General features: G+C 45.1%; 132 protein-coding genes, 1 rRNA gene, 1 pseudogene and 1 other annotated feature (1 of these 135 only partly in view). Of the genes and pseudogenes, 116 read left to right on the top strand and 18 right to left on the bottom strand.

Annotation, left to right across the window (positions count from 1 at the left end; genetic code table 11):
* Positions 1-311: 311 nt before the first annotated feature.
* The 3 genes from rrf to G6R29_RS01505 all read left to right on the top strand — a co-directional run bounded on the left by rrf (position 312) and on the right by G6R29_RS01505 (position 1,712).
* Positions 312-428: ribosomal RNA gene (rrf, locus tag G6R29_RS01495) — 5S ribosomal RNA — on the top strand.
* 126 nt (positions 429-554) lie between these two features.
* Positions 555-1,247 carry an adaptor protein MecA gene (locus tag G6R29_RS01500; protein WP_213808596.1) on the top strand — a complete coding sequence of 231 codons (693 nt, stop codon included), beginning with the start codon at positions 555-557 and terminating at the stop codon, positions 1,245-1,247.
* A gap of 63 nt (positions 1,248-1,310) precedes the next feature.
* Positions 1,311-1,712 carry a rhodanese-like domain-containing protein gene (locus G6R29_RS01505; protein ID WP_213808597.1) on the top strand — a complete coding sequence of 134 codons (402 nt, stop codon included), beginning with the start codon at positions 1,311-1,313 and terminating at the stop codon, positions 1,710-1,712.
* A gap of 56 nt (positions 1,713-1,768) precedes the next feature.
* On the opposite strand, the gene G6R29_RS01510 is transcribed toward G6R29_RS01505, so the two are convergent.
* Positions 1,769-1,954, bottom strand: a complete 186-nt coding sequence (locus G6R29_RS01510; protein WP_213808598.1) for a DUF3042 family protein — start codon at positions 1,952-1,954, stop codon at positions 1,769-1,771.
* Between the two features lie 80 nt (positions 1,955-2,034).
* Here G6R29_RS01510 and miaA point away from each other — a divergent pair, with 80 nt between their 5' ends.
* From miaA to trxB, 24 genes are all read left to right on the top strand, one after another.
* A complete protein-coding gene (gene miaA / locus G6R29_RS01515) occupies positions 2,035-2,937 on the top strand; it encodes a tRNA (adenosine(37)-N6)-dimethylallyltransferase MiaA (RefSeq protein ID WP_213808599.1) in 903 nt (300 codons plus the stop codon).
* Positions 2,938-2,949: 12 nt separating this feature from the next.
* Positions 2,950-3,123, top strand: a complete 174-nt coding sequence (locus G6R29_RS01520; RefSeq protein ID WP_213808600.1) for a hypothetical protein — start codon at positions 2,950-2,952, stop codon at positions 3,121-3,123.
* A gap of 99 nt (positions 3,124-3,222) precedes the next feature.
* Positions 3,223-4,230: a rod shape-determining protein gene (locus G6R29_RS01525; protein ID WP_213808601.1), complete on the top strand. Its 1,008-nt coding sequence runs from the start codon at positions 3,223-3,225 to the stop codon at positions 4,228-4,230.
* Positions 4,231-4,301: 71 nt separating this feature from the next.
* Positions 4,302-5,156: a rod shape-determining protein MreC gene (gene mreC / locus G6R29_RS01530; RefSeq protein WP_213808602.1), complete on the top strand. Its 855-nt coding sequence runs from the start codon at positions 4,302-4,304 to the stop codon at positions 5,154-5,156.
* Positions 5,157-5,684, top strand: a complete 528-nt coding sequence (mreD, locus tag G6R29_RS01535) for a rod shape-determining protein MreD (RefSeq protein ID WP_213808603.1) — start codon at positions 5,157-5,159, stop codon at positions 5,682-5,684.
* A gap of 40 nt (positions 5,685-5,724) precedes the next feature.
* Positions 5,725-5,951, top strand: a binding site (T-box leader).
* 49 nt (positions 5,952-6,000) lie between these two features.
* The gene (locus tag G6R29_RS01540) at positions 6,001-6,642 is read left to right on the top strand and encodes an amino acid ABC transporter permease (protein ID WP_213808604.1); all 642 of its coding nucleotides are present in this window, start codon (positions 6,001-6,003) and stop codon (positions 6,640-6,642) included.
* Between the two features lie 3 nt (positions 6,643-6,645).
* Positions 6,646-7,287, top strand: a complete 642-nt coding sequence (locus G6R29_RS01545) for an amino acid ABC transporter ATP-binding protein (RefSeq protein WP_213808605.1) — start codon at positions 6,646-6,648, stop codon at positions 7,285-7,287.
* Positions 7,284-8,138, top strand: coding sequence for an amino acid ABC transporter substrate-binding protein (locus G6R29_RS01550; protein ID WP_213808606.1), 855 nt, complete (start codon positions 7,284-7,286; stop codon positions 8,136-8,138). The genes G6R29_RS01545 and G6R29_RS01550 overlap by 4 nt, the downstream gene beginning before the upstream one ends.
* A gap of 71 nt (positions 8,139-8,209) precedes the next feature.
* Positions 8,210-9,460: a M16 family metallopeptidase gene (locus G6R29_RS01555; protein ID WP_213808607.1), complete on the top strand. Its 1,251-nt coding sequence runs from the start codon at positions 8,210-8,212 to the stop codon at positions 9,458-9,460.
* Position 9,461: 1 nt separating this feature from the next.
* Positions 9,462-10,724, top strand: coding sequence for an EF-P 5-aminopentanol modification-associated protein YfmH (gene yfmH, locus G6R29_RS01560; RefSeq protein WP_213808608.1), 1,263 nt, complete (start codon positions 9,462-9,464; stop codon positions 10,722-10,724).
* Positions 10,725-10,728: 4 nt separating this feature from the next.
* A complete protein-coding gene (locus G6R29_RS01565; protein WP_213808609.1) occupies positions 10,729-11,577 on the top strand; it encodes a helix-turn-helix domain-containing protein in 849 nt (282 codons plus the stop codon).
* 12 nt (positions 11,578-11,589) lie between these two features.
* The gene (pgsA, locus tag G6R29_RS01570) at positions 11,590-12,165 is read left to right on the top strand and encodes a CDP-diacylglycerol--glycerol-3-phosphate 3-phosphatidyltransferase (RefSeq protein ID WP_213808610.1); all 576 of its coding nucleotides are present in this window, start codon (positions 11,590-11,592) and stop codon (positions 12,163-12,165) included.
* Between the two features lie 125 nt (positions 12,166-12,290).
* Positions 12,291-13,406 carry a recombinase RecA gene (gene recA, locus G6R29_RS01575; RefSeq protein ID WP_213808611.1) on the top strand — a complete coding sequence of 372 codons (1,116 nt, stop codon included), beginning with the start codon at positions 12,291-12,293 and terminating at the stop codon, positions 13,404-13,406.
* A 182-nt stretch (positions 13,407-13,588) separates the two neighbouring features.
* Entirely contained in the window at positions 13,589-14,479 is an 891-nt protein-coding gene (locus G6R29_RS01580; protein ID WP_213808612.1) for a phosphate ABC transporter substrate-binding protein PstS family protein, read from the top strand.
* A 7-nt stretch (positions 14,480-14,486) separates the two neighbouring features.
* Entirely contained in the window at positions 14,487-15,410 is a 924-nt protein-coding gene (gene pstC / locus G6R29_RS01585; RefSeq protein ID WP_213808613.1) for a phosphate ABC transporter permease subunit PstC, read from the top strand.
* Positions 15,410-16,297 carry a phosphate ABC transporter permease PstA gene (gene pstA, locus G6R29_RS01590; protein ID WP_213808614.1) on the top strand — a complete coding sequence of 296 codons (888 nt, stop codon included), beginning with the start codon at positions 15,410-15,412 and terminating at the stop codon, positions 16,295-16,297. Before pstC ends, pstA begins: the two co-directional genes overlap by 1 nt.
* Before the next feature lie 85 nt (positions 16,298-16,382).
* Complete coding sequence (gene pstB / locus G6R29_RS01595) at positions 16,383-17,147, top strand: phosphate ABC transporter ATP-binding protein PstB (protein WP_420798071.1); 765 nt, start codon at positions 16,383-16,385, stop codon at positions 17,145-17,147.
* Positions 17,144-17,911 (top strand): phosphate ABC transporter ATP-binding protein PstB, encoded by a 768-nt coding sequence (pstB, locus tag G6R29_RS01600; RefSeq protein WP_213808616.1) that lies wholly within the window; start codon positions 17,144-17,146, stop codon positions 17,909-17,911. Before pstB (G6R29_RS01595) ends, pstB (G6R29_RS01600) begins: the two co-directional genes overlap by 4 nt.
* Positions 17,912-17,979: 68 nt before the next feature.
* The gene (gene phoU, locus G6R29_RS01605; RefSeq protein WP_213808617.1) at positions 17,980-18,654 is read left to right on the top strand and encodes a phosphate signaling complex protein PhoU; all 675 of its coding nucleotides are present in this window, start codon (positions 17,980-17,982) and stop codon (positions 18,652-18,654) included.
* Positions 18,655-18,760: 106 nt separating this feature from the next.
* Positions 18,761-19,117, top strand: a complete 357-nt coding sequence (locus tag G6R29_RS01610) for a phage holin family protein (protein WP_213808618.1) — start codon at positions 18,761-18,763, stop codon at positions 19,115-19,117.
* Position 19,118: 1 nt separating this feature from the next.
* Positions 19,119-20,084 carry an HPr(Ser) kinase/phosphatase gene (gene hprK, locus G6R29_RS01615; RefSeq protein WP_213808619.1) on the top strand — a complete coding sequence of 322 codons (966 nt, stop codon included), beginning with the start codon at positions 19,119-19,121 and terminating at the stop codon, positions 20,082-20,084.
* The gene (locus tag G6R29_RS01620) at positions 20,077-21,087 is read left to right on the top strand and encodes an NAD(P)H-dependent glycerol-3-phosphate dehydrogenase (RefSeq protein WP_213808620.1); all 1,011 of its coding nucleotides are present in this window, start codon (positions 20,077-20,079) and stop codon (positions 21,085-21,087) included. The genes hprK and G6R29_RS01620 overlap by 8 nt, the downstream gene beginning before the upstream one ends.
* A gap of 69 nt (positions 21,088-21,156) precedes the next feature.
* A complete protein-coding gene (gene galU, locus G6R29_RS01625) occupies positions 21,157-22,032 on the top strand; it encodes a UTP--glucose-1-phosphate uridylyltransferase GalU (protein ID WP_213808621.1) in 876 nt (291 codons plus the stop codon).
* 109 nt (positions 22,033-22,141) lie between these two features.
* Positions 22,142-23,080, top strand: a complete 939-nt coding sequence (trxB, locus tag G6R29_RS01630; RefSeq protein ID WP_213808622.1) for a thioredoxin-disulfide reductase — start codon at positions 22,142-22,144, stop codon at positions 23,078-23,080.
* 78 nt (positions 23,081-23,158) lie between these two features.
* Here the strand turns inward: trxB and G6R29_RS01635 are convergent, their stop codons facing one another.
* Genes G6R29_RS01635 through G6R29_RS01645 form a run of 3 tightly spaced genes read right to left on the bottom strand, consistent with a single transcriptional unit; the run spans position 23,159 to position 25,316 of the window.
* The gene (locus tag G6R29_RS01635) at positions 23,159-23,545 is read right to left on the bottom strand and encodes a VOC family protein (protein WP_213808623.1); all 387 of its coding nucleotides are present in this window, start codon (positions 23,543-23,545) and stop codon (positions 23,159-23,161) included.
* Between the two features lie 35 nt (positions 23,546-23,580).
* Positions 23,581-24,294, bottom strand: a complete 714-nt coding sequence (locus G6R29_RS01640) for a DUF6198 family protein (RefSeq protein WP_213808624.1) — start codon at positions 24,292-24,294, stop codon at positions 23,581-23,583.
* 5 nt (positions 24,295-24,299) lie between these two features.
* Positions 24,300-25,316: a zinc-dependent alcohol dehydrogenase family protein gene (locus tag G6R29_RS01645; protein ID WP_213808625.1), complete on the bottom strand. Its 1,017-nt coding sequence runs from the start codon at positions 25,314-25,316 to the stop codon at positions 24,300-24,302.
* A 443-nt stretch (positions 25,317-25,759) separates the two neighbouring features.
* On the opposite strand from G6R29_RS01645, the gene G6R29_RS01650 reads away from it, so the two are divergent.
* From G6R29_RS01650 to G6R29_RS01675, 6 genes are all read left to right on the top strand, one after another.
* On the top strand, positions 25,760-26,434 hold the full coding sequence (locus tag G6R29_RS01650; RefSeq protein ID WP_238476856.1) for a DedA family protein: 675 nt from the start codon (positions 25,760-25,762) through the stop codon (positions 26,432-26,434).
* A gap of 1 nt (position 26,435) precedes the next feature.
* A complete protein-coding gene (locus tag G6R29_RS01655; RefSeq protein WP_213808627.1) occupies positions 26,436-28,139 on the top strand; it encodes a phospho-sugar mutase in 1,704 nt (567 codons plus the stop codon).
* A gap of 183 nt (positions 28,140-28,322) precedes the next feature.
* Entirely contained in the window at positions 28,323-28,682 is a 360-nt protein-coding gene (gene rplS, locus G6R29_RS01660; RefSeq protein ID WP_213808628.1) for a 50S ribosomal protein L19, read from the top strand.
* A gap of 74 nt (positions 28,683-28,756) precedes the next feature.
* Positions 28,757-29,845, top strand: coding sequence for a DNA polymerase IV (gene dinB, locus G6R29_RS01665; protein WP_213808629.1), 1,089 nt, complete (start codon positions 28,757-28,759; stop codon positions 29,843-29,845).
* Positions 29,846-29,917: 72 nt separating this feature from the next.
* The gene (locus G6R29_RS01670) at positions 29,918-30,883 is read left to right on the top strand and encodes a DHH family phosphoesterase (protein ID WP_213808630.1); all 966 of its coding nucleotides are present in this window, start codon (positions 29,918-29,920) and stop codon (positions 30,881-30,883) included.
* A gap of 111 nt (positions 30,884-30,994) precedes the next feature.
* Positions 30,995-32,356, top strand: a complete 1,362-nt coding sequence (locus G6R29_RS01675; RefSeq protein WP_213808631.1) for a DEAD/DEAH box helicase — start codon at positions 30,995-30,997, stop codon at positions 32,354-32,356.
* 65 nt (positions 32,357-32,421) lie between these two features.
* On the opposite strand, the gene G6R29_RS01680 is transcribed toward G6R29_RS01675, so the two are convergent.
* Positions 32,422-33,267, bottom strand: a complete 846-nt coding sequence (locus tag G6R29_RS01680; protein WP_213808632.1) for a YslB family protein — start codon at positions 33,265-33,267, stop codon at positions 32,422-32,424.
* 97 nt (positions 33,268-33,364) lie between these two features.
* On the opposite strand from G6R29_RS01680, the gene murI reads away from it, so the two are divergent.
* From murI to queA, 4 genes are all read left to right on the top strand, one after another.
* Positions 33,365-34,216 (top strand): glutamate racemase, encoded by an 852-nt coding sequence (gene murI, locus G6R29_RS01685; RefSeq protein ID WP_213808633.1) that lies wholly within the window; start codon positions 33,365-33,367, stop codon positions 34,214-34,216.
* A gap of 69 nt (positions 34,217-34,285) precedes the next feature.
* The gene (locus tag G6R29_RS01690; protein ID WP_213808634.1) at positions 34,286-34,888 is read left to right on the top strand and encodes an XTP/dITP diphosphatase; all 603 of its coding nucleotides are present in this window, start codon (positions 34,286-34,288) and stop codon (positions 34,886-34,888) included.
* Positions 34,889-35,011: 123 nt separating this feature from the next.
* Positions 35,012-36,067 carry a Holliday junction branch migration DNA helicase RuvB gene (gene ruvB, locus G6R29_RS01695; RefSeq protein WP_213808635.1) on the top strand — a complete coding sequence of 352 codons (1,056 nt, stop codon included), beginning with the start codon at positions 35,012-35,014 and terminating at the stop codon, positions 36,065-36,067.
* A 137-nt stretch (positions 36,068-36,204) separates the two neighbouring features.
* Positions 36,205-37,263, top strand: coding sequence for a tRNA preQ1(34) S-adenosylmethionine ribosyltransferase-isomerase QueA (gene queA, locus G6R29_RS01700; protein WP_213808636.1), 1,059 nt, complete (start codon positions 36,205-36,207; stop codon positions 37,261-37,263).
* Positions 37,264-37,408: 145 nt separating this feature from the next.
* Here queA and G6R29_RS01705 read toward each other — a convergent pair whose 3' ends face one another.
* The 6 genes from G6R29_RS01705 to G6R29_RS01730 form a co-directional block, all read right to left on the bottom strand.
* Complete coding sequence (locus tag G6R29_RS01705) at positions 37,409-38,491, bottom strand: site-specific integrase (protein WP_213808637.1); 1,083 nt, start codon at positions 38,489-38,491, stop codon at positions 37,409-37,411.
* 43 nt (positions 38,492-38,534) lie between these two features.
* Positions 38,535-39,509: an Abi family protein gene (locus tag G6R29_RS01710; RefSeq protein ID WP_238476857.1), complete on the bottom strand. Its 975-nt coding sequence runs from the start codon at positions 39,507-39,509 to the stop codon at positions 38,535-38,537.
* Positions 39,510-39,698: 189 nt separating this feature from the next.
* Complete coding sequence (locus G6R29_RS01715) at positions 39,699-40,217, bottom strand: MscL family protein (protein ID WP_238476858.1); 519 nt, start codon at positions 40,215-40,217, stop codon at positions 39,699-39,701.
* A gap of 44 nt (positions 40,218-40,261) precedes the next feature.
* The gene (locus G6R29_RS01720) at positions 40,262-40,582 is read right to left on the bottom strand and encodes a YjgN family protein (protein WP_213808638.1); all 321 of its coding nucleotides are present in this window, start codon (positions 40,580-40,582) and stop codon (positions 40,262-40,264) included.
* 71 nt (positions 40,583-40,653) lie between these two features.
* A complete protein-coding gene (locus tag G6R29_RS01725; RefSeq protein WP_213808639.1) occupies positions 40,654-41,382 on the bottom strand; it encodes a hypothetical protein in 729 nt (242 codons plus the stop codon).
* 19 nt (positions 41,383-41,401) lie between these two features.
* Positions 41,402-42,088, bottom strand: a complete 687-nt coding sequence (locus G6R29_RS01730; protein WP_213808640.1) for a LexA family protein — start codon at positions 42,086-42,088, stop codon at positions 41,402-41,404.
* Positions 42,089-42,224: 136 nt separating this feature from the next.
* On the opposite strand from G6R29_RS01730, the gene G6R29_RS01735 reads away from it, so the two are divergent.
* From G6R29_RS01735 to G6R29_RS01745, 3 genes are read left to right on the top strand one after another with little or no spacing between them, the layout of a single operon-like run.
* On the top strand, positions 42,225-42,431 hold the full coding sequence (locus G6R29_RS01735; RefSeq protein ID WP_213808641.1) for a helix-turn-helix domain-containing protein: 207 nt from the start codon (positions 42,225-42,227) through the stop codon (positions 42,429-42,431).
* A gap of 36 nt (positions 42,432-42,467) precedes the next feature.
* Positions 42,468-43,178 carry an ORF6C domain-containing protein gene (locus G6R29_RS01740; RefSeq protein WP_213808642.1) on the top strand — a complete coding sequence of 237 codons (711 nt, stop codon included), beginning with the start codon at positions 42,468-42,470 and terminating at the stop codon, positions 43,176-43,178.
* Between the two features lie 10 nt (positions 43,179-43,188).
* Positions 43,189-43,656, top strand: a complete 468-nt coding sequence (locus tag G6R29_RS01745) for a hypothetical protein (protein WP_213808643.1) — start codon at positions 43,189-43,191, stop codon at positions 43,654-43,656.
* Here the strand turns inward: G6R29_RS01745 and G6R29_RS01750 are convergent.
* Positions 43,643-43,918 carry a hypothetical protein gene (locus G6R29_RS01750; protein WP_213808644.1) on the bottom strand — a complete coding sequence of 92 codons (276 nt, stop codon included), beginning with the start codon at positions 43,916-43,918 and terminating at the stop codon, positions 43,643-43,645. The genes G6R29_RS01745 and G6R29_RS01750 overlap by 14 nt on opposite strands.
* 140 nt (positions 43,919-44,058) lie before the next feature.
* The gene (locus tag G6R29_RS01755) at positions 44,059-44,427 is read right to left on the bottom strand and encodes a hypothetical protein (RefSeq protein WP_213808645.1); all 369 of its coding nucleotides are present in this window, start codon (positions 44,425-44,427) and stop codon (positions 44,059-44,061) included.
* A 68-nt stretch (positions 44,428-44,495) separates the two neighbouring features.
* On the opposite strand from G6R29_RS01755, the gene G6R29_RS01760 reads away from it, so the two are divergent.
* From G6R29_RS01760 to G6R29_RS01960, 42 genes are all read left to right on the top strand, one after another.
* The gene (locus G6R29_RS01760) at positions 44,496-44,726 is read left to right on the top strand and encodes a hypothetical protein (protein WP_213808646.1); all 231 of its coding nucleotides are present in this window, start codon (positions 44,496-44,498) and stop codon (positions 44,724-44,726) included.
* Positions 44,727-44,945, top strand: a complete 219-nt coding sequence (locus tag G6R29_RS01765; protein WP_213808647.1) for a hypothetical protein — start codon at positions 44,727-44,729, stop codon at positions 44,943-44,945. It abuts the gene before it with no gap.
* A gap of 52 nt (positions 44,946-44,997) precedes the next feature.
* The gene (locus G6R29_RS01770) at positions 44,998-45,147 is read left to right on the top strand and encodes a hypothetical protein (protein ID WP_213808648.1); all 150 of its coding nucleotides are present in this window, start codon (positions 44,998-45,000) and stop codon (positions 45,145-45,147) included.
* Entirely contained in the window at positions 45,137-45,271 is a 135-nt protein-coding gene (locus G6R29_RS06580) for a hypothetical protein (RefSeq protein WP_274381043.1), read from the top strand. The genes G6R29_RS01770 and G6R29_RS06580 overlap by 11 nt, the downstream gene beginning before the upstream one ends.
* Complete coding sequence (locus tag G6R29_RS01775) at positions 45,272-46,240, top strand: recombinase RecT (RefSeq protein WP_213808649.1); 969 nt, start codon at positions 45,272-45,274, stop codon at positions 46,238-46,240.
* Between the two features lie 12 nt (positions 46,241-46,252).
* Positions 46,253-46,927, top strand: coding sequence for a hypothetical protein (locus tag G6R29_RS01780; protein WP_213808650.1), 675 nt, complete (start codon positions 46,253-46,255; stop codon positions 46,925-46,927).
* Between the two features lie 11 nt (positions 46,928-46,938).
* Positions 46,939-47,385: a single-stranded DNA-binding protein gene (gene ssb, locus G6R29_RS01785; RefSeq protein WP_213808651.1), complete on the top strand. Its 447-nt coding sequence runs from the start codon at positions 46,939-46,941 to the stop codon at positions 47,383-47,385.
* Between the two features lie 63 nt (positions 47,386-47,448).
* Positions 47,449-48,168, top strand: a complete 720-nt coding sequence (locus G6R29_RS01790; protein WP_213808652.1) for a hypothetical protein — start codon at positions 47,449-47,451, stop codon at positions 48,166-48,168.
* Complete coding sequence (locus G6R29_RS01795; RefSeq protein WP_213808653.1) at positions 48,169-48,315, top strand: hypothetical protein; 147 nt, start codon at positions 48,169-48,171, stop codon at positions 48,313-48,315. It abuts the gene before it with no gap.
* Positions 48,316-48,906: a DUF722 domain-containing protein gene (locus G6R29_RS01800; protein WP_213808654.1), complete on the top strand. Its 591-nt coding sequence runs from the start codon at positions 48,316-48,318 to the stop codon at positions 48,904-48,906. It begins immediately after the preceding gene.
* A 446-nt stretch (positions 48,907-49,352) separates the two neighbouring features.
* Positions 49,353-49,883 (top strand): HdeD family acid-resistance protein, encoded by a 531-nt coding sequence (locus tag G6R29_RS01805; RefSeq protein WP_213808655.1) that lies wholly within the window; start codon positions 49,353-49,355, stop codon positions 49,881-49,883.
* 77 nt (positions 49,884-49,960) lie between these two features.
* Complete coding sequence (locus G6R29_RS01810) at positions 49,961-50,110, top strand: hypothetical protein (protein WP_213808656.1); 150 nt, start codon at positions 49,961-49,963, stop codon at positions 50,108-50,110.
* 23 nt (positions 50,111-50,133) lie between these two features.
* The gene (locus G6R29_RS01815; RefSeq protein WP_213808657.1) at positions 50,134-50,790 is read left to right on the top strand and encodes a hypothetical protein; all 657 of its coding nucleotides are present in this window, start codon (positions 50,134-50,136) and stop codon (positions 50,788-50,790) included.
* Positions 50,791-50,858: 68 nt separating this feature from the next.
* The gene (locus G6R29_RS01820) at positions 50,859-51,629 is read left to right on the top strand and encodes a terminase small subunit (RefSeq protein WP_213808658.1); all 771 of its coding nucleotides are present in this window, start codon (positions 50,859-50,861) and stop codon (positions 51,627-51,629) included.
* The gene (locus G6R29_RS01825; protein ID WP_213808659.1) at positions 51,616-52,899 is read left to right on the top strand and encodes a PBSX family phage terminase large subunit; all 1,284 of its coding nucleotides are present in this window, start codon (positions 51,616-51,618) and stop codon (positions 52,897-52,899) included. The genes G6R29_RS01820 and G6R29_RS01825 overlap by 14 nt, the downstream gene beginning before the upstream one ends.
* A 60-nt stretch (positions 52,900-52,959) precedes the next feature.
* The gene (locus G6R29_RS01830; RefSeq protein WP_213808660.1) at positions 52,960-54,462 is read left to right on the top strand and encodes a phage portal protein; all 1,503 of its coding nucleotides are present in this window, start codon (positions 52,960-52,962) and stop codon (positions 54,460-54,462) included.
* Positions 54,449-55,288, top strand: a complete 840-nt coding sequence (locus G6R29_RS01835) for a minor capsid protein (RefSeq protein ID WP_213808661.1) — start codon at positions 54,449-54,451, stop codon at positions 55,286-55,288. The genes G6R29_RS01830 and G6R29_RS01835 overlap by 14 nt, the downstream gene beginning before the upstream one ends.
* Positions 55,289-55,437: 149 nt before the next feature.
* On the top strand, positions 55,438-55,986 hold the full coding sequence (locus tag G6R29_RS01840) for a DUF4355 domain-containing protein (protein WP_213808662.1): 549 nt from the start codon (positions 55,438-55,440) through the stop codon (positions 55,984-55,986).
* 12 nt (positions 55,987-55,998) lie between these two features.
* Positions 55,999-56,868, top strand: a complete 870-nt coding sequence (locus G6R29_RS01845; RefSeq protein WP_213808663.1) for a phage capsid protein — start codon at positions 55,999-56,001, stop codon at positions 56,866-56,868.
* Between the two features lie 20 nt (positions 56,869-56,888).
* On the top strand, positions 56,889-57,212 hold the full coding sequence (locus tag G6R29_RS01850) for a phage head-tail connector protein (protein WP_213808664.1): 324 nt from the start codon (positions 56,889-56,891) through the stop codon (positions 57,210-57,212).
* On the top strand, positions 57,209-57,505 hold the full coding sequence (locus G6R29_RS01855; RefSeq protein WP_213808665.1) for a hypothetical protein: 297 nt from the start codon (positions 57,209-57,211) through the stop codon (positions 57,503-57,505). Before G6R29_RS01850 ends, G6R29_RS01855 begins: the two co-directional genes overlap by 4 nt.
* Positions 57,505-57,873 (top strand): hypothetical protein, encoded by a 369-nt coding sequence (locus G6R29_RS01860; protein WP_213808666.1) that lies wholly within the window; start codon positions 57,505-57,507, stop codon positions 57,871-57,873. The genes G6R29_RS01855 and G6R29_RS01860 overlap by 1 nt, the downstream gene beginning before the upstream one ends.
* Positions 57,866-58,282 (top strand): hypothetical protein, encoded by a 417-nt coding sequence (locus tag G6R29_RS01865; RefSeq protein WP_213808667.1) that lies wholly within the window; start codon positions 57,866-57,868, stop codon positions 58,280-58,282. Before G6R29_RS01860 ends, G6R29_RS01865 begins: the two co-directional genes overlap by 8 nt.
* Positions 58,283-58,291: 9 nt before the next feature.
* Positions 58,292-58,840, top strand: coding sequence for a phage major tail protein, TP901-1 family (locus G6R29_RS01870; RefSeq protein WP_213808668.1), 549 nt, complete (start codon positions 58,292-58,294; stop codon positions 58,838-58,840).
* Positions 58,841-58,921: 81 nt separating this feature from the next.
* Entirely contained in the window at positions 58,922-59,308 is a 387-nt protein-coding gene (locus G6R29_RS01875; protein ID WP_213808669.1) for a tail assembly chaperone, read from the top strand.
* An 80-nt stretch (positions 59,309-59,388) separates the two neighbouring features.
* The gene (locus tag G6R29_RS01880) at positions 59,389-59,682 is read left to right on the top strand and encodes a hypothetical protein (protein ID WP_010691231.1); all 294 of its coding nucleotides are present in this window, start codon (positions 59,389-59,391) and stop codon (positions 59,680-59,682) included.
* Positions 59,675-62,650 carry a phage tail tape measure protein gene (locus G6R29_RS01885; RefSeq protein WP_238476859.1) on the top strand — a complete coding sequence of 992 codons (2,976 nt, stop codon included), beginning with the start codon at positions 59,675-59,677 and terminating at the stop codon, positions 62,648-62,650. Before G6R29_RS01880 ends, G6R29_RS01885 begins: the two co-directional genes overlap by 8 nt.
* The gene (locus G6R29_RS01890) at positions 62,647-63,360 is read left to right on the top strand and encodes a hypothetical protein (RefSeq protein WP_213808670.1); all 714 of its coding nucleotides are present in this window, start codon (positions 62,647-62,649) and stop codon (positions 63,358-63,360) included. The genes G6R29_RS01885 and G6R29_RS01890 overlap by 4 nt, the downstream gene beginning before the upstream one ends.
* Positions 63,360-65,276, top strand: coding sequence for a GH25 family lysozyme (locus G6R29_RS01895; protein ID WP_213808671.1), 1,917 nt, complete (start codon positions 63,360-63,362; stop codon positions 65,274-65,276). The genes G6R29_RS01890 and G6R29_RS01895 overlap by 1 nt, the downstream gene beginning before the upstream one ends.
* Before the next feature lie 3 nt (positions 65,277-65,279).
* On the top strand, positions 65,280-66,014 hold the full coding sequence (locus tag G6R29_RS01900) for a hypothetical protein (RefSeq protein ID WP_213808672.1): 735 nt from the start codon (positions 65,280-65,282) through the stop codon (positions 66,012-66,014).
* Positions 66,015-66,024: 10 nt separating this feature from the next.
* Complete coding sequence (locus G6R29_RS01905) at positions 66,025-66,471, top strand: hypothetical protein (protein WP_213808673.1); 447 nt, start codon at positions 66,025-66,027, stop codon at positions 66,469-66,471.
* A 118-nt stretch (positions 66,472-66,589) separates the two neighbouring features.
* On the top strand, positions 66,590-66,760 hold the full coding sequence (locus tag G6R29_RS01910; protein ID WP_213808674.1) for a hypothetical protein: 171 nt from the start codon (positions 66,590-66,592) through the stop codon (positions 66,758-66,760).
* Between the two features lie 2 nt (positions 66,761-66,762).
* Positions 66,763-66,921 carry an XkdX family protein gene (locus tag G6R29_RS01915; RefSeq protein ID WP_213808675.1) on the top strand — a complete coding sequence of 53 codons (159 nt, stop codon included), beginning with the start codon at positions 66,763-66,765 and terminating at the stop codon, positions 66,919-66,921.
* A complete protein-coding gene (locus tag G6R29_RS01920; protein WP_213808676.1) occupies positions 66,914-67,189 on the top strand; it encodes a hypothetical protein in 276 nt (91 codons plus the stop codon). Before G6R29_RS01915 ends, G6R29_RS01920 begins: the two co-directional genes overlap by 8 nt.
* Positions 67,190-67,217: 28 nt before the next feature.
* Positions 67,218-67,529, top strand: coding sequence for a phage holin, LLH family (locus tag G6R29_RS01925; protein WP_213808677.1), 312 nt, complete (start codon positions 67,218-67,220; stop codon positions 67,527-67,529).
* A gap of 11 nt (positions 67,530-67,540) precedes the next feature.
* On the top strand, positions 67,541-68,449 hold the full coding sequence (locus G6R29_RS01930) for a peptidoglycan recognition protein family protein (RefSeq protein ID WP_213808678.1): 909 nt from the start codon (positions 67,541-67,543) through the stop codon (positions 68,447-68,449).
* A 345-nt stretch (positions 68,450-68,794) separates the two neighbouring features.
* A complete protein-coding gene (locus G6R29_RS01935) occupies positions 68,795-69,280 on the top strand; it encodes a Panacea domain-containing protein (protein ID WP_238476860.1) in 486 nt (161 codons plus the stop codon).
* 4 nt (positions 69,281-69,284) lie between these two features.
* On the top strand, positions 69,285-69,821 hold the full coding sequence (locus tag G6R29_RS01940; RefSeq protein WP_213808679.1) for a hypothetical protein: 537 nt from the start codon (positions 69,285-69,287) through the stop codon (positions 69,819-69,821).
* A gap of 225 nt (positions 69,822-70,046) precedes the next feature.
* Positions 70,047-70,676, top strand: a complete 630-nt coding sequence (gene upp, locus G6R29_RS01945; protein WP_213808680.1) for a uracil phosphoribosyltransferase — start codon at positions 70,047-70,049, stop codon at positions 70,674-70,676.
* Between the two features lie 350 nt (positions 70,677-71,026).
* Positions 71,027-71,485 carry a tRNA (adenosine(37)-N6)-threonylcarbamoyltransferase complex ATPase subunit type 1 TsaE gene (gene tsaE, locus G6R29_RS01950; protein ID WP_213808681.1) on the top strand — a complete coding sequence of 153 codons (459 nt, stop codon included), beginning with the start codon at positions 71,027-71,029 and terminating at the stop codon, positions 71,483-71,485.
* The gene (locus tag G6R29_RS01955) at positions 71,482-72,027 is read left to right on the top strand and encodes a GNAT family N-acetyltransferase (RefSeq protein WP_213808682.1); all 546 of its coding nucleotides are present in this window, start codon (positions 71,482-71,484) and stop codon (positions 72,025-72,027) included. Before tsaE ends, G6R29_RS01955 begins: the two co-directional genes overlap by 4 nt.
* Positions 72,024-72,557, top strand: coding sequence for a 3'-5' exonuclease (locus G6R29_RS01960; RefSeq protein WP_213808683.1), 534 nt, complete (start codon positions 72,024-72,026; stop codon positions 72,555-72,557). The genes G6R29_RS01955 and G6R29_RS01960 overlap by 4 nt, the downstream gene beginning before the upstream one ends.
* A gap of 67 nt (positions 72,558-72,624) precedes the next feature.
* Here G6R29_RS01960 and G6R29_RS01965 read toward each other — a convergent pair whose 3' ends face one another.
* Together G6R29_RS01965 and G6R29_RS01970 are read right to left on the bottom strand one after the other, a co-directional pair.
* The gene (locus G6R29_RS01965; RefSeq protein WP_213808684.1) at positions 72,625-73,443 is read right to left on the bottom strand and encodes an exodeoxyribonuclease III; all 819 of its coding nucleotides are present in this window, start codon (positions 73,441-73,443) and stop codon (positions 72,625-72,627) included.
* Between the two features lie 33 nt (positions 73,444-73,476).
* Positions 73,477-74,328: an NAD(P)H-hydrate dehydratase gene (locus tag G6R29_RS01970; RefSeq protein ID WP_213808685.1), complete on the bottom strand. Its 852-nt coding sequence runs from the start codon at positions 74,326-74,328 to the stop codon at positions 73,477-73,479.
* 185 nt (positions 74,329-74,513) lie between these two features.
* Between G6R29_RS01970 and pepV the strand changes: the two genes are divergently transcribed.
* A complete protein-coding gene (gene pepV / locus G6R29_RS01975; protein WP_213808686.1) occupies positions 74,514-75,929 on the top strand; it encodes a dipeptidase PepV in 1,416 nt (471 codons plus the stop codon).
* Positions 75,930-76,421: 492 nt separating this feature from the next.
* Here pepV and G6R29_RS01980 read toward each other — a convergent pair whose 3' ends face one another.
* Positions 76,422-76,847, bottom strand: coding sequence for a GtrA family protein (locus tag G6R29_RS01980; protein WP_213808687.1), 426 nt, complete (start codon positions 76,845-76,847; stop codon positions 76,422-76,424).
* Between the two features lie 173 nt (positions 76,848-77,020).
* On the opposite strand from G6R29_RS01980, the gene tig reads away from it, so the two are divergent.
* From tig to G6R29_RS02075, 19 genes and pseudogenes are all read left to right on the top strand, one after another.
* Positions 77,021-78,313: a trigger factor gene (gene tig / locus G6R29_RS01985; protein ID WP_213808688.1), complete on the top strand. Its 1,293-nt coding sequence runs from the start codon at positions 77,021-77,023 to the stop codon at positions 78,311-78,313.
* 120 nt (positions 78,314-78,433) lie between these two features.
* On the top strand, positions 78,434-79,684 hold the full coding sequence (gene clpX, locus G6R29_RS01990) for an ATP-dependent Clp protease ATP-binding subunit ClpX (RefSeq protein WP_213808689.1): 1,251 nt from the start codon (positions 78,434-78,436) through the stop codon (positions 79,682-79,684).
* A 2-nt stretch (positions 79,685-79,686) separates the two neighbouring features.
* Positions 79,687-80,280 carry a ribosome biogenesis GTP-binding protein YihA/YsxC gene (gene yihA / locus G6R29_RS01995; protein WP_213808690.1) on the top strand — a complete coding sequence of 198 codons (594 nt, stop codon included), beginning with the start codon at positions 79,687-79,689 and terminating at the stop codon, positions 80,278-80,280.
* Between the two features lie 85 nt (positions 80,281-80,365).
* Complete coding sequence (gene msrA, locus G6R29_RS02000) at positions 80,366-80,887, top strand: peptide-methionine (S)-S-oxide reductase MsrA (protein WP_213808691.1); 522 nt, start codon at positions 80,366-80,368, stop codon at positions 80,885-80,887.
* Between the two features lies 1 nt (position 80,888).
* Positions 80,889-81,326 (top strand): peptide-methionine (R)-S-oxide reductase MsrB, encoded by a 438-nt coding sequence (msrB, locus tag G6R29_RS02005; protein ID WP_213808692.1) that lies wholly within the window; start codon positions 80,889-80,891, stop codon positions 81,324-81,326.
* 171 nt (positions 81,327-81,497) lie between these two features.
* Positions 81,498-81,923: a hypothetical protein gene (locus G6R29_RS02010; RefSeq protein WP_213808693.1), complete on the top strand. Its 426-nt coding sequence runs from the start codon at positions 81,498-81,500 to the stop codon at positions 81,921-81,923.
* Position 81,924: 1 nt separating this feature from the next.
* Positions 81,925-82,632 carry a DUF4097 family beta strand repeat-containing protein gene (locus tag G6R29_RS02015; protein WP_213808694.1) on the top strand — a complete coding sequence of 236 codons (708 nt, stop codon included), beginning with the start codon at positions 81,925-81,927 and terminating at the stop codon, positions 82,630-82,632.
* A gap of 234 nt (positions 82,633-82,866) precedes the next feature.
* Complete coding sequence (locus G6R29_RS02020; RefSeq protein ID WP_213808695.1) at positions 82,867-83,424, top strand: hypothetical protein; 558 nt, start codon at positions 82,867-82,869, stop codon at positions 83,422-83,424.
* An 18-nt stretch (positions 83,425-83,442) separates the two neighbouring features.
* Positions 83,443-83,631 carry a hypothetical protein gene (locus G6R29_RS02025; protein ID WP_213808696.1) on the top strand — a complete coding sequence of 63 codons (189 nt, stop codon included), beginning with the start codon at positions 83,443-83,445 and terminating at the stop codon, positions 83,629-83,631.
* Positions 83,632-83,974: 343 nt separating this feature from the next.
* Positions 83,975-85,090, top strand: coding sequence for an AAA family ATPase (locus G6R29_RS02030; RefSeq protein ID WP_213808697.1), 1,116 nt, complete (start codon positions 83,975-83,977; stop codon positions 85,088-85,090).
* 57 nt (positions 85,091-85,147) lie between these two features.
* On the top strand, positions 85,148-87,571 hold the full coding sequence (gene priA / locus G6R29_RS02035) for a primosomal protein N' (protein ID WP_213808698.1): 2,424 nt from the start codon (positions 85,148-85,150) through the stop codon (positions 87,569-87,571).
* A 279-nt stretch (positions 87,572-87,850) separates the two neighbouring features.
* Complete coding sequence (gene fmt, locus G6R29_RS02040; RefSeq protein WP_213808699.1) at positions 87,851-88,822, top strand: methionyl-tRNA formyltransferase; 972 nt, start codon at positions 87,851-87,853, stop codon at positions 88,820-88,822.
* Positions 88,815-90,161, top strand: coding sequence for a 16S rRNA (cytosine(967)-C(5))-methyltransferase RsmB (gene rsmB, locus G6R29_RS02045; protein ID WP_213808700.1), 1,347 nt, complete (start codon positions 88,815-88,817; stop codon positions 90,159-90,161). The genes fmt and rsmB overlap by 8 nt, the downstream gene beginning before the upstream one ends.
* Before the next feature lie 5 nt (positions 90,162-90,166).
* Positions 90,167-91,066: a PP2C family protein-serine/threonine phosphatase gene (locus tag G6R29_RS02050; protein WP_213808701.1), complete on the top strand. Its 900-nt coding sequence runs from the start codon at positions 90,167-90,169 to the stop codon at positions 91,064-91,066.
* Entirely contained in the window at positions 91,066-92,856 is a 1,791-nt protein-coding gene (pknB, locus tag G6R29_RS02055) for a Stk1 family PASTA domain-containing Ser/Thr kinase (RefSeq protein WP_213808702.1), read from the top strand. Before G6R29_RS02050 ends, pknB begins: the two co-directional genes overlap by 1 nt.
* A 306-nt stretch (positions 92,857-93,162) precedes the next feature.
* Positions 93,163-95,334, top strand: coding sequence for a glycoside hydrolase family 70 protein (locus tag G6R29_RS06585; protein ID WP_213808703.1), 2,172 nt, complete (start codon positions 93,163-93,165; stop codon positions 95,332-95,334).
* A 55-nt stretch (positions 95,335-95,389) separates the two neighbouring features.
* Positions 95,390-96,358, top strand: a pseudogene (locus G6R29_RS06590) (glycoside hydrolase family 70 protein); the annotation flags it as partial.
* Between the two features lie 435 nt (positions 96,359-96,793).
* Positions 96,794-98,503: a hypothetical protein gene (locus G6R29_RS06595; RefSeq protein WP_420798072.1), complete on the top strand. Its 1,710-nt coding sequence runs from the start codon at positions 96,794-96,796 to the stop codon at positions 98,501-98,503.
* A gap of 199 nt (positions 98,504-98,702) precedes the next feature.
* A complete protein-coding gene (locus tag G6R29_RS02075; protein WP_213808705.1) occupies positions 98,703-99,701 on the top strand; it encodes a mucin-binding protein in 999 nt (332 codons plus the stop codon).
* A 482-nt stretch (positions 99,702-100,183) separates the two neighbouring features.
* Here the strand turns inward: G6R29_RS02075 and G6R29_RS02080 are convergent, their stop codons facing one another.
* Entirely contained in the window at positions 100,184-100,357 is a 174-nt protein-coding gene (locus G6R29_RS02080; protein ID WP_213808706.1) for a hypothetical protein, read from the bottom strand.
* Between the two features lie 221 nt (positions 100,358-100,578).
* Between G6R29_RS02080 and rsgA the strand changes: the two genes are divergently transcribed.
* The 7 genes from rsgA (at position 100,579) to G6R29_RS02115 (ending at position 105,716) form a co-directional block, all read left to right on the top strand.
* Entirely contained in the window at positions 100,579-101,496 is a 918-nt protein-coding gene (gene rsgA / locus G6R29_RS02085; protein WP_213808707.1) for a ribosome small subunit-dependent GTPase A, read from the top strand.
* A 35-nt stretch (positions 101,497-101,531) separates the two neighbouring features.
* Entirely contained in the window at positions 101,532-102,188 is a 657-nt protein-coding gene (gene rpe / locus G6R29_RS02090) for a ribulose-phosphate 3-epimerase (protein ID WP_213808708.1), read from the top strand.
* A 51-nt stretch (positions 102,189-102,239) separates the two neighbouring features.
* Complete coding sequence (locus G6R29_RS02095; protein ID WP_213808709.1) at positions 102,240-102,884, top strand: thiamine diphosphokinase; 645 nt, start codon at positions 102,240-102,242, stop codon at positions 102,882-102,884.
* A gap of 9 nt (positions 102,885-102,893) precedes the next feature.
* The gene (trxA, locus tag G6R29_RS02100; protein ID WP_213808710.1) at positions 102,894-103,211 is read left to right on the top strand and encodes a thioredoxin; all 318 of its coding nucleotides are present in this window, start codon (positions 102,894-102,896) and stop codon (positions 103,209-103,211) included.
* A 91-nt stretch (positions 103,212-103,302) separates the two neighbouring features.
* On the top strand, positions 103,303-103,503 hold the full coding sequence (rpmB, locus tag G6R29_RS02105) for a 50S ribosomal protein L28 (protein ID WP_213808711.1): 201 nt from the start codon (positions 103,303-103,305) through the stop codon (positions 103,501-103,503).
* Between the two features lie 147 nt (positions 103,504-103,650).
* Positions 103,651-104,010 carry an Asp23/Gls24 family envelope stress response protein gene (locus G6R29_RS02110; RefSeq protein WP_213808712.1) on the top strand — a complete coding sequence of 120 codons (360 nt, stop codon included), beginning with the start codon at positions 103,651-103,653 and terminating at the stop codon, positions 104,008-104,010.
* A 2-nt stretch (positions 104,011-104,012) separates the two neighbouring features.
* Positions 104,013-105,716 (top strand): DAK2 domain-containing protein, encoded by a 1,704-nt coding sequence (locus tag G6R29_RS02115; protein ID WP_213808713.1) that lies wholly within the window; start codon positions 104,013-104,015, stop codon positions 105,714-105,716.
* Between the two features lie 103 nt (positions 105,717-105,819).
* On the opposite strand, the gene G6R29_RS02120 is transcribed toward G6R29_RS02115, so the two are convergent.
* Complete coding sequence (locus tag G6R29_RS02120; protein ID WP_238476861.1) at positions 105,820-106,050, bottom strand: DUF4044 domain-containing protein; 231 nt, start codon at positions 106,048-106,050, stop codon at positions 105,820-105,822.
* Between the two features lie 95 nt (positions 106,051-106,145).
* Between G6R29_RS02120 and G6R29_RS02125 the strand changes: the two genes are divergently transcribed.
* The 7 genes from G6R29_RS02125 to murD form a co-directional block, all read left to right on the top strand.
* A complete protein-coding gene (locus G6R29_RS02125; protein WP_213808714.1) occupies positions 106,146-106,490 on the top strand; it encodes a hypothetical protein in 345 nt (114 codons plus the stop codon).
* 165 nt (positions 106,491-106,655) lie between these two features.
* On the top strand, positions 106,656-107,087 hold the full coding sequence (gene mraZ, locus G6R29_RS02130; RefSeq protein ID WP_213808715.1) for a division/cell wall cluster transcriptional repressor MraZ: 432 nt from the start codon (positions 106,656-106,658) through the stop codon (positions 107,085-107,087).
* Positions 107,088-107,136: 49 nt separating this feature from the next.
* Positions 107,137-108,084, top strand: coding sequence for a 16S rRNA (cytosine(1402)-N(4))-methyltransferase RsmH (gene rsmH, locus G6R29_RS02135; RefSeq protein ID WP_213808716.1), 948 nt, complete (start codon positions 107,137-107,139; stop codon positions 108,082-108,084).
* Between the two features lie 86 nt (positions 108,085-108,170).
* Positions 108,171-108,539, top strand: a complete 369-nt coding sequence (locus G6R29_RS02140; protein WP_213808717.1) for a cell division protein FtsL — start codon at positions 108,171-108,173, stop codon at positions 108,537-108,539.
* A 1-nt stretch (position 108,540) separates the two neighbouring features.
* Positions 108,541-110,682, top strand: coding sequence for a penicillin-binding protein (locus G6R29_RS02145; RefSeq protein WP_213808718.1), 2,142 nt, complete (start codon positions 108,541-108,543; stop codon positions 110,680-110,682).
* Between the two features lie 3 nt (positions 110,683-110,685).
* Entirely contained in the window at positions 110,686-111,639 is a 954-nt protein-coding gene (mraY, locus tag G6R29_RS02150; RefSeq protein WP_213808719.1) for a phospho-N-acetylmuramoyl-pentapeptide-transferase, read from the top strand.
* Positions 111,640-111,752: 113 nt separating this feature from the next.
* A protein-coding gene (gene murD / locus G6R29_RS02155) for a UDP-N-acetylmuramoyl-L-alanine--D-glutamate ligase (protein ID WP_213808720.1) crosses the window boundary here: on the top strand, positions 111,753-112,062 show its beginning. It continues 1,052 nt past the right edge of the window; 310 of the gene's 1,362 nt are visible here — the first part of the coding sequence; the start codon lies at positions 111,753-111,755; its stop codon lies beyond the right edge, outside the window.

Below are 112,062 nucleotides of genomic sequence, written 5' to 3' on the forward strand. Positions count from 1 at the left end.
AGCTCTTTAGCGCCAAAAGTAGTTGCCGGAACGCTGGCTGCGAGGATAGGACGACGCGATGCCTGTACATATTAGAGAGGAATCAGCATTTTGCTGGTTCCTCTTTTTTTGTGTCCTAAACGATCCAGGCTTGCTTTACTTATATAGGGGTCTAAGGGTTGATTGAAGACAAATGAAAAGGACTGTGTATCAGGGGTCACTGCTTGGAATTTCCTCGATTCTGTTCATAAGGTTTTTTCACGTAATTTTACAACAATAGACTAGACAATTGCTTCGATTCTTTGTAAACTAATTGGTGTAGAAATACACGGTGTCGTGTCGATAGCAAAGAGGAACCACCTGTTCCCATCTCGAACACAGAAGTTAAGCTCTTTAGCGCCAAAAGTAGTTGCCGGAACGCTGGCTGCGAGGATAGGACGATGCGATGCAAAGACTATTAAACAACGGTTGTACCAAGGGTACACTGTTGTTTTTTTTATTATTAACGTTTAAAATATAGTAAATAACATGTTTTAAATGTCTTTGAACCTGTCGGTGAAATTGAGGTGATTCATATGGAAATGGAACGAATTAACGATAACACCATCCGGGTAATGGTCGAAAATGAAGATTTGAAGGAACGCGGCACTTCTATCCGCGACCTCCTTTCAGACCGGAATAAAATTGAATCTTTCTTCTACAACATCCTTTCAGAACTAGACACTGACGACGATTTTGTCGACAACGACAAGGTATCCTTCCAAGTCCTGCCTAATCAAAACGGGTTAGAATTATTTATTTCCCGTTTGGACGAAGAGGGGGCCCTTGGTGATTTACTCGCTTCACTTTCAGAACGTGAAGATGATCAGAATCAAGGTGAAATGCCTGCCATGGATGACTTGTCACTTGAACAAAAAACTGCCTTGCAAGGTTCTGACGGTGGGGAAGTTACTAACGAAAAGCCAATGAGTGGCCGAATGGACACTGTTGTGCTGGATAACTTTGAAAACTTGCTTGCCCTTGTTGCGCTATTGGAAGATTTCCAAGGTCACTCATCGGCATACCGTTATAACGGTGCTTACTATTTGGTCCTTGATTCACGCTTCCTCGACATGACGGCAGCAGAATTGAATGCCATGTATGCCACTCTGATTGAATACGGTCGCTTTGCTAAGCAAGGCGCCACCTACCTCTCTGAGCACGGTGATGTGTTGTTTGAAGAGGGTGCCATTCAATCATTGAACAAAATCTTTGCTTCAGCCGAATAAGTTATGAAGGAATTGAGTAATTCCGGTATAATGGCTGTATTATCTTAATTGGAGTTACTTTCTATGCAAATCTTTAACTTTATTTCCCTCATCTTATTCTTTATCTTGCTTTTCTATCTTGGCTCTGCTGGGCTATCTAACTTCTTGGCTCGTCGTCGTGGAACGGTTTTGAAGGCCAACGCTTTCATTGAAAAGCACAACGAAGAAAACGGGCAGTTGATCGATGTCCGCGAAAAGGAACCATTTAAGCGTTCGCACTTGAAGGGTGCACGCAACATGCCATCAATGACTTTGAGCCAAGGTAAGTCCGGTTTACGAAAAGATATGCCGATCTTTATTTATGGCGAAACACTTGGTTCTGCCGCTGGTGTGGCAAAGCGCCTTCGCAAAGAAGGTGCAAAAAAGGATATGCTCTTCTTGATGGCCGGTGGTTACCGTGCCTTCCAAGCGAAGCAAAAGCGTTAATTTGGCGCAAAAAAAAGAATCGCCAGAAGCGATTCTTTTTATTTGACTTCAATTTATTAGAAACGTGATTGGTGAGCCGCCTTTGAGCGACGAACGGCAGTCTTTGAAACGTCTTCGTATTCTTCGTCTGCCTTTTCAATAGGGGCGATAACCGCCTTCTTGTAACCAAATGCGGAGACCGCGGCTGCGATTACTGAGCCGACGACACCTGTTGCTAATCCTGCTTTAAATCCTTTAGCCATCATTTTCTCCTTTAGTAATTCACGTCTATTATCGTTGATTTTCCGCCATTTGTAAACGGCAATCAGCAGAAAAGAGTCTTATGTCTAAAATCCCAATCATTGTCATCGCTGGTCCAACGGCTTCTGGTAAGTCCGACTTAGCCATGTCTTTGGCAGAACAATTTAATGGTGAACTGGTATCTGCCGACTCGCTTCAAGTTTACAAGAACTTAGACATCGGTACCGCGAAGGCAACACCAGCTGAGCAAAAACGTGTGCCACAGCACTTACTTGATTTAGTGGACGAAACGGCAAACTTTTCCGTCGCCGATTTTTTGACAGAAGCCGACAAAGCCATTCTTGCTATTCATCAACGTGGTAAGTTGCCAATCGTTGTTGGTGGAACTGGTTTTTATGTGAAGGCGTTGCTTGGTCAGCAAGCTTTGGAATTCGGTGAATCAAATGAAGAAGAGGTCAAAAAAGACAGCGCGCTACCCCTGGATGCATTGGTTGAAAAGCTAAAGAAACTGGCCGACTCGGATTTCGTTTCCACTGTTGATCTGAATAACAAGACCCGCGTCGTGCGAGCTATTCAAAAAGCGAAGATGCAACCCCAGGAGAAGACCGTAGCGCGTCCTGAATACGATGCGCTAGTATTGGCGCTCGATTGGCCAAGAGAGGTCCTCTACGGCCGAATTAACCGTCGTGTGCAATTGATGATGGATGCCGGGCTGGAAGAAGAAGCACGTTCATTGTACGAGCTTGGTGGATCAAGCTTGCAAGCGGGCAGGGGAATCGGCTACAAGGAGTTTTATCCCTACTTTGGTGGGGATTTGACTTTGGAAGAGGTCGTGTCAGCCATTCAACAGGACTCCAGACGATATGCAAAAAGACAGCTGACGTATTGGCGCCATCAAATCGCTGGGTTACAATGGATTGACGGGCAAGATGCATGGGCACTTGCCAAAGAAAAAACGAGCGCTTTTTTGAACGAGCGTGTCTGACAGGAGATAAAAATGGATTATTCACAAGCATTGTTGGATTTGCGTGACGGAAAAATTGATGAAATTAACGTGACGCCAGAAACGTTCTCAGACTTTCAAAAAGCCTGGTCAGAGTTTCCATACCAAAACACGGTTAAAGGCATTGCCCACCGTGCTGGAAAAGTGACGTACGTTCGTTCAAAATAGGGTGTTGCTAGCATATATTTGTGCTACAATATTAGCAAGTAAACTAAAATATTAAAATATGGTCAGTCATGGACTGACCCCTAATTGAGAGGCAAGACTGTGGCATTATCATTTGGACAACATAACGTTGGTATCGACTTGGGTACGTCAAACACGTACGTATACGTTGAAGGTAAGGGAATTGTTTTGCGCGAACCTTCAGTGGTTGCAAAGAACACGGAATCTGGCGAAATCATCGCCGTTGGATCAGAAGCACGTGAAATGCTTGGCCGCACGCCAGCATCAATCTCTGCTATTCGTCCAATGCGTGATGGTGTGATTGCTGATTACGACACGACCGTTGCCATGATTTCATACTACTTGAAGAAGGCATTGGGTGGCCGTGTTGGTAAGCCATTTGTAACGTTGGGTGTTCCTGCTAAGATTACGGCCGTTGAACGTCGTGCCGTTATCGACGCTGCTCGTGTCGCTGGTGCACGTGATGCTTACGTATTAGAAGAACCATTCGCAGCAGCCATTGGTGCTGGTTTGCCAGTTATGGAACCAACTGGTTCAATGGTTGTGGACTTTGGTGGTGGAACGACTGACGTCGCTACGATTTCCCTCGGTGGAATCGTGTCATCACGTTCAACGCGCTTTGCCGGCGACAAGTTGAACGAAGCCATCATCTCTTATGTTCGTAACAACAACAACTTGGCCATTGGTGAAACGACGGCTGAACGTTTGAAGATTGAAGTTGGAACGGTTTCTTTGCAAGATGCAAAGAACATGTCAGCTTCAACGGCTCGTGGACGTGACTTGTTGACTGGCTTGCCAAAGACTGTGGAAGTACCAGCCATCGACATCGCACAGGCCATCCAAGACCCCGTAAACGAAATCGTGAACGCCATTCGCGAAACGTTGGAAGCCACGCAACCTGAAATTGCAGCCGACGTTATCGATCACGGAATGGTCTTGACTGGTGGTGGAGCTCAACTCCGCGGTTTGCCAGAAATGATTGAAGCTGTAACGAAGGTTTCCGTCATCGTTGCTGAAGAACCAATGGACGCCGTTGTAAAGGGTGTCGGAGAATCACTGAAGTCATTGGACATCTTGCGCCATAACTAAACTTTGTCAAAACATGAAGCGTAGCGCTTGCGCTACGCTTTTATTTGTCAGAGAGCAAAAGGAAGTATTGTATGCGTAAAATCTTTTCATCCAGGACGTTGGTCCTGTTAATGGTTGGTTTCTTGGTCGTCGTCGGATTGATTGCCGGGTCCAACTGGTGGGCGAAGAAAACGAATAATCCACCATTCTTCCAGCGAGTGGTGAACGATCTGTCCGGTGGTATGGCCAAAGTCATTTCCGTACCATCCAACGCCGTTGGTCACCGTGCCAACTCCTTGGCGAACTTACTAAACACCTTTTCCGAAAACAAGGAACTGAAGGGCAAGTTAGATGGTTACGCTCAAAACAAGGTGCGTTTGCAGACGGTTGAAGAAGAAAACGAATCATTGAAAAAGCAGTTGGGCTTGAAGAAGTCTTTGACTGACTACGAAACGATTCCAGCCGTGACAATTTCACGCTCACCAACCACTTGGAACTCTCAGTTGGTCATCGACAAGGGAGCCCGTTCTGGTTTGAAGAAGGGAATGCCTGTTATGGGTGATTCTGGTGTCATCGGAATTCTTTCCGAAGTAAATACGGTGAACGCCAAGGTTGCTTTGATTTCTGATACCTCTGAAGATTCAAACCGCTTCGCCATCACCGTTCGCTCCGGATCAGGAGACGTGAACGGAATTGTGACGGACTACGATGCCGACAAGAAGATGTTGGTCATGGGTTCAGTGCCAAACTCCGCTAACCTAAACAAAGACGACACCGTTGTGACGTCCGGATTAGGTGGTAAGATTCCTTCTGGATTGCTCGTTGGTAAAATCGCGGATGTTACTTCTGATTCCTATGGTTTGTCGAAGAAGATTTACATTCAGCCAAGCTCTGACTTATCCAAGATTTCAAACGTCTTGGTCGCAAAGAGCAGTTTGGAGTCCTAAATGGCAAGTTGGCAATTTTTCCGTTTAAACATTGCTTTCCCTTTGATTCTTGTGTTGCTGTTCCTGTTGGACGGTAACTTGATGGCTTCTCTTGGAAACTTCTTGTTGCGCGGTTCACTCCACGCCGTACCGATGTTAACTTTGATTTGGTTCTTTTACGCCATTCAGTTTGGCGTAATGGATAAGATGCCATTCTACGTTTATGTGGTTATCATCGGTGTTTTGTACGATATCTTCTACACGGGTATTTTTGGAACCTACACGCTGTCATTCTTGGGCGCATGCTTTGTTATGGAACGACTGCAACCATACTTTGATAGTCGGATGATGTCGGGGCTTTTGCTCTTCTTGATTGGGATGCTAGTCTATCTGGCCGCCACCTATTTTGCTGGAAAAATCATTGGTGTCGGGCATGAATCACACCTGGCATTCTTCATTTTCCTATTGCTGCCAACGTCTGTGTTGAACTTGGTACTAGCAGCAATCTTCTATTATCCCGGATGGTCCTTGTTGCAACGCTTGGGATAAGCTTGCACTTTTACGGATTGCCCGTTATAATTAAGCATGATTTAAATCGTTGACTAGGCGAGTAGCAAGCGGATTCTTTTCAGGAAGCTCACGGTTATTGGAAGTGAGTAAGAACCGCTGGTGAACCACCCCTAGGAGTGCGTTGGTGAACCTTTAGTAGCCATCGTCGGTCGTGCCCGTTACGCACAAACGTTTTTATACGTTATGAGGCCTATTTAGCGATGGATGGGCAACTATGAGGTGGGACCGCGTCTTTTCGCCCTCTAAGCAGCAATGCTTGGAGGGCTTTTTATATTAATTTTATTTTGGAGTATTTATGGCAAATCTAATGAGCTTTCTACCCGGTGTTTTAGCCGGATTAAAGATGACTTTGGGCGTCTTTTTCATTACGATAATCGGATCAGTACCGTTGGGAATCTTGGCTTCCCTTGGAATGAAGTCACCATACTTCACCATTCGTTGGTTGGTTAATGGCTACATCTGGATTATGCGTGGAACACCACTCTTGCTCCAGTTAATTTTTATCTATTATGGTTTAGCAACCGTTGGCTTGCCCTTCGACCGTTTTGAAGCCGCAGCCTTTGCCTTTATCATCAACTACGCTGCTTATCTTGCAGAAATCTTCCGTGGTGGTTTGCAGGCTGTGCCACAGGGACAGTTTGATGCGGCGAAGGTTCTCGGATTATCAAAGACCCAGACTTTCTTCAAAGTCGTTTTGCCACAGGTGATTAAGATTGTCGTTCCATCCTTTGGTAACGAAGTCGTGAACTTGGTAAAGGATACGTCTTTGATTTACGTTATCGGATTGGGGGACATTCTTCGAGCTGGTTCAATTGCGGCCAGTCGTGAGGTGACCTTGCTTCCATATTTGTTGGTTGGAGTTATCTACTTGCTGATGACGGCCATTGTGACATTAATCCTACGCGCATCTGAAAAGCGCTTGAACGTTTGGAGGTAAAAGATGATTAAAATTGAAAACTTATCCAAAAGTTACGGCGAGAAAGTCATCTTCAAAGACCTTTCGATGTCACTTGAAAACGGTGAAATTCTGGCGGTTTTAGGTCCCTCTGGAATTGGGAAGACGACCTTCATCAAGACCCTAACCGGATTGGAAGAAGCACAGTCCGGAACGGTTAACTTAGATGGAAAGGAACTCCAGGTGGGGGACAGTGAATTGACGGCCAAGATTGGCTTGATTTTCCAGGACTTCAATTTATTCCCACACTTGACCGTGAAGAAGAATATTACGTTGGCTCCAGTTTTGACCAAGACGATGTCTGAAGAAGAGGCAGCCGCAAAGGCTGATTCACTACTTGAAAAGCTTGGTTTGTCGGAACAGGCGGACCTTTATCCTTACCAGCTCTCTGGTGGTCAAAAGCAACGTGTTGGGATTGCCCGCGCCTTAGCCATGAACCCTCAGGTCATTGCTTATGATGAACCAACTTCTGGATTGGATGAAAAAGCAACGAAGCAGGTGGCTGATGTCATGCTCGCGCTTAAAGAAGAGGGCGTTGCTCAGTTAGTTGTGACCCACGACTTACCTTTTGCAAAGGATGTTGCGGATCAAACTTTTGATTTTGAAAAAGAGGTAAAGCGCTCGTGATTTCAAAGAAGAGAAAAATCATCGTAAATAGTGTGGTGGCTTTCTTCTTTTTTGTTGGGGTAATCTGGGCCGCCATCATCGTAGCAAAGCCCGGTCAAATGTCAGCTCGAGAGGATCAATGGAGCCGGATTCAAAAAGAAAAGACCATTACCATCGGCCTTGACGATACCTTTGTTCCAATGGGCTTCCGTGATAAGCAGGGAAAGCTTGTTGGTTTTGATATCGACCTTGCTGAAAAGGTGTTTGCCAACCTTGGCATCAAGGTCAAGTGGCAAACGATTGATTGGTCCATGAAGGAAACCGAACTAAACACTGGAAACATTGATGCTCTTTGGAATGGTTACACAAAGACACCTGAACGTGCCAAGCAAGTCGCCTTTTCAAAGAGCTACCACGAATCAAACTTGACGCTCGTGGTAAACAAGACTTCTGGTATTCACCGTTTCTCTGATATGACCGGAAAGACGCTCGGCATCCAAACGGGTTCATCTGCTGAAACGGACTTGAACACTCACCCCGAAATTTTGAAGAATTACCTGGCTGGTCAACAGGCCGTTGGCTACGATACCTTCGACAAGGCCTTCACTGACTTAAACGCCAAGCGCCTCGATGGGTTGCTTGTAGACGAAGACTACGCTCGTTACTACATCGAACACCAGGCTAATCCTGAAAACTACGCCTTGCTGCGTGGTGGCTTTAAGCCTTCAGAAGACGTCGTTGGACTTCGTAAGGGTGATAAGGGATTGCAACAGGCCATTAACCGAGAATTGGATCGTCTCCAAAAGAACGGCTTCATTCGCAACCTTGAAGCACGCTGGTTTGGTCCTCAACCAGATCTTAAAAAGAACTAAATTTGAAACAGCTGTCATTGTGTTTTCAATCGGACGATTGGACCAAGGCGGCTTTTTTAGGAGAAAAACACATGTTAGCAAAATGGCAAGAACAAGGCTTTTTAACAACAGTGAACGATAGCCAAAAAGGAAACGTGAACACGGTCATGGTGGCCTTTGCTCGTCCCGCTAAGAAGGGGCAAACGACTGAACGCGCCCTTTTATCCTACCTGCTGGCCGTCTGCTCCAAAACGTATCAAAACCAACAGGAAGTGTCTCAGAAATTGATGGACCTTTACGGCGCAACATACGCCGTCAAAGTATTATCGTATGGGGATCAAAATCTGCTACTTCTTTCATTGACCTTTGTTAAAGAAGAGCTTTTGAAAGATGAAAACTTGGTTCAAGCGGCCTTGGACTTCTTGAAGGATATGCTTTTTGGCTTTGATTTGGACCTGTTAAAGTCAGAACCGGACATGGTTGAAGCGGAACGGAAAAATCTAAAACAGGCCATTCTATCCCGTTTGGATGATAAGGTGCAGCTAGCACTTGATGAAGCACGTAAACTCGTCTTCGTCGATAAGAGCTTGCAGGAAAGTATCTTGGGGGATGTGAAGACCTTGGATTCTTTGACACTTTCTGATTTAAAGCGGGCTTACGAGGACATGCTGACTGAAGATACCCGTCTCTTTTCTTGCTCTGGCTCCTTAGATAAAGACGTGCTTCAGCAGAATCTGAGAACTTGGCCAGATCAAGAAAATGAACAGGCCGTTCGCTACGCTGAAAAAGGGGAGTTAGCTTCCTTTTCATCGAAAGCCATCGAAAAGGAAGGCCTCGGACAAGCGGCCTTGATTATGAACTATCAGCTCCACTTTAACCAAGAGGAGCTTGGGTCACTCGTCGTGTTGAACGCGCTGTTCGGTGGAACGGCAGCGAGCCGACTCTTTCGTGAAGTTCGCGAAAAGCAAAGTCTCGTCTATAACATCTCATCGCGTCTTCAAGCCGATTTGAACCTGATGACGGTCGTGGCTGAATGTCCTAAGGACAAGGTGGATAAGGTTAAGGTTTTGGTTAACCAAGAGTTGGATGACTTAGCTAATCAGAATATCTCAGATGATGAGTTGAATCGTGCCAAGCAGGCCGTCTTGAATGATCGCCTCATTCGTCTTGACTCACCAACTTTTGTGAATCTGGAAGCGCTGCTCAAGATGCTTCAGAAAGAACCGCTGGATAACGAACAACTTCTGAATGCTGTAAAAAGTGCTAGTTCTTCCTCATTGGCAGACTTAGCCACCCGGATTAAGGCACAAAGTACATTTGTTTTGTCTGGAAAGGAGGCCTAAAATGACCCTTACAACAGATCAATTTACGTTTAAAACAGCGGACGGCCTCACGGTTAACTTGATTGAAAAAACTGGCTACAAACAAGTTATCGGTGCGATTACAGCCCGTTTTGGTTCCTTACAAAACGCTTTTGAAGATGAAAGTGGAAAGCTCGTTTCGGTACCTGCTGGAACGGCTCACTTCCTGGAACATAAGTTGTTCGACAAGGAGGACGGGGATGCGCTGGTCGGCTTTCTCGACCGTGGCGCTGATGCGAACGCCTTTACGTCAAACACGGCGACTTGCTACTACTTCACGGCTACCAGCCAGTTGAAGGAAAACTTGGACCACCTGATGACTTTCGTTGAAGAACCCTATTTCACCGAAGAGAAGGTGGCTCGGGAAAAGGGCATCATTGAAGAAGAAATTGCTTCCTACGAGGATGATCCATTCTGGATGCTCTACCAGGGGATTTTGAAAACAGCTTATCCTGAATCAGCGATTGGTGAAGACATTGCCGGCAGCAAGGAAAGCATCGCAACGATTACGCCGGAACTGCTTTACGACGTCTATAATCACTTTTATCAACCGAAGAACCTCGTGCTCACGGTTGTCGGTGACTTCGACCAGACGGAATTGAAGCACTTTATTGAACAAAAGCAGGCATCTTTTTCTAAGAAAACATTACCGCTTATCAAGTCAGAACCGTCCCAGGCCGTTTCTTCGGTACCGGGAGAAACCGTGAAGAGCTATCCAATCAGTCAACCAAAGTTGGCCCTACTTGCTAACTTACCTTTCAACACGTTCCCGCTTTCTGGAGAAGACCGTGTGAAGGAGCGCTTAATGGCCGAATTCGCCTTTGACCTTATTTTCGGGGAGCAGACGGATTGGTACCAAAAGCAGTATCAAAACGGCGTGTTAGGTGATGATTTCGACTACGAAATCGAAAGCAGCGGTCCCTACTTTTTTGTTACCTTCTTTTCGGCTGGAGAAAATGTTGACCAGCAGATTGAAACCATTCAAAAGCGGTTGGCGGAAGCAAAAGACGTCATTGCCCGGTCCGAATCGGACTTTTCTAGATTAAAGAAGGCCTTAATAGGTGAGAATTTAATCGCTTCAGACCGGCTTTCTAAGCTCGCCCTAGACGAGGATTTAGCCTTGTACGGTCTAAGTTACTCTGATAAAATGAGACTAATAACACAGTTTTGTTTCTGTGATATCGAAAATTACGCTCAGCGGGCCTTTAACGAGGTTGCGTTGACACGCTTTATGATAAAGAAGTAGAAATATGGTTGAAAAATTAACAAGTGAAGTTCGGGAACAATTAAAAGAAGCTCGCGAAAAGAAGGGCTACTCTTTTGAAGAGCTTGGTGAAATTACCAAGATTCAACCCAAGTTCTTGCAAGCAATCGAAGAAGATGATTCGGATGTTTTACCTAGTCCGTTTTACACGCGTGCCTTTGCTAAGAAGTTTGCCCAGGCCGTTGACTTGAATCCGGACGACCTCTTTGAAGAAGTGGACTTCGATCCATACGTCGCTTCTGATTTGACGTATGCCCACCGTGATGAAGACGGGATTGTTCGTGCCGGTGTAAACTCAACGGAAACGTTTAAGTCACGCTTCCGTGGCTTTATTCCAAAGATTTGGTTGGCCATCATCTTGGTTGCTGTTTTGGCCGTTGTATGGTTTGTGATTACACGTATCTCTGGTGGAAGCAATAACTCTTCTGATGATACGGTTCACGTTGCCTCATCCTCCGTTCCACAATCATCGTCTGTTTCATCATCCTCAGCAAACAACTTGAAGTTGGAGAATCCACAAACGGACAACAACGCCAAGAAGACCACATACAACGTGGCAAACTCTTTGACGCAGGGTCACAAGCTCGTGATTAAGGGTCAGGACAATGGTTCAACTTTGAAGGTGACGGACAACAACAATAAGGTCCTCTTCGAAAAGACAATTGCAAAGGATGCAGAAGAAAGCGTTGATTTGCCAGCTAACACGGCAAACGTGACGGTCTTGGCTGGAAACATCACACACGTGAACATGACGTTGAACAACCAACACGTGGATGTACCAAACTTGCCACAGAACACGACAACTTGGTCTGTCCTCTTTAACTTCAACAAGTAAGGAAGTAAACAGATGAATTTACCAAATAAACTAACGATTTTTCGGATTATCTTGATTCCGGTTTTCATGATTTTGCTCTCATGGCCGGGTGAAGAAGCGGCCGTTTTCATGCCCCTTCCTGAATGGAACTGGGTTGCCGCTGCATTGGTCTTTGCCATTGCTTGCATCACTGACTTCTTGGACGGACAAATTGCCCGTCGCCAAAAATTGGTGACAAACTTCGGTAAGTTCTTTGACCCATTGGCCGACAAGCTCTTGGTCATGACGGCTTTGATTTACCTCACGGCCTTCTTGCAAGTGCCAGCCTGGGTAACGACGGTTATCGTTGTCCGCGAATTGGCTGTCACTGGGTTGCGTACTTTGATCGTTGAAAACAATGGCACGGTCTTGGCTGCTGCTTGGCCTGGTAAGATTAAGACCTTCACGCAAATGTTTGCCATCCTCTTCTTGTACTTGAAGGATTGGCCGTTTGCTCTTGTTAACTTCCCACTCGGGGAAATCCTTTTGTACATTGCTGTGTTCTTCACCGTGTACTCAGGAATCGACTACTTCTGGCAAAACCGCTCGGTTTTTTCTGACGGATTATAAGCGCATTATGCGCTTTTTTCGTTTAAATCTATAGACGAAAAAGAAATGCGAACAAATGTTCGAAAAACCCTTGCTTTTTCAAAAACATATCCGTACACTATTTATAGACGAGAAGGAGTTTTCAAATGGTAGCAAAGAAAACGAGTGACGCAAAAAAAGACGGCCGTCAGGCCGCGTTGAACGAAGCGCTCAAAAAAATTGAAAAAAACTTTGGTAAGGGATCCATCATGACGTTGGGTGACAACCAAACAACCCAAGTTGCCACTTCACCATCAGGTTCCGTTAAGCTGGACGTTGCCTTGGGTGTTGGTGGCTATCCTAAGGGCCGTATCGTGGAAGTATATGGACCAGAATCATCTGGTAAGACAACCATTGCCTTACACGCGGTTGCCGAAATCCAAAAGAATGGTGGAACGGCTGCTTACATCGATGCCGAAAACGCGTTGGACGTGAAGTATGCTGAAGCCCTTGGTGTTAAGAAGGACGAATTGTTTTTGTCACAGCCTGACACTGGTGAACAAGGATTGGAAATTGCTGATGCCTTGGTTCAATCTGGTGCTGTTGACATGGTTGTTGTTGATTCCGTTGCTGCTTTGGTTCCCCGTGTGGAAATCGAAGGTGAAATGGGAGACGCCCACGTTGGGTTGCAGGCCCGTTTGATGTCCCAAGCGCTACGTAAGTTGGCTGGAACGTTAAACCGTACTGGAACAATTGCCATTTTCATTAACCAGATTCGAGAAAAGGTCGGGGTGATGTTTGGTAACCCCGAAACCACTCCTGGTGGTCGTGCCTTGAAGTTCTACTCAACGGTTCGTTTGGAAGTGCGTCGTTCAACGCAAATCAAGGATGGTTCTGATGTCACGGGTAACTTGACGAAGGTCAAGGTCGTAAAGAACAAGGTAGCCCCACCATTTAAGGTTGCTGAAGTTGATATCATGTATGGAAAGGGTATTTCTCAAACTGGAGAGATCCTTGACTTGGCCGTTGACCAAGACATCGTTGATAAGGCTGGTTCATGGTATGCTTACCAAGGTGAACGAATTGGTCAGGGTCGTGAAAAGGCCAAGGAATACTTGGATGATCCTGAACATACAGCGCTACGTGAGGATTTGTACCGACAGGTACGTAACGCGTATGGAATCGGTGATGAAGCCGCTACGGAAGCTGGTCCTGATGAAACGGACCAAGCTGACAAGACAGCTTCAAACGATGACGGTTTGACCGACGAGCCAATCATTTAAAATATATGAATTGAAAATCAAATATATTTAAAAAAAGACGTCTAGGACGTCTTTTTTTGTTATAATGGCCTTGTCCTTTACGACTTTGATTGTTTGTCCGATAAAGATAAAACCTTTGGATGTTTAGGACATTTTTTCTGTTGTTAGTACATCTTTTGCACTCATTGGGAGAAAAAACGCTCATGCAAAGATCGCATCGTGGGTCCATTATTGCGACCCTTGTCGTCGTTTTGTTCGCTGGCCTTTTGGTATTTGCTTACCAACATCGAGACAGCGGGCATAACAGTGCACCGATCACAGCGGTTGGATCAACTGCACTACAACCATTGGTTGAAGCAGCCGGAGAAGACTTCCAAAGGTCTAATCCAGGTACTTCTGTCACTGTCCAAGGTGGTGGTTCAGGTACTGGTCTGTCACAGATTGCTCAGGGAGCTGTTTCTCTGGGAAACTCTGATTTGTACGCTGAAGAGAAGAAGGGGATTGATACCAAGAATTTGGTCGATCACCGAGTTGCTGTCGTGGGAATTGTTCCCATCATGAATCAGGGGACTGGTGTTACCAACTTAACTCAGTCACAGTTAACTGACATTTTCACTGGAAAAGTCAAAAACTGGAAAGAAGTAGGTGGTAAGGACCAAGAGATTGTTTTGGTTAACCGTGCTGCTGGTTCTGGAACTCGTGCCGCCTTTGAAAAGTGGGGCATGAACGGTGCTCACTCAAAGGAAGCGCAAGAACAAGATTCATCAGGTATGGTCAAGTCCATTGTGAAGACAACGCCGGGCGCCATCTCATACGTGGCTTTTGCGTATAAGTCTAACGATGTCACGATGGCCAAGGTAAATGGCGTTGAACCAAGCAACGAAAACGTTGAAAACGGTTCATACCCTCTTTGGTCATACGAACATATCTACACGAACGGTAAGGGCAATGCCCAAGTTCAAAAATTCTTGGAATACATGGAAAGTGAATCTTTCCAGAAGAAGTATGTCGAAAAGCTCGGCTACATTTCCATGAACAAGATGAAAATTGACCGTGACCTAAACGGACACGTTACGTTAGTGCAAAAGGGATAGATCAATAATGGATTTAATCACTGAAAAAATTAAAAAGACGTCCTTATCAACAAAGCAGGATCGCTTTGGAAAGGCCATCTCAATTTTGGCCTTGCTCTTCATTGCGGCCATTGTGGTGATGATTTTTGCTTTTGTCATCACACGAGGCTTTGCGACGTTTACAAGCAATAAAATTAACGTTTTTGATTTCTTATTTGGTACCAACTGGAACCCAAGCGTGGTCGATAAAAAGACCGGATTGCCTGGGGTCGGAGCGGCGCCACTTATTATCGGTTCTCTTGCAGTTACTTTCTTGGCTGCCTTGATTGCCACCCCCTTCGCGATTGGTACAGCGGTCTTTATGACCGAAGTTGCCAAGAAGAGAGGGGCAAAGATTATGCAACCAGTCATTGAATTGCTGGTTGGAATTCCTTCTGTTGTTTACGGTGTAATCGGGTTGACGGTTGTTGTCCCATTCGTTCGTAGCATCTTTGGAGGAACTGGTCTGGGGATTCTTTCCGGAACCATCGTTCTCTGCGTCATGATTCTACCAACCATCACTTCCATGACGGTTGATACCTTGAAGGCCGTTCCACGCCACTACCGTGAATCGGCATTGGCCATCGGTGCAACCCGTTGGCAGATGATTTATAAGGTTATTTTGCGAGCAGCGACACCTGGTATTTTGACGGCCATCGTTTTCGGTATGGCCCGTGCCTTCGGTGAAGCTTTGGCCGTTCAAATGGTCATTGGAAACGCGGCAAATATGCCTGAATCATTGGTATCACCATCCGCCACGTTAACTTCTGTGTTGACGATGGGAATTGGAAACACGGTCATGGGCTCACTTCAAAACAATGTTCTCTGGTCGCTGGCCATGATCTTGTTGTTGATGTCCCTTGTCTTTAATATTTTGATTCGTTGGATTGGAAGTAAAGGAGAGTTGAAGTAATGAACGCAAAGACTGCTGACAAAGTCGCAACTGGCGTTATTTATGCCATTGCCGGCTCCGTGGCCCTCGTGTTGTTTGCCATGCTCGCCTTCATTTTGGTGCGTGGCTTGCCACACCTTTCATGGCACTTTCTAACGAGCGCCGCTCGCTCCTTTGAAGCCGGGGGTGGAATTGGAATTCAACTTTTTAATTCCTTCTACCTCTTGATCTTAGCGATGTTAATTTCATTTCCAATCGCTTTGGGCGCTGCCATCTACTTAAATGAATACGCAAAGAAGAACAGCCTCTGGGTTTCCATCGTTCGAACATCAATCGAAGTGATGTCTTCACTTCCATCCGTTGTTGTTGGACTCTTTGGTTTCTTAATTTTCGTTGTGAAGTTCAAGCTTGGTTTCTCTATTTTATCTGGAGCCATTGCTTTGACGATTTTCAACTTACCAATTTTGACACGCTCAATCGAAACATCATTGAGTCAGATTCCAAACTTGCAGCGAGAAGCTGGTGCGGCCCTTGGGCTGTCTCGCTTTGAAACGGTGATTCACATCATCTTGCCAGCTTCCGTTCCATCAATTGTTACTGGAGTGGTTATCTCAGCAGGACGTGTCTTTGGTGAAGCGGCCGCATTGATTTACACGGCCGGTCAATCAGCTCCAACCTTGGACTTTACCGACTGGAACCCATTCAACATGGCGTCGCCACTGTCCCCATTTCGACCTGCTGAAACGCTCGCAGTTCACATTTGGAAGATTAACTCAGAAGGTATCATGCCTGATATCTCCGAAGTTTCTGCTGGTGCGTCTGCCGTTTTGATTATTGTTGTCTTGCTCTTCAATTTCTCAGCACGGCGACTCGGTCAACTTTTGTACAAGAAGTTAACGAAAGCGTGAGGTTAACATGACGAAAAAAGGTCAAGATTTGAAGCCGGTTTCGGATTTTATCCCCGATAAAGCCCCAGACCGTTTTATCTATCAGATGAACGAAGACAAGCACGAAGTGGCCTTGAAGACCGAAGGGCTTCAGGTTCGCTACGGCGATAAGTTAGCGTTGTCCGAAGGAGACCTCTCCTTTGAACGTTACAAGATTACGTCATTAATTGGAGCTTCTGGTTCCGGTAAATCAACTTTCCTTCGTTCATTGAACCGAATGAACGATGGTGTCGCCAACGTTTCTGGAAAAATCATTTACCGTGATTTAGACATTAATTCAAAAGACATTGATGTCTATGAAATGCGTCGTCACATCGGAATGGTTTTCCAACGTCCAAACCCGTTCGCTAAGTCCATCTACGAGAACATTACTTTCCCTTTGACTCGACGTGGAAAGTACACAAAGAATCAGCTTGATGAAATCGTTGAGACAACGTTGAAACAAGCCGCCCTTTGGGACCAGGTCAAAGACGAACTCGATAAGTCCGCCTTGGCTTTGTCTGGTGGACAGGCACAGCGTTTGGTCATCGCTCGCGCACTGGCGTTAAAGCCAGACATTCTCTTGTTGGATGAACCTTCATCAGCCTTGGATCCGATTTCTTCTGCACAATTTGAAGAAACGCTCCTTGAATTGAAGAAGTACTACACGATTATTATCGTGACGCACAACATGCAACAAGCTGCTCGTATTTCGGATTACACGGCTTTCTTCCACCAAGGAAAAGTCATTGAATACGATTTGACTCGTAAAATCTTTACTCGCCCAAAGGTCAAGTTGACCAACGATTATATTTCAGGTAATTTTGGATGACAGAAGAAAAGCAAAGTATCTTAAAAACACGAAACGTGAAGCTCTGGTACGGAAATAAAGAAGCCTTACACGGCATCGATTTGGACTTTCCTAAAAAGGGAATCACCGCTTTGATTGGACCTTCCGGGTCCGGTAAGTCAACCTATCTGCGCGCCCTCAACCGGATGCACGATTTGGAAGACAACATCACGGTAACGGGTTCCTTTGACTTCATGGGGGAAGACATCTACGCGCCAACAACCGATACGGTTGAATTGCGTAAGAAAATTGGAATGGTTTTTCAACAACCAAATCCCTTCCCATTCTCCATCTACGACAACGTCGCCTTTGGCTTGCGCCTTGCTGGGGTGAAGGATAAGGATGTCTTGGATAAGGCTGTAGAAGAATCTTTGAAGGCTGCCTCCATTTGGGAAGAAGTAAAAGACAACTTGAATAAGTCTGCTCTTGGTCTTTCCGGTGGTCAGCAACAACGTGTTTCCATTGCTCGAGTTTTGGCAACAAAGCCAGACCTTTTGCTCTTGGATGAACCAACGTCTGCTTTGGATCCGGTTTCTGCTCACAACATCGAAGAAACGTTGTTGGAGCTTCGTGACCAGTACGCCATGATCATCGTAACGCACTCACTTTCCCAAGCTTCCCGTATTTCTGACCAAACCGCCTTCTTCTTGAACGGTGAAATGGTTGAAAAGGGTGATACGAGAAAGATTTTCATCGACCCTGAAAAGAAGGAAACGGCTGATTACATTTCTGGTCGCTTCGGTTAAGAAACACTTTGAAGACATAATGCCAGCATGGCGAAATTGCGTTATCCTGGATATGAAAGGACATTACTATGCGTCGTTTATTTGATGAAGAATTAGCAGATTTGGATACGAACTTCACTGAAATGGGGGAACAAGTTGCCAAGACGATTCAGGCAGCCGTTCAATCATTTATTAAGCACGACCGTGAAGGGGCCCACAGCATCATTGATCACGACTACAAGATCAACGAACGCGAAGCTGCATTGGAAAAGAAGACCTTCGAAATGATTGCCCTCTACCAGCCCGTTACAACGGACTTGCGTGAAATTGTGACGATTTTGAAGGCGGTCTCAGTACTCGAACGAATGGGTGATCAAGCGCGTAACATCGCTACGTCAACCATCCGTGTGAAGGGAACAAAGCACATCCACGCGATTGAAGAACAGTTGGGTGAGATGGGTGAACTGGTTGCCACGATGGTTTCTGAAGTCATGTCTTACTACGTGAAGAACGATGCCTTGGGTGCCGAAGCCATTGCCGCCAAGAACCACCAGCTTTCAAACGCTGCTGCAAAGGTTCGTACGGACTCTGTCAACGGGATGAAAGAAGACTCTGAGTTAGTTGACTCAGCGGCTGATTACCTTGTGATTGCTGGATACATTAAGCGTATCGGAGACTACACGACCGACATCGCTGAATGGATTGTCTACAAGCGAACGGGTAAGATTATCGAATTGAACCCAGGTTATAACTACTTTATCTAAAAAGCTGTTTAAAACAAGCGGAATGCCTTGAATTGGGCGTTCCGCTTGTTTTTGATTTAACAGAACTTTGCTATAATGGAAGAAGTAAATATATGAAGGAGGGCCTATGCGTTTTTTAATGCAAGCTGCCATTAACATGGCTGTTTTTCTGGCCTGTGCTTTACTTTTCCCAACGGGCTTCATGATGAACAATATGATGGTTGCAGCTGTTGCTGCTGTTATCTTAGCGTTGTTGAACCAATTGGTTAAGCCAATGCTGCTCATCTTGTCTTTGCCATTATTGGTATTCTCATTGGGAAGCTTCTCACTCGTGATTAACGCAGTGATGCTTGAAATGACAGCGCTCTTCGTTCCTGGATTTGGCTTTGCGTCATTTTGGTGGGCCCTGGTGGTCGCCTTGTTACTGACGCTTTGCAACCTGATCTTCATGGATCAGACGAATATCCATATTAGGAGGCAATAATATGGCACAAAAAACTGTTACTGTTAAAGAATTAGTTGACCACACCCGTTTGACGATTGTCTCGGGTCATGATCATTTGGACCGTGAAATCACCACGGCGGACATCTCCCGTCCTGGCTTGGAGATGACTGGTTACTTTACCTACTACGCACCGGAACGTGTGCAGTTGCTCGGAATTACGGAAACGTCATTTTCCGACCGTATGTCGCATGACGAACTGCTGATGGTTTACCGAAAAATGGCGGATAAGAAAACACCAGCTTTCGTGGTTTCCACCGATTTGCCAATCGCAGACGAATTGAAGCAAGCCGCTGAAGAAGCCCAGATTCCAATTTTGACAACGCGTTTGACGTCATCTCAAATTCTTTCCAACATGACCTACTACCTTGGTGGTGAGTTAGCACCTCGTCAATCCGTCCACGGCGTTTTGATTGACGTTCACGGACTAGGGGTCTTGATTACAGGGGATGCCGGGATTGGTAAGACTGAATCCGCTTTGGAATTGATTCAGCAAGGAAAGGCCCGTCTTGTTGCTGATGACCGTGTTGATATTCACCAAGAAGATGAACAGCGTTTGATTGGACAACCATCATCCGTTTTGCAAAACTTGATGGAAGTTCGCGGTGTTGGAATTATTGATGTGCAACAGGTTTACGGTGCCGTATCCGTTCGTTCCCACGCGTCAATCCGCTTGAACATTCACTTGTCCAACGGAAAGATTGGTGAACAAAACTTTGACCGACTCGGTAACGAAAACGAAACGCTGGACATCCTTGGCGTGAAAATTAAGAAGATGGTCGTGCCGGTTACCTCCGGACGCAACACGGCCTCTGTTATCGATGCTGCCGCCGTTAAGTTCCGTACTCAAAACATGGGATACGATGCGCTTGAAACTTTGCAACAGCGTATGGATGCCGAAATCTTAAAGAATCAAAAGACTGATGAAGAGGATAAAAATCATGACTAAAGTCGCCGTTTTAGGTGCAGGTTCCTGGGGAACTGCTTTGGCCAATACCATGGCAAAGAATGGGAATCAGGTGGTGCTCTGGTCCCACAAAGAAGTACAAGCAGCTGAAATTAATGACAAGCACAGCAACGAAAAGTACTTGCCAAAGGCTAAGTTGGAAGCAAATCTTCAAGCAACTGCCGATATGGCTTTCGCCTTGGATGGCGCAGACATCGCCTTAGTGGTTGTTCCAACAAAGGCCATCCGGGAAGTTGGCGGTCAGTTAGCTGATTGCTTGAAGGCGTCAGGACAAAAGGTTATCTTGGCACATGCCACAAAGGGATTGGAACAAGGTACGCACATGCGCATCTCACAGATGTTAGAAGAAGTTGTTCCTGCTGAATGCTATTCAGGTTTGGCCGTTATTTCCGGACCATCCCACGCCGAAGATGTGATTAAGTCAGACTTAACTGCTATCTCAATTGGTTCAACCGATGTGAAGGCAGCACAAGCATTGCAGGAGGCCTTGGCTAACGAGAGTTTCCGTCCTTACACGAATTCAGACCTCGTTGGGTCCGAACTCGGAGGGGCCTTGAAAAACATCATCGCCATTGGATCAGGAATGTTAATTGGTAAGGGGTACGGTGCAAACGCGCAAGCCGCTTTGCTGACCCGCGGTTTGGTTGAAATTCGTCAGGTTGGAAAAGCCCTTGGGGCAAACGCCGAAACCTTCCTTGGACTGGCTGGTATCGGTGATTTGATTGTGACAGGGATGTCACCCAACTCACGTAACTACCGTGCTGGACGTTCTCTTGGTCAAGGAAAGGCCCTTTCTCAAGTGGAAGAAGAGATGGGGATGGTTATTGAAGGGGTGAACACGGTGAAGGCTGTTTACGACCTGCAATCAAGTTTGAAACTCGACTTGCCAATCACTTCTGCCCTCTACCGGGTCATCTACGAAGAAGAGTCAATCGACTCTGCCATCAAGGATTTGATGACTCGTCCATTGAAGGCTGAAGATTAATCAAGACTTTGTTATAATAGACAAGAATGATTTTGGTGCAGATTTGTACCTTTAAGAAAGTAGGATAGAATGAAACCTGTACGTAAAGCTGTTATCCCAGCCGCTGGGTTGGGTACGCGTTTCTTGCCAGCCACGAAGGCATTGGCCAAGGAAATGTTGCCAATTGTGGATACGCCAACGATTGAATACATCGTGCGTGAAGCAATCGATTCTGGAATTGAAGACATCGTGATCGTTGACGGTAAGTCAAAGCGCTCAATCGAAGATCACTTTGATTCAAACCCTGAATTGGAAAACAACTTGCGCGAAAAGAACAAGTTGGAATTGTTGAACCTCGTTGAGGAAACGACGGACATCAACATGTACTTCATTCGTCAATCTCACCCTAAGGGATTGGGAGACGCTATCTTGACTGCTAAGAGCTTCATTGGCGACGAACCATTTGTTGTGTTGCTTGGTGATGACTTGATGCAAGACGAAGTACCTTTGACAAAGCAATTGATCGAACGTTACAACGAAACGGGTGAATCAACGTTGGCCGTTATGGAAGTTCCTCACGACCAAGTTTCATCATACGGCGTGATCGACCCAGCCGCTAAGGTAAAGGACGATGGTTTGTACCGCGTGAAGTCATTTGTTGAAAAGCCAGCTCCTGAAGATGCTCCTTCAGACTTGGCTATCATCGGACGTTACTTGCTCACGCCTGAAATCTTTGAAGAACTCGAAAACACAAAGCCTGGTAAGGGTGGCGAAATCCAATTGACGGATGCCATCGATACCTTGAACGATCGTCAACATGTATACGCCCACAACTTCAAGGGACGTCGTTACGATATCGGTTCAAAGATTGGTTTCTTGCAAACCAACATCGAATTCGGATTGAAGCATCCTCAAGTTAAGGATGAACTCCGTGCATACATTAAGGAAATGGCTGCAAAGCTCTAATCCTAATAAAAGAAGAGAGGTATATACCTCTCTTCTTTTTTATTCGACAACTTTTTATAATAAGGTTAAAATAGAGAATACGAAATTCATTTTAAAGGGAGGCATTGTCATGTCAGAAGAAAAGCAATACGATGTCATTATTATCGGGGCTGGACCAGCTGGTATGACCGCTGCCACCTATGCTTCACGTGCCGAATTGAAGACGATTATGATCGACCAAGGAATCTACGGTGGTCAGATGAACAACACGGCCGAAGTTGAAAACTACCCTGGTTATAACAACATCATGGGCCCAGATTTGGCTGAAAAGATGTATGCCTCTTCAACGCAGTTTGGAGCCGAATACACCTTTGGAACGGTTTCATCAGTTGAAGTCTTGGATAACCAAGAAAAGATTGTTCACACGGACATGGGGGACTTCCAAGCACCGGCTGTAATTGTTGCGACTGGTTCAGAACACGTGCACCTTGGTGTCGACGGTGAAGAAGAATACCAAGGAAAAGGTGTTTCATACTGTGCCGTCTGTGATGGCGCCTTCTTTAAGGGTGAAGTCGTAGCCGTTGTCGGTGGTGGTGATTCTGCCGTCGAAGAAGGTCTCTACCTTGCGGATGTTGTTGATCACGTTACGATTTTCGTCCGTGGCGACAAGCTGAAGGCGCAGCCAATCTTGCAACAACGTGCGATGAAAAAGGATAACATCGAGTTTGTCTGGAACACGGAAGTGACAAGCATCAACGGTGATGGCGAAGAAGTGAAATCTGTTAACTTGCACAATAACAAGACGGGTGAGGATTCGACTTTTGAAACAGCCGGTGTATTCATCTACATCGGTTTGAAACCAAACACCGAAAAGATTGCTGATTTGGGCATCACCGACGAACAAGGTTGGGTGATTGCTGACAAGTCCATGGAAACAAAGATTCCTGGTGTCTTTGCGGCAGGGGATGTCTTGGTTAAGGAGCTCCGTCAAATCACCACAGCAATCGGTGACGGTGGCCAAGCAGGGCAATCGGCATACAATTACGTATCAGCTATAAAGGCTCGTTAAAACGTCTAATATCGCTTTTAAAAGCAAATTAAAAAGCCTCGGCTCATCTTACGATGAACCAAGGCTTTTTTTATTCTCTTACTTTTGAACCTTTTCACAGAATTCCAAAGTCATACCGTCTGGTGTGCGGACGTTGAAGAACTTAATGCCGTGTTCCCAGAAAGGCAAGTGTTGAACTTCTTTGTCCATCACATCCAAGCCCATCTTCTTGGCTTCTTCAAAAGCTTTGTCAGCATCTGACGTGTTCATTGACACGTGGTTGATAGCACCAGGTGCTTCCGTTCCTTCATCGGACAACCAAGTCTCGATGATCAGGTGTCCGTATTGCATGAACTTAACTGGTCCGGCAGAAAAGTCACCAATCTTTTTAAAACCGATGCTCTCCCAGAACTTTTCGGCGCGGTCCAAGTCCTTTGTTGGAACACCAACGTGTTGAATATCGTCAAAGTAATCAGTTAATGCCATGTTGCATTCTCCTTTTTATACTGACAGGGGGAAGTTTACTCAACTTCGATTCCCTGGTGTTTCAGGTTCTTGAAGACCTTTGTATCAGCCCATCCAGTGATGTTTCCCTGGAAAAGGAAGGCAAAGATCGTACCCAAACCGTAGTTTGAGAAATCAGGAACCGCAATTAATGCTACCACACCAATGATTGTTGGTGGAATATAAGATACCCACATCGCTAATCCGGCACGACCGTTGAAGTACTTGAAACGCAAGATCTGCATCAAGTCATCTGCAGGGTGCAACACAACGTTGGTACGTTGGTAGATTGAGATGGCGATGGCAATCATTGAAACACCTACGAAGTTCAAAAGAACATACAAGATAACCATTGGCCATCCGTGTGCTTCAGGCATCCATTGGTTGAAAGCGTTTGAGAAAAGACCAATCAAGAATGAGAAGGGCATGATGAAGGCGATGTTTCCAAAGAAACGAAGCCAGTCAACTTTGTGCTCCAAAATCATGTTCATGATGGCAATCAAAACACCAACGGAGAAGAAGACAAGGGACAAGCCAACAGAGGTGTTTCCCATAAAGGAAATGTTCCAACCGTTTTCAGCAGCAGTCCAATAAGCAGACCCCAAAAATGCGGGGTGAATCTTTTGACTCGTAGCAATCGTCAAAACGTTTCCCATGGCGTTAATCACCAAAGAAAAGGCGAAGTAGGATAGGGTGGTTCCCCATCCTAACGTACGGGTGCTATTTTTCATAGGTTTTAGGCCTCTTCACCACCGACCTTAACAACGGCCTTTGAGACAACGCCCAACTTACCGTTAACAAAGTCGTCAACTTGTGACAATTCAAGTTCGTGTGACATCAATGGCTTGATGTTCAACTTACCAGATGAAAGCAATGCCAATGAGTCTTCGAATGCGTTAGGGTTGATGAATGAACCTTGGATCGTCAATTCCTTTTGGAAGACTTCGTAAGTGTTCATTTCGAAGCGGGCGTCAGGACCACCAACACCGAACATCAAAACTTGCGCACCACGTGCGGCTGATTCGATGGCTGATTCTTGCGTTTGTGGCAAACCAACGGCTTCGATAACGATGTCGTATGATGATGCAGGAATCTTGTCACCGTTCTTCGTGTTGTAAGTGTTTTCTACACCGAACAATTCCTTGTTCATCTTCAACTTTTCGTCAACGATTCCGGCCAAGTCAACTTGGTGGATACCGTAAGCTTGCAAGATTTGGACGAACAATTCACCCATGAATCCGTCACCGATAACCAAAGCCTTTTGGTATGGTGATGGCTTCAACAACTTCATACCGTGGATGGCACATGAAATTGGTTCAACAATGGCAGCTGACTTCAAGTCAACGTTGTCAGGGATTGGGTAAACAACTTCGGCTGGAGCAGTGAAATATTCTTCGAATCCACCGTCGCGGGTAACACCAACGGCTGAAAGGTTTTCACAGAGTTCTGGACGGTTCGTGTGGCAGAACTTGCATTGTCCACAGTAGATGTTTGGGTCGATTGACACGCGGTCACCAACCTTCAAGTTGGTAACGGCTGATCCGACTTCCTTAACAACACCTGAGTTTTCGTGTCCCAAAACGATTGGTGGAACGGCATCGGCTGAACCAGGTTCACCAGCGTACAAAGCGTGGTCAGTTCCACAGACACCTGCGTATGCAGTGTGAATCAAAACTTCGTTTCGCTTTACTTCTGGCTTGTCAATGTTCTTGACTTCTAATTGCTTCTTTCCAGTTAATACAAGAGCTTCCATGTATTTGTCCTCCAAATATCCTTGTTCTATATTACACAATATATAATAAACAATGCACAAAGTATTGTCAATAACTTTTATAAAAAATGCACAAATATATTTAGAAAAGGATTTTGTTCACTTTTTTCATATATAAGAAATGCACAATCAATATGAAAAAACTTTCTTTTAAGGCTTTTGATGGAAAAGTCAGACCCGACCCCCGATGCTTTTTTAGCAGTTCTAGGTTAAAAGAGATAAAATAGAAGAGGCACATTTATAAGGAAGAAGTTTAAGATTGAACAAGAAAGAGGAAATCGGGCTGAATTTAAGCAGGCATTAGCGTAAAATGGTCATTAGTAAATGATGTTTACTGCTTATTAATGGAAATGGCACCCGGAACGGGTGCGACTTGGGCAACACAGTGACCTTATTTATAAAAGACGATTTGGGAGATAATGCTTATGGTTGAGTCCTTTGCAGCAGTTACAACTTGGATGACCCACATCGGGTCAACGTCAGCGAACTTTTCAGTTGTTGAACTGGCGATTTTATTCCTGTTGATTTTGATTGAAACCGGCGGAATTGTCACGGGATTCATTCCCGGTGACGCCCTGGTCATGACTGCTGCTGGGCTCGCGGGACGACACCACGAACCATTCGAGTTCGTTGCGCTTGTCATCCTGTTTTCGTTGGCCTCTGCCATCGGGGATTCCATCAACTACTGGTTTGGTGCTTGGATCATCAAGCAGGTCGACAAGATCCCTTGGGTAAAAAAGCACTTAAATGAAGAAATGACGGAGAAGATTACCGCCAACTTTAACCAAAAGCGCTGGCAACTCTTCATCATTCTTGGTCGTTTTGTTCCTTTTGTTCGAACGATTGTGCCACTTTCTGCTCACCGTCTGCACCTTCGGTTTAAGACCTACGTGCACATGTCAATCGCCGCTTCGACGCTTTGGGCCCTCACGATGGTGACCATCGGTTACTTCTTTGGCCACCTTGAATTGCCAAAAGAGTTAACGATTTCGGTCATTGTTATCGCCATCATCGGAGCTGTTTTGACACTTCGCTCCAAGCGATTCCGTCAGGCCATCGTTGACCTCATTACTAAGCCAAGCCAAGAAAAAGGAGAATAGCATGACTTATCAAGAAACCATGAACGAATGGAAGCAGGCCAAGCTGCCAGCTGATTTGGAAAATGAATTAAAGGCATTGTCTAATGAAGAAGCAGAAGAAGCCTTCTACCAGGACATGGCGTTCGGAACGGCAGGAATGCGTGGCCACATGGGTGTTGGTACCAACCACATCAACGTGATCACGGTTGCCAAAGTCACAGAAGCCCTTGCGCAATACATTGACCAAGCCGGTCAAGAAGCAAAGGACCGCGGGGTTGTCATCGCCTTTGACTCCCGTCACCACTCAGAAGAATTTGCAAAGGAAGCCTCACAGGTCTTGTCTGCCCACGGCATCAAGGTTTATCGCTTCAGCTCTTTGCGCCCAACACCTGAATTATCATTCGGTGTTCGTCACTTGAAGGCCTTTGCCGGAATCATGATTACGGCTTCCCACAATCCTAAGGAAGACAACGGATACAAGGTCTACGGTGAAGATGGGGGACAGATGATTCCCGAAGCCGTGCAAGCCGTCATCGACGCGCGTGCCGCTATCAAGGATCCATTCAACATCGAAAAGGACGCCTCTGAAAAGACCGTCGAAGTCATGGATGCCCTCGTGGACGACCCATACTTGGCCGAAGTAAAGACGATTTCTGTTGATACTGATTTGATTAAAAAAGAAGGTTCTGCCTTGAAGTTCGTGTACTCACCACTTCACGGAACCGGACAATACATTGGGGAAAAAGCCTTGCAACAAGCCGGCTTTTCCAACTACACCGTCGTAAAGGAACAAGCAGAATTAGACGGGGACTTCCCAACGGTTAAGAAGCCAAACCCTGAGGATCCAGCCGCTTTGTCATTGGCCATCGAATACGCCAAGAAGGAAGAGGCTGACCTCGTGGTTGCGACCGACCCCGACGCCGACCGCATGGGTGCCGCTGTTCGCTTGAAGGATGGTTCATACCAGGTCCTTTCTGGAAACCAAATCGCCGCTTTGATGGTGAACTACTTGCTCACCGCCAAGAAGAAGACGGGCGAATTGCCTGACAACGGGGCCATCGTTACGTCAATCGTTTCATCCCGCTTCGTTGCTGAAATCGCGAAGTCATTCGGTGTCACGACCTTCGATGTTTTGACTGGATTCAAGTACATTGCCGCCATGATCGACCGCTTCGAAGAAAAGAAGGACTACCAATACCTCTTTGGATTCGAAGAATCATTTGGTTACTTGATCAAGCCGTTCGCCCACGACAAGGACGCTATTCAAGCCCTTGTTTTGTTCGCTGAAATGGCTGCCTTCTACAAGGAAAAGGGTCAGTCATTTGCTGACGGCTTGAACGCCTTGTACGAAGAATTTGGTTACTTCGAAGAAAAGACGATTGCTTACAACTTCCCAGGCGTTAATGGCCAACAAGAAATGGCCGACGTCATGACCAAGTTCCGTAATCAAAAGTTGGACGAAGTTGCTGGCCAACTTGTCTTGGCAACCCAGGATTTTGCGAGCCAAACGCAGTTTGACCGCGACGGTGCCGAAAAGAAGATGCCACAACCAAAGGCCAACGTTTTGAAGTACTGGTTGGCCGACGGTTCATGGATTGCCCTTCGTCCTTCCGGTACGGAACCAAAGTTGAAGCTCTACTTGGGTGTCGTTGCCGACTCCCAAAAGGGTGCCGACGAAAAGCTTGCTTCATATGAAAAAGAAATGGAAGCAAAGGTTCAGGGCTAAGCATTAGTTAAAACTTGATATAATGAAAAGAGTGATGACGAATCACTCTTTTTTAATGCAAACGAATTGCAAGAAAGAAAAGCCTTTGCTATACTAGTAAGAGGCAATAAGCCATATTAACGGTAATCCGCTGTGCGTGAGTCGATTCGGCAAGCATATGATTGGCGATTAGGAGAATGACACATGCGTCAAAACATTTTGTTAGAAAAAGTAACGTCTTCCCAATTGCGGAACGATGTTCCTGAATTCCGCGCTGGTGACACGGTTCGTGTCCACGCCAAGATCGTTGAAGGAACTCGCGAACGTGTACAGCTCTTTGAAGGAGTTGTTATCAAGCGTAAGGGTACTGGTATCCAGGCTACTTACACTGTTCGTAAGATTTCTTCAGGTGTTGGTGTTGAACGTACGTTCCCACTTCACTCACCACGTGTTGAAAAGATTGAAGTAACTCGCTACGGTGCTGTTCGCCGTGCAAAGCTTTACTACTTGCGTAGCTTGCAAGGTAAGGCTGCTCGTATTAAGGAACGTCGTCGCGACGTCTAAGTACGTGCTTAAGTCTCCACTGTTTTGTGGGGACTTTTTCTTTTGATTAATTTTTTTAGAAAGGGGGAGTGTTCATGGAAGAATTTTTGCAAGCAAAAGATAACCGTAAAATCATTCACGTCGACATCGACGCCTTTTACGCGCAGGTCGAAATGCGCGATGACCCGACCTTGAAAAAGCTCCCCCTGGCCATTGGGCGCGATCCCGATAAGCATCACGGACACGGTGTTGTCGCAACGGCTAACTATGTCGCTCGAAAGGCCGGCGTCCACTCCGCCATGGGGTCGATTGAAGCCAAGAGGGCTTGTCCTAACCTGGTCTTCGTCGCCCCGGACTTCGACAAGTACCGGGCCATCTCTGCTCAGATTCACGCGGTCTTCCACGAATTCACGGACATGATCGAACCCGTGGCTCTGGATGAGGCCTACCTCGACGTTTCTTCCAACAAGATGTCGGCACCAACGCTTGCTGCCAAATTGCGAAAGCGCATCTGGGACGAGACGCATTTGACCTGCTCCGTTGGGGTTTCATATAACAAAGTCCTCGCCAAACTCGGCTCGGAACACCACAAGCCAAACGGTGTAACGGTCATTCCGCACAACTTGGCCCAGGAATTTGTCTGGGAATTACCGATTAAGGACTTCCGCGGCGTCGGGGCTAAAACCCTTGAGAAGTTTGAGAAGCTCGGCATCAAGGACGGCCGTGACCTCTATGCGATGTCGCAGGATGATTTGCGCGTTTACTTTGGTTCCTTCGGGGATGTCTTGTACTGGCAGGCCCGGGCCACACACTTCGGGCCGGTCAAGGACCGGTCCGTTCGGCAGTCGGTCGGTAAAGAGAACACGTTCGAATTTGCGCTCCACGACAGACAAGCCGTTGAAGTTGCTTTTCGGGAACTCGCAGAAAAGGTCGTCGCCAATATGGAGAAGCGCAAGCTACTCGGACGGACGCTAACGGTCAAAGTGCGCGACGACGACTTTCACACCAGCACAAAGGGGATTACGCAAAGTGTTCCCTTTGAACTCGATTCCGCCTTCATGGTCCGCCAGGCGATGCTTATCTTCGACGAACTTTATCCCGAAGAGATGAGCATTCGACTCCTTGGCTTGACCTTCTCCAACATCGAGGAGCAAAAGTACCAGGCCGTCTCTCTCTTTGACTAAGAGATTGGCTCTTTTGTTGCACTGCTTTCCCCGGTATAATAGAAAGTAGACGAATAGAACAGGAACAATACCATGGCTCAAATTCAAGCAGACATTTTGGCGCAAATTAAGCGCTACGACACCATCATCATCCACCGCCACCAACGCCCTGATCCCGATGCTTACGGATCACAACTTGGTTTGCAGGCCATTTTGAAGGCTTCTTTCCCCGAAAAGAAGATTTACGCGGCTGGCAAGTCCATTCCTGGTTTGGAATGGATTGGGGATGGCAAGGCCATTGCCGACGATGTACCCGACTCCGCCTACAAGAAGGCGTTGGTCATCGTCGTCGATACGGCCAATGACCCACGCGTTGACGACCAACGCTGGCGTGACGGGATGGAAGTCGTTAAGATCGACCACCACCCAAACGTTGAACCATTCGGTGACTGGCAGTGGGTTGAAGACGAAGCTGCCGCAACGTCTGTGATGATTTACCAGTTCTTTGAAATGTTGAAGGACGAAGGTTTGGTCATGACAAAAGAAGCCGCCCGTTACCTCTACATCGGTATCATCGGTGACACCGGCCGTTTCATGTATTCCTTGAACCAAGACGTCTTTGACGTCGCCGGTAAGCTCGTGTCCTACGGCTTCGATTACCAAAAGATGTACACGCAGATGACCACTTTGCCTGAACCAGCCGTTAAACTGTCTGGTTGGGTGATGCAAAACATCACGGTCTTGGATTCCGGCTTTGCCTACGTGGTTTTGGACCGTGATTTGCTGGATTCCTTCCACTTGGGGGATGCCGGTACTTCTTACACGGTTTCGATCCCTTCACGGATTGATCGCGTCAAGGCCTGGGCCATCTTTGAAGAGCAGGACAACGGCGACTACCGCGTCCGTCTTCGTTCCCGTTCGATTGTCATCAACACCATCGCACAAGACTTCGATGGTGGGGGACACCCACTTGCATCCGGGGCTTGGGCCTACGGTAAGGAGCAAATCCAAGAGGTCATCGACCGCGTGGATACCGCCCTTAAAAACGATAAGAAATAAGCTGCTTGGTTCGGCCTTTTTGGTTGGATGCGCGTTGGTCTTTTGACCGGTGCGGGTCAGATCGATGTAAAAGTCAAAACCGTACCAGCATGATTAGAAAGTTGAGACACGATGTCAGAACAACAATTTGGTGAATTTAATTTAAAGCCCGAAGTGATTTCGGCCTTGAAAAAGATTGGCTTTGACAAGCCAACGCCAATTCAAGCGAAGTTGATTCCAACCATCCTCCGCGGTGGCGACGTGGTCGGCCAATCCCAAACGGGATCCGGTAAGACGCACACCTTCTTGGTACCGCTCTTCGACCACTTGGAACCCGAACAACAAAAGACACAGGTCGTGATTACCACGCCTTCCCGTGAATTGGCCGCCCAGATTGCAAAGGCTGCCCGCCAGTTCGCTGAAGCCATGGGCTTGGTCAAGGTTTCCATCGCCGAATACGTCGGTGGAACGGACAAGAACCGTCAAATCCGTCAGTTGGAAAAGCACCAAGCACAAGTTGTCGTTGGAACACCAGGTCGTTTGAACGACCTCGTGAAGTCCGGTGCCTTGGTTGTGAACCAAGCAAAGACGCTTGTCGTCGACGAAGCGGACATGACCTTGGACATGGGCTTCTTGCCCGACGTGGACTTCTTGGCCGCTGCGATGCCAAAGGACTTGCAGACCTTGGTCTTCTCAGCCACGATGCCTGAGAAGTTGAAGCCCTTCTTGAAGAAGTACATGGACAACCCAACCTTCCAGACGATTCCAACGTCCGCAACGATTGCAGACACCATCGACAACTGGCTGATTTCAACCAAGTCAAAGGACAAGGAAGAAGTGATCGACCGTTTGCTTAACATCTTTAACCCTTACTTGGCCTTGATTTTCGCCAACACGAAGGAACGTGTGAAGGAACTCGCCAACCACTTGCGTAGCGAAGGCTACAAAATCGCCGAAATCCACGGTGACATTCCACCACGTGAACGTCGTCGTGTGATGAAGGGCATCATGAACCTCGATTACCAATACGTCGTGGCCACTGATTTGGCCGCCCGTGGAATCGACATCGAAGGGGTTTCCCACGTCATTAACGACGGGGTGCCCGGCGAACTCGAATTCTTCGTTCACCGTGTCGGACGTACCGGACGTAACGGACTGCCAGGTACAGCCGTTACCTTGTACGGACCAGATGAAGAAAAGAAGATTGAAGAGCTTGAACACCTTGGAATCGAATTCAAGAACAAGCAAATCAAGAAGGGCGAAGTCGTTGATGTGAAGGACCGCAAGGCCCGTTACCAACGTCAAGCCACCACCAAGAAGCTCGATCCAGAAATGGTCGGGATGGTGAAGAAGAAGAAAAAGAAGGTCAAGCCTGGATACAAGCGCCAAATCAAGAACAACTTGAAGCGCAAGGCCCAGATGGACCGTCGAATCGAAGCCCGTCAAGAACGTCGTAACACGATGCGTAAGAACAAGCAAAACGGTGGCAACTAATTGATTTAGGCACTTCGGTGATAAAGATAACTGATAAAAAAGCAGGCGTTTTGCCTGCTTTTGTTTTAGCGGTCAGCTTGTGAGCTAGCGTCGCTGTTCTTTTTCTTTTTGTAGTCGAATGCCAACAGGGAGTTGGTGATCGATTGTTCAACGGAGATGGCGTCATCTTCGTCTTGAACCGGCGCGGTTTCTGCGGCATCCGCGTGAGCTGATGGCTCAGAAGGTGCCGGTGCCGGCGTTGCCTGACTAGCTTCTGTTGAAGCAGTTGGATGTGCCGTGGCGGCTGTTGATGAAGAGGCCGTTTGCTTGGGCGCTTCGTATGAAGCAAAAGCGTTTGCGTCGGCGTCAGCCGAGGCAGTCGTAACCGCCTCAGTCTTTGCCGCCTTCACCTGTGATTCCACCTGGCGACCGTGCATCTGGTCCAAGAAGTAATCGCGCAGCGCCACCTGATCCGCTGCTGAACGCGACGTAATCTTGTGCTCGCCGTCAATCATCACCGTAATCGTCACTTCGTGCTTACGCGTTGCTAATTCAAAGTAAGCTTCTGAAACCGCCTCGTTTTGAATCTCCACCTGTTGCGCCAAAAATCCCGCTTCCAACGAGAAGTCCGCCTGCGGGTTAATCGCCAAGCGGTCGTTTACAACCGGTCCTGACAGCACCCAACGCTGTTCGGATTCACCCTGGTATGAAATCTCCAAGTCACCAAAGGCGGCCTTTAAAAAGAAATCCTTCAGGTTTTCAATTGTCTCCTGTGGGAACTGCCGGGCAAGGTCTTTTCCCGCCCAATACGTGATGTTCGCATAGTCATCGGTCAAGAGGTTCTTCATGAGCCCGTCCCGCAGCAACAAAGATGCGAAGGCGTTTTCCGTTCGATTTGAACCGATGGTTGATTGTGATTGCGCTTTTGACATATAATGGCATTCCTTTCTTGGATATATTATAACAAAGTTAGGCGGATTAGACCGTCTTGTCTTGCAATTTTTGCACTTTAAACGAATAATGATAAGTATGAATAATGTAAATCACGCAATTGGATTAATGGACTCAGGAATCGGTGGTTTGACCGTCTTAAAGGCGGCCAAGGCCCTTTTACCACACGAGTCAATGGTGTTTGTCGGGGACAACGCCCGCAACCCATACGGCCCCAAATCACCCGAAGAGGTGATTGAATACGCCCGACAAATTGCCGGCTTCCTCGTGGAAAAGCACCAAATCAAGGTGCTTGCCATCGCCTGCAACACCGCAACGGCCTGCGCCTTGCCCGTCTTACAAGACGAGCTGGACATCCCGGTCATCGGTGTCATCGACTCCGGGGCCAAGGCGGCGGTTGAAGCGAGCCATAACGGTCGCATTGGCCTGATTGCCACCGAGGGAACGGTTCAGTCCGAAAAGTATCAACAAGACATCGCTTCCCTTGATCCTGAGGCCCAAGTTTTTGCCCAGGCGGAACCGGACTTCGTGCAGTTCGTTGAAAAGAACACTTACAAGAGTAAGGAAAGCAAGCAAGCCGTGCAAGAGCACTTGGCTGCTTTCAAGGATGACAACATCGACACCCTGATTCTTGGCTGCACCCACTTTCCATTGTTGACGGATGCGATTGCTTCTGCCGTTGGGAAGGATGTCGCACTCGTTGACGCCGGGGCGGCCACCGCGACGGATTTGGCCGACTACCTGAAATCAGAAGGCCTGCTGCGGAAAACAACCATTCCACAACCAACTTATCAACTGTACACGACTGGTCCAGTCGATACCTTTGCTGAAATTGCCAACAACTGGCTCGGCAAGGGTGACTGGAAGTACAAGCACCTACCGGTTGATGTGTTGACCAAGGAAAACGTGGATTGGTGTCGAGAAGAATAATTTGATTGCCGGATGAATACCGCATCAACGTAAAAATAAAAGATGACCAAACGGTCAAAAGGAGCCAGTATGACTGCTTTAATTATCGCCAGCAAGAACGCCCACAAGGTGGATGAAATCAAGGCCAGCTTGACGGCTGCTGGAATCGATTTGGACGTGAAATCCCTAAACGATTTGGACAACGTCCCTGAAATTGTCGAAGACGGCACGACCTTTGAGGAAAACGCCGAAAAGAAGGCAAGGGCTATCGCGAAGGCTTATCCTAACGCCCTGGTTTTGGCCGATGACTCCGGTTTGACCATACCTGCCTTAAATGGTGAACCCGGCGTTTACTCCGCCCGCTACGCTGGTGACCACGACGATGCCGCCAACAACCGTAAGGTTTTGGAAAAGCTGTCTACCAAAGTCGGCTTCGACCGCGCTGCCTTTTTCACCACGGTCATGGTCCTTGTCGGACCAGACCGAGACAGCTTAGTCGTCGAAGGACAAGTTCCTGGTCAAATCATGGAAAGCTGGGACGGACAAGAAAGCTTCGGTTATGATCCCATCTTCTTCTACGAACCCGCCGGCAAGACTTTTGCAGCGATGACGATGGAAGAAAAGAACGCCGTTTCTCACCGTGGACGTGCATTGAAGAAACTAATCAACGAACTGCCACAGTGGTTGGCATGACGTTTTAAGCCCGACTCGCAAGAGACGGGCGTTTTTTTATAAATAAAAAGGACCAACCTACTCGCTGAAAAAGCCATCGTCGGCCCGTCCAAATTCCCCCGAAAATACGCTATAATAAACCTAATGACTGAAGAAAATCCACAATTCAACGCCTGGTTCGAAGGCCAAAACGAGACCGACGAACTTTTGAAAAACGCCTCCGCCAACGAAGAGGAACAGTCCTCCGAGCTCTCCCTTCGCCCCAAAAAGCTCTCCGAGTACATCGGCCAAACGGCCCTCAAAGAGGAACTCTCCGTCTACCTCAAAGCCGCCAAAATGCGCGAAGAAGCCCTCGACCACGTCCTCTTATTCGGACCTCCCGGCCTTGGTAAAACCACGCTCGCGATGATCATCGCAAACGAACTCGGCGTCAACCTGAAGACCGCCTCCGGTCCCGCCATCGAAAAGGGCGGTGATCTCGTCGCCCTGTTAAACGGCCTCGAACCCGGCGACGTTCTTTTCATCGACGAAATCCACCGTCTGCCCATGAACATCGAAGAAATGCTCTACTCCGCGATGGAAGACTACTACATCGACATCATGGTCGGGCAGGGACCAACGGCTCGCGCCGTTCACTTCCCACTGCCACCGTTCACCCTTGTCGGGGCCACGACCCGTCCCGGGATGCTTTCCAAGCCTTTGCGCGACCGTTTCGGCATCATCAATTCTTTGGCCTACTACGAGCCCGAAGACCTGGCCGAAATCGTCGTCCGCACCGCTTCCATCTTCGAAGCGCCGATCACTAAAGAAGGGGCCTTGGCCGTCGCTTTGCGCTCCCGCGGTACGCCTCGAATTGCTAACCGCTTACTAAAGCGTGTTCGTGACTTCGCCCAGGTTTCCGGCAAGGACCGCATCGAACCCGACTTGGTCACGATGGCCTTGGACAAGTTGCGCGTCGATCAAAAGGGCTTGGACGACACCGATCATAAGCTCCTTCACTTCATGATTGACTACTACAAGGGTGGTCCCGTTGGGTTGGGAACAATTGCCGCGAACATCGGTGAAGAGCAGGACACCATCGAATCGATGGTTGAACCCTACTTGCTCCAGCTCGGCTTCTTGAAGCGGACGCCACGCGGGCGTGTGGTTACCGAAGCGGCTTACGAGCACCTCGGCGTACCATACGATCGAGGAGATTAAGTATATTATTTTGACACGATTTTTCGGCTTGAAGCTGACATCCTGTTTTTGGTGGCGTTCTGTTGAACACAAACTTTCGTTATTGTGTTTTATCATGGTGGCGCCATTTCTATTTCTAAGACAAAAAGGGGGCTAACATGTCTCAAACACCACACTATCAATTAAGCGATTTTGACTACGATTTGCCAGAAGAGCTGATCGCCCAAACACCGTTGAAGGACCGTTCTTCCTCCCGACTGTTGGAGCTGAACGCGGTAACCGGGGAATACCACGACAAGCACTTCTACGACATCTTGGACTACTTGAATCCGGGTGACGCGCTCGTGATGAACAACTCCCGCGTGCTGCCCGCCCGTTTGCACGGCATGCGCCCAACGGGTGGCCACGCCGAGGTGTTATTGCTTCGTCAAGAAGAGGGTGACGTCTGGGAAGTGCTGGTCAAGCCAGCCAAGAAGTCACCTGTGGGATCAACGGTTGTCTTTGGGGATGACATCAACAACCCCGTCATGACCGGAACCATTGTCAAAGAGCTCGACCACGGTGGTCGCTACATCGAGTTCCACTACGAGGGCATCTTCATGGAACGTCTGGAAGAACTGGGTGAGATGCCACTGCCTCCATACATTAAGGAGAAGTTGGACGACCAGGAACGCTACCAGACGGTTTACTCCAAGGTCGACGGTTCCGCCGCAGCCCCAACGGCCGGCTTGCACTGGACGCCGGAGCTGCTTCAAGCCGTCGCGGATAAGGGCGTCGAACTCGTGGAGTTAACCCTCCACGTTGGTTTGGGCACCTTCCGTCCCGTCGAAGAAGATAACATCGAGGACCACGAGATGCACTCGGAGTTCTATCAGTTGTCAGAAGAGGCGGCCGAGAAGTTGAACCGGGTTCGGGCAAATGGTGGCCGCATTGTTGCCACCGGAACAACGTCAATTCGTACGTTGGAAACCATTGGGACAAAGTTTGATGGTGAGTTGCAGGCCGACTCCGGTTGGACCGACATCTTCATCAAGCCCGGTTACAACTGGCAGGTGGTGGACGCCTTCATCACGAACTTCCACTTGCCAAAGTCCACCTTGGTCATGCTCGTGGCAGCCTTCACTGGGCGTGAGTACATTCTGAACGCTTACAAGCACGCCGTGGATAGCAAGTACCGTTTCTTCTCCTTTGGGGATGCGATGTACGTGCATAAGTGATTGTTTCCGATAAAAAGCGTGGTTGTCGCCTGATAAACAAAAAAGGCTTAAAATCAGTAGCTAAGACCATATATATGAAGAACTTATATGAAATCCTAAGAACCTCTATTAACGTTTTTTCTGCTTCAATTGCTTCAAAATTGCTTCAAGGTTTGGTGTTGTTCAAACTGTTCAACAAATCTAGTGTTTTAGAATTATCAGCTTCTCTTTTTTCCTCAAGTAGGTGACTATAAATACCTAGCGTAATATTGACGTTGGCATGTCCCAGTCGCTCTGAAACATAATGGACTGACACATCGTTTGATATTAAATAACTTGCATGACTGTGGCGTAATCCATGCATAGTTACAATCTTTGAATTATCTTTCTTTAAGAAAATAGAGAGCATGGTATTACAAGTATTATTGCTTGGAGGAAACCCATTTCTAGTTTGAAAGACAAAGCGATCACCGTATGTCATTTGAGAAAATATGTCATGCAAATCGCTTGGTATTGAAACATCTCGAACAGAGTTTTCCGTCTTAGTTGTTTTAAATTGATGTTCGACCGTATCCCAACTTTTCGTGACATGAATGATGTTGTTGTCTAGGTCGATGTCATCGTTCGTTAAACCGGCAATCTCGGCGTATCTAAGTCCTGTGTATATGCCGGTCAGTATCATTAAAGAAGACACGCTACGGCTCTCTTTGGAGCGTTTAATGAGCCTGTCGATTTCATCGTTTTCAAGAAACTTAGTATCGACGGGCTTGCTTTGTTTACCTGCAATCACATGTACGTTTCGAGTGAAATCTTTATGTATTAAATCTTCATCTACTGCATACCTTACAAAAGCGGAAATCATGGTTTTAATTCTTACGACAGATGACTTTACATGGCCTTTTGAGTAAGTATTGATTAACTTTTGAAAGTCACTAGCCTTAACTTGATTTATCTTTTTATTTCCCCATTCTTCCGTTATGAGGCGTATGCATATTTTGAACCAATTTTTGGATTGCCAAGATAACTTGGGTTCTTTAAAGACTTCATACCATTTAATATATTCGTCAACAAAGAGGAGGTTATCATTTGATAGTCCTCCTCTATTTTTTTGTTCTTCAATGGAAATAGCCCATTTTTGAGCTTCTGTTTTAGTAGAAAAACCAGACTTAACTTTTCTGGTGTACTTATCATTAGTCTTATAGCTAACTGCTGCAGCCCAAACTTTACCTCGTTTGTAGATACTAGCCATGTTTTTCCTCCATTTTGGTACAAATAAAAAGGCCTATGGCCTTTCAGTTTTGTTTAATAGTCTCTAATTCAAAGTCTTCAGGAAATCCAAGAGACACTAATATTTTTTTACTATCAATAGTCTTTAGGTTGTTATTTAGATACTTTATACGTTTGATAATCGTGTTATGAAGAACCGCATATTCTGTTTTACTTAAAAAACATTGTAAACTTACTAAAGTTGAGTAGAGTTTTCTTCTTTCAGTCTCTTTTCCTATTTGATTAGGTTCGTGTAGTTTTTTGAAGTAAATTGAATCCGATCTACAAGAAAAATCTAATAGTCTATTGTTATGAGCGCAAACGTTTCGTGTCTCATGAACGTTTTTAATCAAAGAAAGCATAGTTTCAGTATTAAAACGCTCTTCTAAAGTAGGAACGTTTTCATTTAAGAATCCAGACAAATCTTTTGCTATCTTATTCTGAACAGAAGTCGTGACATTATTTATTAAATTTTTTAGAGTGCCAAAATCAATGAAATTTATCAGCACCCAAATTGGAACATCGTTATACTTGTGAACGTAATGATGAACTGGGTTTTCCTTATATTTCTGATTATTTTGTAAAGTCTTAGATAGAAGTGAGATAGTTGGTACAACGCTTAATGTTTTCTCTGGGGCGTAACAATTAATGTCAAGGTAAGCATAAGGAACGTTTTCATAGGTTTCGGAGAAACGGTATGAAAATATAGATTTAAGATGTTTTTCTGCAAGCAATAGACTGTTAAATACAGTTCTTTTTAATTCTGATTCAAAAAAATATAAACTAGTTATTTCATCGAACGTAGTTCCGTCTAAATATTGATCGCTATTTTCTTTTTTAAAGTAAATGCTATATCCATTTATGATGTTGTAATAGTTATTTGAAAGAAGATATTCTTTTGCTTTTTCTTCATCAATAATCGTTAAATTTCTATCTTTTAAGATATTGACTTGTTCGTCTAACGTCTTAAATTCTTTTCTTTGTATTATTTCATCCAACAAAAAACACCTCCGTTCGATATAACGAACGGAGGTGTTAGTCGCAGAAGTCCTCGTAAGGATACCACCGCTTTCTCTAAGTTCATTATATATATTTCGTTAATTAGTTGTCAATAAGTTGCGCAACATTTTGCGTAATTAATTGAGCAAGTATGTACGCCCAAAAGGGCATGTTAAAAGTAAACGCTGCAGTTAGTTGTGCTTGCGCAACTCTGATAGTAATTCTTTTTGAAGCTGTATGTTTTCGTCCACGAGAGTATTGTTTTTATCTTGTAGTTCCTGGATTTTAATAGCGTCTTCGTGCGCTTGATCATATCCCCATTGCTCTTCTTTGTTCTTAGTTAGATATTTGTTAATCGTTGTGATTACATAGAAGACGATGTAAGAAATGAAGACAAGGGTGAAGATATCTTGAACGACGGATGAAAGTGATGACAGTAATGAAGTGGCCGAGTGCGTACCATTAAAGTCAAAAATCCAAGACCAGGTATAGCTGATTAATTTTGAAATAAACTTAGTTAAACTTTTGATAACATCAGAAAAGCTGTAGCCTATAACAATGGAAATAACAAAAGTCAGCAAATATGGAGCAAACATAAACTGTTTAAACTGCTGAAACTTTGAAGAGGTATTATCGAACATCTCCTCGGTTTTGTTTTTAAAATTATTTTTTATACCAACAATCTTTTCTCTATCAATTTTTTTATTCATGCTCTTCCTCCTATTATTGTATGTACGCCCCAGAAGGGCATGGATTAGTTACCAAAAGTTGTATTCTTAACACGCCAGTCTTCAAGTTTAATGCTGACCCAGAATCCGTAAATTCCAATCGTAATAATCATAAAGAAAAGCCATTTAATCCAGTTACCAAAAAGTCCCATAGCTGTTCCGTTGAACTTTAAGCGACGTCCTTCGATAACTGTATGATTAATCTTCCAACCATATACCCAGCACAATGCTAGTGGGTAGAGAATACCAAGTGTACAGACAGTTACGATACTACCAAGGATATTCCAACCGATTAAACTGAGCAATCCACCATCAAAAAATGAATTGCGACCATACTTCATCTCCATTTCTTTCTCCTCTCAGCTTTTAACGTGGTTCGGTTATTGCACGTATTATGTACGCCCAAATGGGCTTTGCGTTAATAAACAATAGTTGTTTTTGGCTTTTCTTGAGTTACTGTCTTTCCCTGATATAGGATAGCGCCAAGTCCATCATCTTTGCTTTCATCTGCCTTATAAACAGTCGTAACTCCGGTTTGATAGTCGTCAATTCGATACATTTTTACGTTACTAATAGTTTCTGAATACATCATATTACCGTTTGACATCTGTGTTCTTGGCACATAACTTGCTTGCTCTGCAAGTTTCTGAGTAGATTTAGACCCAAAATACTGGGCTGCTGATTTTTCACTGTTTAAATCATCTGCTTTTTTCTGCTTGTCATTACTGTTTTTTTGATTGACTTGTTGTTGGATAAACTTAGGACTTCCGCCCGTCAATTTGCCGTCAGCGAAGTAAAGGGTATTATTTCCATATGTCATGGCACGATCATTTTGGCTTGATGGCTTTCCTAATTTATCTGAAACTTCTTTTTGAGTCATTCCTAACTTTATGCTTTTGAAATCATATCCATCAGATTTTGTGCTTACTTTTTTAGTATTATCTGATGAATTTCCAAAAGTTGGAACGGCCGTTACTCCAAATATTAACAAAAATAAAAATGTTCCAATCACCGATGATAACAGTTGTTTTTTGGTTACACTTTTAGTTACAAAAAATTTAAAAGCCGATTTGATGGTTAAAAATAATCCAATCATGAATAAGAAGAAAAAAACAATGCAAACAAGCGCGATGAAAAAGGTAAACATATAAATACTCCCCGATAATTTAAAATGATGATTGCTGATGAACTAACTTACCAATAATTTGAATAGGAGGCTGTCCATTATTGACGTCTTCTTTACTATACTCGAAGGGTTTGAGCTCTTCCCTCAACCAACTATCTGGTTCGAAGCGAAGCCTGTCAGGGTACTGGTAAACATGTTTGATAGTTGCAGACTCTCCATTAATAATAACCCCGCAGATGTCGCCATTAGTAATTTCGGATGTATCAATTTTTGCAAGAATAGCAATAGCACCATTGGGCACAACCTTGTTCATACTTTCTCCGTTAACACGAAGTCCGATTAAATTGTCTTTGCCATAACGTTCGACAAGGTCGTCGTCTATTTTTACGTGTCCCTCAATATCTTCCTTAGCTCCTTCGGGATATCCAGCAGAGATACGACCATAGATAGGAATAGATACAGTAGATGGCTTTGAACTAATGGGTAACTCGTTGGGAATGTTTTGAACAATTCCAGCCATTTTAAAAACAACACTTTTATCGACTCTTAATCCATGTGCAATTTTTTCAAGAGTACTAGGCTTAGGAATACTCCGACGAGCATTTTCAACTTGAGATAAGTATGGTTGAGATATGCCGGCTTGTAGCGCAGTTTGACTTATGCTGAATCCTTTTTGTTGACGGAGTTCGCGTAAATTATTTCCGAACTCTTGATTAGATACTTTCATATGATCCCCTTTGTTACTAATAGTATATATTAGCTTTTGCAAAAGTTAATAACATTGTTATAAAAAAGTTATTGCAAAAATATATAATTAGTTATACAATAAATACATAAGTTAAAGAAAGGAGGGAATAATAGCGGTGAGTTGGAAGATTAAAGATACTGAAAACTGGCAACAATTATTGAGTAATCACGGATACAGCGAGTCTTCTTTGGCTCGAGATGTTGGAGTAACATACCAGTCTATGTGGAGATATCGAAAAAAAGGTAAATCCATGAGACCTGAAAATGCCCGAAAAATTTCCAATTTGCTTGGTGGAAGTATTAAGGATTTTTTTTATCAATAAAGTATTGCAAAAGTATATAAATAAAAGGAGAAACAAATGAACGAAGTAAAAGCTTTCAACTTTGAAAGTAATGAAGTGCGAACTGTACTTATTGATAACGAGCCTTGGTTCGTAGGGAAAGATGTGGCAGAGACCTTGGGATATTCCCAAACTGCTAAAGCAATTCGAACGCACGTCGAAGTTGATGACAAAGGGGTGTCCGTTTTGGACACCCCCGGAGGAAAGCAACAGATGACTGTAATTAATGAGTCTGGTGTGTTCGCTCTTATCTTTGGTAGTGAATTAGATAGTGCTAAGCGTTTTAAAAAGTGGGTCACGTCAGAAGTCCTGCCAAGCATTCGCAAGACTGGTAGCTACTCGGTACAAACCGACCCAATGGCTATCTTAGCGACAACGTTTGAAGCATTGAAACAACAAGAAGACAAACAGGAAAAGCTTGAACAACGTTTGAATAAGTTCGAAGCCGACCAGGAAATCCGAAGTTGGGAACAAGCAGAGCTATTACAGCTTCGTCGCAATCGGGTGTTTGCGGTTCTTGGTGGTAAGTACAGCCAAGCGTATAAGGAGTTGTCTAGCGAAGTGTTCCACGCCATCGCAAAGGACTTCAAGCAACAATTCAGCGTGCCACGTTACAACGCATTACCACGAAAGTATTTTGCAGAAGCTAAACGGTTCTTGAGTTTGTGGGAACCAAATAACTTGATGGATCTAGCAATTCGTGGTGCTAACCAAGACCAGACGGCGTAAAGGGAGAGACATGGAAAGTAAATCGCAATTAGAACAAAAGAAAGAAATATTGAATTCATTAAATCGATATTTTGAAAATTGGAATGTTGACGGATTAAGGGTTCAACGAAAAATGGACAAAAAAAATAAGCCAACCAATAAGGTTGACTACATTATCTCAATGTCACGAACTGGGAAGAAGTTAGAAAGTCCGCAACAAGAGCTATCTAAAGCCTTAGATAACATTAAAAATATGTTCGATAGTATCGATGTAAATAAAAAGAGCAGTGCTGATACACTACTCTCCACTTCTGCAAGAATTATGCATTTAGCTAAAAAAGTTAAAGAATACCAACTAGAGATAGACGCAAAAGAGACAGACGATAAGGCTGACTCAAATGTTATTCAGGAAAACTATTTTAGAGGTAGGAACTTTAATGGTGACCCTGAACTAGCTTCAATTCTGAATGAATTGGCTAAGCGAATTACAAGTCGTTAAACAAGTTGCGCTTGTAATCTGAATCATAACTTGAAGAAAAGTCGTGGACATCAAGTACAAAAAAATCATGGGGAGGATTCATCTCTAAAAATTCATGAGAAAAATCATTTAATGACATTTTTGTTTTGATAACAATTAGTTCACCGGTTAGCTGAAGCCAATTTCCTTGTCCGACCAAGTCCTCAAGTAAACCACGAGACTCAATGCTTTTTTCATCAGACCCATTCAAAGGCATATTAAAATACACAATAAATTTATTCATAAACAATCTCCTTTCAATTTACTAGGCACTGCAATGCCACTGGTTAAAGGATACCAAAAACAGAAAGGAGCAGAGCATGAAAAAAGAAGATGAAGAGTTCCCGGAATGGATGAATCCAGTATTATTCGTTACTAGTTTTTTTACTGGAGTTGTATTAGCCATTTTATTAACCTTGCTAACCAGTTGAATATATTCGGCAGTGATCCCCCTATGAATCCGAGTAGCGCAGGGACTCCGATATTCCAAATTATTTTATTTTTATTAGTTATTTTTTTCAAATCAAAATAAGTTTTACCAGAAGTTGTTGGATAATACAGCGCTTTAGCTATCGTGCTCACATATCCATTATTTAATAATTCTGATAATGCGGTTTCAGTTTCTGCTTCATTGTGAAGTGGTGATTTTCTGAATATCTCACCTTCTGAAATGTGAACATTTGATGAATCAAAAGAATCAAACTCATTATTTATAAATTTTTTTAGCAGTAACTCAGCGTTTTTTGTAAGCATTATAGTCTCCGTTTTTTATTGTGACGAATGTTTGTAACTAAAGGATACCAAAAGAAAGGAGGTTCCGTATGGAAGCTGTAGGAAGTGAGTTCGACCCGTCGAGACAGTACACACAAAAAGAAGTGTGTGAAGTTATCGGGAAAATGTTAGGAAAGAATCGCCCGATTTCAAGTAAGTGTTTTCGCAACTCGTGGCGAACGAAAAAAGGTTTTCCAAAACCAATAATTGAGCACGGAACGTACAAGGTGTGGTCTGGTTTTGCATTGCATAACTGGTTTCACAAGAAAGGGAATATTTAGATGACGAATAGCATGTTTTGGAATGAAGTAATCAACTGGTTTTTCCTAATTGGATCAACCGGTGGATTCATCTATATTGTGACCCTATCGCTGGATAAGAATCCCTGGTTTGGTGACAACGACGTGGATCGTGACATTGCACATAATGAGCGCAAGAAGGCTCAACGATTGTTTAAGGAACAGAAAAAAGCTCTCAAGGCAGCAACCAAGAGAGCTTAGGCATAATGTTTCCACTAAGAAAATTATGCCTCTAGTATATCACGGAGGATATATGAACGATAAAGAAATCATCGTTATGCAGAGCGAAATAATTGAGCGACAGCAAAAAATAATTAGAACGCATAACGAACGTTTAATAGAAAACGCTGACGCAGATGAAATTGCAGTAATTGGTTTCTCAGGAGGTGATGATGACGATTGAAAACAGCATGATAATCGGCGCTGAAGAGGAAGAATACCGAAACTCGATGAATGACAAGAATCATCATGACATATACGACGAAGACATGGCCTGGTGGTATTACAAACAAAAAGGAGCTATTTAAATGGCATATCAACAAGCAGACCAACAATCAGTAATCAAGCGACAAAAGCAATTAACGCAGCCTAAGGTTGTTGAACAATTTAGCAAGTTACTAGGGAATAAGGCAGATAACTTCCTGGCCGGACTTTCAAATGCGGTTGCACAGTACCCTGACCTAGCAAATACAAACCTAACAGACTTGATCACGGTGGCTCAAAAAGTGGCGACCCTTAACCTGTCACTAGTTAGCGAACTGGGACAAGCCTATATCATTCCGTATAACAACCATGGCAAGGTACAGGCACAGCTTCAACTTGGCTATCGAGGAATTATCCAACTTGTCCAGAATACTGGCAATATCGGACGTTTAGGTGGTTCTCCAGTATACGTTGGTAATAAGCCTCACTACAATTTCGTATTCGGCGACTTTTACATGGAAAACGAGGACTTTAACCCTTACACATCGGACGATGACAATGATAAGAAGGTAGCAGGTTATGTTGCTTACTACTATTTGAAGAACGGCGAACGAGTTGTTAATTACTGGCCAATTGAACAAGTAGAAGCACACGCCAAGAAGTTCTCTAAGTCATACAAGGGAAAGGGTACAAAAGGGTACACGCCTTGGTACAACAACTTCGACGCTATGGCCATTAAGACCGTCATGAAGGACCTACTAAAGTTTGCTCCTAAATCATCAGAATCAGAAGTTCTCATCGAACAAGACAACCGAGCAGAAAGCGAAATGATTGATGTCACTGATACTGAACAGCATGAGCAGCCAGAGGTAATTGAGCACCAAGAAAGTAATGAACCTAATCCAGAAGTGGAAAAGGCGGAGACGGTCAATACCGATGAAGTTCACCCTTGGCATAAGGAACAACAATCTAACGATGATATTGAAGTGCCGTTCGAGGAAGAAAGCGCTCAAACTCAATCAGAACAGGGTGCGATGTTTGAAGACTTGCAAGAATTAAAGGACTTGAAATAAGGGGAAAGAATTATGCCAGAACAAAATGAAGCGTTGCCGGTTGTTTTTTACGAAGCAGGCGAAATCAAAGGATTAGACGATGTGATGGCGTACATTCAATCGTTTAAGTTCCCAGAGGACTTGACCGACAAAGACAACTTCCGTTTTGTGACTAGCCAGCGGGCTAACATCAATAAGTTAATCAAAGAAGCGAAAAAGCTGGTTAAGAAAGGCAAAAAAGAAGCTGCCGATAAGTGGGAAGCAGAAAACCATAAGGAGCTGGTACTTCTTGAAACGATTGAGTCCCTGGAAGCAGACCTTGGCGAGTCAGTGTTGGCCGAGCAGAACCAACGCTTGGCCGGCTGGCTTCCGCAACTTGAAGAGGTCATTGAGGAGCAAAATCGTCGACGCGAACTAGACGAAAACCACAAATTGACTTCAACTAAGTGGCGACTGCTTGGATCATTCACACCAACTGGGAAACTAAAGAACTCGGTTGTTAATGAAATTGTCAAGGAAGCAGACTTACAGAAGTACAAGCAGAACGAAAAACCAAGATTAACAGAAAAGCAGGTTTTTGTACGCGGAATCAAGTCAAAGCTAATTTCATCTTGGGGACAGATTGACGATGATGGCGTTTATTCTGGTTCGGAAGTTAAACAACTGATTGACCCAATTAGGCAGTACATTTTGGATAACAACAAATAGGAGGAACAATCATGATTAACCGAGTTGTATTAATTGGACGATTAACCCGTGATGTAGAGGTTAAATATACGCAGTCAGGCATTGCGGTTGGTTCGTTTAACCTAGCCGTTCAAAGAGGTTTTAAGAACGACAATGGAGACCGTGAGAGCGATTTTATCAACGCAGTTATCTGGCGTAAGGCGGCGGAAAACTTTGCCAACTTCACTGGCAAGGGAGCGCTTGTAGCTATCGAGGGACGGCTTGCTACTCGTAACTATGAGAACCAGCAAGGTCAGCGTGTCTATGTAACGGAGGTCAATGTCGATAACTTCTCATTGCTTGAGAACAAGGCAGAAGCCGAGAAGCGCCGTCAGAATAACGGAACAAGCGGAGGTCAGCAACAAAAACAACAGGCTTCCGATAACCCATTCGCAGGTCAGCAGGGTGTGAACATCTCTGATGATGACTTGCCATTCTAGAAAGGAGCTTCAAAAACCAATGACTAAGAATGATCTACTTGCCTCAGAATAGAAGGTGTAGTGATGACTAAGATATCTAAGTATAAGAAGCAGAAATACACAATTCTGTCTAATCAGGTACTTCATGATGACAGGCTGTCTTGGAAAGCTCGTGGAATATTTGGCTATTTGTACGCACAACACAACGACTGGGACTTCTACGAAATTGAAGTGATGAAACACGCTACTGATGGAAGAGCTAGTCTCAGAAGTGGTCTTAAGGAATTAGAAGAACACGGATATCTAAAGCGCAAACGAGTTAAAGATGATAAAGGACATTGGGGTGTTTCTGAATGGATAATCAACGATGAGCCTATGTTCGATTTTCGTACATACGGTAATCGTACATGCGAAAATCAAACACTAACAAATACTAACTTAACAAATACTAATAATAACAAAGGGGGGGAGACAGAGAGTGTATATACGACAGAACAATTCTGTGATTTCTTCCAAGAAAAAATAGGATTAATTCCAGATCAATTCCTATTTAAAGAGCTAATTGATAATGGTTATTCAATCAATAATTTAAAAGATGTCGTTAACATGGCTAAGTCATGGACGAACCCTAAGAACTTAACGCCATCCAGATTGTACGCAAGAATCGATCAGTATCTAACGCAAGCTCATGAGATGGGATACTTCGGAGGAATAACTCCTGAAGAACGTTCATCAATGGAAGCTAATGAAAAAGCAAAACGATTAGGAATTGATTTTAACTTTCCAAAAATGGAGGGGTTTTAAATGACAGTGTACAATGCAGTGCTTCAAGGATGGTTCGGTCCAGAACCTGACATCGCATTGGAAGTGAATCCTGCACATCATCGTGATTTGCTTGAAGCTCAAGGATTAGTCAATCGTGATGGTTTGAATTTTAACGGAGAGGATTAGATGGCGGAAACGATAAAGATTGAGTTTGACATCAAGCCACAGCAACAAGAGCGTCCTCGTATTGGTGTAAAGAAAGTTCTTAGCAAGATGGGATACTACAAAAATAAGAACTATTTGTATGATCCGGTAAAGACGGTTAACTACAAAAAGAAGGTGGTGATAAATTTGGGATATACGGTGGATCAGTTATTTACTGATTATTTCTCTGGAACAATTGAAAAGCAGATTGCTTGGCGTAGATTTGAGTTGCGTTTTGATAACCCTGTTCGTGATGAAAACATTGGCGGTGGGAAGAAGCAAAATGAAATTAGCCGGGCGCTTGATAATCAGATTATTAGGGAAGAGTCAGACCCCGAAATTATCCAGTTAACTATCCGGTATGAGTCGGTTAAACAGTTTATGCAAACAATTGACCAACAGATTGTCACAATACTTGATTATCATTATGACAAGCAAAAGCACTATACGTGGCCTAAAATTGCTCAAATGATGTACAAGTCGAAGAGCCAGTGTATTCGTGACGTACAGCGTATAAAGGAAAAGTATTACAATTCTCATTGGTCACGACCTGTGGAAAACTTGACCCTCTAAAAACATGCGACTATCATGCGACTTTTTGCCTTAAAAAACGTGTTATATTTGTATTGTGGTTATTTCAGATAGCCAAGGGAATGAGCAACCCATCTCCAAATGGTGTCTTGTCATGAGTGCTTGCCTTTCAATTTATCGCATTGGTTAGCTCGTTCCCGTTATGAACAAAGCCAAGTGGCCCGTGGTTGCCTGCAAGCGGTTGTTAAATCAACGCCACGGTTAGAAATATCGTTACGGGTGCGACTCCCGTGTTGTTCTTAGCTTGCGATGACTAGTTTCTATACTAACTAAGAGCGAGCATATGTGACCATTTCCTGGTGGTTGTGGTCACGGTACATATGACTGTTTTCATTTTGGAAATGGTCATTTTTGACATTAAATGACAATAAATGAATATTTGATATATAATTGAAATGAATAAAACTTATTGGTTAGGAGATGTTGAGATGGATGCATTCACATCACGAGTTCGACGCACCATTGGAATTGATGGGTTGATTTCTACAGTTGTCGGGGCGTTTATTACTATTTGGCCAGAAAAGAGTGCCAGCTTTGTTGCGGGTATGATTGGATTTGCTTTTTTCGCAATTGGGGTCTCTAAGTTAGTAATTTCTATTCGGGATACAGAACAAGGTCGCTCCAACCGTATTATCGGTATTATCATGTCAATTCTTTACATGGTGGCAGGTGTTTTGATTCTTATCGATCTTGAAACGGCGGCCCTATCACTTCTGATCGTAGTGGGAGTCTTCACTGGTTTGACCTGGGCTGTTGAAGGAATTGTGCAAATGGCAATCATTAATCGCTGGGGAAGCAATCGAGTATGGCCGTTCATTTCAGCTTTGATCAGTTTGCTAGCTGGATTGACGTTGGTATTTAGCCCATTCTTCGGTGGATTGCTATTGTGGGAATTCCTCGGAATTATGCTACTAGTAGTTGGTATCGTTAAGCTGATACAGTTCGCTACCATGCGTTAATAAATACAATTAAATAATAAATAATAAAACCACTAGTTAGTTCAGTCTAACGGTGGTTTTTATTTTGGAGGCGAAAAATGAAAGATTATTTGAAGTTTAAGGTTACTAATACAATGGCGCACATGGCTAATGCGGCTGCTTACTTATTACTAGGCGGCCTGCTTGCCGGAGCAACAGGTATCATGATCATTGGCGCTAAGATGTTGTGGTTCGGGGTAAGATTGTAATACAAAGAGAGTTGTTAATAATTATGAATAAAGCAGCTAATTATACACAAATTGGTTCTTCTTTTGATTTGATTCCTGTATCCTTATCTTGTAAGTTGATAAACAGGAAGGAATACAAAGATATGGATGAACAAACAATGCAGTTAACAGCAAAGCTTGCTGAAATTACTGTTAGGAACACTGCTTCTGCAGTAATTGAAAAAATTAAAACTGTTAAGGCGAAAAAGAATGATCAAGAAACAATTGCTGAGCTAACTGAAATTATCCAAGATTTGATCGATGATAAGCAAAACTTAGTTTTAATTTCTAAGGGATTAGAAAATGAGTTAGTGTCTCAGAAGTTAACCGATGAGGATGTGAAAAGTATTAGTGATACAATCTTGCCAATCATCATCAAGTTTGCGGAAGCTAGTGACGATGGGGGGCAATTGGTTGAAAATATAAACTTAATTAAGCCACTAATCTCCAAAGAAATGTTAACCATAATGCAATTGCTAGGGTTTAATTATAAAAAAGCTATTGGAGAACCATTAACTCAGCTCTTAAATAATAAAATTAAGTCATTTGAAATTAAAGAGAATGATGAATTACAATTAGCTGTAGTACAAAGAGATACAGAATATTATAAGCTGATGCAAAACGAAAAAGCGATTCAGAATATTAAAGATTTTAAACAGTAAAGTAAAAAGACAGCTCAGGCTGTCTTTTTTAGTGCATATATCAAAAAGAAAGGAGGAGCTACAATGACATGACAAAACGTGATGAAGCTAAGCAAGACTACTTAGCTGGTATGAAGTACAAGGAGATTGCTGAGAAGTATGATGTTAGCTTAAGTACAGTTAAGTCTTGGAAGTCTCGTTACTGGTCAGATGAAACCAAGGTTGCAACCTCTAATAAAAAAGTTGCAACCAAGTCGCAAAAGGTTGCAACAAAAAAAGAGCTACATCCAGCTATTCAAGAGTTGGAAGATAGCAACCTAAATGACAAGCAAAAAGCCTTTGTTAGCGAGTATGTGAGACTTGCTAATGCGACTCAGGCTTACATCAATGCGTATGATGTTGACTACAATATAGCCAAAACAACAGGGCCACGATTGTTGGAAAATGTTGGAATTAAAAGTGAAATCAAACGTCTGCGTCAGGCTCGATTAGCAGAGCTCGACATAGACGTTTTTTCGTTGGTCGATGATATGGCCAAAGAGGCCAAGGCTGATATTGGATCGTATGCCGATTGGGGTTCTGATGAGTTTCAATACAAAGATGAAACCACCGGTAAAGAGCTAACAGGACACAAGTCTTGGGTTGCCTTAAAAGATAAGTCCAAAGTCGATACTAAGGCTATTAAGAAGATTACTGTTGGCAAAGATGGTCCAATTGTCGAATTACATGATCGCAATAAAGCTCGCAAGGAACTATTAGAGTATTTGAACGGCAAGGGTGTATTTGATAGCGGGACTAGCAATGGCGAAATGATAATTAACATGGACTCATTCGAGGGGAAGGGAAATGGCAACAATTAACATTAACTTTCATCACTCTGTCGACAAATCTTACTATCCATTGTTTTCTAGTCATGATCCATTTGTGGCAATCAAAGGGGCCCGTGGTTCTGGTAAGTCGTGGGCGCAAGCATATAACGTTATCTATGAGATGTTGAGATTGCCATATGTTAATTGGCTTGTCATCCGTCAGTATCAGAATACCAACAAGGAATCGACATATAACACATTGAAGAAGGTCATCAATCTACTAGGGTTGAGTGACCTTTTTAAATTCACGGTTAGTCCGCTTGAAATCACCATGAAATCAACTGGACAAAAGATTTACTTTCGAGGCATGGATGACCCTTTGAAAATCACGTCTATTAGTGCTGAGAATGGCTATTTGTGCCGTGCCTGGTGGGAAGAAGCATACGAACTAAAGAGTAAAGAGGATTTCCAAACTGTTGTTGAGTCGTTGCGTGGCCAGTTGCCTGATGGTGGCTACTACCAGCATATATTAACCTTCAACCCATGGTCGGAACGCCACTGGCTAAAAGAAGAGTTCTTTGATGAAGAGACCAGGCGCAATGGCGTATTGAGTTTTACCACAACTTACAAGAATAACAGCCACTTGGACCAACAATTCATCGATAACATGATGGAGCTTAAAAAGCGCAACCCTAATCGAGCCAGAGTAGCTGTAGATGGCGAATGGGGTATTGCAGAAGGGCTTGTCTTTGAAGGCCTATTTGAGCTTGAGAACTTTGATATAAGCAAGGTTCAGGGTCGTCACATTATGGGGCTCGATTTTGGGTTCACTCATGACCCGACCGCCTTTGTTAAAGCGATAGTGAAAGACCATGATATATACGTCTATGACGGCTTTTACGAAACGGGGATGTTGAGTTCACCAATGGCTCGCAAATTAGCTCGTAGTGGTGCCTTGAGGGGCAAGGTGTATGCCGATAGCGCAGAACCAAGAACAATTGCTGAATTGCAGTCACAAGGCCTTAAGACGATTGTTCCTGTGGGCAAGGGTAAAGACTCGAATGTACAGCGTATGGAGTTCATGAAGAACTTTAAATACCACATTCACCCAAGTGCTAGTTTCTTAGTTGATGAAATGAGTACATTCGCTTATCAGAAGGACAAGTTCGGAAAGTTCTTGAACAAGCCAGAGGATGGTAATGATCACGCTATTCAAGCATTAGGTTATGCCCTAGAGCCAATCATTTTTACCAATAGTCAAGGAAAGTACATGAATTATCGAGAACGTGTTAAAGCAGTCAACGATTTGGGATTGCGATAGGAGTAGTATATGGAAACACTAGAAGCAGACAGTAGCTATCAAACTAAGGCGGAGCGTTACTTGCACCATGCGTTAATGCAGTATCAAGAAGACCTTAACAACTTAACGCCAAAACGTGTGGGCGAGTTCATCAAGCACCATTACAACAAGCAACGCCCACGATTGCTTAATCTGGATAGTTATTACAAGGGTATTAACACCAAGATTAACAGCGAAGCGAGTCGTCGTATTGATGAGTATGGTGCTGATGTACGATTAGGTCATCCATTCGCTCAAGAAATTGTCGACTTTCACACCGCCTTTTCGGTTGGTAACCCAATTCACATTAGCGTTGATCAAGACCACAATGGCCAAGAGGATGAGCACCAACAGTTAGACAAGATTAACCATGAAAATGGTGTGGATTCACTCTTTTATGACCTGTTTAGCGACATGTCGAAGTATGGGCGAGCTTTTGCTAATGTCTACCGTGATGGGGATGTCGAGAAGATTACTCGGCTTAGCCCTACTAACACGTTTATGATTTACTCAAATGATGTTGACCCAGTACCGATTATGGCCGTTCGTTATACAGAACAGTCAAAGATTGATGACGACCTAGACTATCAACCATATGTGATTGAGACGTGGACAGATAGTGAATACACGATTAGTGAACCTGTAGCAATTGCTGATGGGACAGTTGTTAATGGGTACAATGTGGCTAAAACGGACAAATTATCCACTCTTCCAGTTGTTGAATTTTGGAATAACACGCAACGGATGGGCGACTTTGATGGTGTCATTAGCTTGATTGATGCTTATGACGCTGCACAGTCTGACACGGCTAACTACATGCAGGATAGCAACGATGCCATGCTTGTTATTAAGGGTGACATTGATGATTTGCTAGAGGGAGCAGACCTAGCTGCTGATCCAGAGGATAAAGAGTATCTGGAAAAGCTGGCCAAGGAAAAACAAGAGCTTGTTGATAATATTCGTAAGTCACGCACGCTCTTTTTGAAGTCTGGTATCAGTGGAACTGGTCAACAGACGACAGTATCTGCTGATTACATTCACAAGCAATATGACACGGCTGGCGTTGAAGCGTACAAGAACCGCCTGTACAAGAATATTCACTCATTCTCTCGCACTCCTGATGTTTCGGACGAAAACTTCGCAAGTAATGCCTCTGGTGTGGCAATGCAATATAAGCAGCTAGGTGTTATCCAATTAGCAAAGACAAAACGACGTTCATTCTCTAAGGGATTAAGTGAAATCTATGGCATTGTTGAAGATTTAGAAAAGGCAGCTTCTGGTCCATGGAAGTTGAACTTTCAAAACATCAACTTCATGTTCACTGACAATTTACCAACTGATGATGTGGCTACTATTCAAGCATTGCAACAATCAGGCGCTAGCTTCCCAAAGGAATACTTAGATCGTTATGCACCAGGTATTCATACTGATGAACTTGAAACCATGCGAGAGCGTGAAAATGAGCCTATAAATGCCATGCAAGAGGAAATGAAACGCTTGCAAGATAAAACCTCACAGCTAGGTGATGAAGATGACGATGAGTAATCATGATTTAGGACTACAGTTTTCCAACCAACGAGCGAGAGCTGATAATCAATCAGTTAAAGAGCTTAACAACATGATTGCCAACAATCAGCAGGCTTTCTTGGCGTGGTGGGGGAGCTTTAATGATGAATATGATGACTTCGACCAGGCAGACTACTCACAATATCCAGATAGTGAGTTGGTCAATGAGATAGACCATTACGCTATCCAAAATGGTATTAAGACGGTACAGGTTAACAACGTTGATCAGTTATTAGAGTATGCACTGATGGTGTTTACTTCGGTCATCGCCTTAAAGGAAATTAGTTATGTAGGCAATTCTTTAAAGGAAGAGGCCAAAGTAACGGCCGATTTTGGACGAAAAGTATATGACACGGCTGTACAAGAGATTACTCAGAAAGTCATTGACCAAGGTATCAAAGGCGTTAAATGGTCTGACCGTATTTGGAGTAATCAAACACGGCTACGGACTGATATGTCCAATATCTTGCGTGAGTCTCTACTTGATAGTCAGAACCCTACGACCTATACAAAGCAGATTAAAGAACGCTACGGTGTGTCAAGGTATGAGGCGGAACGTATCTTGCGTACAGAGGGTGCTAGAGTATCCGCTGAACAGCAAGTAAAGTCGATTAAGTCTGCTGGGTATAAAAAGCTAGAATGGGTGGCGGGCGCTGGTTCGTGCCAGCTATGTATGGAATTAGATGGAAAACAGTTCAAAGCAGCGAGCTTTGGTTCTGGGCGCTATGTAATTCCAAAGCATCCTAACTGCCGCTGCTCGGTAGTAGCGGTCGACGAATCGGACACAACAGTATACGAAGATTAATAAGCATTCACTCAATTGTGAGTGCTTTTTTAGTACATACATCGACCTGGGAAGTCGTTAAAAGCACCATAACAACGGAGTAGCGAGTGGAGGGTGTGCCATTAGGTGGAAACTGTGCAAGCTACTGTGAATTTATGTAGGAGGACGACATGTCGCAAGAAGTTGATACGCAAGTTGACCAAGAAACCGAAGTACAAGGTGGGGAGGGCCAACAAGAAACACAAACTCTGTCGCAAGAGGAGGCTAACAAATTAGCTGAACAAGAGGCAGAACGTCGAGTGGCGAAAGCTCGTGCTAAGTGGGAAGAAACCATGAAGGACAAGCTCGAAGAAGCGAAGTCAGAAGGCGAAAAGTTAGCCAAGATGAGCGCACAAGAAAAGGCAGATCAAGCAGCTAAGAAACAGGCAGAAGAAATGAAAGCCCGTGAAGAAGCGTTGAATAAGCGTGAGCTTACTGCCAGTGTGCGTGATGAATTGGCTGATAAAAACTTGCCGAGTGACTTAGCTGAAACACTTGTTTCAATTGGGGATGCTGAACAAATTAGCAAGGCGATCACGACCCTTGATGGGTTGATTGCTGAACGAGTTAATCAAGAGGTTAACCAGAAGTTGCAAGGCTCTGGCAAGCCAAAAGGTGGTGCTTCGTCACTAACTGATGAAAATGACCCATTTGCCGCTAAGGCAGCAAAGTATAAATAAAGGAGGCCTAAAATGGCTCAAGAACAAATCTTTAATAAGAATTTTGCTGGAATTATTACGCCAGCTTTTCGTGCGTTGTCCGCATTTCAACCAGCATTCGGTGACTTGCAAACCAAGGATGGCGTGACTGAAAACGCAACCATGTTCTCTATCAAGTCAAATGACTTGCCAGCACAACTTGGTAACTATGATACTGACGCAAATACTGCGTTTAATGATGGTTCTGATAACTCTAACCGCTTTGGTAAGCGTAAGGAAATTATTTACAAGGAACAAGATGTTCCCTACGATAGCACTTGGGCGTTCCGTGAAGGTCTTGACCGCTTCACTGTAAATGCAGACCTTAACTCTGCCGTTGCCGAGCGTTTGGACTTGCAATCACAAGCAAAGGTACGTTTGTTTAACGCATTGTTTGGAAAGAAGTTGACGGAAAGCGCCTCTGATGACCTGGGTTCTGTATCTGACGTTGTCAAGTTGTTTGGCAAGGCTTCCCAAACATACACGGACATGGAAATCATGACACCAGTACGTGCGTATGTTGATCCAGAAACGTACAACGCTATTGTGGATGCTCCAGCAACTACGACTGCTAAGAACTCTGATACGAACATTGACACAAATGGTGTAGTGATGTTGAAGGGAATTCGTGTTACTCAAGTTCCTACTCAATACATGAACGGTGCTAAGGTTATCTTCACGCCTGACAACATTGGTCGTGCATTCTTGGGAATTAACATTGTTCGTACGATTGAATCAACTGACTTTGCTGGTGTCGAATTGCAAGGTGCTGGTAAGTATGGCGTATGGGTGTCTGACTTGAACAAGAAGGCCATCTTGACGGCTGGAATGGCCAAGGGTTCATCTGCTTCAACAGGCAAGTAATTAGTTGAAAGGGGGCTAATATGAGTGATTATTCGAAGCTCTTAGACCCTAAGAGTACAGTTGATGAAAAACTTGAAATCATTGAGAAGAATGTGAAAGCTCGCTTGTCTGTCTTGCTCGGGCTGAAGAATACAAACATTCCTGATCAGTTTGACTACATTGTGGATGAAGTAGTGGCTGCTCGTTTTTCTCGTATTGGTAATGAGGGGATGAAATCGTCTGGGCAAGATGGGTTAACGCTTGTCTTCCAAGAAGATGATTTTTCTAAGTTCAAGAATGAGATTGACGAATACCGCACCGGAAACGTTACTGGCCGGCAGAGAGGTCGGGTGATGTTCCTATGAACGCAGCTACAAAGGTTGCTTTGTATGTCAAAGTCAAAGGAACACAAGACCCACGAAATCCAAGTAAAAAGGGCGATGACGAGTTAGTAGCTGATGTCACGGTTAACGTGACCAGTTTAAGTGCTGCTAAGTCATATCGGGAGTATGGCGTTGTCTCTTACGGAGAAAAGGTCATACGCTCTGTTGGCACACTACCATACTTTGATTACTGTTTGATTGATGGCAAGAAGTATGTAGTGCAAGAGCGACAGGCAGTTGGGATTCGCTCGTCTATCCGAGTAAAGGAGGGATAATGTCATCTGGAATGAAAGTTGTAGGAGCTGATAAGTTCATCTCTGGTCAGCATAGATTGATGGCTGCCGTTCCTAAACAGGTTGAGGCGCTTATTCGCTCTACATCTGCTAGTACACAACAGCAAGCACAAAGGCTTGAACCAGTTAAAACTGGTTTCTTAAAGCGCCAGACGAAAGTAACTGTTACCAAGAATGGATGGCATATACGTGGAGTTGTTTCTGCTGATGCATACAATGGTAAGTTTAACTATGGATATGCTCAGGAAAATGGGACTAAGTATATCAAGCCGAAACTTTTCATGTACCAAGCATTTGAAACACATAAGAACGTATTTATCAGCAATTTAAAGGCGGTTCTTCATGTTTAGAGCAAAGCCAGACTACGAACTTTACAAAAATATTGGCGGTTATCTGTACGACGAGTATGGAGACCGCTTTTTTAATACAGTCCCAGAGCTACATGATGAAAACTTTGACACCCCTCTTATTTGTATTGGCGACTATTCAATGGCCCAAGATACGCCCACTAAGGATGTTCTGCGGTCACGCCCATCAATCACAACTCACTTGTTTGTATCGGCTGATGTTGGGGATGGAAGGGATCAATTAGAGGAAATCATGTCTAGGGTATATGCATATGCTCTTGGGCTTAACTTAGTAGGAGAATATCAAGTTGCTTTAGATACTAGATACACCGTTAATTCTGTGTCGTTGGAACTAGAAGACAATTTGAGACTACTACACGGAACACTCGATTTAACATATCGAGTCAATTAAGGAGGAAAAATGGCAGACTTGAAAACCATGTCTGGTGGAAAGGCACTAGTATTTGCCCGTATTGAAGAGGACAAAGCGAATGCTAGTGGAGTGATGGTTGCTTACCAGACAACTTATTCATATAAGCGATCCAAGGACTCCAAGACCGAAGATACTAAGACCGGAAAGGTATTGAAAGGTGGATCGGTAGAGGCGACATTCTCTTTGGAATTGTTGGCCTCAAAGCAAGAAATCGTTACAAAGCTTGACAATGCCTTTAATGATGGCAAGAACGTTCAATTCTGGATTGTCTACACAGATACACCAGGAACTAAGACTGGCACATACGTTGCCCGTTCAATGACGGCTGTGATGACTTCCGTTGAAGAAACAGGCGACTCAGATAACTCAGTTTCTTTGAAGATTGAGGCATCAGTTGAAGGTGGTTACGCAGCTTCTGGAGAAGTACAGTTGAACCTTGATGATGACAAGGACAAGGGAGTTCAATTCATTCAGCTTGGCAAGGTAACTGAAAATGAAACGTCAAATAGTTCATCGGCACCAACGCCAACAAAGTAAATGACCATAGCGACAACGGCTAAACGTTCAAATGGGGTGAGAGGCCCAACGTTAGACAAACAGAAAAATAGGAGATTAAACATGGAATATACAGTAAATGGTAAGACGGAAGAATTTTCTTTTGATATGAAATTCATTCGAGAAATGGATCGTATGCACAAGATTAGCCGATTTGGAATGGATATGGCAGTTGGACTGCAAACTTCTTTAAACGCTTTTCTAAACATGGACTCATTAACGGCATTGTCAGACATCTTGCTAGGCGCTAACCACGCTGCTGGAGGAAATTTGAAGACAAGCGATATCGATGCATTCTTTGAAGATGAAAATACTGACTTGGATGCTGTCTGGGAGGAAGTAGCTAAGACACTTGAAGAAGGAAAATTTACGAAGCGCCGGGTAGCAAAGATGCAAGCCGAACAAGCAGCGCAATTGGCAGCCCAGAAGGCGATGATGGAAAAAAATTAGATAGTGAGAGTCGCTATCATGAATTAATTGTTAATGGCCTTAGATGGTTCAATGTATCGCGAGTAAGCGATGTTGAACAGATGACACCAGCTGAGTATGAATTGCAAGTTGAAGCTTATGAGTTGCGACAAGTAGATAAATCTAGGGAACATTATGAAATTGCCTGGGCCACAATGAAGTCTCAGCAAACCACGGCCAGCGGTAAAGATTTGAAATATAACACATTTGAAAAGCTCTATGAAACTGATGCTAAAAAGATGATGAAAAAGATTAAATCACGCTACAACCCAGCCGTAGTTCAATCTGATGTAGATGATACTGAACAAACAGACATGAGCTTACTGGATAAGCTAGAAAGGAGGTTAAATGGCTGATAATTGGCAGGTCACAGCAATATACGATGCCAATGTTGCTGGATTAATGGCTGGAGTGCAGTCTGCAATCAATACAATGGATCGATTTGCGGATAGTGCCAAAAGCTCTATGGGAAACATTGAAAGAACAATGAAGCCTATTGGAAAGACCATGTTAGCTGCTGGTGCAGCAACAACTGCATTGGGAGTAACCTCTTTGAAGGCTTTTGGAACGTTTGAACAAAGCCTTAATCAAGCGGCAGTTATCGCTGGAGGGACTTCCAAAGATATTGGCGGTTTATCTGACATGGCCAATAAAATGGGAGCTGATTTGCCTCTGAGTGCTCAAGCGGCAGCGGAAGCAATGGTTGCGATGGCTCGTGATGGAGCTTCTATTAGCACAATCAAGGAAGAATTCCCGTCTATTGCTCGTGCGGCTACTGCTGCTGGGGAAGATTTGCAAACGACTGCTGGTGTAGTTCAGCAATCAATGAACATTTGGGGCAAAAGCCTTGATGGTTCATCACAGGCAGCCGCTATTCTGACACAGACAGCCAACCTATCGAATGCCTCTATTGGGTCTATGCAACAAGCATTGGCTACTATTGGTGGTACGGCTTCTAACGCTGGTGTGTCAATGCAGGACACTTCAACGGCTATTGGATTGCTTACTAATCGTGGTTTTAGTGCAGCACAGGCTTCACAGGATTTGAACCACGCAATGCTTATGATGCAAGCTCCAAGTAGTGTCGCTGCCAAGCAAATGGACGCACTGGGGATTTCGTTCACGGATGCCCAGGGAAACATGAAGCAATTCCCGCAGATATTGTCTGAAATATCTCAAAAAATGGACGGAATGAGCTCTAGTGATAAAGCGGCAGCATTGAAGAACATGTTTGGAACGTCTGGAATGGCCGCCATTCTTCCACTTCTTGACTCAATTAATGACAAAACTGGTAACACGACGACTTCATGGGATGCTTTTTCAAAGGAAATGCAAAAAGCTTCGGCAAACGGACAAGTATCTACTGACTTTTTGAACAATCAAGCAACTGAAATGCAAAAGAATATTGGTTCTAAGATTGAACAGATTGGTGGAAACTGGGAATCTCTTCGGAACAAGTCAATGTCAAGTAAGTCTGGCGTTACTGGTTCAATGATTGATATGACAAATTCAACCATTCAATGGGCCGAGCAAAGTAGTAACCCTATTGCTAAGGTAACACGAGGGTTTGTTGGATTATCTCCAGCCATAGGCCCCGCAGTAACCGCAACCGGAGGTTTCTTAGTTAATGTTGGCAAGATTGGTTCGGCGGTATCTGGAACAGTAAAAGTAATGTCAGGGATGACGAAGACTATTTTCGGACTTGTTGCTAAAATGTTGGGGCTTAGCGGTGCTAATACTACTGTTGCCACAACTTCTGCACCGGCAGCGGCTGGTACAAAAGCAGTCGGAGGGGCTGCTAAAACTTCCGCAAAAGATATGATGCAGATGGGGCTGGCAGTTCTTGAAATTGGAGCTGGTCTTGCCTTAGTAACAGTCGGATTTGCTGCTCTTGTGTTATCGATTACTCAATTAGCTAAGACAGGTACAGCAGGAATAATTGCTCTTACTGGCGTAACTATTGCAATATCTGCACTAGTTGCAGTATTTGCGATATTTGGTCCGGCCCTTAGTGCTGCACTTCCAGGAATGATAGGACTTGCTGCAGTGACAATATCATTTGGAGCGGCTATTTTGATGGCTGGAGTAGGAGTTGGAATTGCAGCGGCAGGAATTAGTTTGTTAGTAAATTCTATTTCTAATTTGATAATTGTTTTGAGCACCGCTAGTACAGCGAGCCAAAATATTCAAATGATTATGCTTGCAATGGGGCAGGGCTTCGCTTTAATGATTGTTGGATTTTTAGCAACAATTACTGCAAACGCACCACTCATTGTAGCTGCATTTGTAAATATTATTGTTCAGTTCGTGCAAACACTGGCAACAAACACCCCTATTCTTATTCAGTCGTTCATTAATATGTTGATCGGCATGATGAACGGGATTGCGACACAGGCACCACAACTTATTAATTCATTTGTTAATATGATTGTTAATATTTTAAATGCCTTGACTGCTAATGTTCCTAAGTTTATGGAAGCAGCAGTTAATTTTGTGGTTGCGATGATCAATGGATTAGCAGATAATGCTGACAAACTTATTGATGCAGGTTTGAATTTATTAATTAAGACGGTTCTTGGAATTACCAATAACCTTCACAAATTGACTGGTGCGGCTATCGAATTTGTAGAAAGATTGGCATTCGAATTAGGGTATGCTGCTGGACGATTATTAGCATCTGGTACGACGCTGGTTGATAAAGTTATTGATGGATTTAAGAGTGGATATTCTCAAGGACATGGATTAGGGTCTGGATTTGTTACTAAGATTGCTGATGGAATTAAGCCATCATCTCTTGTAAAAAATGGAAGAGCTATTATTGATGGATTTATTGATGGAATAAAGGGTGCATGGGAAAGCGGTAAGAAAATTTTATCGGATATAACTCATGCAATTCCAAAATTAAAAGGACCTTATTCTTATGATAAAGTATTGCTTAATCCGGCAGGGAAAGCGATTATGGATGGACTTAATAAAGGAATTTTAAGTGGATTCGAAGTAGTCAAGTCGAACCTTTCTGGAATGGCTAATATCATTGAACAAAAATTTGGAAATCCAAGTCTTGAATATTCAATGAACCCAGTTTTGTCAGAAGATTTAAGCAATTTGCAATCTGGAAATATGCAAGTTAACGGTAAAATCGGGCAAACTATGCAGATGCAATCAGACAGTTTAATTAGCAATAAGCTTAATGACGTCGTTGAAGCCGTTAAAAATGGTCATATTATTTCCATGGATAGCGGTAAGTTAGTTGGAGCGACCGTTAATGATTACGATGGTGCTCTTGGAAGTATCATGACAAATGATCGGAGGAACATGCTATGAGTTCTGAGTACATTCAATTTGGTCAATTTAATTCATCAGATTATGGATTTTATTTACTTGAGCGTGAGGCCCCAACACCAGCAGAAAAAGTAATTACCGAAAACTTGAGTTATGCCAATGGTATTTTGGACTTTTCGAGTATCACAGGTGAGCGCTTTTATGATCAGCGAACGATTACTTATCAATTTAGAGCCTACAAATTGCCATATAGTGAACGTAAGTTGCTGGAAAACAAGGTAAAGAGGTTGATTATGTCACCATTTGACCAACGTTTATATGATACTCATGATCGTGGTTATTACTGGGTTGGTAAAGCCAAAAGTGTCAAAGTTGATGATGATGCAACTTATAATACTCTTACCTTAAGTATCGAATTTGACCTTTATCCGTTTGCTATCAAAAACAATAGTGGCATTGATAACTATGACGATTGGGACACCTTTGATTTTGCTAACGACTTTATTCAACCGTTTTCATACGAAGTTGACGGGCAACGTGAACTTGATTTGATGAACATTGGCGAGAATAGCTTAAGTCCAACGGTTGTGACGAGTGATGTTATTGAAGTAATTAAAAACGGGCAGTCATATCAGTTCGGCCCCGACAAGGCAAAGGACTATTTGTTCTCTCTGGAACGGGGCAATAACCATGTGATGATTAAAGGCAAAGCAACGGTTCGATTTGTCATCCAAAGTGAGGTGTTGCTCTAATGTATCGAGTAATTGTTTATAAGAATGCTGGTGACCCAGTGGGCGATGTCCTGCATGAGCCACGTAACTATGGTAACAAGGCGATTTCTGGTGAGTTGGATATGCAATTCAATGGTGTATCAACAGCCTCCTTTACAATTACAATGCAAAACAGCCTCTATCGTCAGTCAGAAGCCATTGCGAACCTTGTTAGGGTGATTGACACTAACACAGGTAAGGTCGTCTTTGACGGCCGTGTGGTTAAGATTGATGGGGCCTTTAGTGGTAGCCATACCCAAATGTTACAGTGTGAGGACTGCTTGGCCTATTTGCACGATAGCACGCAAGTGTATCGCAAGGTCCAAAACACGAGTATTCGGGACTTTTTGCAGATGATTGTAGATGAACATAATCGGCAAGTTGAGCCCCACAAGCGTTTCCAGTTAGGTCGTGTAACCGTCGTTAATAGTACGGACAATGTCTATCGTTATACGGATGATGCTCAAGATACTTTTGACACCATTAAAGACAAGCTAGTCAGTCGCTTAGGAGGGTTTTTAATTTGGCACCGTGACGGAAATGGCCAACTGGTGTTGGAATATTTAGCCAGCGTTGGCGAACATATTGACACACCAATCAAGTTGGGTAAGAACCTCAAGAGTGCTAAGCGTGAGTATGATGTCCGGGACATTATTACTCGACTAGTCCCAATTGGATCGCCAATTGAACAAGGACAGACCGAACAATCCAGTGATGATACGGCCGCTGCACAACCCAAAACGACCATTGAGACCGTCAATAATGGTGTTCGATACTTAGATGACACGGCCTTGATTAGCCGCTTTGGCATTATTCAAAAAGCAGTCGAGTGGAACAACGTGAAGGTGCCTAGTATCTTGATGAGTAAGGGGCAAGAATACCTGCAAAAGCAACGAGTTGGTCTCTTGACATGGTCCGTTGAAGTGGTTGATATTTCGCTTTTAGACCCAACGTATAAGTCTTTTGAAATGGGCAACTTTTATCCAATTCATGACCAATTCTTAGGACTGGTAGAAGACTTACAGGTTGTTGCTAAGAAGTTAGATATTACCCAGCCGCACAAGATGTCCTTAACGATTGGCACAAAAAATCGAACCTTATCACAGTATCAGCTCGACTATCAAGCGGCCATGCAGTATGCCGAACAACAAAGGCAGAATGCCCAACAAACGGCTAATGATTTGAAGAACCGGATCAAGGAGCTATTGACAGTCACCAACCGTATTCCTGAACAGGATAAGGAGATTGCTGATTTGCAAAACAGATTGAAGGAATTAGAAGCGCAACAGACTCAGTATTTTGATGGGGTCATTATTGACGTGTCCGAGTTTCAGGGTGATATTGATTGGTCAAGAGTAAAGGCTAGTGGTCTAGCATTGGCCATTGTCCGAGTGCAGTACGGTGCTAATCGGGCTGATTTGAAATATCAACAGAACCTGTCTGCATTAGGAAATGTAGGCGCTAATTACGCCGTGTATTCCTACATGACTGCTAGTGATACAGCGAGTGCTGAAAGAGAAGCAGAGGCGCTTTATACGAGAACACAGCAAGCAAGTAATGGGAAACAACCTCGCTTTTACATGATTGATGTGGAAGAGACCACGGGAAACGATATGCGGGGCATTGTGGAGGCCTACATGAACAAGTTGAATAGCTTAGGAGTACCTGATAACAAAATCGTCCTCTATATTGCTAACCACTTGTACAGCTCGTTTAATCTTAACGTCGGTCGAGCAGGTTCAATCATGATACCGGCTTATCGCTCAACGCCGCCAGACCATGGTTATGATTTGTGGCAATACACTAGCTCTGGTTCGGTTAGCGGAATTAACGGAAACGTTGATATGAGCAAAAATTACTCTGACCGCTTCAAGAATCAATACTTAAGAAAGGAATAATTTATGGCAAACGATAAAGGTTTCGTGGATATGACACCGCAGGCCGGAAATGGTGATGATTACCGTGACCCAACGCACATTCCGAGTGAAAACGAGTTCACGAATGACATTAATAATGGCGTTGTTGATAAAAACAGCCGTACGTTAGCCAAGTGGTTGCGTGAAAAACAATGGGGAGTCGATGTCCGAGAGGCATTGGCTCTTTTTGTTGAGTGGCTAAGCACAAAATGGCACAGCAACAAGGAACTGATTGATAAAAACTCTGATCGTCAGTCGCAAGTCGAAAAGCGCCAGACAGATTTGGAGGGTCGCTTCACTGGTGTGCTGAGTGGTGCAACTCAGGATAGCGAGGTTATTGACGCGCGAAACAGTGAAACATACGGCAACTTTGACGTATTAGACAAGCGGTTCGAAAATATCGAAAACCTATTGTCTAAGTATGTGCCCCAAGGATTCGAAGTAACCATCAAGCACAATTTAGGACACATGCCTACCGTCGATGTTTTCACTTACGATTGGGCTATCGGTACAGCTCCTAATGGATTTGGGACTGAACCAGACGGCTTATTTGGTGGTACAGATAGAGCTTCTGTCATTCGAAACGTGATTCACTTAGACGCCAACACGGTTAAGGTTATCTTGCCACTTGATTATAAGGCGGACGGGGAATTAGAACGTCACGGGAACGACTTTTATTTAATTGACGGGATTCGAACAATCGAGTTCCGCCTAAACTAAGGAGGAAAAAATGAAGCATATTTTTAAAGGTATGTCGAACGAGAGTATCGACGTCATCAACAACAACTTCGATGAACTAGATGACCCTAATCGTGACCAGACGGTCAACGACCTGACGGTTAAGGGCCGATTCAACGGGAAGGCCTCAAAAGAAGTTGTGCAAATGGATTTTGGACCTGCCATTTTTTGGCGTTTCGGGCCCTTGGTGCAGATGTATGTCAGTGTTGAATACAAGAACATGTACACATCTCCTTGGGGTTATATGGGTGGCTTCTTTGTTCCGGCTGGGTATCGTCCGGTTGAGAAAACGGTTGTTGACGTTATTAACGACCATAAAACAACGCAAGCCACAATCGACTTGAACGGTGCATTAATGGCGACTGATTCGGAATACAATTCCAACACAACGTTAGAAATCCAAGGAAGTTGGATGACGAATGACGATTATCGGAATTAAGGAGGAAAAAATGAAGTGGTATTTTAAATATAATCCAGAGACGTCTGCGCTAGTATCTGGTGCTGTTTGCGCAGAAGAGCAACCAGAAAACTCAACAACAGTTGACCCGGCATGAACAATGTTCCCTGTATACGTACCAGAAACTGATTCATGGAAATCTGATGAAGTTAAGCTTGCTGAATGGAACGCACAGGTCAAGAAGCAAGAAGAAAACCCACAACCAGATTTGCAAGCGCAGATTGCTGACTTGTACGCACGACAGCTACAGCAAGAAATGAAAGGACTTTAAACATGGAACTTTCAAAAACAGGAAAAACGATTAATTACTTCTACAACAACCAGGGATGGACGTTGAAACAAGTAACAAACACTGTAAAGGCAGGATGGATCTCGAAAGAAGAGTTCCAAGAAATCACCGGTATTAAATATGAAAAGGAAGGAGGTGAATGAGATTAATGATGTACTAATCGCCTTGTGCGGGGCTGTTTCCGGTTTAGGCGTTGCTTGGTTTTCGTTTAAAGGAAAGCACGAGGATAGCCTAACATCGACGATGAAAGAAATCCGGAAAAGCAATCAACAGTTACTAGAAGATTACCAAGAATTGAATGGCAAAATCAGCGAACTTCTTCTGTTAACTAAAGAAATGAGTGTGGAGTTAAAGCTCGCAGGGGGCAAAGACTACAGCGCTGAAATTGACAAGATTATGCACAAGGCCTAAGAGGTCTTTTTTTATTGGAGGAATAAAGATGAATTTAACTGATACATTGGTGTTATCAGTGACCATTTTGGCCATTGCTGCACCAGCAGAACACGCCTTGGTTCGCTGGTTGCGGACTAAGACGAAGAACGGCAATGTACAACTGTTGCTCACATGGGCAGACCAGGCCGTGGCTTTGCTTGAAAATAGCGACTTAGCAGGCAATCAAAAGAAGCAACAAGCCATTGACTACTTGGCAACACGATTAGCTGCTAACAAGTTGACGGGCAAGTTTTCAAAGGAACAACTATCAGCCGTGATTGAACAAGCAGTGGCTCAACAAAACGCCACGAACAAATAGGAGGAACAAACATGACAGTTTCAGGATTGGCAACGCCATTTGGATTCCAAGACTTCCCAAACTTCACGCAGGGACGGAATGCAAATGTTAATAAGATTGTGATTCATCACATGGCCACAACGAATTATGACTCCGTCCCAGGTATCTGGAAGACCCGAGAAGCTTCGGCACATTACGGTATCGGGCAAGACGGACAAATCCGAGCATACGTCGATGAAGACAACACGGCATGGCATGCTGGACAGTGGGCAGCTAACTCTTCATCAATCGGTATTGAACACGCTAACACGTCGGGTTCTCCTGATTGGGGTATCGCACAGGCAACAGTTGATTCATCAGCTAAGCTGGTCGCAGATATTGCAAAGCGATATGGTTTCGGTAAGGTAGTGCCTTATCAAAACCTGTTCCCCCACTCCGAGTTTATCGCTACCGGTTGCCCAGGAAACTTGAAGGAAAAGTTGCAGGAAATTGCGGACAAGGCTAACGATATTATGGCCGGCGGCAATGGAGATGTAGCACCACAGGCGGCACCAGAATCAGGGCAAACGCCACAGGAAGATAACCGTTCGGCAGCGATTAAGGAGTTTCAAGACAAGTGGAAGGACCATTGGGCATTGCGTGGGCCATTCCGCATTCGTACTTGTGAGAAGCAGTATGGCATTTACCAAGTCCTGACCGACGACTTAAACGTTGAACCTAACTCTTGGTACTACAACGGTATTCCGACGGGTTTGCTGAAAGATGTTTCTGATCCACAAGGTCGCTCATTTGAAGATGGTGCGATGGTTCGCTTCAAGGATGATGTCAACTTCGGAACGATTGATGCATACGATACAAACGCTAACGCAGTTGGTATTCTATTTACTGGATACAAGGACATGATTTGGTTCGATGCCGACAAGTTGTTAGCGCACGAATAAAAAAGCCCTTCGGGGCGTACATAAGAAAATATAAAAATAAAGCGGGCCAAACGAACATAAAAAGCACTATATTTAATACATTTTTGATTAAAAACACACTAATACAGGCGTTTGTAGTAGTGGTCCAAGTTAGCACCGTGGATTCAAGGTGCTAACTTTTATTTTGATTTCTATTTTGAAAAAACGCCATTTTGGCAAAATAGGGCTTCGGGCCTGTACATAGAGTTTCTTAAATATCATTAAGTTTCATCAATTTTACCTAATTATTCATAATTATCCGTAATTTGTACTAATTTTGCGTTAAAATGAATTGAGCAATTTGATTAACCGGAAAGGAATAATCTTATGACGGTAAAAGTTTTAGAAGATAAGTTTGATGTTGCAAGCCTTTTAATAGATAAAAGTTTTAAAGAAAATATCGAAATGACCCCTAAAAAGCTTCAAAAACTAATGTATTATGCCTATTCATGGGGGCTTGTTTTTCTGAACGAAACTAGTGAAGATTTAAATATTAAATTGTTTGATGGTGATTTTGAGGCATGGGTTCATGGACCTGTAGATTCAGAATTGTATTCGAAATATAAGAAGTATGGCTATCAGCAAGTAGAGCAAGAAAATGTAGACATTTCTTTAAACGCTAAGATTTCGAAACAAATAGTAGATGAAGTTTTTAGAGTTTATGGTGAATTCACTGCTGATCAGTTAGAATATCAAACTCACCAAGAGGAGCCCTGGCAACAATCTCGCAAAGGTCTCACCCCAATAGCTGCGACTAATAACAAAATTGAGGACGCTACTATTTTTGACTTTTACGGTAGCCAATTAGCCTAGGATTATGGGAAGAAGACAATTAAAAAGAGCTATAATTCCTAATCAATCAATAAATCAAAATAAAGGACCTACAGTACCGCAAGCAAACATAAAAAAACCTCATTTTGTTTTTAAGAGCCAATACAATTGGTTAGGATCAGTTAAATATAAGGGATTTACAAATTATTATAAAGATTCTAAAGAATTTTCTAAAATAGTTGTAGATGCTGTTCATGAATTAATACCAACAATATATGAATGTGCTGATCAATTATTTAAAGGTACACCACAGAAAACTGTACTTAATCATTCACACAAAATTGACGATAAAACAATTGGTTTAGTGAAGAAAATTGCTCAAAAAAACTTTATTTCGTCCGAAAAGATTGAAGATGATATGGTTTGGTGGCAACTCGGGGGAAGAGGTTCAGTCCGTATTATTGGAGTTTATGTAGCTAGCGATAACGCTTTTTATCCTCTTTTTATTGATCCACATCATTTAATTTATCCAAGCAAGGATCATAATCAGAAAGATTATCTTAAGTTACGTTATGGATTTTAAATATTAACTCGATAAACTTAGTGATTAATTATTTTGTGATCTGCTTAATTGCAGGTCTTTTTTGTGTTCAAACATAAATCAGCAGTAAGTGATGGTTGTACATGATAAGAAAAAATTCTGGGATAAGTATATAGTGGGCGGTTCTTAAATCTTTTTAAGTTAATTGATTTCGCTTTGTTATTGAAATTTTGCTAGACTTATTAAAAATGAATTTTGGAGAATAAAATGTCTGAAGTGATTGAAGTGAAGCACCCACTGGTTCAACATAAGTTGACCATGATTCGAAACGAAGCAGTCGGCACGAAAGACTTTCGGACCCTCGTTGATGAGTTGGCCATGTTATTAACCTACGAAGCTTCGGCCGATTTGCCACTCGAGACCGTTCCAGTTAAAACGCCGGTTCAAGAAACAAAGGCGGCTTCTTTGGCCGGTAAAAAATTGGCAGTGGTGCCGATTTTACGTGCTGGACTTGGAATGGTAGATGGCATTTTACAGTTGATTCCCGCCGCCAAAGTCGGACACATCGGAATGTACCGTAACGAAGCGACTCTTGAACCTGTTGAATACTTTGTTAAATTACCTGAAGATATTGCTCAACGAGAAGTGTTGCTAGTTGACCCCATGTTAGCAACTGGTGGATCAGCTAAGGACGCCATTTCGGCGTTGAAGTTACGTGGCGCAACACAGATTAAGTTGATTACACTGGTTTCAGCTCCTGAAGGAATCCAAGCGGTTCAAGAAGCTCACCCAGATGTGACAATCGTGACAGCGTCCATTGACGAAGGTCTGAATGATGAAGGCTATATTGTTCCAGGACTAGGTGATGCAGGCGATAGACTTTTCGGGACACATTAAGAAGAGTGAAGCCAAATCGAATTATGAATGTAAAGAATACTTCCAAAAGAAAACACCCTTATCTCGTGATTGAGATAGGGGTTTTTTTGTACGTTTGCTTCATAATTGCTTCAAAGCGTTTATAAATGCCTATGCACCAGTGCTTAGAAATTCAATGTACGTGCACAAATAATTCTTTTAAAAAAGCAGGCTGTGATGCCTGCTTTTTTTAGCGGGATATAAGGCGATTAGGTGCGGGTGTGGCCTGCTGGCTTTTCGGTGTATAAGAAGCGGGGGCGAATTGCTTTTTCATCACGAAAGATAGCATGGGACACCGGCGAAGAAAGGGGAGCGCGTGCTATAATAGTCCTATGAAAAAGTACGAGACAACAGATCCAAAACAGACCCAAGCACTCGCCAAAAAGATGGCTGATTTGGCGGAAGCCGGCTTGGTTATCACCTTGAACGGGGACCTCGGGGCCGGTAAGACGACCTTCACGAAGGGCTTTGCCGAAGCGCTCGGCATTGAAGACCGCGTGAAGAGCCCGACCTTTAACATTTTAAACACCTACGAATCCGGTCGCATTCCGCTCTACCACTTTGACGCCTACCGCCTGGAAGAAGCGGGGGCTGCCGACCAGGGCTTTGAGGACTACCTCGGCACGGACGGCGTGACCTTGATCGAATGGCCGCAGTTCATGAAGGACCTGCTACCAAACGACCGCCTCGTCATGACCTTTGAACGCACCGGTAAAGGCGATAACGACCGCGTCATTTCCGTGACCGGGCTTGGTCGCTTCGAAGCACTCGAAGGGAAGCTGCCAGAATGAGCGAAGAGAATAACGAAGAAGTGACGTTGTCATACAGCTTGCGTTCGCTTGATTTGAATCATGCCAACGATGCGCAGAACCTGCTGTCCGTTTTGCACCGTGAATCCGATACTTTTGCTTTGGCAAACGAGCTCGCCCGACAGACAACGGAGTCAGTGGACGAAGATCAGTTGGACGCCGAGCTGGAAGAGATGCCCCAGAAAACCTGGTTAATCTGGGCCGAGGCACAGGCGGATGACGGGGGTGAGCCCTTGGCTTATCCCGTCGGCATTGGGTCAATTTCTGCCGGCGAGGTGGGAATTGCCATTTTGGCCGACTACCAGAACCAGGGGCTTGGTCGTCTAACTATTCAGGCCATGACCGACTGGGCCGAAGATGTCGGTTACGACAAACTCTGGCTGGACGTCGATGTTGAAAACGCACCGGCTCGTCACTTGTACGATGAACTCGGCTTTGACGTGCAGGCTGGACAAGAGCAGCAGGTCACACTGGACACCGGCCGTACCGCCACATTGGAGCGAAGGGAGAAAGCCTTAGTATGAATTTTGTAGCCATCGATTTTGAAACGGCTTCGGCCAAGCGCCACTCCGCCGTTTCACTCGCCTTGGTCGTTGTTCGAAACGACCAGATTGTCGACCAGTTTTACAGCTTGCTGAAGCCAGACACGGCCTTTTCGAACCGGAACTCACAGATTCACGGGATTTACGAAGAAGACGTCGCTAACGCGCCAACCTTCAAGGATATCTGGCCCACGATTGCGCCGTTCTTCCAAGAAGAAAAGATGGTGGTTGCCCACAACGCGACCTTTGACGTTTCCGTTTTGAAGGCCTGCCTGGACTACTACGATTTGCCAGACGCGCACTTCCAAGTGCTGGACACATTAAAGACGTCTCGTAAGTTGATGCCTGATTTGGTGAACCATAAGCTAAACACGGTTTCCGACGCTTTGGACATCTCGTTAGAAAACCACCACAACGCCCTGGCGGATGCCATTGCCTGTGCCGAAATCTTGATCCGACAGGGTCAGATTTTCGGCCTTGCCCCGCTTAAAGAGGCCGTTCGATACAAATAACCTTTTGATAAAAAAAGCGCCTCGCATGATGCGAGGCGCTTTTTGTTTTTATATTTATAAGACAAACTTACATCTCAATGTCTAATTCCAACGGCGCGTGGTCCTGTCGTGCACCCGTATCCACCACCTGGATTTCCTGAACTTTATCTGCGATTCTGTTCGATACCAAGTAGTAGTCAATCCGCCATCCCGAATTATTAATCTTCGACGTCTTCGAACGCTGTGCCCACCATGAGTAAATCTCCGGTTGGTCCGGGTACTTTGCACGCAACGTATCCGTGTATCCCGCGTCCAGCAGGTGTGTGAACTGCGAGCGCTCCTCGTCCGTAAAGCCTGCCGAGTGGTGGTTTTGACCCGGGTGCTTCAAGTCAATTTCCTCGTGGGCCACGTTAAAGTCACCCGAGAAAATCACCGGCTTCTTTTCGTTCAACCCGTTAATGTACTTGCGGTAGGCGTCATCCCACAACTGACGGTCATCCAAACGAGCGAGCTCACCACCCGCGTTTGGCGTGTAGACAGTTGAGACGAAAAAGTCTTGGAACTCAGCCGTCACGATACGCCCTTCCTGGTCCATCTCACCCGGTGCACCAATTTCAGGTGTCTCCACGTTGATTGGTTCTTCCTTTGTTATCAACATCGTTCCCGCGTATGACTTACGGGCCGATGATGAATTCGTGTAGATGTGGCAACCAGGAAAGAGCTCTTCCAAAGCCGCTTTTTGCTTCTTCGTGAGCCCGTCGACCTTCAACTTTGTTTCCTGAATGGCCACCACGTATGGCTTCTTTTCAGCAATCTCTTTGAGCACGCCCCAGGTCATCTCCCCACGGGGTGACTTGTGCTCAACCGCTGCGTTGATGGAATCGATGTTCCAAGAAATCAGTTTCATTTTATTATCCTTTATTCTTCCTTTTGTCTGACTTTATGATTCTTGATCGGCCAACTTTTTCATAAAGGCGGGGATGCCTTTTGCAATTTCACTTGGCAAAGTCACGTAGGCCCGCTGGCTCAGTTCCTCTGCAATCGCAGAATGAGAGTAAACAGCGGCTAAGACAGCTGATCCGCATGGGGTGAACTGAGCGGTGAAACCGGCCACCATGCCGGCTAACGTATCGCCCATTCCCCCAGTGGCCTGGTAGGGACCACCCACGGTCAGTTCAAAACAATCATGGTTCCAGTATACCTGGGTGGCCTCTGATTTCAACACCAAAATGGCTGAAGATGATAGACTTTCTAGTGCTTTTTGATTCTTTTCTTGGTCTTTCTGGTCGGCAATCTTAACGCCTGATAAGCGCTGCCATTCCATCTGGTGTGGTGTGAGTACGGTCGCTACGCCCTCTGGCAAAGTCAACCCCGCACCAGCCAACATTGTTAACGCGGACCCATCCACAATCAGCGTTTGCTTGCGCTCACCCTGCTGCAAAACGCCCTCCAGGGCCGCAAAGGTCGCCTTCAAGACAGCAAGCTCTTCGCCGATCCCGGACCCGATGAGGACAACGTCAGCGCTTCTTACCTGATTCTCCAGTTCCTTTTTGTAGTCGGTTACCATTACTTCTGGAAGCCGTGCATGAAGGGGCGCCTTGTTATCGGGATGGGTCGCAACGGTGACAAGCCCAGCCCCTGAGTAGACGGCGGCCTGCGCGTTCATGATGACCGCACCACCCATGTTTTCGTTACCACCGATAATTAAGACCCGACCGTACTTTCCTTTATAGGAATGTTTGTCTCTTTTTTGTACAACAGATTCTGCGATATTTTTCGTGATTTTGATCATTAAAAATTTCGTCCTCCTACTGAGTATTTTACGCTTAAGTTGTGTATAATAAAAACAAAGATTAAAGAATTATGATAAAAGTCGACGACGGCTTTGGTGGATGAAAAGCAAGGCCCACTTAAGTGGGATAGCCTTCATCGACTGATCCGCTTTTGACTTTTCCGACGTGAAAGGGAGGTTTTCAAATGGTAAATTGGCAAGCAAAGGCAAAGGAAGAAGAACAGGCCTATCTGAAGGATTTGGCGGACTTCTTGGCCATTGCCTCCGTTCGTGACGACAGCAAGGCCACCAAGGATGCGCCGCTCGGCCCTGGCCCAAAGGCTGCCTTGGACCACATCTTGTCCTTGGCCGACCGCGATGGCTTTGCAACAAAGAACATCGACAACGTTGTCGGCTACATCGAAATTGGGCCAAAGGACAGCGACGAATACGTGGCGTTACTCGCCCACGTCGACGTCATGCCGGCTGGTGAAGGTTGGGCGACCGACCCATTCACGGCTGTCATCGAAGACGGCAAAGTAATCGCCCGTGGTGCATCTGATGACAAGGGACCCGGTTTGGCCGCTTACTACGCCTTCAAGATGATCCGCGACTTGGACATCCCGTTGAAGCGTCGCGTCCGTTTGATTTTTGGTACGGACGAGGAAAACGATTGGACGGGGATGACGCGTTACTTCGAGGTTGAGCCGGCACCGGCCTTCGGATTCTCACCCGATGCGGAATACCCAATCATCAACGGTGAAAAGGGAAATGTACAAGTTGATCTCCGGTCCGCCGGCGCGAATGGTTCAGCTGCCAAGTTGCTCTCATTTGAATCTGGGATTCGCACGAACATGGTGCCAGGTGTGGCCCGAGCAAGCATGTCCGGGGTGGACTTTGCCAGTGTTAAAGAAGACTTCGAAGGTTACTTGAAGGACCATCCACAGGTGCATGGATCGGTCAAAGCCGAGGGCGATGTGATTTCCTTCGAACTGATTGGAAAGCAGGTTCACGGTTCACTGCCTGAAACCGGTGAAAACGCCGGTACGTACTTAGCTCACTTCTTGGAGCAGTACGAATTTGGAAAGGACGCCGCTGGCTTCCTCGCATACCTCGGGACTTGGTCACACGATGACCCAACTGGTCGACAGCTTGGCGTGGCCTTCACTGATGACGTGATGGGTGCCTTGTCCATGAACGTTGGAATCATGACCTTTAAGGCCGACGAAGGTAGCCACATTAACTTCAACTTCCGTTATCCAAAGGGCATCAGTCCAGAATTCATCTTGGAAAAGTTGGATTCGGCCATGCCTGCTTGGGACTACGAATCAAGCATTGCTCGTCACGCTCAGGTGCCACACTACGTCGCACCAGAGGATCCGGTCGTTGGTACGCTGCTTAACATCTACCACGAACAGACAGGATTGCCTGCACACGACCAGGTTATCGGTGGTGGAACTTACGGTCGCTTGATGGAACGTGGGGTGGCCTTCGGAGCTTTGTTCCCAGACTCACCAGAAACCATGCACCAAGTCAACGAATTTGCCTTGGTTAGCGATTTGGTTCGTTCAATGGGAATTTATGGTCTAGCCATTGTGGAATTGGCCAACTTGAAGGATTAAGTGAAATAGAAAAAGCACTTGGAATGAACCAAGTGCTTTTTTTGTTTTTTAAACAATAAAATTGAAGGTGTATAAAAACGCTTGAAAGCCCTAAAATAAAGGCTTCCAAGCGTTTTTAAATCTGTTATAATTCCGTTGGATAGACGAGCGACGCGGTTGCGATTCCTTCACCAATGAAAGGAGGGCCATTATGGTTTTTCTTGAAAATTTGGTAGAAAGGAATCTGCCCAGTTGGAACAATTAGATTCCCTGCTTGATCATCTGGTTGACTTTGGTTGGCTTCTCTTAGCCTACCTTGTGTACCGCCAGAAGAACAAAAAAGATAAGGATCATTAAGACCAATTAAAAACCACGCCTGCTCTTGGATGACCGGCGTGGTTTTTAATTAAGCCACTAAAGGAATCGCAACCGCATTGCGGATCTATCCAGAAGAGTCAGTCTTGCAGGACTGGCTCTTTTCTTTATTCAGTATACCATGAATTGTAGTGCTGATTATTCCTCTTTTGAATTATTCTTCTTTTCTTTAAACACGTAAATCTTTGCCAAGTAGTAGTTTGGAATCAACAAGATGGCGTTACGGGAAATGTTCACGTAGAAGTCATCGAAGGAGAGGAGTTGAACCCCAATCCACATTAAGACGAGGCCAAGCCAAAAAGTGACACCACGTGAGAGGTAGTACTCCACGATTTCTGGAATCAGCTTCCAACCAGAAACCTTTGATTCAAAGACCCACTTACGGTTGGTAACGTAGGCGAAAAGAACGGCGACGGCCCAGGCTAAGGTGTAGGAAATCGAGTAATTGGTAAAGCTAGAAAAGAATCCGTAAGAAAACATGTTAACCAAAAAAGTACCGAACCCTAATATGAGATAAATGATAATTTTATTGTATTTTTTTAGAAGTTCTTTCACCATAACCATTCTCTCTCCAATGACACTTTACAAGTATGATAACAGAAAAAATAAACCTGGGATTAAATTGTTCTTCTATGAAGGAGAAAAGCTAGAAATTCGTAAATTTAAAGGCTAGAAACCTTGTTATAATAAGTAAATTGGTCTAAAATTAATAAGTACTAAATATTGGAGGATTTCATATGTCTAAATGGACAGCAGCTGCGGATGCAAACCGCGGTACTTTAGAATTTTCAATCGCACAAGCCGATGTACAAAACGGTTTGAAGGCCGCCTTTGAAAAGAACAAGAACAAGATCGCCGTTCCTGGTTTCCGTAAGGGTAAGGTGCCAATGTCATTGTTCTTGCAAAAGTTCGGTGAAGAAGCTTTGTACCAAGACGTGATGGATATTGTTTTGCCAGCCGCTTACCAAGCTGCTGTTGCAGAAGCAGGTATCACTGTTGTTGGTCAACCTGATATCGCCCCTGTTTCAATGGAAAAGGGTGCCGACTGGGAAATGAAGGCTGAAGTTGCCGTTGCCCCAGAAATCAAGTTGGGTGACTACACTGGTCTTACTGTTGAAAAGCAAGACGCATCAGTTTCTGACGAAGATGTAGACGCTGAAATCAAGCGTATGCAAGAAAACCAAGCTGAATTGGTCTTGCAAGAAGAAGGAACGAAGGCCGAAAACGGTGACACGGTTGTCATCGACTTCGACGGTTCAATTGATGGTGACCACTTCGAAGGTGGACAATCAAAGGACTACTCACTTGAACTTGGTTCAGGTTCATTCATTCCTGGCTTCGAAGAACAATTGGTTGGTCACGTAGCCGGCGACGACGTTGACGTTAAGGTTACGTTCCCAGAAGAATACCAAGCTAAGGATTTGGCTGGTAAGGAAGCTTTGTTCGAAGTTAAGCTTCACGAAGTTAAGCGCAAGTCATTGCCTGAATTGGACGATGAATTTGCCAAGGATGTTGACGAAGACGTTGACACGCTTGCCGAATTGAAGGAAAAGACGAAGAAGAAGTTGCAAGACGCACGCGAAAGCGCTGCTAAGGATGCCTTCGAAGACGCAGCTGTTGAAGCTGCCGTTAAGAACGCCGAAGTTGTTGGTGGTGACATTCCACAAGAAATGATCGACGAAGACGTTAACCGTCAAATGCAACAATACCTCGGTCAATTGCAACAACAAGGTATCTCACCACAAATGTTCTTCCAAATCTCAGGTCAAACTGAAGATTCATTGAAGCAACAATTTGCTGAAGGTGCTGATACGCGTGTTAAGACGAACTTGGTCTTGGAAGCAATCGTTAAGGCTGAAAAGTTCAACCCATCAGACGAAGAAGTTGCTGCTGAAGTTAAGGATTTGGCTTCACAATACAACATCTCTGAAGAACAAGTTAAGCAATCATTGTCAGATGCTTTGTTGAAGCACGACATCGCCATGAAGGCAGCGGTTGAAAAGATCGTTTCTTCTGCTAAGGCAAAGTAAACGAGATTAAAAGCCCCTTGCGGGCTTTTTTTCTTAGCTTGACTTTAACTGAAAAAAGTTGATTATTATAAGCAAGTACTTTTAAGAATCGCTTACATGCATTACTGGAAAGGATGGCATATGGCAAACGAAGAACAAGGATCAATGGTCCACTGCTCCTTTTGTGGCAAGGGCGCCGATGAGGTTAAAAAGTTAGTTGCCGGGCCAGACGGCCTCTTTATCTGTAACGAGTGTACGGATCTAGCCGAGCAAATCATCAAAGAAGAGATGGCAACGGAGGCAAAAGAAGAACAAATCGACTTGCCAACACCAAAGCAAATCGTGGAATCACTCGGTGACTACGTCATCGGTCAAGACGATGCGAAGAAGACTTTGGCCGTTGCGGTTTACAACCACTACAAGCGTGTGAACGAAAACGCTTTGAAGACAACGGATGTTGAATTGCAAAAGTCAAACATCGCCTTGCTTGGACCAACTGGATCAGGTAAGACCTACTTGGCGCAATCACTGGCTAAGATTTTGCAGGTGCCTTTTGCCATCGCCGATGCCACGACCTTAACCGAAGCCGGTTACGTTGGTGAAGACGTTGAAAACATCTTGTTGAAGTTGCTCCAAGCAGCCGACTTCGATGTTGAACAGGCCCAACGCGGAATCATCTACGTCGATGAAATCGATAAGATTGCCAAGAAGTCTGAAAACGTCTCCATCACCCGTGATGTTTCTGGTGAAGGTGTGCAACAAGCACTCTTGAAGATGCTGGAAGGAACGACCGCTTCTGTTCCACCTCAGGGTGGACGTAAGCACCCAAACCAGGAAATGATTCAAGTGGATACGACCAACATTCTCTTCATCGTTGGTGGAGCCTTTGCGGGCTTGGACACGTTGATCAAGGAACGTTTGGGTAAGCGTGTCATTGGATTTGGTTCTGCTACTTCTGCCAACGCCAAGGCCTTGGAAAAGGACAACGTGTTGCAAAACGTCGAACCAGAAGACCTTACGAAGTTTGGCTTGATTCCTGAATTCATCGGTCGTTTGCCAATCATTACCGTCTTGGACGAACTGACGGTTGACGATTTGACGCACATCTTGACCCAACCTAAGAACGCTTTGGTTAAGCAATACAAGGCCTTGTTAGGATTGGATAACGTGGATTTGGAATTCCAGCCAGCGGCTTTGAAGGCGATGGCTGACCTTGCCATTTCCCGTGGAACGGGAGCCCGTGGCTTGCGTTCCATCATCGAAAACGTGATGAAGGACGTCATGTATGAAATTCCATCACGTGATGATATCGAGAAGGTGGTCATCACAAAGGCCGCCGTGGAATCCGGTAAGGAACCAAAGCTTGTCTTGAAGAAAGAAGAAAAGGATTAATTATGGACGTGCATAATGTCGAAATGGTCATGTCGGCCGTTTCCCCAAGTCAATATCCTGAAGATGGCCGTCCGGAGTTTGCTCTGGTTGGTCGTTCAAACGTCGGTAAGTCATCATTGACGAACACGTTGATCAATCGTAAGAACTTCGCCCGTACTTCCGGACAACCTGGTAAGACGCAAACCTTGAACTTCTACACCGTCGAAGATGCTTTGTACTTCGTCGACGTTCCTGGATATGGTTATGCCAAGGTTTCGAAGAAGAAGCGGGAAGAATTCGGTCAAATGATTGAAACGTACATCACGTCTCGCAAGCAGTTGCGCGGTGTCATCTCATTGGTTGACGCCCGCCACAAGCCAAGCGAAGAAGACATCATGATGTACCAATGGTTGGACTACTACAACATTCCGGTGTTGTTGGTGGCCACGAAGTCTGACAAGATTGCCCGTGGAAAACTAAACCAGTCAGAGTCAGTTATCAAAAAGGCGGTTGATTTTAACCCCGAAAATTCTGACTTCTGTTTCTTCTCATCCGTGAACAAGTCCGGTAAGGACGAAGTTTGGAACTGGATTGAGAAGAAGATGACGGAATACTAGTTCGGGTCTGACTTTTATAAAATACAAACTATACCATTGACGAACATAACCTCCTGAGTACAATAGTACTTAGGAGGTTTTTTACATGGCAATGGATACAGCAATTTTTGCAGGTGGCTGCTTTTGGTGCATGGTTGAGCCCTTTGACTCCCTTCCGGGAATAAAAAAGGTTCGCTCAGGATACACCGGGGGTCACGTGGAAAACCCAACTTACGAAGAAGTTTGCTCCCATACAACGGGGCATACCGAAGCGGTAAAAATCTGGTTTGACCCAGATAAGATGCCTTACAAAGATCTCGTGGATTTGTACTGGCAAGTGGCCGACCCAACGGACGCCACCGGTCAGTTCGCCGACCGAGGGGACACCTACCGCCCTGTGATCTTCGTGAACTCAGAAGAACAACGCAAGGTGGCCGAAGAGTCCAAGAAGGCCTTGGAAGAGTCTGGCCGTTTTGACAAGCCAATTGTCACGACCATCGAGGATGCCAAGCCATTCTACGAGGCCGAAGAGTACCACCAGGACTTCTATAAGAAGGATCCTTTCCGCGAAGCAATGATGATGGTACCGCGCAAGCGTTACCAGGCACAGTATTGGGGGGATAAGTAAGATGACTGAATACAATAAAGATGAATTGAAGAACCGTTTAACAAAGGAACAGTACGAAGTGACGCAAAACGCCGCGACGGAACGCCCGTTCACGGGTAAGTACGACCAGTGGTGGGACGATGGTATTTTCGTAGACGTTGTGTCCGGCGAACCGCTCTTTTCATCAACGGATAAGTACGACTCTGGTTGTGGATGGCCCGCCTTTACGAAGGGTATCGACGACGCGGACTTGAAGGAAGAAACGGATCACTCCTTTGGCATGACGCGGACGGAAGTTCGCTCAAAGGACGCCAATTCCCACTTGGGACACGTCTTCCCAGACGGTCCACAGGACAAGGGTGGTATGCGCTACTGCATTAACTCTGCGGCGCTTCGCTTCATTCCAAAGGCTGACCTTGAAAAGGAAGGCTACGGTAAGTACTTGAAACTCTTTTCATAAAATAATCTAGACGATCTCAGAGTCGGCCCGTTTAGGGCCGGCTTTTTGTTTGGAATGAACTGCCTTTGTTTGGCAGTCTTATGTTATGCTGTAGAGTAGAAAACCCAATCAAAAGGCTGCGCTCGTTTTGCTTTTCTTCGAACATCATAGCGTGGTACTGGGAGAGAGAACATGACTGAGTTAGATAACGAAAAAACGGTTGATTTGGAAGCAAACAATCAATCAAAGCAAGTGCAAACAGAACAAGAAAATGTAACGGATAAGCTTTCACTCAAGTGTAAGGTGATTTTTTGGACAACGGCGATTCTCTGGGTGCCCGTTCTCATCGTAATCTATTGTTTGATTGCCACTTTGGCCCTTGTGACCTGGTGCTTGCAGCTTGCCTTAATTGTGACGGCGGCCTTTGTTGGCATCGCCGGGGTGGTTGTTTTGACACAGGCCTTCTGGGGAGCACTTTTCTACATCGGAATGGCCCTGATGGCATTAGGACTTGCTGTTTTGTTCTTGAAATTAACGATTTGGGTGACGACAAATGTCGTTGACTGGTTCAAGGTAATCACGAATTCGTGGTTGCGCTACATTCGAGAGGAGGCCTAACATGTCTCGAAAAATATGGGTAGGCCTGACGCTTGTCGTGCTCGGCCTTGTCATGAGTGGAATTGCTTATTCTCAGGAAGGAATTCCTGGTCGGATTTACTGGAACGCTGGTCCGGTGTACCTGTCTGATAAGGAAGATAAGGCGCAGGCGGACGTGACGCCGGACGCCGTTGCGTCGATGAAGCAGACGGTTAAGAAGGTGCAAGTTTCTTCCAAGAACGCGGATATTACTGTGAAGAAGGGGGAGCACTTTGCCGTAATCGTGGATCGTCCCGAAAAGCCTTACCTAACCATTTCAGCTACGGATGGTGTGGTGAAGGTGACGGGTGAAGAACACGTTGACTGGTCACTTGGTGTTGGAAACGCTGGCAACCACCACATCACGGTTTATGTACCAAGCGATGTGACGCTTGAACAGTTGGATTTGGTGAACTTAAACGGTGACATTAAAGTGGATAATGTGAAGGTTGAGGAATTGCTTTTGCAAAACAGTGCTGGGGATACGACTGTAACGAACAGTAAGGTCAATCAGTCCGGCTTCTCATTGAACCGCTTCGGTGATATTACCTTTAGGAAAACGGCTTTGCCAAAGGTCAAAGCCTTCAGCCGTTTCGGTGATTTGAACATCAGCTCTTCATATCAAAATGTGCCTGCTAAGGATGCGGCCTTTAGCTTCTCCAACAACGGTGGCGATATCACATTACAATAGATCATTTTTTGAAACAGAACCCAAATCGGTCGATTTGGGTTCTGTTTTTGCCTATTTAGGACACGGCTGTTGTTTATTCGCATGGGGCGGATGATAATGATAAAGAAAAGAGGGGGGAGCCCTGACGGGGATGGTTCGGTTCGGACTTGGGTAGCCACAGAAAAAATCCGTAGCTCGTGATAATGAGGCGTGCGCTTCGTGTTATTTGGTAGGGAGCAAAAGAAGGGAGGTTTTATGACCGACATCTACCAAATGATGACGCTTGCTTCAAACTTTGCAACGGCTGGCGGCTTTGGCTTCGTGGCCAAAAGTTACATCAGCGATAAGAAAACCCGAAAGGAGGATCTAAAACGCGCACGCTTGGTGGCAACGATGACGATGATGGAGACGTATAACAATCACCTTTTTCAAGAGATGAAAAAGTGCGATGAGAAGTACAGGGAGTTGTTAATGAAGAAAATTGGAGAATACGAAGGGGTTGCGTTTTTTAATGAGTCTGACTTGGACAGTGTGAACTTAAATAAGCATAACGCTAACTTCGTTACTTCTCTTAAAATCGAATGCCAGCAAAGTTCTGGAATTTTGTTAAAGATGAATAAATTTGAAAAGATGGCGGTTTTGATGAAAATGAATATGGTTGATAATTCAATTTTGTTACCATTCTTTGGCGAAAGAATATACAGTTTTATTCAACACTATCATCTGTCATTGGATAAAATTCGAACAAGTAAAACAACGTACACCAATACTGCTTATTTAGAAGAAATATTAGCTAAGTATTGTGAAGAATAAAAAGGAGATTTTATGACAATGTCTGATAAAGAACGGCGTCAAGCCCTTCAAGAATTTTTTGACAGTGATCGTTGTAAAGAAAACGTTGAAAGGTGGACTGAAGAAATCAACGAAAGAATTGAGGAAAATTGGAAAAAGCTTGAGAAAGAACAAGAAGAATACATCATTCCTGATTATCTCCTCGTTAAGAATCTTCTGGGGTTGTAAGCCACGTCCTTGCTGATAATTGCTAAATAAGAAGGAGTTTCAAATGAGAAGTGAAGAAGAAATCAAAAAAGAATTTCTAGAAGGAATTACTGGTCCAGAATATCGTGATCGAATCCTTCAGCGAACGCGTGAGTTAGATAAGGAAATTGAAGAGAATTGAAAAAGACTTAAAAAAGAACAAGAAGAATTCATCATCCCAGATGAATTCCGCATCAAGAACCTCCTCGGTCTTTAATTTCACGTCGCTCACTGACATCCTCCTGCCGAAATCGAATCTTTGCTATAATGGGGGTAATACATTTTCAAGCTGTTCGATGTAAAAGGGACAGCACGGTAGGAGAACATGGTTAAAGCAAACTTAGTCAAAGAAAATCTGACGGGCGACAACATCGGAGTCTTTTTCGGAACGCTGGCACCGATGCACATCGGTCACCAGGCTGAAATTTACAAGGCGGCAGCCTTGAACGACGGTGTTGTGGTGATTACTTCTGGTTACACGGGTGACCGTGGGGATCAGATTGGGCTTCCCGTTGAGAAGCGTTTCCGTTACTTAAGAGAAGCGTTCAATGACGAAGAAAACATCAAGGTCGATTACATCAACGAAGACGACATTCCGCAGATGCCAAACGGCTGGCAGGAATGGACGGACCGTTTGACGGCCACAATCAAGCGAAACATCACGAACCCAAACGCAAAAATTACGCTCTACACGGGTGAGGCTGATTACAAGGAAATGCTTGAAAAGCTTCTTCCAAGCGATGGCCACTGGGGTGTTTCTTTGATGGACCGGACCATCCTGAAGGTTTCAGCGACCGCCGTGAGAAACGACCCACTCGGTAACTGGGACTACATCAACCGTGTGTTCCGTCGCCACTTCGCTAAGAAGATTCTGGTCGTGGGGGCACCACAGTCTGGTAAGTCTACCTTGACCCGTCGCTTGGCACGTACGTCAAACTCACCGTTCTCCGTTGAGTACTCTAGATCCTACCAGGAGAAGTCCAACGTCTTCGATTCTGAATTGTTGATTAAGGACTACATGCGGATCATTCAGGGGCAATACGATGCCAACTCCGCCGAAATCAACTCACCAGCCAACAACGGGTTGACCTTCTTTGATACCGATGCGATGGTGACGATGGCCGAAACGAAGTCTTGGCTCCAACAAGACGATGCCAAGAAGTTGAAGGCCTTGTTCGACAACACGATTCGTGAAGAAGAGCTCGATTTGATTCTGGTCATTCCGGCCGAAGTGGCGGTTCAAAACGGGATGGATGAAGAAGCATCCAAGACCTTTGAAAAGCATCTCTGGCAGGTGATGGAAGAATACGGTTTTGAAGATAAGGCCGTGGCCTTGGACCGCAAGGGCGATTCAGATGACCCAGCCGGTTACTACGCCCGCTATTTGCAGGCCTTAGAAATTATTGAAGACAAAGTTGGGGTTAACCTGACGAAGGTATAAGCAAAAGAGCTTGCGCGATTGCAAGCTCTTTTAGACTTTGAAGAGAAAGGAGCAACCATGGATAAGCGCTACGCCCAAGTGGTGGTCGACGTACCAACCAAGCAAACAAATCGGCCATACACCTACGAGATTCCGGCTGAACTGCAAGATGACGTTCAGCCAGGAAAGCGCGTCTTGGTTGCTTTTGGCTCCCGTTCTGTGCTTGGCTACGTCGTGGCAATCGATGTTGATTTGCCAGAAGAGCTCGAGCTTGATCAAATTAAAGATATCTTGACGGTCTTGGACAGTGAGCCGGTTCTTTCAAAAGAGCTCCTCGAGCTGGCCGAAGAAATGGCGCAGAAGAATTTCTCTTTCTGGGTGGAATTCTTGGCCCTGATGTTGCCGGCCGCGCTCCGTGCTTCCTACCGTAAAAAGTTGACGGCACAGCCTGGATTGTCAGACGAGGACCGCGTGGAATACCTCGAGGGGCAGCAGGAACGTTTGGTGAAAACCAAGGACTTCTCAGCTAAAGGTTGGCGTGCCATCTCAAAGCTCCAGAAAGAAGGGAAGCTGCTGGTCGAGAATCAAATAGAGGATAAGTTGCGGGTCAAAACAGAACTTGCATACCGCGTTCCCGCCTCTTCAGAACAGCTGCAAGATGCCGCCTCCAATCTCAGCAAAGCGGCCAAAGTGCAACAGAAGATTCTTGCTTTTGCACAGGAACACATCGGCCAGACCTTCTCAAAGCGGGATTGGGTGGCTCAGTTAGATGTTGCAGCAGGGGCGCTCAACACTGCTGTTGAAAAAGGAATCCTTGAAAAGACCGCGGTCGAGGTGAAGCGCCGTCCGGACGCGGCGGGTAACATCAAAAAAGACACGGTGAAGGTACTAAACGACGAGCAACAAGTCGCCTACGATGCCATCACGACTGCCATTGAAGGAAACCAGGATAAGACCTTCCTGCTCGAAGGAATCACTGGTTCCGGTAAGACGGAAGTCTACCTTCAAGCGGCTCAGACGGCGATTGACCAAGGGAAGCAAGTGCTGTTCCTCGTGCCTGAAATCGCGTTGACGCCACAAATGCAAAAGCGAGTCGAAGACCGTTTTGGGGACAAGACCGCACTCTTGCACTCTGGTCTTTCAGCCGGTGAACGTTACGATGAGTGGCGTCGCATTCAAGAGGGAAAGGTGCAGGTTGTCGTTGGTGCACGTTCCGCTGTTTTCGCACCGCTTAAGAACCTGGGGCTCATCATCGTGGATGAGGAGCACGAAAGTTCATACAGCCAGAGTGAGAACCCACATTACTCAGCAAAGGAAGTGGCGCTTTGGCGCTCTTCCTACCATCACGCACCCGTCGTGCTTGGATCGGCGACACCATCGTTGGAGAGTCGTGCCCGGGCGCAAAAGGGCGTCTACGACTTTCTCACCTTGAGCAAGCGGGCCAGTGAAAACGCGACCTTGCCAGAGGTTGAAATCGTTGATATGCGCCAGGCCATGCAGGACCTAGGTGACACGAATTTCTCAGAAGAGATGTTGAATAAGTTGAAGGCGCACCTTGAGAAGGGGGAGCAGGCCGTGTTGATGCTAAACCGGCGTGGCTTCTCATCCTTTGTGATGTGTCGTGATTGTGGTTATGTGCCACGTGATCCGAACTGTAACCTCGCGATGACGCTGCACATGGATACGCGAACGTTGAAGTGTCACTACTGTGACTACCAGACGGCGATTCCGCAGATTTGCCCGGCCTGCGGTGGAAACCGAATCCGTTATTACGGAACGGGAACGGAGAAGGTGGAAGAGGAGCTTTCGAAGCTGCTGCCGGAATATCCGGTGATTCGCTTGGATCAGGATACGACGCGGAAGAAGGGGGCCATGGCGAAGGCCTTGGACCGCTTTGGTAAGAAGGAAGCGCAAATCTTGTTGGGAACGCAGATGGTTGCCAAGGGATTGGACTTCCCGGACGTGACCTTGGTTGGCGTGCTGAACGCTGATACGGGTCTGGGACTGCCGGACTTCCGGGCGTCGGAGAAGACCTTCCAGTTGCTGACGCAGGTGGCGGGAAGAGCCGGACGTGCGAAAACACAGGGAGAGGTGGTTATTCAGACCTTCAACCCGGATCACTACGCGCTGACGTTTGCAAAGCACCATGATTACGAGGGATTCTACCGGCAGGAGATGAGTATTCGTCACGCGGCGGAGTTCCCACCGTACTACTACGCAATCCAGATTCAGTGTTCGCACCCGGATGAGAATAAGGTGGCGTTGCAGACGGCAAAGATTGCGGCCTGGTTGAAAAAGCAGCTGCCGGAGGACGTGCTGGTGCTGGGACCGTCGCCGAAGGCGATTGCGAAGCTGAAGGGAAGGTACTACTTCCAGATGCTGTTGAAGATGAAAAAAGAGGACGAGGCGGATGCGGTGCTGACGGATTTGGTGCAGCGCTCGCAGAACGCGGAGAAGGACTTGCACTTGGAGGTAAGAAGAAATCCGGTCTCGTTCATGTAGAAAAGAGGGCGGCTGTGCAAGGTAATCTTTATGGGAAAACGCGCGCCATCCTGGCGCGCTTAACACCGCCAGCTAACGACTAAAATGGCCTCAATATCTTGTTAAGAAAAAGCGCACCGGCAGGTGGGCTTTTTCGTTTTTCCATGAGTTTTAACGCTGAATTAATAAGCATCAGCCAAACTAGAATCGGCCTCGTCAAAGCCCAATCTAAGCGCTTTTGCTTAGAATTTGTTATAATAAGATTAAATACCGTTTTTAGAAGAAGTGAGGAATCAGCACATGGTCGAATCAATTGTCTTTATGGGAACCCCACAATACGCCGTGCCAACACTTAAGGCACTGGCCGCAGATGACCGCTTTGACGTTCTAGCCGTCGTCACTCAGCCCGACCGTCCCTTCGGTCGCAAGCGCCAGTTGAAGGCCAGCCCCGTCAAGGAAGCTGCCCTTGAATTGAACTTGCCCGTTTTGCAACCAGAAAAGATTTCTGGCTCCGACGAAATGCAGCAAGTGATCGACATGGAACCGGACTTCCTGGTCACGGCCGCCTACGGTCAATTCTTGCCAGAAAAGCTTTTGCAATCCGCTAAGTACGGTGCGGTAAACGCCCACGCCTCACTCCTTCCGAAGTACCGAGGAGGGGCGCCGGTCCACTACGCCATCATGAACGGGGATGCTAAGACCGGTATCTCGTTGATGTACATGGTGAAGAAGATGGACGCTGGTGACGTGATCGACACGGTTGAAGTGCCCATCACTTCTGACGACAACGTCGGTACGATGTTTATGAAGTTGGGGGATGCAGCCGTCAAGCTCGTGACCGAAAACCTGCCAGCCATCGCTGCGGGTACGGCCAAGGCCACGCCGCAAAACCCAGACGAAGTGACGTTCTCACCAAATATTTCCCGTGAGCAACAACAACTAAACTTCGCCGCCGAAACGGCTCAGCAGTTGGATTGGCACATTCGTGGTCTTTACCCAACGCACCCGGCCCACGCAACCGCTAACGGCCAGGCGATTAAGTTCGTGAAGGTGAGCCCACTCGACGAAAAGACGGACGCCAAGCCCGGAACCATCACGTTGAAGGACAAGAAACACCTCCACGTGGCCGCCGCAGACGGCACGCAAATTGCCGTGGAAAAGCTGCAACCAGCAGGTAAGGCCGCAATGGACGTGACGGCCTTCTTGAACGGGGCCGGACAGCACCTTCAGGCTGGCGATTCATGGATTGACTTAGGAGAAGCCCATGGCTAAGAAAAAAACGCATTCAGACAATCCTCGGGTTTTGGCGGTGATGACGCTTGCCAAGGTCAAGGACGGTGCGTACTCAAACTTGCAATTGAATCAAATTATCAAGGCAAATCCGCTAAAAGATAACGATAAAGGCTTGCTCACAACATTGGTTTACGGAACAATTCAGTACCGTTTGCTATTGGAATTCTGGCTGGCACCCTTTATTAAGGGGAAGAAGTTGGATCCGTGGGTGAAGGAATTGCTCCTGACGTTCTTGTTCCAGTGGCAGAAGCTGGACCGGATTCCAAAGCACGCGCTGTTCAATGAAACGATTGAGGTGGCGAAGGTGCTGGGGCACGCTGGAACGGCGAAGTTCGTGACGGCATTGTTGCACAACATGGACCGTAAGGGACTGCCGGACGTGTCAAAGATTGAGAACCCGGTGGATAAAATGGTGACGGAATACTCGTTGCCAAAGTGGTTGGTGGAACAGTTGACGGCGCAGGTTGGTAAGGAAAAAACGGCCAATATCTTGGCCTCCCTGAACCATGCCCCCGAGCAAAGTGCTCGCATCAACACAACCAAAGCGACCCGTTCCCAAGTGACTACGTCACTTGAAAAGGAAGGCTACAGCGTGAAGGACGGTTCCGTCTCGCAGGATGCACTCGTCATCTCTGGTGGCCACGTGGCTTCCTCACAAGCCTACAAGGACGGTCTTTTGACCGTCCAGGACGAATCCGCCATGTTGCCGGTGGAGGCCTTGCAACTCGATGACTCCGTGAAGTCCGTCTTGGACGCTGCCGCTGCTCCAGGTGGTAAGACCGGCCAAATCGCGCAGTACTTGGCAGACGATGCCAAGGTAACGGCACTGGACATTCACGACCACAAGGTCAAGTTGATTGCCCAAAACGTTGCCCGCCTGGGTGTGGCCGACAAGGTTAACGCCATGGCGCTTGACGCACGGAAGGTGCCCGAACACTTTGAAGAAGGCTTCGACCGCATCCTGGTCGACGCCCCTTGTTCAGGACTCGGGCTCCTGCGTCGTAAGCCAGAAATTCGCTACGAAAAGACGTTGGAAGACGTGCAACACTTGGCCAAGTTGCAGCTCGATATTTTGTCAGCTGCAGCCAGGAAACTGAACAAGGGTGGTAAGCTGGTTTACTCAACTTGTACCATCCTTGATCAGGAAAACGACGGGGTAGTCGAAGCCTTCTTGAAGGAAAACCCCGACTTCGTGCAGGAAAAGACTGAAACGAAGAAAAAGCTGAAGGATGATCGAAAATCCTTAGCCTTGAAGATTTACCCGGATGATTATCAAACTGATGGCTTTTACATCGCCACCTTTCGGAGAAAGGACTAACAGTTATGGCAATTGCCTACCAAAGTGACAAAGGACCAAAACGAGAAGAAAACCAAGACGCGGTCGGCGCTTTTTATAACAAAGCGGGCGAGCCGCTTGTTTTGGTGGCTGACGGCGTCGCCTCACAGGTTGGCTCAAAGAAAGCTTCCGAGCTTGTGGTGTCAACGCTTGGTCACGCTTGGGAACAGGTCGCCTTTCACGACGAGCAGACCGTAAAGGACTGGCTCGTTCACCAAGCGGACCTGGCGAACCAAGCCATTCTCTTAGCGGGACAAAAGAATCCAGAAATCGACCACATGGCGACGACACTGGTTTTGGCTGTCTCCTTAAACGGTAAGTTACTGGTGGCAAACGCCGGGGACTCAAGGGCCTACCTGCTTCATGATGGGAAGGCCCGTCTCCTGACATTTGATCACACGCTTCGAAACGAGTTGGAGCGTAAGTCCGGCCAGGTCTACGAAGAATCGTTACCGGAAGCCAATTCGCTGACCCGTTACCTGGGCGTGAATAAAACGGTCAACCTCGAGTGGACGACCTTGGTGCCGGATAAAGACGACTGGCTCTACTTGACGTCCGATGGCCTTTCAAAGGTGCTTTCGGTTGACGAACAAGTGGACTTGATTCAGCCTGGTGTGAGCCGGCCTGGAAACCAACCGCAACTTGGTTCCATTTTGGATTTGTCAGACCGACTCGCCGTACTGGCGAAAGCGGCCTTGGCACGACGGGTGCCGGATAACATCACAGCTTTACTCATGACGGACTTGCAAAATCCGAAGCAACGGGTGATCGCCCAGGACGAAGAGAAGGTGAAGAGCCGAATCGACTGGGTCGGAACGGAAGAAGCGATTCAAAAAGAAGAAACACTAAAAGCAGATAACGAAAACCAGCAAGGGAGATTTGACTGATGGAAAAAGGCACAATGATTGATAGCCGCTACGAAATCGTCCGCCAAATCGGTGGCGGTGGCATGGCGACGGTGTACCAAGCCTTTGATACCTACTTGAAGCGCGACGTCACGTTGAAGATGATTCGCTTTGATATCAAGGACCAACCGGAGGCCTTGGACCGTTTCCAAAAGGAAGCAAAGGCGGCCACGACGCTCTCAAACAACCACATCGTGCAACTCTACGATGCCGGGGAAGAGAACGGCACGCCTTACTTGGTAATGGAATATGTTGATGGAACGGACTTGAAGACCTACATTAAGGAACACTTCCCAATTCCTTACCAGGAAGTGGTCGACATCATGGAACAGGTCTTGGACGCGGTGTCAGCCGCTCACAAAGCCGGTATCATTCACCGTGATTTGAAACCGCAAAACATCTTGATTAACCAGGATGGTCAGGTGAAGATTACCGACTTCGGTATCGCGCTTGCGCAAAACAAGTTTGGAACGGCGATGGGCAACGAACCGGTCATCGGTTCCATCCACTACCTCGCACCCGAAGTGACCCGCGGTCAAGTGGCTTCTGAGAAGTCCGATATCTACGCACTCGGTGTGATTTTGTATCAATTGCTCACGGCTCAAGTGCCTTACCAGGGCGACTCAGCCGACCGCGTGGCCTACCAGCACGCTGAAGTGCCAATGCCATACGTGAAGGACTTCGATCCGGACGTGCCACAGCCCCTTGAAAACGTCATCTTGCGTGCGACGGCCAAGGATGCGACGGACCGTTACTTCTCAACGGAAGCGATGGCAGACGACTTGAAGACGTCCTTGTCAAAGCGCCGTGCTTCAGAAGGCCGTTTCGCGCCAGAAACCTCTGACGAGACCAAGTTGGTGACGCCGGACTGGACGACCCACCCATACGTCGAAGACGAGCCGGAAGAAACGCCGGAAACGCCAAAGGACGACGTGAAGTCACGTATCGTGGAATACGGGAAGAAGGGCTACAGCGTCAAGGAAATCGCCGAACAGGTTGACCGGACGCCAAAGTTCGTTCGTCAGGTACTGGACGAAAACGGCATAAAATATAAGACAAAAACGAAGTGGTTTGTCTTTGGCTTTATCGTGGTCCTGATTCTTGCTGGAATCGGTGCTTACGGTTACGGCTCAAGCAACTACGTGAAGATTCCGGACGTGACGAACATGTCGGAGTCATCGGCGAAGGATAAGCTCGAAAGCGCAGGCTTCGACGTCTCAACGACAACGACGACGTCTAAGACGGTGTCGAAGGGTGATGTTGTCAAAGTCAAACCCGGATCGGGCAAGGTCGTGAAGAAGGGTTCTTCAGTGAAGTTGGTCTTGTCTTCCGGGAATGAAACGGTTCGATTGTCAGATTACACCGGACTTTCCTACTCAGAAGCCGCAGGTCAGCTAAACAAGCTGGGCATTACGGTGAAGAAGAAGAAGGAAAACAATGCCGCACCAAAGGACCAAGTGCTTGAACAGTCCAAGGATGCTGGATCAGAAATTGACCCTTCTGAAGAGGAAGTGACGTTGACGGTATCAGACGGACCAAAGACGGTGAACTTGCCAGACTTGACTGGTAAGTCACAGCAGGACGCCATTAACTGGGCAAACCAAAACCAGGTAAGCTTGTCCTTCAACGTTAAGGATTCTGCTAAGCCATACGGAACGGTCCTGTCACAGTCACCATCCCAAACGGATAAGTTCAGTATTGACCAGACCTTGCAGTTGACGATTTCATCTGGAAACGCAAGCTCTTCCGATAGCTCAACGAAACAGGCATAAAAAATTATCACAAAAAGACGAGACAGAAATGTCTCGTCTTTTTTGTAATTACTCAAAAAAGATAAATTAAAATTTGATCATTACAAAGTATAGTCACGGATGTAATATAAAAATGGTGTAATTTTATTAAAAACACTTGTTTTTTATAAAAAAAGCGGCTAATTAGAGAAAAATTACACTGTAATTACATTTGTAATAGAAAATAACAATTTATTACGTTTTTTAATGTTGATTTAATCTTCTGATAGAATGTGATTGTTATGTGCTAAATGTAGCAAACTTCAGATTTTTTTAGGGAGAGAAAAAATGCGGAAGAAGATGTATAAAGTTGGTAAGTTTTGGGTTGCAGCGACCGTTGGAATTTTAGTCGCATCTGCTATCCAAAACATGGATGTAAGCGCTGAATCACATGCGCCTGCACAGTATCAAGGCTCTTCACCAAAAACTAATCCTCAAATTGAAGATCAAACGATTAGTGGTGTTGATGGGGATTATGTTAGCCTTCCAGATGGAAATCAACAATTTATTCTTAAGGATACGAACAGTCCTGTTAAAGGTTTACGTAAAATTGATGGAAATTTGCAGTATTTTGACTTGGATTCTGGAATTCAAGTCAAGGGAGAATGGGTCACAGACAAAGGTGAAAAATACTATTTTGAGAATAATAGTGGAAATGCTGCTGTTGGAACCAAAGTAATTAACGGTAAAGCGTATGGTTTTGATAAAAAATCACACCTTGTTAAAAATGATTTTGTAAAAAATTCTGATACAAGTATTTTTTACTTTGATGAAAACGGAAATACTATCAGTGGGCTGCAAAGTATTAAGGGAAAACAATACTTCTTTTTGGATTCTGGGGAAGTATTGAAGGGAGGAACAGAAGCAAAGACGATTGATGGCAAACAGTATTACTTTGATGCGGAAGATGGACACGCTACAGTTGCCAATGATAGCGCTTTTGAAGAAGGATTAACCAAGGTTAATACCGACTTCACTGTTCACAATCAAATTTTTGATACTAATGTCAAATCTATTGATAACTTCCACGGGTTCATCACACCAGATTCATGGTATCGTCCTAAAGAAATCCTGAAGAACGGCGATTCTTGGATAACAACTAATGAAAATGACCGTCGTCCGCTTCTAATGGTGTGGTGGCCGGATCAACAAACTGAGACCAACTATGTTCAGTTTATGTCAGAACATGGACTTTTGAGCAAGACTGATTTAAATAAAAGTGATTTAAGCCAGGAAAGATTGAATGAATTGACAAAAATCATTCAAGTGAATATTGAACGTAAAATTGATTCTGAAAAATCTGTGGACTGGCTGCATGCTTTAATGAATGAGTTTAGGGGGAGCCAACCAAACTGGAATATAGATAGTGAGAAACCAAATCCAAATGATAGCTTACAAGGTGGTACGCTTGCTTTTCAAAACAGCGGAATGACACCAAATGCTAATTCACTTTATCGACTTCTGAATCGTGCACCGTTGAATCAAGATGGAAAACACGATGATAAATTGGGTGGATTTGAATTTTTGTTAGCCAATGACGTTGATAACTCCAACCCTGTGGTGCAAGCAGAACAACTTAATTGGTTGCATTATCTTCTCAATTTTGGAAAAATCACAGCAAATGATAAGAATGCAGATTTTGACGGAATTCGAGTAGATGCTGTTGATAATGTCGATGCTGATTTACTGCAAATTGCAGCAGCTTACTTTAAATCAGCCTATGGGGTGGACTTGAATGATAAGAATGCTAACCAGCATATTTCGATTTTAGAAGATTGGAGTTTTGATGATGCTAAGTACGTCTTTGATAAGGGAGCTGACCAGCTCACAATGGACTTTAAACAACAGGTTCAAAGTACTTATTTCTTGTCACAAAGCCCTAAGTTCCGATCAAGTTTAAAGCGATTTTTGGAGTGGTACAATGTTGATCGCTCGAAAGATAATACTCAAAACAAGGCCATACCCAATTATTCATTTGTACGAGCTCACGATAGTCAAGTGCAAGAAATTATTGCCAAAATTATTGTTGAAATGTATCCAAATGCTGACGGTTTGAAGCCAACTATGGAACAAATCAGGCAAGCTTTTGAAATCTATAATAAGGATTTAGCATCGACTAATAAAAAATATACTCTTTATAACATTCCAGCAGCTTACGCAATGCTACTCACTAATAAAGATACCGTGCCGCGTGTCTATTATGGGGATTTGTATACTGACGATGGCCAGTATATGAGCAAAAAAACGCCTTATTTTGATGCCATTTCTCAACTGTTGAAAGACCGTGTTAAGTATGTGGCTGGTGGACAAACATTATCGATTGGTACAGAAAATAGTGATAATACCAAAAGCCATGAAGCTGATTTAATGACTAGTGTTCGTTTCGGTAAAGGGTTGATGAATGTTAATGATACAGATGATCAAATTCATACTGATGGTTTGGGATTGATTTATCAGTAACAACCCTAATTTCAAGTTAGGTAATGGTGAGAAAGTTGTGTTGCATATGGGAGCAGCGCATCGTAATCAAAAATTCCGTGCTGCATTGCTTTCTACGAAGAATGGGTTAAAGATCTATTCTACGGATGACGGAGCACCTGTCATGATGACTGATGATAACGGTGATCTTATTTTTGATGGGGACATTGTCTTTGGTGTATCTGATCCTCAAGTTTCTGGATATTTGGCTGTTTGGGTTCCGGTGGGCGCTAATGAAAATCAAGACTCACGAACACAGAGTTCAGAAGAAAAATCTAGTGATGGTAAGACTTTTCATTCAAACGCGGCTCTTGATTCACAATTGATTTATGAAGGTTTTTCAAACTTTCAAGCAATGCCAACGAATGCTTCAGAATTTGCGAATGTGAAAATTAAGGAAAATGCAGATCTGTTCAGAAGTTGGGGAATTACTTCTTTCCAATTTGCTCCGCAGTATCGATCAACGACAGAAGGATCATTTTTGGATTCGATTATCCAAAATGGATACTCATTTAACGATCGTTACGATTTAGGTTTTAATTCTGCAGATGGAACTCCTAATCCAACAAAATATGGAACAGATGAGCAGTTAAGAGAAGCAATTAGGGCGGTTCATCAGCAAGGAATTCAGGCTATAGCTGATTTTGTTCCTGACCAACTTTACGATCTTCCTTTGGAAGAATTGGTCACGGTAATCCGGACAGATAGCCTTGGTAAACAAAAGCAGGACTCTGAAATTAAAGCTTTGCTATATATTCTTCGTACTATGGGGAGTGGAAAAGATTACCAAGCTAAGTTTGGTGGTGCGTTTCTTGATGAGTTAAAGGTGAAATATCCTGAATTGTTTGAAATTAATCAAATTTCAACTGGAAAACCAATTGATGCTAGTGAAAAAATTAAGCAATGATCAGCCAAGTATCTAAATGGAGTTAATATAAGTGGAAAAGGTGCTTATAACGTTCTAAAAGATTGGGCCATGAATAAATATTTCACTGTGAATTCTGACGAATCATTCTTACCTAAGAACTTGATTAACCAAGAGAGTAATACTGGATTTACATCGGACTCTGGTCATATATCATATTATTCTTTGAGTGGGTATAAAGCTAAGCACTCTTTCGTTTTGTGGAAGGGGAATTGGTTCTACTTTGATGATGACGGTTATATGGTAACGGGAGAAAAAGAAGTTGACGGAGAAGTCTATTTCTTTTTGAAAAACGGTGTGGAACTTCGAAATCACTCTTGGGTAGACCATCAAGGTCAACTTCGCTATAGTGGGCTTCAGGGCGTCTCAAAAATTGTTTCGAGAACTATTTCTGGTAAAGATGGGGACGGAACGTTCTTTTCAAAGGAAGATGGAAATCAATACTTTATTCTGAAGGCAACCAATGAACTTGCTAAGGGATTGTATGTTATTGATAAGAATATTCAGTTCTTTGATATGGAAACAGGAGCTCAGGCAAAAGGAGTATGGAAATCCTTTAATGGTAATCGTTACTATTTCGCATCCGGATCAGGAAATGGTGTAAAGGGTGTAGTAGAAATTGATAAAATTTTCTATTTGTTCGGGGATGATGGTAAATTCGTTGGTTTGATTAGTGACGTTGATCATCCAACGGTTCATCCAAGTAAGGATGGATTAGAAAAGATTCCGTTCTTACCAGAGTCGAGCCAATACAAAGCATACGGTGATGGCAGCCGATTTAAGTTTGAAAATAATGGAAGTTCAAATACTGGTCTGTTCCGCGATAAAGATGGTCATATTCGTTACTTTGATGATGTGAGCGGTTACCAGACGAAGGGGCAAATTCAAAAGATTGATGGGAATTATTATTGCTTCGATAAGAATTCTGGAGTTGGACGCTTGATTAAAAACGTCTCAGGAGGTCATTTTGTCATCAATCAAGAAAAGACTAATCATGAATCAGTCTCTTATGTCGATGCTCAGGGCGTAACTGTCAAAGGGTTAGTTCAGATTGATGGTCAAGTTTACTATTTTGATTTAGAAAATGGTATTCAGCGTAAGGGTGTATCTGTTCGCATATCTGGTCAGGAATACTACTTTGATGGAGAAAATGGAAGCCTTGATGATGTCCGCTCACAACAAACTCACAACGGATGGGTGTTAGACGAAAAGGCACAACGTTTCTATTTTGATTCTAAAAGCAATTCATACTGGACAGGAAAACATAGTGTGGATGGGCATGAGTTCTTCTTTAGAGAAGACGGTCATTTAGCTTTAGGTGAGTATGTTGCAGAATCAAACGGAACATGGTCTTATTATGCCCGAGAAACGGGTTACAAGGCCTATGGAGCGACTAAAATAGACGGTTCATATCGATTCTTTGATAAGCAAGGTATTCAAGTTAAAGGGGATTGGGCTCAAGATGATCAAGGCCGCTGGTCGTACTATGATGCTGATCAAGGAAAGCGCTTGATTGGAAATCAAACGATTAAGGGTAAGGATTATAAGTTTGATAAGGATGGAATTCTGATTGCGGGGGATGCTCCGCTTCCGGATAATCCAGTCAACCCGGATCAACCGGTAAATCCCGATAAGCCAGTGAACCCGGATCAACCGGTAAATCCTGACAAGCCAGTGAACCCAGATCAACCGGTAAAACCTGATAAGCCAGTAAACCCAGATCAACCGGATAAGCCTGCACATCCTAGTGCAAACAACGACACCGCTCCGCATAATGTTTCTTACCCATTGGATGGTGCACGTGATGCAAATAATAGTGAATTGAATGTTGACGATAAGATTATTTCTTCAAATGATGCTTCAAATACTATTCCTGAGAAGGTAGATGCGCAGAGCAAGAAGAGTTCTGAATTATCAAAGAAGGCAACTAATCAACCTAAGCTTTCACGCGTAAAGCGTTCTCAAGAAAAGCAGAATGACGAAGCGTCTAATGGATTCTTCCATAAAGTTGGTCATTCAATCAGTGATGCTGGTAAAAGTATTGGCCAAGTTTTGGCAAATACTGGTAAAGTCGCAGGAGGTTTCTTTGTCGATGCTGGTCGTACGATTGGTGATGTCGCTCATACAGTAGCTGATGCTGTATCAGAGGCAACTGATACTGTTGTTCAAACAACGCAACATATTTGGCACAAGGTTACTGGTTTCTTTAAAGATTGGTTTATGTAATCTCTAAAAAATCACAGTAATCCTCGATAAAGAAAAGCAGCTCGAGCATTTTGCTCGGGCTGTTTTTTTATTCCAAATCGAGATGAGTTTTTGAAGAGCTTTTTGCTATTTTAAAGTTACAGCTTTGAAATTTTTTAGAGCTATACTGGAAGAGAATAAAAAGTTGCGTTTTGTACGCATAGAAAGGATAAGAGACAACATGCCTCATATTCACGTTAAGAACCATAAACTTTTGTTAGCGGCAGGTCTTGCTTCTTTATCATTCGGTGGAGCCACTACGCTATCAGCCACGACCGGGTTTGACTTTACCAGCATTCATCTCGTTCAAGCAGACGATGGTGTTCCGGAATCGACAGACACTGATAAATACAAGGTGCGAACCATCGCTTTCATCGATGAAGACGACATTAACTATCCGTCAATTCAGCCCTTACAGTCTCAGTACATTCACTTACACAACGATGGAACGGATAGCAAGGCAGATTGGCACCGAGTGTCTACAAAGTGGGAAAACGATTTGAAGGAACCAAATCCTAAAATGTATGATTTCGATGAAAAGAAATCGGACAAAATGGACAAACGTATGCCGGAAAATTTGACCGATTGGCACTACAAAGTTGCGATTAATAAGTATTACAAGCACCACATGACCAAGGGCGTCACCGCAAAGATGGTCCCTGATGGTCAGAAACTTGATTTGGAGCGCAAGGCTGTTCGTACGATTCGTTTGATGGACGGCAAGAACGTGAAGGAAACGATAACACAGACAGCCACGATTGCGCGAACGGCGACGAAGGATGAAGTGACGGGCAAGCTGTCGGACTTCACGGCTTGGAAGGTTGAGGGCGCAGGTTGGTATGCTGATAGCTATAAGCTTGATGGGTACAAACGAGTTTACGTGCCGGCAAAGGATGCGCTTCTGTCGATGGCTGATCGAAGTGATGAGTTCCAATTGGTGAATGCGCCTAAAAAGGTCGTTGATGTGCGCGAATTGGCATCGGATGAGACGGGTGACGCACCGGTTGCTAGCCTGGAGGTAGCAGACGAAGAGATTGTTACTCAAGCTGCTCAGGAGATGCTTGCTGTTGGGCACCGTCAACCGGAAACGGGTAAGCGAGCTGCGTTTAATTTTGCCATGTTGGCCACTGTGGTGGCAATGACGGCTGCAGGATTGGCATTTGTCTTTTATCGTCGATGAGAATTTTCCGATGAGGAATAAGTGCTTGCCTTTGGGAGAGAAGGGATTATACTGATTTTGGTGGACCGCTAACGCGGTGTCCGCCTTTAGTTCTTATAAGACACTAAGAACCGCAGCTCGGGAAAGCTAATCGCGGTTCTTTTTCTTTTGCTCGAATATTCTGAGTTGGAATTTTCGTTTTCGAGGAAATGAATTATAATGAAATAGAAAAAGGAGCTAGCTCCAACTAGCTCCTCAGGCGCTGCCGCTAACGCGGTGTCCGCCCAGTTACTTTGAGTTACAAAGAACCGCAAGCGGGTAAGCTATTCGCGGTTCTTTTTCTTTTGCTCGAATATTCTGAGTTGGAATTTTCTTTTTCGAGGAAATGAATTATAATGAAATAGAAAAAGGGGTTAGCTGTAACTAACCCCTTGGGCGTTGCCGCTAACGCGGTACCTGCCTTTAGTTCATATGAAACTTGAAGAACCACCAGCTGCGGAAAGCTAATCGCGGTTCTTTTTCTTTTTGTCTTTATAGCGATCGAGTTGCCCTTGAACAAACTCAAAGAGATGTAAGAACACATCAATCGCTATTAAAGCATACTCGAAAAAAACTTGTCCTTCATTGCTGAAAGACGCCCTCCTTTCTTTGAAGATTTTCCTGATATGTTTTACCATAAAAAACCTCCTTTTCTTTGAAAGGCGGGCACCGCGTTTTGCTTCAACGCCAGCTAAATTATAACTGCTGCTGGGTGCTTTTAATAGCTGATATTCTCAATTTGAATGGCTTTTTGCGATGTTGTATATAATGATTGAAATTGTCCAGGAACGGCTTACCGTTACTGGATTTTTTGTTTTTTCTAAGGTTGGATGAATGGTTATCATGCTATAATATAGGCATGAAAACAGGACGGATTATAAGGTCATTGGCCGGATATTATGATTTAGAACTGCCAGACGGCAGCATCGAGCGGACGCGTGCACGTGGTCAGTTCCGTAAGAGCAAGCAGAAGCCCCTCGTGGGCGATTGGGCCGATTTCGAGTCCGAGAACGGGGAAGGACTTATTTGGAAGCTCCACGACCGCAAGAACGACCTTGTGCGTCCGCCAATCGCAAACGTCGACCTCGCCATTGTTGTCACGTCTGTGATTGAACCAGCTTTTTCCCAGAATCTTTTGGACCGGCAACTGGTTGCCTTGGAAGCCGCTGACGTTCGTCCTGTCCTTTACTTTTCAAAGCTGGACTTAGTCGATGACGACAAGCAAGCGGCTTTCAAAGAGCAAGTTTCCCTCTATCAAAAGATTGGCTACACGGTCATTTTCTCAACCGATGACCTGAAAGCGTCCTTCACACCCGTTTTGAAGGATCAGGTTGTTGTCGCCATGGGACAGACCGGGGCCGGGAAATCAACGCTCTTGAACCAGCTTGCCCCTGAATTGAAACTAGCGGTTGGCGAGGTGTCCCAGGCGTTGTCTCGTGGAAAGCACACGACACGCCAAGTATCATTGATTCGTGTCCCAGAATACGAGACGTTGATTGCGGATACGCCTGGTTTTTCATCCTATGAAGTTTTTGACTTTCCCGTCGAAGAACTCGGCGATTACTTCCCAGAAATTCGCGAAGTGGCACCAAATTGTCGCTTCCGTTCGTGCTCGCACATCAACGAACCGGGTTGTGCGGTCAAAGAGGCCGTGGAGCTTGGCAGCATTAGTCGTGAGCGCTATAATAGTTACGAACTGTTTTATCAGATCATTAAGGGAAAACGGCCGGTTTATCAAAAGAACTCGACCAAGTGGCGACAGGATCGCTTGAACTAGTCCCACACCCTTGCAGTAGTAGAAAGAGGAATCACATGGCAGGAATTATTGCCCCATCCATTTTGAGTGCAGACGTGACCAAGTTAGGTGACGACGTCAAGTTAGTTGAAGCAGCAGGTGCCAAGTACTTGCACATTGATTTGATGGACGGATCATTTGTCCCATCAATGGCTTATGGACCAGCTTGGGTTAAGCAACTTCGTCCAATGACGGACTTGTTCTTGGACGTTCACTTGATGGCCGTTCACCCAGAAAAGCACGTGAAAGAATTGGCGGAAGCCGGTGCAGACCTTATCGGTGTGCACGTGGAAGCAACGCCACACATTCACCGCGTTTTGCAAATGATCAAGAAGGCCGGCGTAAAGGCTGAGGTTGTCATCAACCCAGGGACGCCTGTTTCTGCTATCGTTCCTGTTTTGTCAATGGTTGACCAAGTCTTGGTTATGACGGTTAACCCTGGTTTTGGAGGCCAAGCCTTCTTGCCAGAAATGACGGAAAAGATTAAGGAATTGTCTGCCTACAAGCAAGAACACGGATTGGATTTTGACATCGAAGTTGATGGTGGAATTAACGACAAGACGGCGCCAATGACGGCTGCTGCCGGTGCCAACGTTTTCGTTGCGGGTTCATATGTCTACGACAAGAAGGATCCTGCCGCTAAGGTACAAAAGCTTTTAGATTTGACTAAGTAAGATGAGCCGAGCGGTTTCGCTCGGCCTTTTTTATACGAAAGGTTTAAAACGATGGGAAAGCGAATCAATGTTTTAGCTGGTGGACCAAAAGAAAAATGGCCAGACGATATCTTTGAACAAAACGGCGACTGGATTGGTGCTGATCGTGGTGCTTACCACTTGTTAAAGGCGGGCTTGCCGATGGTTGCGGCCGTTGGGGACTTCGACTCCTTGGATGAAGGAGAGAATGTTGAGCTGCACGATTACTTAAAGGATGACCAGATAAAGGTTTACCCACCAAAAAAAGATTACACGGATACACAGATTGCACTGCTCGCTGCTTTCAAACACGGGGCGACAGACATTGTGCTTTATGGAGCGACCGGTGGCCGCTTGGATCACGAGTTGTCCAACTTGACCATCCCAACCCAAGATGAGTTCAAACATTTGGCTGGACACTTGTCGATTGTCGACAACCAGAACACGATTACCTACTTGGATGTTGAGCATCAGGTTGTGAACAAGCAACCAGGATACAAATACCTTGGCTTTATGCCATTAGGTATAGTTGATAATTTTAAGATTATTGACGCGCTCTATCCTTTGACACTAAGTGTAAACAGCGGTAAAATGTATTCGTCGAATGAATTTGTTGGCGAATTGGTACACACTGATTTTGACTGTGGTATCGTACTCGTCACGCAGAGTAATGGATAGGAGGATTGTATGGCATTAACAGCACTACAAGATGCAAACTTCGAGGAAAAGACAAAGAGCGGTGTTTCAATCACCGATTTCTGGGCTGAATGGTGTGGTCCTTGCAAGATGCAAACCCCTGTTCTAGAAGCTTTGTCTGACGATGCCGCCTTTTCCGGCATTGACTTCTACAAAGTTGACGTCGAAGAAAACAAGCAAATTCCTGCTGATTTTGGAATCCGCGCGATCCCAACTTTGATTGTGATGAAAGATGGTCAAGCCGTTGAGCGTTTGACTGGCTTCCACAATAAAGAACAACTTAGCGAAATTTTGCAGAAATACGCCTAATATCTTGCCAAAGTTAAAACCCTCTGGTAAAATACTGTATTGTTGATAAGAAGAGCAGGCACGTGTTGCGGCTCGGATAGGAGGGTCAGACATGGCAAAAGATGCAATTAATGGTGCACGCACCCGCTTTGGTAACCAACGTTCCCACGCCTTGAACTCAAGTCGTCGTAGCTGGAAGCCAAACTTGCAAAAGGTAACGGTTAAGATTAACGGTTCCGCACCTAAGAAAGTTTACTTAACGGCACGTTCATTGAAGGCTGGATTGAAGAACGGCTCAATCGAACGCGTTTAAAAACCACTCCACTGGGTGGTTTTTTTATTTTTCATGGACTTTGAAAAAAACTTCTCGAACTTGGGACTTTTTTAGAGCCGTGGTAAAATAGAGATAAGTATTTAGAAAGGAAAGTGGAGCGTTTTTTATAGCTTCACAAGCAATAGAATGGCAATTAAGATTCGAACAAAAAACGGTGATGTCACGGTTGAAAACGATGTCATTGCTTCCGTTGTTGGTGGGGCGACCATCGCCAACCCTGGAGTGGTTGGAATGGCTTCTCGCTCACTCCTGAAAGATGGGGTAGCCCAGGTCTTGAACCGTGAAAACTACGGCCGTGGTGTCGTTGTTTTCGAACAAGCTGCTGGACTCTCAATCGATGTTTACATCGTCGTTCAACACGGCATGAAGTTAGCTGATATTTCAGCTTCTGTTCAAAGTCGTGTTAAATACTACTTGAATGCTTACCTGGGCCTTTCTGTCCCTGAAGTGAACGTCATTGTTCAAGGCATTGCAACCGAGGATTAAAAATGACTGCAGAAAATAACTCTACAATCACGCCGCTTTTATACGGCAAGATGGTGAACGCTGGTGCAGCCAAGTTGACTGCCAACGCAGAAAATATTAACAAATTGAACGTTTTCCCTGTTCCTGATGGGGATACTGGAACAAACATGGCTTTGACCATGGCTTCCGGTGCTGAATACGAACGTGAATCCCAAGAAGAAAGCGTTGGATTGTTGTCAAAGGCAACGTCTAAGGGACTTTTGATGGGAGCCCGCGGTAACTCTGGGGTTATCTTGTCTCAGATTTTCCGTGGAATGTCCAACTCAATGGCCGAAAAGGCTGAATTGTCTGTTCGCGACATGGCCGACGCCTTGATGGAAGCCGCAAAGGTTGCCTACAAGTCCGTGATGAAGCCAACCGAAGGAACGATTCTGACGGTTATTCGCGAAGCCGCTGCCGAAGCGGATCGCTCAGCATCTGCTGGCGATGACATGCAAACCATGTTGGAAAACGTGAAGAAGGCTTCCCAAGTGGCTTTGGATAAGACGCCTGACATGTTGCCTGTCTTGAAGGAAGTCGGCGTGGTCGATTCTGGTGGACAGGGATTGGTTATGGTTTTGTCCGCCTTCTCTGACGTGGTTTCTGGAACTTACAACGAAGACGACTTGCAAGCACCTGACAACGCGGAATTGGACCAAATGGTTTCAAAGCTGCACGCCGGCGCCCAAGCCGATGATTCCTTGAATCCAGAAGACATTAAGTACGGTTACTGTACTGAAATCATGGTTGACCTCGCAACGGGTACAACCTGGGACGAAAAGTTTGATTACCAAAAGTTCTACGACTACATCGCAGAACGAGGTGACTCACTCTTGGTCATTAACGACGAAGACGTTGTTAAGGTCCACGTCCACACGGAAGACCCAGGTGCAATCATTCACTGGGGAACGGAATTTGGTTCATTGCGCAAGGTGAAGGTCGACAACATGCGTGACCAACAACAAGCCGTGATCGATAAGCAGGAAGAAGAAAAGAAGGCTGAAGTTTTGGGCGCAGCTCAAAAAGAAGTGCCTGAAGTTGCTGTCTTCGCCGTTGCTTCTGGTGACGGAATTGCCGAACTCTTCGAATCACTTGGTGTCTACAAGGTGATCACTGGTGGCCAAACGATGAACCCTTCAACGAAAGACTTCGTCGATGCCATTAAGGAATCCGGTGCGAAGAAGGCGATTATCTTGCCTAATAACTCCAACATCTTCTTGGCTGCTGACCAAGCAAAGGAAGTTTCTGAAGTTCCTGTAACGGTTGTTAAGTCTCGTTCAATCCAGCAAGGATTGACGGCCATGCTCGGTTACAATCCTGAAGCTTCATTGGAAGATAACAACGAAGCCATGACCGAAGAATTGGCATCCGTTGTTTCTGGTGCCGTTACCCAAGCCGTTCGTGAAACGACGTTGAAGGGTCATGACATCAAGAAGGGTGACTGGCTTGGTATGAAGGATGGCGAAATCGTCGCTGTCGGCAAGCAGTTGATTGAAACTGCTGAAGCCTTGTTGAAGATGATGTGCGATGACGATTCAGAAATCGTGACGATCATCTCTGGTAAGGACGCTAAGCAAAAGGATGAAAAGGCTTTGGAAGAGGCTGTTGAAGCCATCGACGAAGACCTCGAAGTGGAAGTTCACCAAGGTGGACAAGACCTCTACCCATTCTTGCTTTCAGTTGAATAAAAGTTAAAGAAAAAGACGAGCCGGTTGGATCGTCTTTTTTGTTTGTTTTTTTACCAAAATAAAAGTCAGAAGCGAACTTGCCTCTGACTTAGTGTTTGAATTGTTAGGCGATTGCTGAGATAGCAGCGTAGATAACAGAACCAGCCATGACGATCACCATGAAGATGGACATACCAAGTGTCCACTTTTGGTACTTCGTCTTCTTTTTCTTTTCGAACTTAGGCATTGGCTTTTTGTCCAATTGACGGTTCACTTCGTCTTCCAATAATTGGTCAACGTCTGTTTTTTCTTGTGCACTTTGTTGTGCTTTTTCAATTTGCTTCTTTTTCATCATCGCTTCTCCTGGTTGTGCTAGAGCTATTTTAACACAGGCGATTCCAAATTGAAATTTCAAGGCGGTCTTGGTAGAGTAATTACGAGGTGACAAACATGGTTTGGTATTTTTGGGCAGCGATTTGGCTTGCCGTACTCTTATTTATTATGATTTGGCGTTTCTTGTACCGCGCCTTTCCAGCAGTGACGTTCATGGATTTAGCCACTTTGCCAACGTGGTTCTTCTTGAACGAAATCGAAGGAGCTGCCTTCTATCGCTCCGACGTACTCTTGCTGATTGTTATTTTACTGATTTGGGGTGGCGTATGGTCCTTCCTTACTTTGGATAAAAACGACTTAAAAATAACGGACTTTATCCACCGTTTTTGGCAGATAAGTGGGATGGTAGCGAGTGGATTTGCCATTCTAACCATCCTAATGGCCATTTTCTTCGCAAAATAGGTAAAAATTGGAAAAAATCCCCACCAGGGCTAAATGCTGTTATATCAGCATTTAGCCCTTTTTCTTTAACAAATTTTAAAGAAATGTGGAGAAAAAGTGGTGGAAAGTGGGGGATTGTGGTAAATTATTAGTAAGTAATCCACAGGAAAGGAGGAGTGGGCCATTATGTTCATGGGAGAGTCATCACACAACCTCGACCCGAAGGGCCGGCTCACGATTCCTGCTAAATTTCGTAATCAATTAGGGGAAACTTTTGTGATTGCGAAGTGGATGGAACATTCCTTGCGTGCGATGCCAATCGACGTTTGGAATAAGCTCGAAGAGCACTTAAATAATTTGCCAATCGGGAAAAAAGACGCCCGGGCTTTTAAGCGTTTCGTAATGGCCGGCTCCATGCAGGCTGAGTTCGATAAGCAAGGTCGTGTGATTATTGCTTCTAATTTGAAGGATCACGCGCAGTTGGAGAAGGAAGTTGTCGTCACAGGTGTCGGTGATTCCTTTGAAATCTGGTCAGCTGACAACTGGAAGGCTTACACCGAAGAAACTGCGGAGAACTTTGACGACATCGCTGAGGGCTTGGTCGACTTTGACTTTTAAAGTCCCTGTGATGGCTGGTTGATTGAGAAAAGTGAAAGGAGGAATCAATATGACATTTGAACACGTGACCGTCCTCCAAAAAGAAGCCGTTGACTTACTTAATGTAAAAGAAGACGGAATCTATGTTGACGCCACACTTGGTGGCGGCGGACACACGGGCGTGATTTTGTCACGTTTGACCACCGGAACACTTTACTCTTTCGACCAGGACGAAACGGCCATTTCCTTTAATAAGGAACAGTACAAAGATGAAATCGCCGCCGGTAAGCTCGTCTTAATCTTCAACAACTTCCGAACGTTGAAGGAGAGCTTGGCCGAGCGTGGCGTTGATCACGTCGACGGTGTCTTGTACGACCTTGGCGTGTCATCCGTTCAATTTGACCAAGGGGACCGTGGCTTTTCATATAACCACGACGCCCCGTTGGACATGCGAATGGATCAGCGTCAGGAATTAACGGCAAAGACCATCGTAAACGATTGGCCTTTCGGTGACCTGGTGCGGGTCTTAACCCGCTACGGAGAAGACCGTTTCGGTAAGGCAATTGCTCGAAAGATTGAGCAACACCGTGAAAAGGCACCGATCGAAACGACCTTTGACCTTGTCGAAGTGATTAAGGAAGCCATTCCGGCTCCTGCACGTCGGCATGGTGGTCACCCGGCGAAGCGTTCTTTTCAGGCGCTGCGCGTCGCCGTTAACGACGAGCTCGGCGCTTTGGAAGATTCACTTGGTCAAGCTTTGGAACTTTTAGATGTCGGTGGCCGTATCTCGGCCATTTCCTTCCAGTCCCAAGAAGATCGCTTAATCAAGCAGATGTTCAAGGAAAAGACGGCTGAACCGGAATTGCCTCGTGGCTTGCCGGTCATGCCCGATGAAATGGCACCCGACTATAAGCTCTTAACTCGTAAGGCCATCAAGCCTTCCGAAAAGGAGCAAGAAGAAAACCATCGCTCAGCCTCCGCGCAACTGCGTGGGATTGAACGAATCCGTCTCTCATAAATTCGACGTTTTCAAATCAAGTACCACCGCCCCGAATAGTTGACGGGCAACCCAATGCATTAAGAAATTAAGTAAAGGAGAGAACCATGGCACAAAACGCATACCGCTACCAGAATCCTGCAACGGCATTACCGAAGCAGAGTGCTAAGCCAAAAGCAAAAGTAAGAAGACGTTACGAGCCGGCGGTTTGGACTAAAAAAGAACGATCCCTGGTCGTGGTGATGGCGGTCACGGTTCTCTTTATGATGGTCGCCACTGTTTGGACAACGGTTTCCATGCAGCGAGTCGATGCAAGAAACCAAGCAGTCAGCCAAAAGATTAATAAGGTAAAGGAAGAAAACGATTCCTACCGTGGTGATATTCAGGCAAAGATTAACAAAGACAACTTGGAAAAAGTTGCGAAGTCGTCCAACATGGAACAAAGTACGACGAACGTTCGCAACGTAAATCAATAAAATGAAACAAAGTAAAAGACGACAACTCAGTAAGAAAATCACTGGTAATGCGAAAAAGTTTGGTCTCCTATTAGGCCTCTTTGCTACGGTCATTATCATGGTTATGGGTGGTCGTCTTTTTCAAATTGCCGGGGTAAAGTCAGTCAATTCCCACAACTTATCAGCCGCCACGCGGCTGACTTTTATGCAAAAGTCGACCGTGCCCGCGACCCGTGGGCAAATTCTTTCGTCAAACGGCGAAGTCTTAGCCGATAACTCAACGGTTTATGACATGTACGCTGTTTTGGACAAGAAGCAGAAGGTTAAGGGACAACCTGACTACGTTACCGATCCGAAGAAAACGGCAGAACAGTTGGCACCAATTTTGGATGCCAACCAAGATGACCTCTATAAGCAACTATCTTCCGACCGCTTGCAGGTTGAATTAGGGACAAAGGCTAAGAACCTTTCCGTTGACCAGTACAACAAAATCAAGGATTTGAAACTTCCGGGAATTAAGTTCACCGCACAGCCTGCCCGTTATTATCCAAATAATCGCATGGCTTCCCACTTGATTGGTTTGACGAACTCCGTTGCAAACAACGTTGGTCAAAAGACCTTGAACGGTGTGCTTGGTGTGGAATCCTTCAAGAACACAGCCCTTCGTGGTAAGGATGGTTTGACCACCAGCCTTGGTTCTGAAGTTGAAGATGCTAAGAAGAACCAAGTTAAAAACGGGGCAAACATTACGCTCACGATTGACGATAAATTGCAGGCCACGCTTGAAAACCGGATGGACGTGTTGTTCGCCGGTACGGAAGCGAAGTCCGCGGCAGCTTACGTCATGGATGCCAAGACCGGAAAGATTGTCGCTGCCACCCAGCGACCAAACTTCGATCCGAACACGCAGGACGGCTTGTCTGACGCCTGGGAAAACCAGCTAAACCAAGCGGCCTTCGAACCAGGTTCTACCATGAAGACCTTTACCTTGGCTTCCGCCATCCAGGAAAAGAAGTGGCATCCGGATGATACTTACAAGTCCGGTACACTCGACATCAACGGCCAAAAGGTTGTTGATTCCTTTGGTCAAAACGAAGGTGTTTTGACTTATCGCCAGGCCTTTGAACGTTCCTCTAACGTTGGTTTTGCGAAAACGGAACAAGCCCTTGGTGCGAAAACTTGGAAGTCCTACCTTGAGAAGTTCCACTTCTTGAAGAAGACGGGAATCGAATTGCCAAACGAGCAATCCGGTTCGATGTCATTTGATCAGCCAATTGATCAGGCGAACACCTCTTATGGTCAGGCCATTCGTGTCACGCCGGCTCAGTTGTTGCAAGGTTATTCAGCCTTTGCCAACAAGGGTCAGATGGTTAAGCCTTACGTCGTTTCAAAGGTTTCGGACCCAACGACTGGTAAGACGATTTCAAAGACGAAGACCGAAAAGGTTGGCAAGCCTATTTCTGAATCAACGGCCAACGAAGTGCTGAAGAGCATGGAAGGGGTTGTTAACGCAGACGACGGTACTGCCAAGCCATACTCTATGGAAGATGTTGGTTATCAGGTGGCGGCCAAGACCGGAACGGCTCAGATTGCCGAAAAGGGGAAGTACCTTGAGGGGTTGAACAACGCCATTCACTCCGTGATGGCCATGGTTCCGGGTGACAACCCACGCTACATCATGTATATTGCGGTTCGTCAGCCAAAGAAGTGGCCGGACGCCAACATTCAGATTTCTTTGAACAAGGTTTTCCGTCCAGTGATGTTGCAAGCTTTGAACGATCAGGATGCACCGGTTAAGTCCCAGACGAAGACGGTCCAAATTCCTGACGTTCGTGGTCAGTCCATCGCCGAGGCTGAGAAGGCCATGACGGACGCCGGAATGCGCGTTTCGACCATTGGTTCTTCTGGTAAAGTCTCCGCGCAGTCTTTGAAGGGTGGCCAAACGGTTGTTAAGGGGCAGTTAGTTTTGCTTACTGCTAAAGGCACCGTGAAGGTGCCCGACTTTACCGGCTGGACAAAGAACGAAGTGCTCGGATGGGGTAACCTCACGGGTGTTAAAATAGAATTATCTGGTTCCGGTTACGCCGAGAAGCAATCCGCAAAGGGTGGTTCTCAGATTATCGGCCACAAGAAGCTTTCGGTCACGTTTAAAGAGAAGGAATAAAGCATGCTGTTATTAGAATTTTTACTTGGAATGGTTTTGACGGCTGTCATCATGCCGACCGTTATCAAGAAGCTGAAGCAAAGTAAGGAACAAGCCGTAATCCGTGTTCTCGGACCGGATCACCAGCAAAAGGCAGGAACGCCGTCCATCGGTGGTGCGGTCTTCGGATTGGTTACCATTTTGGTTGTCTTCCTTTTGCCAAGTACTTACACGAGCAATCGCCAATTCATGGCAACCTTAGCTTTGATTATTGGTTTTGGTTCATACGGTGTTATCGGTGCCATCGATGATATTTTGAAGATGATACGACACGCTGACGATGGTTTCGCCTTTAAGCCAAAGCTTTTGGCCCAAACGATTTCTGCCATCGTTGTAATGGGCTTACTTTTCGCAACGGATGTTCCAATGGGGATTGAGTTGCCATTCTTTGGTTACCTCCACTTGGGCTGGTTCTTCATCATCTTCCTCTGGTTCTGGTTTGTTGGTTGGTCCAACGCCACGAACTTGACGGATGGTCTGGACGGCTTGCTCACTGGTTTGGCCATCATCGCATACGGTGCTTACACCATCATGGCCGTTCGTGCCGGTGTTAGCTCCATCGTGGTGTTCAACGTTGTCTTGCTTGGGAGCCTTGCTGGTTTCCTTTGCTTCAACAAGCCAAAGGCTAAAATTTTCATGGGTGACACGGGTTCACTCGCACTTGGTGCTGGCCTGGCAGTTGAATCCATTCAACTCCACGCCGTCGCCTCACTCTTGCTCGTCGGCTTGATTTTCGTCATTGAGACCTTGTCTGTTATCATTCAGACAATTTCTTACCACTTCTGGAAGAAGCGTATCTTCCCAATGGCGCCAATCCACCACTCATTTGAAAAGTTTGGTTGGAGCGAATGGCAAATCGACATTGCCTTCTGGGCAGTTGGTTTGATCACGGCAGTGTTGACGGTAATGCTCTTTTAAAAATAAATTGATTGAAGGTATCCGTTGACCATTTGCTGGCCAACAAGGATACATTTAAGGTGTGTCGTCTTCTTGACGAACACCGTACATAGACAAAAATAAGGGGAATGTTCATGACGGGTTTGGATTTTAAGAATAAAAAGGTCTTGGTTCTTGGATGGGCGAAGTCTGGAAAGGCCGCAACGAAGCGACTGTTAGAATTAGGCGCACACGTTACGGTTGCCAACCGTGATGCGATTGAAGAAGACGATGAAGTGAAGGCTTTGAAGCAAGAAGGTGTTGCCTTCATCGACAATGATAAGGGGGAGGCACTTGCCGCTGACACAGACGTGCTGGTTAAGAACCCTGGGATTGCTTACACGCACCCAATCATTGAAAAGGCCATGTCACTCGGCCTCCCTGTTTTGACGGAAGTCGCCGTCG

The sequence above is a fragment of the Fructobacillus broussonetiae genome, assembly GCF_018437275.1.
Taxonomy (GTDB): Bacteria; Bacillota; Bacilli; order Lactobacillales; family Lactobacillaceae; genus Fructobacillus; species Fructobacillus broussonetiae.

Excerpts from the sequence above, each read along its gene's own strand:
- G6R29_RS01650 (WP_238476856.1), top strand. The coding sequence starts at position 25,760 with ATGGTTGAGTCCTTTGCAGCAGTTACAACTTGGATGACCCACATCGGG.
- murI (WP_213808633.1), top strand. The coding sequence starts at position 33,365 with ATGAATAATGTAAATCACGCAATTGGATTAATGGACTCAGGAATCGGT.
- G6R29_RS01540 (WP_213808604.1), top strand. The coding sequence starts at position 6,001 with ATGGCAAATCTAATGAGCTTTCTACCCGGTGTTTTAGCCGGATTAAAG.
- G6R29_RS01835 (WP_213808661.1), top strand. The coding sequence starts at position 54,449 with ATGACGATGAGTAATCATGATTTAGGACTACAGTTTTCCAACCAACGA.
- G6R29_RS01865 (WP_213808667.1), top strand. The coding sequence starts at position 57,866 with ATGTTTAGAGCAAAGCCAGACTACGAACTTTACAAAAATATTGGCGGT.
- yihA (WP_213808690.1), top strand. The coding sequence starts at position 79,687 with ATGGACGTGCATAATGTCGAAATGGTCATGTCGGCCGTTTCCCCAAGT.
- G6R29_RS02120 (WP_238476861.1), bottom strand. The coding sequence starts at position 106,050 with ATGATGAAAAAGAAGCAAATTGAAAAAGCACAACAAAGTGCACAAGAA.
- recA (WP_213808611.1), top strand. The coding sequence starts at position 12,291 with ATGGTAGCAAAGAAAACGAGTGACGCAAAAAAAGACGGCCGTCAGGCC.
- G6R29_RS01555 (WP_213808607.1), top strand. The coding sequence starts at position 8,210 with ATGTTAGCAAAATGGCAAGAACAAGGCTTTTTAACAACAGTGAACGAT.
- trxB (WP_213808622.1), top strand. The coding sequence starts at position 22,142 with ATGTCAGAAGAAAAGCAATACGATGTCATTATTATCGGGGCTGGACCA.
- G6R29_RS01730 (WP_213808640.1), bottom strand. The coding sequence starts at position 42,088 with ATGAAAGTATCTAATCAAGAGTTCGGAAATAATTTACGCGAACTCCGT.
- G6R29_RS02140 (WP_213808717.1), top strand. The coding sequence starts at position 108,171 with ATGGCACAAAACGCATACCGCTACCAGAATCCTGCAACGGCATTACCG.
- G6R29_RS01870 (WP_213808668.1), top strand. The coding sequence starts at position 58,292 with ATGGCAGACTTGAAAACCATGTCTGGTGGAAAGGCACTAGTATTTGCC.
- G6R29_RS01765 (WP_213808647.1), top strand. The coding sequence starts at position 44,727 with ATGACGAATAGCATGTTTTGGAATGAAGTAATCAACTGGTTTTTCCTA.
- pepV (WP_213808686.1), top strand. The coding sequence starts at position 74,514 with ATGGTAAATTGGCAAGCAAAGGCAAAGGAAGAAGAACAGGCCTATCTG.
- pgsA (WP_213808610.1), top strand. The coding sequence starts at position 11,590 with ATGAATTTACCAAATAAACTAACGATTTTTCGGATTATCTTGATTCCG.
- G6R29_RS01900 (WP_213808672.1), top strand. The coding sequence starts at position 65,280 with ATGGCAAACGATAAAGGTTTCGTGGATATGACACCGCAGGCCGGAAAT.
- G6R29_RS02020 (WP_213808695.1), top strand. The coding sequence starts at position 82,867 with ATGACCGACATCTACCAAATGATGACGCTTGCTTCAAACTTTGCAACG.
- G6R29_RS02145 (WP_213808718.1), top strand. The coding sequence starts at position 108,541 with ATGAAACAAAGTAAAAGACGACAACTCAGTAAGAAAATCACTGGTAAT.
- G6R29_RS02110 (WP_213808712.1), top strand. The coding sequence starts at position 103,651 with ATGGCAATTAAGATTCGAACAAAAAACGGTGATGTCACGGTTGAAAAC.
- G6R29_RS01510 (WP_213808598.1), bottom strand. The coding sequence starts at position 1,954 with ATGGCTAAAGGATTTAAAGCAGGATTAGCAACAGGTGTCGTCGGCTCA.
- rsmH (WP_213808716.1), top strand. The coding sequence starts at position 107,137 with ATGACATTTGAACACGTGACCGTCCTCCAAAAAGAAGCCGTTGACTTA.
- G6R29_RS01880 (WP_010691231.1), top strand. The coding sequence starts at position 59,389 with ATGACACCAGCTGAGTATGAATTGCAAGTTGAAGCTTATGAGTTGCGA.
- G6R29_RS02025 (WP_213808696.1), top strand. The coding sequence starts at position 83,443 with ATGTCTGATAAAGAACGGCGTCAAGCCCTTCAAGAATTTTTTGACAGT.
- G6R29_RS01680 (WP_213808632.1), bottom strand. The coding sequence starts at position 33,267 with ATGTCAAAAGCGCAATCACAATCAACCATCGGTTCAAATCGAACGGAA.
- G6R29_RS02095 (WP_213808709.1), top strand. The coding sequence starts at position 102,240 with ATGGGAAAGCGAATCAATGTTTTAGCTGGTGGACCAAAAGAAAAATGG.
- G6R29_RS01875 (WP_213808669.1), top strand. The coding sequence starts at position 58,922 with ATGGAATATACAGTAAATGGTAAGACGGAAGAATTTTCTTTTGATATG.
- G6R29_RS01775 (WP_213808649.1), top strand. The coding sequence starts at position 45,272 with ATGGCATATCAACAAGCAGACCAACAATCAGTAATCAAGCGACAAAAG.
- pstB (WP_213808616.1), top strand. The coding sequence starts at position 17,144 with ATGACAGAAGAAAAGCAAAGTATCTTAAAAACACGAAACGTGAAGCTC.
- clpX (WP_213808689.1), top strand. The coding sequence starts at position 78,434 with ATGGCAAACGAAGAACAAGGATCAATGGTCCACTGCTCCTTTTGTGGC.
- G6R29_RS01725 (WP_213808639.1), bottom strand. The coding sequence starts at position 41,382 with ATGTTTACCTTTTTCATCGCGCTTGTTTGCATTGTTTTTTTCTTCTTA.
- G6R29_RS01520 (WP_213808600.1), top strand. The coding sequence starts at position 2,950 with ATGGATTATTCACAAGCATTGTTGGATTTGCGTGACGGAAAAATTGAT.
- G6R29_RS01620 (WP_213808620.1), top strand. The coding sequence starts at position 20,077 with ATGACTAAAGTCGCCGTTTTAGGTGCAGGTTCCTGGGGAACTGCTTTG.
- G6R29_RS01905 (WP_213808673.1), top strand. The coding sequence starts at position 66,025 with ATGAAGCATATTTTTAAAGGTATGTCGAACGAGAGTATCGACGTCATC.
- mreC (WP_213808602.1), top strand. The coding sequence starts at position 4,302 with ATGCGTAAAATCTTTTCATCCAGGACGTTGGTCCTGTTAATGGTTGGT.
- G6R29_RS02015 (WP_213808694.1), top strand. The coding sequence starts at position 81,925 with ATGTCTCGAAAAATATGGGTAGGCCTGACGCTTGTCGTGCTCGGCCTT.
- yfmH (WP_213808608.1), top strand. The coding sequence starts at position 9,462 with ATGACCCTTACAACAGATCAATTTACGTTTAAAACAGCGGACGGCCTC.
- tsaE (WP_213808681.1), top strand. The coding sequence starts at position 71,027 with ATGAAAAAGTACGAGACAACAGATCCAAAACAGACCCAAGCACTCGCC.
- G6R29_RS01790 (WP_213808652.1), top strand. The coding sequence starts at position 47,449 with ATGACTAAGATATCTAAGTATAAGAAGCAGAAATACACAATTCTGTCT.
- msrB (WP_213808692.1), top strand. The coding sequence starts at position 80,889 with ATGACTGAATACAATAAAGATGAATTGAAGAACCGTTTAACAAAGGAA.
- G6R29_RS02010 (WP_213808693.1), top strand. The coding sequence starts at position 81,498 with ATGACTGAGTTAGATAACGAAAAAACGGTTGATTTGGAAGCAAACAAT.
- upp (WP_213808680.1), top strand. The coding sequence starts at position 70,047 with ATGTCTGAAGTGATTGAAGTGAAGCACCCACTGGTTCAACATAAGTTG.
- rsmB (WP_213808700.1), top strand. The coding sequence starts at position 88,815 with ATGGCTAAGAAAAAAACGCATTCAGACAATCCTCGGGTTTTGGCGGTG.
- G6R29_RS01845 (WP_213808663.1), top strand. The coding sequence starts at position 55,999 with ATGGCTCAAGAACAAATCTTTAATAAGAATTTTGCTGGAATTATTACG.
- G6R29_RS01610 (WP_213808618.1), top strand. The coding sequence starts at position 18,761 with ATGCGTTTTTTAATGCAAGCTGCCATTAACATGGCTGTTTTTCTGGCC.
- G6R29_RS01740 (WP_213808642.1), top strand. The coding sequence starts at position 42,468 with ATGAACGAAGTAAAAGCTTTCAACTTTGAAAGTAATGAAGTGCGAACT.
- rpmB (WP_213808711.1), top strand. The coding sequence starts at position 103,303 with ATGGCAAAAGATGCAATTAATGGTGCACGCACCCGCTTTGGTAACCAA.
- G6R29_RS01645 (WP_213808625.1), bottom strand. The coding sequence starts at position 25,316 with ATGGAAGCTCTTGTATTAACTGGAAAGAAGCAATTAGAAGTCAAGAAC.
- mreD (WP_213808603.1), top strand. The coding sequence starts at position 5,157 with ATGGCAAGTTGGCAATTTTTCCGTTTAAACATTGCTTTCCCTTTGATT.
- G6R29_RS01755 (WP_213808645.1), bottom strand. The coding sequence starts at position 44,427 with ATGCTTACAAAAAACGCTGAGTTACTGCTAAAAAAATTTATAAATAAT.
- rplS (WP_213808628.1), top strand. The coding sequence starts at position 28,323 with ATGCGTCAAAACATTTTGTTAGAAAAAGTAACGTCTTCCCAATTGCGG.
- mraZ (WP_213808715.1), top strand. The coding sequence starts at position 106,656 with ATGTTCATGGGAGAGTCATCACACAACCTCGACCCGAAGGGCCGGCTC.
- G6R29_RS01720 (WP_213808638.1), bottom strand. The coding sequence starts at position 40,582 with ATGGAGATGAAGTATGGTCGCAATTCATTTTTTGATGGTGGATTGCTC.
- G6R29_RS01860 (WP_213808666.1), top strand. The coding sequence starts at position 57,505 with ATGTCATCTGGAATGAAAGTTGTAGGAGCTGATAAGTTCATCTCTGGT.
- G6R29_RS06585 (WP_213808703.1), top strand. The coding sequence starts at position 93,163 with ATGCGGAAGAAGATGTATAAAGTTGGTAAGTTTTGGGTTGCAGCGACC.
- G6R29_RS01825 (WP_213808659.1), top strand. The coding sequence starts at position 51,616 with ATGGCAACAATTAACATTAACTTTCATCACTCTGTCGACAAATCTTAC.
- G6R29_RS01750 (WP_213808644.1), bottom strand. The coding sequence starts at position 43,918 with ATGAATAAATTTATTGTGTATTTTAATATGCCTTTGAATGGGTCTGAT.
- G6R29_RS01940 (WP_213808679.1), top strand. The coding sequence starts at position 69,285 with ATGGGAAGAAGACAATTAAAAAGAGCTATAATTCCTAATCAATCAATA.
- priA (WP_213808698.1), top strand. The coding sequence starts at position 85,148 with ATGGATAAGCGCTACGCCCAAGTGGTGGTCGACGTACCAACCAAGCAA.
- G6R29_RS01890 (WP_213808670.1), top strand. The coding sequence starts at position 62,647 with ATGAGTTCTGAGTACATTCAATTTGGTCAATTTAATTCATCAGATTAT.
- G6R29_RS01955 (WP_213808682.1), top strand. The coding sequence starts at position 71,482 with ATGAGCGAAGAGAATAACGAAGAAGTGACGTTGTCATACAGCTTGCGT.
- G6R29_RS01675 (WP_213808631.1), top strand. The coding sequence starts at position 30,995 with ATGTCAGAACAACAATTTGGTGAATTTAATTTAAAGCCCGAAGTGATT.
- G6R29_RS01760 (WP_213808646.1), top strand. The coding sequence starts at position 44,496 with ATGGAAGCTGTAGGAAGTGAGTTCGACCCGTCGAGACAGTACACACAA.
- G6R29_RS01970 (WP_213808685.1), bottom strand. The coding sequence starts at position 74,328 with ATGATCAAAATCACGAAAAATATCGCAGAATCTGTTGTACAAAAAAGA.
- queA (WP_213808636.1), top strand. The coding sequence starts at position 36,205 with ATGTCTCAAACACCACACTATCAATTAAGCGATTTTGACTACGATTTG.
- G6R29_RS01705 (WP_213808637.1), bottom strand. The coding sequence starts at position 38,491 with ATGGCTAGTATCTACAAACGAGGTAAAGTTTGGGCTGCAGCAGTTAGC.
- G6R29_RS01690 (WP_213808634.1), top strand. The coding sequence starts at position 34,286 with ATGACTGCTTTAATTATCGCCAGCAAGAACGCCCACAAGGTGGATGAA.
- G6R29_RS01855 (WP_213808665.1), top strand. The coding sequence starts at position 57,209 with ATGAACGCAGCTACAAAGGTTGCTTTGTATGTCAAAGTCAAAGGAACA.
- G6R29_RS01670 (WP_213808630.1), top strand. The coding sequence starts at position 29,918 with ATGGCTCAAATTCAAGCAGACATTTTGGCGCAAATTAAGCGCTACGAC.
- G6R29_RS06595 (WP_420798072.1), top strand. The coding sequence starts at position 96,794 with ATGGAAACAGGAGCTCAGGCAAAAGGAGTATGGAAATCCTTTAATGGT.
- G6R29_RS01935 (WP_238476860.1), top strand. The coding sequence starts at position 68,795 with ATGACGGTAAAAGTTTTAGAAGATAAGTTTGATGTTGCAAGCCTTTTA.
- G6R29_RS01715 (WP_238476858.1), bottom strand. The coding sequence starts at position 40,217 with ATGAATAAAAAAATTGATAGAGAAAAGATTGTTGGTATAAAAAATAAT.
- G6R29_RS01915 (WP_213808675.1), top strand. The coding sequence starts at position 66,763 with ATGGAACTTTCAAAAACAGGAAAAACGATTAATTACTTCTACAACAAC.
- G6R29_RS01795 (WP_213808653.1), top strand. The coding sequence starts at position 48,169 with ATGACAGTGTACAATGCAGTGCTTCAAGGATGGTTCGGTCCAGAACCT.
- G6R29_RS01635 (WP_213808623.1), bottom strand. The coding sequence starts at position 23,545 with ATGGCATTAACTGATTACTTTGACGATATTCAACACGTTGGTGTTCCA.
- msrA (WP_213808691.1), top strand. The coding sequence starts at position 80,366 with ATGGCAATGGATACAGCAATTTTTGCAGGTGGCTGCTTTTGGTGCATG.
- G6R29_RS02075 (WP_213808705.1), top strand. The coding sequence starts at position 98,703 with ATGCCTCATATTCACGTTAAGAACCATAAACTTTTGTTAGCGGCAGGT.
- G6R29_RS01895 (WP_213808671.1), top strand. The coding sequence starts at position 63,360 with ATGTATCGAGTAATTGTTTATAAGAATGCTGGTGACCCAGTGGGCGAT.
- G6R29_RS01930 (WP_213808678.1), top strand. The coding sequence starts at position 67,541 with ATGACAGTTTCAGGATTGGCAACGCCATTTGGATTCCAAGACTTCCCA.
- G6R29_RS02030 (WP_213808697.1), top strand. The coding sequence starts at position 83,975 with ATGGTTAAAGCAAACTTAGTCAAAGAAAATCTGACGGGCGACAACATC.
- G6R29_RS01770 (WP_213808648.1), top strand. The coding sequence starts at position 44,998 with ATGAACGATAAAGAAATCATCGTTATGCAGAGCGAAATAATTGAGCGA.
- G6R29_RS01965 (WP_213808684.1), bottom strand. The coding sequence starts at position 73,443 with ATGAAACTGATTTCTTGGAACATCGATTCCATCAACGCAGCGGTTGAG.
- G6R29_RS02115 (WP_213808713.1), top strand. The coding sequence starts at position 104,013 with ATGACTGCAGAAAATAACTCTACAATCACGCCGCTTTTATACGGCAAG.
- G6R29_RS02050 (WP_213808701.1), top strand. The coding sequence starts at position 90,167 with ATGGCAATTGCCTACCAAAGTGACAAAGGACCAAAACGAGAAGAAAAC.
- G6R29_RS01850 (WP_213808664.1), top strand. The coding sequence starts at position 56,889 with ATGAGTGATTATTCGAAGCTCTTAGACCCTAAGAGTACAGTTGATGAA.
- G6R29_RS02080 (WP_213808706.1), bottom strand. The coding sequence starts at position 100,357 with ATGGTAAAACATATCAGGAAAATCTTCAAAGAAAGGAGGGCGTCTTTC.
- miaA (WP_213808599.1), top strand. The coding sequence starts at position 2,035 with ATGTCTAAAATCCCAATCATTGTCATCGCTGGTCCAACGGCTTCTGGT.
- pknB (WP_213808702.1), top strand. The coding sequence starts at position 91,066 with ATGGAAAAAGGCACAATGATTGATAGCCGCTACGAAATCGTCCGCCAA.
- G6R29_RS02125 (WP_213808714.1), top strand. The coding sequence starts at position 106,146 with ATGGTTTGGTATTTTTGGGCAGCGATTTGGCTTGCCGTACTCTTATTT.
- hprK (WP_213808619.1), top strand. The coding sequence starts at position 19,119 with ATGGCACAAAAAACTGTTACTGTTAAAGAATTAGTTGACCACACCCGT.
- G6R29_RS01745 (WP_213808643.1), top strand. The coding sequence starts at position 43,189 with ATGGAAAGTAAATCGCAATTAGAACAAAAGAAAGAAATATTGAATTCA.
- G6R29_RS01840 (WP_213808662.1), top strand. The coding sequence starts at position 55,438 with ATGTCGCAAGAAGTTGATACGCAAGTTGACCAAGAAACCGAAGTACAA.
- pstC (WP_213808613.1), top strand. The coding sequence starts at position 14,487 with ATGGATTTAATCACTGAAAAAATTAAAAAGACGTCCTTATCAACAAAG.
- G6R29_RS01500 (WP_213808596.1), top strand. The coding sequence starts at position 555 with ATGGAAATGGAACGAATTAACGATAACACCATCCGGGTAATGGTCGAA.
- G6R29_RS01980 (WP_213808687.1), bottom strand. The coding sequence starts at position 76,847 with ATGGTTATGGTGAAAGAACTTCTAAAAAAATACAATAAAATTATCATT.
- G6R29_RS01820 (WP_213808658.1), top strand. The coding sequence starts at position 50,859 with ATGACAAAACGTGATGAAGCTAAGCAAGACTACTTAGCTGGTATGAAG.
- G6R29_RS01545 (WP_213808605.1), top strand. The coding sequence starts at position 6,646 with ATGATTAAAATTGAAAACTTATCCAAAAGTTACGGCGAGAAAGTCATC.
- ruvB (WP_213808635.1), top strand. The coding sequence starts at position 35,012 with ATGACTGAAGAAAATCCACAATTCAACGCCTGGTTCGAAGGCCAAAAC.
- galU (WP_213808621.1), top strand. The coding sequence starts at position 21,157 with ATGAAACCTGTACGTAAAGCTGTTATCCCAGCCGCTGGGTTGGGTACG.
- rsgA (WP_213808707.1), top strand. The coding sequence starts at position 100,579 with ATGAAAACAGGACGGATTATAAGGTCATTGGCCGGATATTATGATTTA.
- fmt (WP_213808699.1), top strand. The coding sequence starts at position 87,851 with ATGGTCGAATCAATTGTCTTTATGGGAACCCCACAATACGCCGTGCCA.
- G6R29_RS01505 (WP_213808597.1), top strand. The coding sequence starts at position 1,311 with ATGCAAATCTTTAACTTTATTTCCCTCATCTTATTCTTTATCTTGCTT.
- ssb (WP_213808651.1), top strand. The coding sequence starts at position 46,939 with ATGATTAACCGAGTTGTATTAATTGGACGATTAACCCGTGATGTAGAG.
- phoU (WP_213808617.1), top strand. The coding sequence starts at position 17,980 with ATGCGTCGTTTATTTGATGAAGAATTAGCAGATTTGGATACGAACTTC.
- G6R29_RS01810 (WP_213808656.1), top strand. The coding sequence starts at position 49,961 with ATGAAAGATTATTTGAAGTTTAAGGTTACTAATACAATGGCGCACATG.
- trxA (WP_213808710.1), top strand. The coding sequence starts at position 102,894 with ATGGCATTAACAGCACTACAAGATGCAAACTTCGAGGAAAAGACAAAG.
- G6R29_RS01580 (WP_213808612.1), top strand. The coding sequence starts at position 13,589 with ATGCAAAGATCGCATCGTGGGTCCATTATTGCGACCCTTGTCGTCGTT.
- dinB (WP_213808629.1), top strand. The coding sequence starts at position 28,757 with ATGGAAGAATTTTTGCAAGCAAAAGATAACCGTAAAATCATTCACGTC.
- G6R29_RS01800 (WP_213808654.1), top strand. The coding sequence starts at position 48,316 with ATGGCGGAAACGATAAAGATTGAGTTTGACATCAAGCCACAGCAACAA.
- G6R29_RS01815 (WP_213808657.1), top strand. The coding sequence starts at position 50,134 with ATGAATAAAGCAGCTAATTATACACAAATTGGTTCTTCTTTTGATTTG.
- G6R29_RS01925 (WP_213808677.1), top strand. The coding sequence starts at position 67,218 with ATGAATTTAACTGATACATTGGTGTTATCAGTGACCATTTTGGCCATT.
- pstA (WP_213808614.1), top strand. The coding sequence starts at position 15,410 with ATGAACGCAAAGACTGCTGACAAAGTCGCAACTGGCGTTATTTATGCC.
- G6R29_RS01640 (WP_213808624.1), bottom strand. The coding sequence starts at position 24,294 with ATGAAAAATAGCACCCGTACGTTAGGATGGGGAACCACCCTATCCTAC.
- rpe (WP_213808708.1), top strand. The coding sequence starts at position 101,532 with ATGGCAGGAATTATTGCCCCATCCATTTTGAGTGCAGACGTGACCAAG.
- G6R29_RS01910 (WP_213808674.1), top strand. The coding sequence starts at position 66,590 with ATGTTCCCTGTATACGTACCAGAAACTGATTCATGGAAATCTGATGAA.
- G6R29_RS01565 (WP_213808609.1), top strand. The coding sequence starts at position 10,729 with ATGGTTGAAAAATTAACAAGTGAAGTTCGGGAACAATTAAAAGAAGCT.
- tig (WP_213808688.1), top strand. The coding sequence starts at position 77,021 with ATGTCTAAATGGACAGCAGCTGCGGATGCAAACCGCGGTACTTTAGAA.
- mraY (WP_213808719.1), top strand. The coding sequence starts at position 110,686 with ATGCTGTTATTAGAATTTTTACTTGGAATGGTTTTGACGGCTGTCATC.
- G6R29_RS01885 (WP_238476859.1), top strand. The coding sequence starts at position 59,675 with ATGGCTGATAATTGGCAGGTCACAGCAATATACGATGCCAATGTTGCT.
- G6R29_RS01960 (WP_213808683.1), top strand. The coding sequence starts at position 72,024 with ATGAATTTTGTAGCCATCGATTTTGAAACGGCTTCGGCCAAGCGCCAC.
- G6R29_RS01805 (WP_213808655.1), top strand. The coding sequence starts at position 49,353 with ATGGATGCATTCACATCACGAGTTCGACGCACCATTGGAATTGATGGG.
- G6R29_RS06580 (WP_274381043.1), top strand. The coding sequence starts at position 45,137 with ATGACGATTGAAAACAGCATGATAATCGGCGCTGAAGAGGAAGAATAC.
- G6R29_RS01655 (WP_213808627.1), top strand. The coding sequence starts at position 26,436 with ATGACTTATCAAGAAACCATGAACGAATGGAAGCAGGCCAAGCTGCCA.
- G6R29_RS01780 (WP_213808650.1), top strand. The coding sequence starts at position 46,253 with ATGCCAGAACAAAATGAAGCGTTGCCGGTTGTTTTTTACGAAGCAGGC.
- pstB (WP_420798071.1), top strand. The coding sequence starts at position 16,383 with ATGAACGAAGACAAGCACGAAGTGGCCTTGAAGACCGAAGGGCTTCAG.